Consider the following 108,057-nt stretch of genomic DNA (forward strand, 5'->3'; position numbering starts at 1 on the left):
GGAGAGTAGGACGCCGCCGAACAATCATTGTGGGAAAGCCCCGCACCTCATGGTGCGGGGCTTTTCTGCGTTCACGGCCCCTTTCCAGCGGCCGGCCGGAACCGGCGGAAGGCCCCGCGCTCCGCTCAGAGCTTGCCGGCGGCCTTCAGCGCGAGATACGCGTCCGCCAGCGCGGGGGCCAAGGCGTCCGGGGTCGCGTCCACGACGGTGACGCCGTGGCGCTGGAGCTGTTCGGCGGTGCGGAGGCGCTGGGACTGGGTCTGGGTCGCGGCGGCCGCCTCGTAGACGCCCTCGATCGTGCCTCGGGTGCCGGCCATCCGGGCGACGTGCGGGTCGGACAGGGAGGCGACCAGGACGGTGTGGCGCTGGGTGAGCTGGGGGAGGACCGGGAGCAGGCCCTCTTCGACGGGGGCGGCGTCCAGGCCTGTGAGCAGGACGATGAGCGAGCGGCGCGGGGCGCGGGCCAGGGCGGTGGCCGCGAGGCCGCGGGCGTCGGTCTCGACGAGTTCGGGTTCGAGCGGGGCCAGGGCGTCGACCACGGCCGGCAGGACGTCGTTCGCGGAGCGGCCCTGGACCTGGGCGCGGAGGCGGCGGTCGTAGGCGAGGAGGTCGACGCGGTCGCCGGCGCGGGAGGCGAGGGCGGTGAGCAGGAGTGCCGCGTCCATCGCGGCGTCGAGGCGCGGGACGTCTCCGACGCGGCCGGCGGAGGTGCGGCCGGTGTCGAGGACGATGAGGATGTGGCGGTCGCGTTCGGGGCGCCAGGTGCGGACGGCGACGGTGGTCTGGCGGGCGGTGGCCCGCCAGTCGATGGAGCGGGTGTCGTCGCCGGGGACGTACTCGCGGAGGCTGTCGAACTCGGTGCCCTCGCCGCGGGTGAGGACGCTGGTGCGGCCGTCGAGTTCGCGGAGCCGGGCCAGGCGCGAGGGCAGGTGCTTGCGGCTGGTGAAGGGCGGCAGGACCCGCACGGCCCACGGGACCTCGTGGTTGCCCTGGCGGGCGGCGAGGCCGAGGGGGCCGAAGGAGCGGACGGTGACGCGCTCGGCGCGGCGGTCGCCGCGGCGGGTGGGGCGCAGGGCCGTGGTGATCCGGCGGCGTTCGCCGGCGGGGACCGTCAGCTTCTGGCGTGTGGGGTTCTGGGCGGCGCTCGGGGCCCAGGCGTCGCGGAGCTGGGCGCGAAGTCGGCGGCGGGACGGGTTGGTGACGGTCAGTCGGACTTCGGCCGCGTCACCCAGTCGAACAGTTGTGTCACCGGATCGGGTGAATTGGAGCTTTCGCACTGGCGCGGCCATCGCGTAGTCGCACAGAATTGCGAGTGTGAGTGGCGCGTTCACCGCGAGCATCCCCGTCCAGCTGGGCGCGAGGATGCCCACGGGGAGCGACCCGATGGCGGCGAGCAGGGCGGTTCGTCCGGTGAGGGCCATGGGGTGCCGTTCTCAGCGAGGTACGGGGACGTGGGCGAGGAGCGAGTTGAGGACGGCGTCGGGAGTGACTCCCTCCATCTCGGCCTCGGGCCGCAGTTGGACACGGTGCCGGAGGGTCGGCAGCGCCAGGGCCTTCACATCGTCCGGGGTGACGTAGTCCCGGCCGGTGAGCCAGGCCCAGGCGCGGGCCGTGGAGAGCAGGGCGGTGGCTCCTCGGGGGGAGACGCCGAGAGTGAGCGAGGGGGATTCACGCGTGGCACGGCAGATATCGACGACATAGCCGGCGATCTCGGCGGAGACCGCGACCTTGGCGACCGCTTCGCGGGCGGCCGCGAGTTCGGCGGGGCCGGCGACGGGGCGGACTCCGGCGGCCTTCAGGTCGCGCGGGTCGAAGCCCTGGGCATGCCGGGTGAGGACGCTGATCTCGTCCTCGCGTGAGGGCAGCGGGACCGTCAGCTTCAGCAGGAAGCGGTCGAGTTGGGCCTCGGGCAGCGGATAGGTGCCCTCGTACTCGACGGGGTTCTGGGTCGCGGCGACGAGGAAGGGCTCGGGCAGCGGGCGGGGAGTTCCGTCCACAGTGACCTGGCGCTCTTCCATGGCCTCCAGGAGTGAGGCCTGGGTCTTGGGGGGCGTCCGGTTGATCTCGTCGGCGAGCAGCAGGTTGGTGAAGACCGGGCCGGGCTGGAAGGAGAACTCCGCGGTCCGGGCGTCGTAGACGAGGGAGCCCGTCACGTCGCTCGGCATCAGGTCGGGGGTGAACTGGACGCGCTTGGTCTCGAGTTCGAGCGACGTGGCGAGGGCCCGCACCAGGAGGGTCTTGGCGACGCCGGGGACGCCCTCGAGCAGCACGTGGCCCTTGCAGAGCAGGGCGACGACGAGACCGGTGACGGCCGGGTCCTGGCCGACCACGGCCTTTCCGATCTCGGTGCGCAGGGCCTCCAGGGAGGCGCGGGCGCTGTCCGAGCTCGTCATGGTCTCGGGGGTCGGGGCGCTCATGAGGTGCGTACCTCTCTTTCGAGGGCGTCGAGTTGGTCCGCGAGGCGGACGAGGGCGGCGTCGTCGGCGGGAGCCGGGCCGAAGAGGAGGGTCCGGTGGACCGCCGCGGCGGTCGTGGGGATCCGTGCGGAGAGTGCGGGGAGGACCAGGTCGGGGGAGTGGGCGTCCTTGGCGGGGACGCCGAGGAGCGTGGCGATCCGGTCGCGGGTCGCGGTGCGCAGGACGGTGGCCGCGCGGTCGCGGGCGTCGGTCTTGCGGTAGAGGCGGGCGCGGCCCTCGGTCGCCTCGGAGGCGCGGATGGCGACGGGGAGGCGTTCGGGTACGAGGGGGCCGAGGCGGCGGGCGCGCCAGACGGCGGCGAGCACGGCGGCGACGGCGAGTTGGAGGGTGCCCCACAGCCAGCCGGAGGGGATCAGGTCGAGGAAGGCGGAGCCGGGGTCGTCGGTGGTCTCGGGGTCTGCGGGCACGTCGGTGAGTGAGGGGAGGTACCAGACGAGATGCGGTCGGGAGCCGAGGAGTTGCAGGGCGAGGGAGGCGTTGCCCTGTTGGGCGAGGCGCTTGTTGTAGAGGAGTTCGGGGGAGCCGACGAGGACCGTGTCGGCGCTGCCCGGGCCGGGGACGCGGACCAGGGTCGGCAGGCCGTCGGCGGGGTAGCAGGCGTCGGCGGTGGTGGCGCCGGTGCGGTAGCGCTCGCCGCCGAGGTCGGCCGTGCCGGCGCGGGTGGCGGCCGGCAGGGTGCAGCGGGGGCCGGGGGCGCGGGTGGCGACGGCGACGCTCAGGTCGGTGTCGATGCCGGGGGCGAGGGTGTCGAGGCTCGCGGCGCCGGCGCCGAGGAGGACGGTGCGGCCGGCCGAGCGGCTCATCGCCCCGTACAGCGTGGACTGCTGTTGCGGCGTCAGCAGGTCGGGGGTGGTGACGAGCAGGGTGGTGTCGTCGCCCGTGGCGGCGGTGGCGGCGGCCAGGGTGTCGTGGACGTCGACGGTGACGCCCCGGGTCTTGAGGAGTTCGGCGACGGCGCGGCTGCCGTAGGGGTCGGCGGAGCGCGGGTCGAGGCGGCCGCCGTGGTCGGAGGAGCGGACGGTGGCCAGGACGAGGCCGCCGATCAGGGCCAGAGCGAGGAGCAGCAGGGCGCCGCGGGCGCGGCTCCACAGCTGGCGCGGGGTGAGCGAGGTGGAGGTGGCGGAGCGGGTCTTCGGGGCGCGGTTCATCGGGGCGCCTCCGTGAAGCCGCCGGCGGTGCTCGTGGCGAGGACCGGCTTGGTCCGCTCCAGGGCGGTGTCCAGCTGCTCGATGCGCCGGTACGCGGGTTGGTCGGCGCTCCGGCCGCCGTATGTGACGTCGTCGAAGGCGCGGGCGGCGGCGCGCAGGGCGTCGGCGTGGACGGGGAGATGGCGGCCGGCTTCGGCGGCGGCCTCGTCGGCGGTGCGGCCGGGGCGGGGTTCGAGCAGGGTGCGTTCCTCGAGGGCGCGGACGATGGCGCGCATGCGTTCCTGGACGGCCTGGTTCCATTGGCCGGCGGAGGCGTGCCGGGCGGCGGCGGCCCGGTGTTCGGCGGCGGTGCGGGGACCGTCGTCGAAGAGGGAGTCGCCGCCGGCGGCGGGCGTAAGGCGGGGGGTGCCGAGGCGCCACCAGAGGGCGGCGACCAGGGCGAGCACGACGATGACGACGGCCACGAGGCCGATGACGCCGCCCGGGGTCGCGCCGGAGGCGGCGTCGAAGAGGCCGTCGACCCAGTCCCAGAAGCGGTCGAGGACGCGCTGGAGCAGGCTGGGATCGTTCTCGTGGTACATCGGCTTGGACAGTTCGCGCTCCGCCGCCTCCCGGGCGGGGACGCGCGGAATGTCGACCGGTGTGCCACCGGCCGTGCCCCCCGTGATCGTCACGCCATCAGCCTCCGTAGCCGTGGAGTCCGGCGGCGCGGGCCAGTTCGAGGTCGAGGGCCTCGCGGCGGATGCGCTGGTCGATGTAGAGGAGCACGGTCACACCGGAGGTCAGCGGGTAGGTGAGGGCGCTGGTGATGACGCCGCCGATGCCCATGATGATCAGGAAGGTCCAGCCGGTCTCCGGGACGCTGCCCTCCATGAAGGAGTCGAGGCCGCTGCCGGAGGCGGCCGTCGCCGCGATGACGAACGGGATGGCGACCAGCATCGTGAAGACGGCGACCATCACATTGGTGAGCAGGGTGATGCCGAAGATGCGCCACCAGGAGCCCTGGACCAGCTTCATGGACCGCTTCATCGCCTTGACGACGCCCTGGCGCTCCAGCATCAGGGCGGGGGAGGCGAGGGAGAGGGCGATCGTCAGCCAGACGACGGCGACGAAGGCGCAGAGGCCGCCCACGAAGGCCAGGGCGTCGCCGGCGCTGCCGCCGAGGAGCAGTCCGGGCAGGATGCCCACGAACATGATCGCGACGGAGGCGGCGATCACCAGGACGGTGATGCCGAGGAGCTGGAGCAGCCGAGAGCGGGCGTCCCGCCAGGCGTCGCCGAGGGTGACCGGGCGGCCGAGGACGGCCCGGCTCATGACGACGGTGAGCAGCGCGGAGCAGATCAGCCCGGCGGCGATCATGACGACGTACGAGGGGCCGGACTCGGCCAGCGCGTTCTTCAGGGACGCGACGCTCTGCGACAGGGCCTCGGCCGGGGTGGCGTCCGGGTCGATCGCCACGGGCTCCGGGGCCAGGAAGCGCACGCTGAGGATGTCCGCGAGCTGCGCGACGACCGCGACACTGAGGCTGATCGCGAGGACCGTCTGCCAGTAGCGGCGCATGGTCGTCGCGGCCCCGTCGAGGATGTCGCCGAGGGTCAGCGGGCGCAGCGGCAGCACACCGGGCTTGGCGGCCGGTGGCGGCCCCCAGTGTCCGTACGGGGGTGGCGCGCCCCAGCCGCCGCCGCTGTGGGCGCGGGCCGGGGTCTGCGGCGGGGCGTCGGCGCCGGGGGCGGTCGGCGACTGCCACTGGCCGGCGGGCGGCTGCTCCTTCGACCACTGGGGTGCGGAGCCGTTCGCATCGCCGGGCGAGGCGGGCCGGGGGATCCCCGAGCCGTCCTGGCCGTCGGAGGGAGCAGATCCGGGCGAGGTCCAGCCCGGAGTGTCGTTCACGGTCGTCCACCTCGAGGAATGGTCGCGGGGCCGGATCGGCGAACCGGCTCGGTCTCTGCGGCCGTACGCCTGTCCGGGCGGCGGGCCGGGAGCCATCGTGCCACGCGGGCCCCTCCTGCGGGCGGGGCCAGGGCGCACTCCTGCACCTTCCTTGCGGGAGGCGGCGGGGGCAGACTGTGCCGACGCCGCTTCGGGCGGGCGATTCGGGGGCGACGGGGGAACACATCGGGGAGGGTTCGGCGGCGATCACGGCGATGGCCGGAACCGTTCGCCTCGTCCGTACCGGAGGGCGCGGGGTACGGTGCTGGCCGGCCGCGTGGCCCCCGGAGCAGGCATCCGCCCGACACCGCAGGTCAGTGAGGTATCTCACCAGCCGCCTTGAGACTGATACGGAAATGGGATGATGTCGATATGAAGGGACGCGTTCTCGTCGTCGACGACGACACCGCACTGGCCGAGATGCTCGGCATCGTGCTGCGAGGTGAAGGGTTCGAGCCGTCGTTCGTCGCGGACGGCGACAAGGCGCTCGCGGCCTTTCGCGAGGCCAAGCCGGATCTGGTGCTGCTCGATCTGATGCTGCCCGGGCGGGACGGGATCGAGGTGTGCCGGCTGATCCGGGCCGAGTCCGGGGTGCCGATCGTGATGCTCACGGCCAAGAGCGACACCGTCGACGTCGTCGTCGGGCTCGAGTCGGGCGCCGACGACTACATCGTGAAGCCGTTCAAGCCGAAGGAGCTCGTCGCCCGGATCCGGGCGCGGCTGCGGAGGTCGGAGGAGCCGGCGCCCGAGCAGCTGGCCATCGGGGATCTGGTCATCGACGTGGCCGGGCACTCCGTGAAGCGGGACGGGCAGTCCATCGCCCTGACGCCGCTGGAGTTCGACCTGCTCGTCGCCCTCGCCCGCAAGCCGTGGCAGGTGTTCACGCGTGAGGTGCTCCTGGAGCAGGTCTGGGGCTACCGGCACGCCGCCGACACCCGTCTGGTGAACGTGCACGTCCAGCGGCTGCGCTCGAAGGTCGAGAAGGACCCCGAGCGCCCGGAGATCGTGGTGACCGTCCGCGGTGTCGGTTACAAGGCGGGACCGAGCTGACATGAGCGCAGGCAGTGCTGCTCCGAAGCCCGGGGACCCGGGAGTCCGTACGGGGCGGGCTGCCGGACCGGGACGGGGGGGTCCGCGTTTCGGCCGTCTGCTCCAGGACGGCGCCCCCGGCGGGCCGGTGTTCCGGCTCGTGATGCGCTGGGTGCGGCGCCCCCTGCTCCCCGCCGTACGCCTGTGGCGGCGCAATCTGCAGGTGCGGGTCGTCGCGGGCACCCTGCTCATGTCCCTCGGGGTGGTGCTGCTGCTCGGCCTGGTCGTCATCGGCCAGGTGCGCAACGGGCTGCTCGACGCCAAGGAGAGGGCGGCGCAGAGCCAGGCGGCCGGCGGGTTCTCCGCCGCGCAGGACCGGGCCGCGACCACGCCCTCCCAGCCGGGCGACCAGGACGGCGGCCGGGCCGGCGCGTCCGTGAACTGGCGCTCGACCCTCGTCGAGCAGCTCGCCAGCGGCGGCCAGAGCGCCTACAACGTGGTCGCGCTGTCCCTGGAGACCGGCAACACCGCCAGCCGCGGCGCCCGCGCCTCCGGTGAGGTCGACCCGACCACGAGCATCCCCGCCGACCTGCGGCACAACGTCGCGCAGGGCACCGGCACCTTCCAGAAGTTCGCCCGCATCCACTACACCAGCGGCAAGTCCTCCGAGGCCGGCCTGGTGATCGGCAAGCGGCTCAACGACGCCGACGGCACCCCGTACGAGCTGTACTACCTCTTCCCGCTCACCCAGGAGGGCGACTCCCTCGCCCTGGTCAAGGGCACCCTGGCGACCGCCGGGCTGTTCGTCGTCGTGCTGCTCGGCGCCATCGCGTGGCTGGTGGTGCGGCAGGTCGTCACGCCCGTGCGGATGGCCGCCGGGGTGGCCGAGCGGCTGTCGGCCAGTGGGCTCCAGGAGCGGATGAAGGTCACCGGCGAGGACGACATCGCGCGCCTCGGCGAGGCCTTCAACAAGATGGCGCAGAACCTCCAGCTCAAGATCCAGCAGCTGGAGGAGCTGTCCCGGATGCAGCGGCGCTTCGTCTCCGACGTGTCGCACGAGCTGCGCACCCCGCTGACGACGGTACGGATGGCGGCCGACGTCATCCACGACGCGCGCGCCGACTTCGACCCGGTGACCGCGCGCTCCGCCGAGCTCCTCGGCGACCAGCTCGACCGTTTCGAGTCGCTGCTCTCCGACCTCCTGGAGATCAGCCGCTTCGACGCGGGCGCGGCGGCCCTGGAAGCGGCGCCGATAGATCTGCGCGAGGTGGTGCGGCGGGTCATCGGCGGCGCCGAGCCGCTGGCCGAGCGCAAGGGCTGCCGGATCGTCGTCACCGGCGACGAGCAGCCGGTGGTCGCCGAGGCGGACGCCCGCCGGGTCGAGCGGGTGCTGCGCAATCTGGTCGTGAACGCCGTCGAGCACGGCGAGGGCCGGGACGTCGTCGTGAAGCTGGCCGCGGCCGGCGGGGCCGTCGCGGTCGCCGTGCGCGACTACGGCGTGGGCCTCAAGCCGGGCGAGGCGACCCGGGTGTTCAACCGCTTCTGGCGGGCCGACCCGGCCCGCGCCCGGACCACCGGCGGTACGGGCCTGGGCCTGTCGATCGCGGTGGAGGACGCCCGGCTGCACGGCGGCTGGCTCCAGGCGTGGGGCGAGGCGGGCGGCGGCTCGCAGTTCCGGCTCACCCTGCCGCGCACCGCGGACGAGCCGCTGCGCGGCTCCCCGATCCCGCTGGAGCCGGAGGACTCGCGGCGCAACCGCGAGCAGGCCGCGCTCGACGCCGGGGCGCCGGGCGCGGCGGGCGGTGCCCCGAAGCCCGGCGGCACGGCCACGGGCGGCGGTTCGGCGGCCGGGGCGCGGCTTCCGGCGGTACCGGTGCAGTCCGCCGGGGACCGCCCGGGCCTGCCCGTACCGCCGCGGCTGCCCGCCGTGCCGCGGGCGACGGCCGATCCGACGGCCCTGCCGGGCAGCGGCGCCCGGGTGGTGGCCCGGTCCGCCGACGGCACGGAGGACACCGGGGACGGCCTGGGTGGTGAGGCGATGGCGTCGACGCGCGCCGAGCGGGAGGACGGAACTGGTGGGCGCTGACCTACGAGGGAAGCGGGAGACCCTGGGGCGGGGAAGGCCGGTGCGGGGCGCGGTCCTGGCGGCGTGTGGTTCGCTGCTCGTGGCCGGCTGCGCGACCATGCCCGACAGCGGTGACGTCCAGCCCGTGAAGGCCTCCAACCCGGGCGACTCGCAGGTGCGGGTGTACGCGGTGGCGCCGCGCGAGAACGCCGATCCGGCCGAGATCGTCGACGGCTTCCTGGAGGCCATGACGAGTGACGACCCCGGCTTCGCCACGGCGCGGAAGTACCTGACGAAGCAGGCCGCGCGCAGTTGGAAGCCGGAGGAGAACATCGCCGTGCTCACCAACGCGCCCGGCCGCGACCCGGCGGTGCGGCTCGCCGACCCGGAGAGCACGGGGCGGACCTTCCCGCTGTCCGGACGGCAGATCGCGACGGTCGACGCGAGCCACGCCTACCAGCCGAAGGCGCCCGCCGAGTACGCCGACTCGATCCACGTGGTGCAGCAGCTCGCGGCGGACGGCAAGACCAGGGAATGGCGCATCGACAAGCTGCCCAAGGGCCTGGTGCTCGGCGAGGCGGACTTCCTGCGCAACTACCGCTCGGTCAACAAGTACTACTTCGCCTCCGGCGAGAACTGGGTCGTCGCCGACCCCGTCTACATCCGGCAGCGCCAGGACCCGGTCACCCGCATGGACCCGGTCGCGCAGACCGTGAAGGCGCTCCTGGAGGGCCCGACCGGCTGGCTGAACCCGGCCGTCGACACCCGCTTCCCGTCCGGCACGCAGCTGCGCGAGGGCGTCACCACCCTGGCCACGGACGACCAGTCCACCCTGAAGGTGCCGCTCAACAAGAAGGCCGACCACGTCGGCGCGGCCGCCTGCAAGGGCATGGCGGCGCAGCTGCTGTTCACGCTGCGCGACCTGACCTCGGTACGGGTCGAGCAGGTGGAGATCCAGGGCAGCGGGGGCAACCGGCTGTGCCTGCTCGGCAAGGGGCAGGCGATCGACGAGTACTCGCCGGTCCGCAATCCCGGCGGCGGCGAGAACCCCTACTTCGTCGACGAGCACGGCAAGCTGATGATGCTGTCGGTCGACGGGCAGCGGCCCGACAAGCCGACCGAGGTGACCGGCCCCTTCGGGAAGGGCACGCTTCCGCTGCGGTCCGTGGGTGTGGATCGCGAGGAGAGTTACGCGGCGGGTGTCGTCCAGGACGGGCGCGAGCTGCGCGTCGGCTCGCTCACCACCGACGAGGAGCTGCCCGCGCCCGTCGTCACCAGCACCGCCGCCCAGCCCGACAACCGCCTGTCCGCGCCCAGCTGGGACGGCCGCGGCGACCTGTGGGTCGCCGACCGCAACCCGCTCAAGCCGCGCCTGTGGATGGTGCCGGGCGGCCGGGGCGAGCGGATCGAGGTCGCGACGCCGTGGCTGCGGGACGGCGCGCGCATCGAGTCGCTGCGGGTCTCCGCCGACGGGGTGCGCATCGCGCTGCTCGTCACCCAGGACAAGCGGACCACCCTGCAGATCGGGCGGGTCGAGCGGACCTTCGACGACGGCGTGCAGTCGGTCGCCGTGACGGACCTGGAGAACGCGGCGCCGCGCCTGGAGTCGGTCACCTCCGTCTCCTGGGCCGGGCCGAGCCGGCTCGTCGTGGTCGGTACGGAGGCCGGCGGGGTGCAGCAGGTGCGGTACGTGCAGACGGACGGCTCGACCTCGGCGAGCTCGGTCCTGCCGGGCCTCAACGGCGTCGAGGCGGTGGCCGCGCCGCACGGCGAGCAGGCGCCGGTGGTCGCCGACTCCGGCAACGACGGCATCGTGCGGCTGGTCCCGGGCGCGAACTGGCAGCCGGTGGTGAAGGAGGGCGGCTACCCGGTCTACCCGGGCTGAGCCCCCCTCCAGGCACCGCTGCGACCCCTGGGCCCGGGCCTCGGCGCCAGGCCGTCCGGCCCCGCCCCTCCGGGCCGTTCGGGCCCCGTCCGCGTCCTGCGGACGGGGCCCTTTCTCCTTTCCTCTCGGGTTGTCCACAGGGGGTTTTCCACAGGGGTGGCCGGAGCCGCCGGGCAGGAGGACAGTGGAGCCATGCGGGGGTGGTGGCGAGAGATTGCCGGGCTGGTGCTGCCGGGCTCCTGCGGAGGCTGCGGGAGACCCCGTACGGCGCTGTGCCCGCCGTGCGCGGTCGAACTCACCGGCGGTGCTCCCCGTCGGGTACGGCCGGCGCCGGAGCCGCCGGGGCTGCCGGCGGTGTTCGCGGCGGCCGCCTACGAGGGCGCGACGCGGGCCGTGCTGCTCGCGCACAAGGAGCGCGGCGCGCTGCCGCTCGCCGTGCCCCTGGGCGTGGCGCTCGCGGGGGCCGTGACGGCCGCTGTCGGGGGCCGGGGCGGGCCCGGGGGCGGTGCGCTGCTCCTCGTACCGGTGCCGTCCTCGCGGCGCTCGGTGCGGGCGCGTGGCCATGATCCGACCCGGCGGATCGCCCTGGCCGCGGCGGGCCGGCTGCGGCGTACGGGACGGGCGGCGCGGGTCCTGCCGGTGCTGCGGCAGCGGCGGGAGGTGGCCGACCAGTCCGGGCTCGGTGCGCGCGGGCGGCGGGCGAACCTGGCCGGGGCGCTCGAGGTGGCGGCGTCCGGAGTGCGGCCGCTCGGCGAGGCCGTGCGGGCGGGCGCGCGGGTGGTCCTCGTGGACGACCTGATGACCACCGGGGCCTCGCTCGCGGAGGCGGCGCGGGCGCTCGCGGCGGCCGGGCACGGGCACCGCTCCGTACACCGTCCGTTCATGTTTCCGGGATTACCGGACAGGCCGAAGGGAGGCGCGGCAGGAGGAGCCGAGGAAGGGCAATTCGAACAGGCCGCGGCGGCGGTAGTCGCATCTTCTCCGTCCTCGTTCGAAATAAACCGGAACTGACGGGGAAGTTGCATCGTTGCAGGTGGTGAGAGGTGAATGCACCCGAACGGAGGTAACCCGCTCCAGCGGGTGCCGACACCCGTCCGAACGAGCTATGTTCGGTTGTGAGGAATGGCGAATGCCACACCTCATCGAATGCACGGGTGCGCCTACAGGACAGGAGTTCAAGGCGAATTAACCTCTGGTTGATGGGGTGGGGAGCTTGTCGACTGGGGAGGAGGAGGTCAGGTCGCCAAGTCCGAGGTTCCGGTAATCGCCGGGGCCTGGTGCAAAGGGATGTAGCCCGCCGGGCCAAGGAGCCGGGACGGGCAATCCGGGAACGGAGTTCTGCGTGGACATCGTCGTCAAGGGCCGCAAGACCGAGGTGCCCGAGCGGTTCCGGAAGCACGTGGCCGAGAAGCTGAAGCTGGAGAAGATCCAGAAGCTCGACGGCAAGGTGATCAGCCTCGACGTCGAGGTGTCCAAGGAGCACAACCCGCGGCAGGCCGACAGGTCGGACCGCGTGGAGATCACCCTCCACTCCCGAGGCCCGGTGATCCGGGCGGAAGCGGCAGCAGGCGACCCGTACGCAGCGCTCGACCTCGCCAGCGACAAGCTGGAGGCCCGACTGCGCAAGCAGCACGACAAGCGGTTCACCCGCCGCGGCGCCGGCCGGCTGTCGGCGGCCGAGGTCGGTGACGTGGTGCACGGCGCCGCCGAGCTCAACGGCAGCGGCGAGCTGGTCGCCGATGAGTCCGAGAACGTGCCCACCACGATGATGGGTTCGATCCAGGTCCAGGGCGAAGGGCCGCTGGTGGTCAGGGAGAAGACCCACAGTGCCGCCCCCATGAGCCTCGACCAGGCGCTCTACGAGATGGAGCTGGTCGGGCACGACTTCTATCTCTTCGTCGACTCCGACACGAAGCAGCCCAGTGTCGTCTACCGGCGACACGCCTACGACTACGGCGTCATCCACCTCGAGAGCGACCCGCTCGCCGAGGGCGGCGGCGCGGGCGGCGCGCTCGGCGGCTGATCGCCCCGGGCCGCGCGCCCCGGCCGCGGACGGACCATGACCCCGGTGCCCCTGGAGCGCTCCGCGCGCTCCCAGGGGCACCCCTGTGCGCCCGCGTGCGCCCACGGGATCACCGCACGGGGGCCGCGGCATGAAAGCATGGGCCGCACGCCAACCGGTGCTCCCCGAGCAGCGGTTGGGGACCGAAAGCGAACCAGTACATGACTTCAGGCCACGGCCTTCATGGGGGAGGAACGATGGCGGACAGCTTCGGGCCGGTGCACGGCGGGCGAACGCTCGACCAGCCGGTGAACCCGGAGGGAATGGATTCGGCCAACGGGGCGTCACGCGACGAGCCGATCCGGGTCCTCGTCGTGGACGATCACGCCCTTTTCCGCCGCGGTCTGGAGATCGTTCTCGCGCAGGAAGAGGACATCCAGGTCGTCGGCGAGGCGGGGGACGGCGCGGAAGCCGTCGACAAGGCGGCCGATCTCCTGCCCGACATCGTCCTGATGGACGTCCGCATGCCCAAGCGGGGCGGAATCGAGGCGTGCACCTCCATCAAGGAGGTCGCCCCCAGCGCGAAGATCATCATGCTGACGATCAGCGACGAGGAGGCCGACCTCTACGACGCGATCAAGGCGGGCGCCACCGGCTATCTCCTCAAGGAGATCTCCACCGACGAGGTCGCCACCGCGATCCGCGCCGTCGCCGACGGGCAGTCGCAGATCAGCCCCTCGATGGCCTCGAAGCTGCTCACCGAGTTCAAGTCGATGATCCAGCGCACCGACGAGCGCCGGCTCGTGCCCGCGCCGCGCCTGACCGACCGCGAGCTGGAGGTCCTCAAGCTCGTCGCCACCGGGATGAACAACCGGGACATCGCCAAGGAGTTGTTCATCTCCGAGAACACCGTGAAGAACCACGTCCGCAACATCCTGGAGAAGCTGCAGCTGCACTCCCGGATGGAGGCCGTGGTCTACGCGATGCGGGAGAAGATCCTCGAGATCCGCTGAGGCCCGCCGGAGACCTGCCCCACAGCGCGTGCCCCACGACCTACCCCAGGGCCTTCACCAGCGCCGGGGCCAGCTCGGGCGCGTCGACCCGCTCCACCGCGACCGCGTCGCAGCCGACCCACTCCGCGGCCTCGCGCAGCGCCTGTGCCACCGCCGGGACCGCCTTGGGGCCGTCCAGGGTGACCTGCCGGGCGACCAGCGTGCGCCCGTCCCGCGCCGGGTCCACCCGGCCCACCAGGCGGCCGCCGGCCAGGACCGGCATCGCGAAGTACCCGTACACCCGCTTCTGCTTCGGCACGTACGCCTCCAGGCGGTGCGTGAAGCCGAAGATGCGCTCGGTGCGCGGCCGCTCCCAGATCAGCGAGTCGAACGGCGACAGCAGCGTCGTGCGGTGCCGGCCGCGCGGCTCGGTCGCGAGCGCCGCCGGATCGGCCCAGGCCGGCTTGCCCCAGCCCGCGACCGTCACCGGCACCAGACCCGAGTCCGCCACCACCGCGTCGAAGGCCTCGCCCTTGATCCGGTGGTAGTCGGCGAGGTCCGCCCGGGTGCCCACTCCGAGCGCCTCGCCCGCCTGCCGGACCAGCCGGCGCAGACACTCCGTGTCGTCCAGGTCGTCGTGCAGCAGCGCGTCCGGCACGGCGCGCTCCGCCAGGTCGTACACCCGCTTCCAGCCGCGCCGCTCGGTCACGACCACCTCGCCGAACATCAGTGCCCGCTCGACGGCGATCTTCGAGTCCGACCAGTCCCACCACTCGCCCTTGTTCTTGGCGCCGCCGAGCTCGGTCGCGGTCTGCGGTCCCTCGGCCTTCAGCTGGGAGATCACCGCCTGGTAGGCGTCGTCCGAGAGCTCGTGGTTCCAGTGCGGGCGGTCGCGGTAGGCACGGCGGCGGAAGGCGAAGTGCGGCCACTCCTCGATCGGCAGGATGCAGGCGGCGTGCGACCAGTACTCGAAGGCGTGGCCGTCGGTCCAGTACGCCTCCTCGACGGTGCGGCGGCCGACCGCGCCCAGGCGCGCGTACGGAATCAGCTCGTGCGAGCGGGCAAGCACCGAGATCGTGTCCAGCTGGACCTGTCCCAGGTGGCGCAGCACGCCCCGCACCCCGGCCCGGCGGTCGGGGGCGCCGAGGAACCCCTGGGCCCGCAGGGCGATCCGGCGGGCTTCGTCGGCGGACAGTTCGGCGGCGGGGCGCGGGGCGGTCGTCATGCTCCGACCCTAGGGCCCGGCACTGACAGCAGTGCTCAGTGCTCAGTGCTCAGTGCTCAGTGCTCAGAGCTCAGAGCTCAGGCCTTGGCGGAGGCCTCGGCGGAGGACTTCGCCGGGAGGTACGGCACGGGCGACGGCAGGTCCAGGTCGGAGGGGAGCAGGGCGCCGAGCCAGCAGTCGCGGGCCGTGCCCTTGTTGAGCAGCCCGGCCCGTTCCACGCCCTCGACGACGAAACCGGCCCGCTCGGCGACCGCCCGCGAGGGCACGTTGCCGACCTCGGCCCGCCACAGCAGGCGGTGGACGCCGAGCGAGGCGAAGGCCCACCGGGCGAGCGCGCCCACGGCCTCCGTGACGTAGCCCCGGCCGCGGTGCTCCTCGGTGGCCCAGAAGCCGACCTCGCGGACGCCCTCCCCGCGCGCGTGCAGGCCGGTGGCGGCGAGCAGCGGGCCGCCCTCAAGCGGCTCGACGGCGAAGGCGTAGTCCGTGTCTGCACGCCAGCCGTCCGGGACGATGCGGGTCACGAAGAGTTCGGCGTCCTCGCGGGTGTACGGCGCGGGGACCTGGGTCCAGCGCTGGATGGCGGGGTTCTGACAGGCCTCGTACACCGCGCCGGCGTCGGCGGGGGTGAAGGGGCGCAGGCGCAGCCTGCCCGTGGTGAGGGTGATGGGCTCCATGACGGAATTCTGGTGACCCGCCGGGCCGGGTGCGAACACTTTTCGCAGCGGGTTTCGCAGTGGGCGGCACCTTCCGGCGGCCTCGTGCGTTGGTCAGGGAGCGAGGTGTCACGGGCGGGAGCGGGCCCCTCGGCACCGGCCCCGCACCCGTCCCGCAGCGCTCCGCCACTGCTCCGGCACTGCGGGCCTCCCTCCGTGAGGGTGGTCTCGCTTACGATGGCCGTTGCGGTGGGGACCACCTGCCGTGCCCGCGCCCGAGTCATGACAAGACCCAGTGCCAGGCCCGACCGGCAAGGAGACCAGCCTCAGTGTCCGTCTTCCACAAGCTCATGCGTGCAGGCGAAGGCAAGATCCTGCGCAAACTGCACCGCATCGCGGACCAGGTCAACTCCATCGAAGAGGACTTCGTCAACCTCTCCGACGCCGACCTGCGGGCGCTCACGGACGAGTACAAGCAGCGCTACCAGGACGGCGAGTCGCTGGACGACCTGCTTCCGGAGGCGTTCGCCACCGTCCGTGAGGCCGCCAAGCGCGTTCTCGGCCAGCGCCACTACGACGTGCAGATCATGGGCGGTGCCGCCCTCCACCTCGGTTACGTCGCCGAGATGAAGACCGGTGAGGGCAAGACCCTCGTCGGTACCCTCCCGGCGTATCTGAACGCGCTGTCCGGCAAGGGCGTCCACCTGATCACGGTGAACGACTACCTGGCCGAGCGCGACTCCGAGATGATGGGCCGCGTCCACCGCTTCCTCGGTCTGAACGTCGGCTGCATCCTCGCGAACATGACCCCGGCGCAGCGCCGCGAGCAGTACGCGTGCGACATCACGTACGGCACGAACAACGAGTTCGGCTTCGACTACCTGCGCGACAACATGGCGTGGTCCCAGGACGAGCTCGTCCAGCGCGGCCACAACTTCGCCTGCGTCGACGAGGTCGACTCGATCCTGGTCGACGAGGCCCGTACGCCGCTGATCATCTCCGGCCCGGCCGACCAGGCCACCAAGTGGTACGGCGACTTCGCCAAGCTGGTCACCCGCCTCGTCAAGGGCGAGCCCGGCAACCCGCTGAAGGGCATCGAGGAGACCGGCGACTACGAGGTCGACGAGAAGAAGCGCACCGTCGGCATCCACGAGTCCGGTGTCGCCAAGGTCGAGGACTGGCTGGGCATCGACAACCTGTACGAGTCGGTGAACACCCCGCTCGTCGGTTACCTGAACAACGCCATCAAGGCCAAGGAACTGTTCAAGAAGGACAAGGACTACGTCGTCATCGACGGCGAGGTCATGATCGTCGACGAGCACACCGGCCGTATCCTCGCCGGCCGCCGCTACAACGAGGGCATGCACCAGGCCATCGAGGCCAAGGAGGGCGTGCCGATCAAGGACGAGAACCAGACGCTCGCCACGATCACCCTCCAGAACTTCTTCCGCCTCTACGACAAGCTCTCCGGCATGACCGGTACGGCCATGACCGAGGCGGCCGAGTTCCACCAGATCTACAAGCTGGGCGTCGTGCCGATCCCGACGAACAAGCCCATGCAGCGCAAGGACCAGCCGGACCTGATCTACCGGACCGAGGTCGCGAAGTTCGCCGCCGTCGTCGACGACATCGCGGAGAAGTACGAGAAGGGCCAGCCGGTCCTCGTCGGTACGACCTCCGTCGAGAAGTCCGAGTACCTGTCGAACCAGCTCAGCAAGCGCGGCGTGCCGCACGAGGTGCTGAACGCCAAGCACCACGAGCGCGAGGCCGTGATCGTCGCGCAGGCGGGCCGCAAGGGCGCCGTCACGGTGGCCACGAACATGGCCGGCCGCGGTACGGACATCAAGCTCGGCGGCAACCCCGACGACCTCGCCGAGGCGGAGCTGCGGCAGGCGGGCCTGGACCCGGTCGAGCACGTCGAGGAGTGGGCGGCGGCGCTGCCGGGCGCGCTCGAGCGGGCCGAGAAGGCCGTGAAGGCGGAGTTCGAGGAGGTCAAGGAGCTGGGCGGGCTGTACGTGCTCGGCACCGAGCGCCACGAGTCGCGCCGTATCGACAACCAGCTGCGCGGTCGTTCCGGCCGTCAGGGCGACCCGGGCGAGTCCCGCTTCTACCTGTCGCTGGGCGACGACCTGATGCGTCTGTTCAAGGCGCAGATGGTCGAGCGGGTCATGGCCATGGCCAACGTCCCGGACGACGTGCCGATCGAGAACAAGATGGTGACGCGCGCGATCGCGTCCGCGCAGGCGCAGGTCGAGTCGCAGAACTTCGAGACGCGCAAGAACGTCCTGAAGTACGACGAGGTGCTCAACCGGCAGCGCGAGGTCATCTACGGCGAGCGCCGCCGCGTCCTGGAGGGCGAGGACCTGCACGAGCAGGTGCAGCACTTCATGGACGACACGATCGACGACTACATCCGCCAGGAGACCGCCGACGGCTTCGCCGAGGAGTGGGACCTGGACCGGCTGTGGAGCGCGTTCAAGCAGCTCTACCCGACGAAGGTCACGGTCGAAGAGCTGGAGGACGCGGCGGGCGACCGTGCGGGCATCACCGCCGAGTTCATCGCGGAGTCCGTGAAGGACGACATCCACGACCAGTACGACGCGCGCGAGAAGCAGCTCGGCTCGGACATCATGCGCGAGCTGGAGCGCCGGGTCGTGCTGTCGGTCCTGGACCGCAAGTGGCGCGAGCACCTCTACGAGATGGACTACCTCCAGGAGGGCATCGGCCTGCGCGCGATGGCGCAGAAGGACCCGCTGGTCGAGTACCAGCGCGAGGGCTTCGACATGTTCTCCGCGATGATGGAGGGCATCAAGGAGGAGTCCGTCGGCTACCTGTTCAACCTGGAGGTCCAGGTCGAGCAGCAGGTCGAGGAGGTCCCGGTGCAGGACGTGGCGCCGTCGCTCGAGAAGCAGGACGCGGTGCCGTCGGGCGCCGGGCGTCCGGAGATCCGGGCGAAGGGCCTGGACGCGCCGCAGCGTCCGGACCGGCTGCACTTCTCGGCGCCGAAGGTCGACGGTGACGGGTCGGTAGTCGAGGGCGACTTCGGCGCGGACGGTGAGCCGCTGGACGCGGGCGACGGGATGACGCGGGCGGAGCGCCGGAAGGCGCAGAAGAGCGCGGGCGGGCGTCGCCGCAAGAAGTAGTGACGTGAGGGGAGGGGCCGGTCGCCGTCAGGTGACCGGCCCCTCCTCGTCTGTTCACGGCTGTCTACGGCAGGCCGTCGAGCTCCACGGCGGCGCAGCGCCAGCGGAGGTCGCGGCCGCGCTCCAGGCGGAAGGCCATGGCCCGGACCCGGTCCCCGGTCGCGATCGTGGCGCAGGCCTCCACGGCCTCCCGGTGCCCCGGCTGCCGCGCGGTGCAGCGCCGCACCACCGGTCGCGGTCCGGCCGCCGACCGCAGGGGCGTCTCGGGGGCGAGCCGCACCAGCTGCTCGTACGCCTCCCCGACGGTGAAGCCGAGCATCCAGTGCACCGGCCGCTCTCCGCTCAGCACCGCGAGCAGCCGCTCCGCGAACATCACATGCGGCGGCACCCGCAGCCCCGGCCCGCTCCCGGCCCGTCCCCGCGGCCGTGTCCCGGCGGGCCCGGCCGGCCTCCGGGTCGCGGTGCGCGGCCGCTGCTGGGGGCGTGGGCGCGGCTGCGGCTGCGTGTCCGTGTCCGTGGTCATGCGGATCCCCGTTCGTCGCATGGAGTCACCGATCGATACCAGTCGGTAACTTTCTGTTGGGGATCTTGTACGGCCTGGGCGAACCGCCGGGCAACCGTGCCGACCGGCCGGGCGGCCACCCGCCGCACTTCACCTATCAGGGTGACGGGCCCGGTACGGCGGGGCCGCCGCCCGGTCCGCGGAGCCCGTCGGGGGCGGCGCGATCACCCGGACAGGTGGACGTGGGACCCCTCGAAGGGGGACGTGCGGCGGGTTCGGCGGCAGAGCCGGAAGGGGACCACCGCCCCCCGAAAGTCCCCTCCGCACGTATCCTGAGGGCGATTTCCGACGATGAAAGCGGCCTGCCATGCGTGTGTACGTACCTCTGACCCTCTCCGGGCTCGCACAGGCGTACAAGGGCGGTGAGCTGGGGCCCGGGCCCGTGGTGGCGTACGCGGTGACGCCGGCGCTGCGGGAGTGGTACGTGTCGGACGACATCGAGGAGCTGGAGTACGCGGCGCTGAGCCGGGCCGCGGCCGCGTCGTTGCGGATGATCGCGGGGGATCCGGGGGTCGCGCGGCGGCGGGTGGTCGTGGCCGTGGACGTGGCCGACAAGGACGCCGTCGTGGATCCGGACCGGGGCCTTGACCCCGGGGCGCTCGGGGAGGTGCGGATCGCGCGGGCCGTGCCGATGGGGAAGGCCGCGGCCGTGCACGCCGACGCCGACGACGCCGAGACGGACGTCGCCGCCGCCGCGGCCGCGCTCGGCGCGGCCGATCAGGGCGACGACGACGCGCAGTTCGTCGTGGACGGCGCCGAGGACCACGAGCTGCTCTGGTACGGCGTACAGGAAATCCCCGGGCTGCTCGGCTGACCAGGGCGGTACCGTGGCTTCCCATGGGGAAGCACGGCGCACACGGCATAGACGGCACGCAGGGCAAGCATCTGGTCTGGGACTGGAACGGCACGCTGCTCGACGACATCGGCGCGGTGATCGGCGCGACCAACGCGGCCTTCGCCGAACTCGGTCTCGAACCGATCACCCTGGAGCGGTACCGCGAGCTCTACACGGTGCCCGTTCCGAAGTTCTACGAGCGGCTCATGGGGCGGCTGCCCACCGACGACGAGTGGACGCTGATGGACGGCGCCTTCCACCGGCACTACTGGGAGCGCGCCGAGGGCTGCGGGCTCACCGCCGGCGCCGCCGAGCTGCTCGCGGCGCGTCAGGCGTCCGGCTTCACCCAGTCGCTGCTCTCGCTCGCGCCGCACGCCGACCTGATCCCGCTCGTACGCCGCCACGGCATCGCCGAGCGCTTCGTACGGATGGACGGGCGAGTCGACAGCTCCACGGACGGCAAGTCCGGGCACATGGTCCGGCACCTCGCCGCCCTGGAGGTGTCGGCCGAGCGGATCGTCGTCATCGGCGACGCCGCGGACGACGCGGTGGCGGCCCTGCACGTGGGCGCCAAGGCGGTCCTCTACACCGGCGGCTCGCACAGCCGCCGCAGCCTGGAGCGGGTCGGCGTGCCCGTCGTCGACTCGCTCACCGAGGCCGTCGCCGTCGCCGACGAGATCGTCTGAGCGTTTACGCCTCGACGCCCGCCTCCCGCAGCACCTTCAGGAACTCCCGCATCCACGCCGGATGGTCCGGCCACGCCCGCGACGACACCAGCTTGCCGTCCACCACCGCCGTCGTGTCCTGGAAGCTCGCGCCCGCCGCCTGCATGTCCAGTTCGAGGGCCGGGTACGCCGTCACGCGCCGGCCCTCCAGGGAGCCGAGGGCGGCGGTCAGCAGCGGGCCGTGGCAGATCTGGGCGACCGGCTTGTCGGCGTCGAAGAAGGACTTCAGGATCTTGCGGAGCTCCGGGTCGTTGCGCAGGTACTCCGGCGCCCGGCCGCCCGGGATCACCACCGCCGCGTAGTCGCCCGGGTCGACCTCGGAGAAGGCCAGGTCGGCGGGCCAGGTGTAGCCGGGCTTCTCGGTGTACGTGTCGTAGCCCGGTTCGAAGTCGTGGACCACGAAGCGGAGCTGCTTGCGGGCGGGGGCCGCGATGTCGACCTCGTACCCCTCTTCGAGCAGCCGCTGGTAGGGGTACATCACCTCCAGCGACTCCGCCGCGTCCCCGGTCACGATCAAGATCTTCGCCATGGCGACTCCCAGGTCTGTCCAGATCTCCGATGTCGGTGTACCCGTCGTACCCGTCGTGTGTGCCCCGTCGAAACATTCGTCGCTGTCCACAGTGTCAAACTTCCCGCCCCTCTTTTGTACACATAAGGCTCATGACGGCCGGGGGGTCAACAGCGATAGGCTTTTCCCGTGATCAGCGCGATACGCCATGGGGGCAGCGCAGCCCCCGGCATCCGCCCGGTTCGCCTCAGCGGCCGGGCCGACGGCGCGTTCGCCGAGATCCCCCGTCCGGTGGCCGAGAAGCGCCCGGACATCTCTCATCGCGGCATAACGTCTCTTACTACGACAGGTACCACCGCGTCGTGGCGTTGTGCCCTTTCTTCCACCGACGTCACGCAACGGCGCGCGACAGGAGTCAGAGGACATGCAGACCAAGCTGGACGAAGCCAAGGCCGAGCTGCTCGATCGGGCCGCCCGGGTAGCTGAGAACAGCCCGGTCGGGGGGCGACTTCCGACAGGGCCCGACGGGAAGCGTCCGGACCACGCGACCGTGCTCGACTACCTCCAGCGCTACTACCTGCACACCGCGCCCGAGGACCTGACCGACCGCGACCCCGTGGACGTGTTCGGCGCCGCGCTCTCGCACTACCGCCTCGCGGAGAACCGTCCGCAGGGCACCGCGAACGTCCGCGTGCACACCCCGACGGTCGAGGAGAACGGCTGGACCTGCAGCCACTCCGTCGTCGAGGTCGTCACCGACGACATGCCCTTCCTCGTCGACTCCGTGACCAACGAGCTGTCCCGTCAGGGCCGCGGCATCCACGTGGTCATCCACCCGCAGGTCCTGGTCCGCCGCGACGTCACCGGCAAGCTCATCGAGGTGCTCGCCAAGGAGCCCGAGACCAAGGCGGGCAAGGCCGGCAAGGCCGCCGCCGAGCGCCCGCACGACGTGCTCGTCGAGTCCTGGATCCACGTCGAGATCGACCGCGAGACCGACAAGGCCGACCTCAAGCAGATCACCAACGACCTGCTGCGCGTCCTGTCCGACGTCCGCGAGGCCGTCGAGGACTGGGAGAAGATGCGCGAGGCCGCGCTGCGCCTCGCCGACGGCCTGCCCGACGAGCCCACCGCCTCCGACCTGCGCCCGACCGAGGTCGAAGAGGCCCGCGAGCTGCTCCGCTGGCTCTCCGAGGACCACTTCACCTTCCTCGGCTACCGCGAGTACGAGCTGGTCAACGGTGACGCCCTGGCCGCCGTGCCCGGCACCGGCCTCGGCATCCTGCGCTCCGACCCGCACCACAGCGGCGACGACAACCACGCCCACCCGGTCTCCCCGTCCTTCAGCCGGCTGCCCGCCGACGCCCGGGCCAAGGCCCGCGAGCACAAGCTGCTGATCCTGACGAAGGCCAACAGCCGCTCGACCGTGCACCGCCCCTCGTACCTCGACTACGTGGGCGTGAAGAAGTTCGACGCCGACGGCAACGTCATCGGCGAGCGCCGCTTCCTCGGCCTGTTCTCCTCGGCCGCGTACACCGAGTCCGTGCGCCGCGTCCCGGTCATCAAGCGCAAGGTCCAGGAGGTCCTGGAGGGCGCCGGCTTCTCGCCGAGCAGCCACGACGGCCGCGACCTGCTCCAGATCCTGGAGACCTACCCGCGCGACGAGCTGTTCCAGACCCCGGTCGACGAACTGCGCTCCATCGTCACCAGCGTCCTGTACCTGCAGGAGCGCCGCCGGCTGCGGCTCTACCTGCGCCAGGACGAGTACGGCCGCTACTACTCGGCCCTCGTCTACCTGCCGCGCGACCGTTACACCACCCGCGTCCGGCTGCGGATCATCGACCTCCTCAAGGAGGAGCTGAACGGCACCAGCGTCGACTTCACGGCCTGGAACACCGAGTCGATCCTCTCCCGGCTGCACTTCGTCATCCGCGTCGAGCCCGGCACCGAGCTGGCCAAGCTCACCGAGGCCGACGTCGACCGCATCGAGTCCCGGCTCGCCGACGCCACCCGCTCCTGGGCCGACGGCTTCGCCGAGGCGCTCAACGCCGAGTGCGGCGAGGAGCGCGCCGCCGAGCTGCTGCGCCGCTACGGCAACGCCTTCCCCGAGGGCTACAAGGCCGACCACTCGCCGCGCGCCGCCGTCGCCGACCTCCAGCACCTGGAGGCCCTCGCCGACAGCGAGAAGGACTTCGCGCTCTCCCTCTACGAGCCGGTCGCGTCCGGCTCCGGCGAGCGCCGTTTCAAGATCTACAAGACCGGCGAGCAGATCTCCCTCTCCGCCGTCCTGCCGGTGCTCAACCGGCTGGGCGTCGAGGTCACCGACGAGCGCCCCTACGAGCTGCGCTGCGCCGACCGCACCCACGCCTGGGTCTACGACTTCGGCCTGCGGATGCCCACGCCCACCGGCAACGGCGACTACCTCGGCGACGACGCCCGCGAGCGCTTCCAGGAGGCCTTCGCCGCCACCTGGACCGGCGAGGCCGAGAACGACGGCTTCAACTCGCTGGTGCTGTCCGCCGGGCTGACCTGGCGCGAGGCGATGGTGCTGCGCGCCTACGCCAAGTACCTGCGGCAGGCCGGTTCGACCTTCAGTCAGGACTACATGGAGGACACCCTCCGCAACAACGTCCACACCACCCGGCTGCTCGTCAACCTCTTCGAGGCGCGGATGGCGCCGGAGCGGCAGCGCGCCGGCACCGAGCTGATCGACGGACTCCTGGAGGAGCTGGACGGCGCCCTGGACCAGGTCGCCTCCCTCGACGAGGACCGCATCCTGCGTTCCTTCCTCACCGTCATCAAGGCCACGCTCCGGACGAACTTCTTCCAGAAGGCGGAGAACGGCCGGCCGCACCCGTACGTGTCGATGAAGTTCGACCCGCAGGCCATCCCCGACCTGCCGGCGCCGCGCCCGGCCTTCGAGATCTGGGTGTACTCGCCGCGCGTCGAGGGCGTCCACCTGCGCTTCGGCAAGGTCGCCCGAGGCGGCCTGCGCTGGTCCGACCGCCGTGAGGACTTCCGTACGGAGATCCTCGGCCTGGTCAAGGCGCAGATGGTGAAGAACACCGTCATCGTGCCGGTCGGCGCCAAGGGCGGCTTCGTCGCCAAGCAGCTCCCGGACCCGTCCGTGGACCGGGACGCGTGGCTGGCCGAGGGCATCGCCTCGTACAAGACCTTCATCTCCGCCCTCCTCGACATCACCGACAACCTGGTGGCCGGCGAGGTTGTGCCCCCGGCGGACGTGGTCCGCCACGACGAGGACGACACCTACCTGGTCGTCGCCGCCGACAAGGGCACCGCGACCTTCTCCGACATCGCCAACGGCGTGGCGCAGGACTACGGCTTCTGGCTGGGCGACGCCTTCGCCTCCGGCGGCTCCGCCGGCTACGACCACAAGGGCATGGGCATCACCGCCCGCGGCGCCTGGGAGTCGGTCAAGCGGCACTTCCGCGAGCTGGGCCACGACACCCAGACCGAGGACTTCACCGTGGTCGGCGTCGGAGACATGTCCGGTGACGTCTTCGGCAACGGCATGCTGCTCTCCGAGCACATCCGCCTCGTCGCGGCCTTCGACCACCGCCACATCTTCATCGACCCGAACCCGGACGCGGCCACCTCGTACGCCGAGCGCCGCCGGCTCTTCGACCTGCCGCGCTCGTCGTGGGCGGACTACAACACGGAGCTGCTGTCCGCGGGCGGCGGCATCCACCCCCGTACCGCCAAGTCCATCCCGGTCAACGCGCAGATGCGGGCCGCCCTCGGCATCGAGGACGGGATCACCAAGCTGACCCCCGCCGAGCTGATGAAGTCGATCCTGCAGTCGCCCGTCGACCTGCTGTGGAACGGCGGCATCGGTACGTACGTGAAGTCGAGCGCCGAGTCGAACGCCGAGGTCGGCGACAAGGCCAACGACGCCATCCGCGTCGACGGCCAGGACGTGCGCGCCAAGGTCATCGGCGAGGGCGGCAACCTCGGCGCGACCCAGCTGGGCCGCATCGAGTTCGCCCGCACCGGCGGCCCGGCCGGCGAGGGCGGCAAGGTCAACACCGACGCCATCGACAACAGCGCCGGCGTGGACACCTCCGACCACGAGGTCAACATCAAGATCCTGCTGAACGGTCTGGTCGCCGAGGGCGACATGACCCTCAAGCAGCGCAACAAGATCCTCGCCGAGATGACGGACGAGGTCGGCGCGCTGGTGCTGCGCAACAACTACGCGCAGAACACCGCCCTGGCCAACGCCATCGCCCAGTCGCCGTCCCTGCTCCACGCCCACCAGCGCTTCATGCGCCGGCTCGGCCGCGACGGGGCGCTCGACCGCTCGCTGGAGTTCCTGCCCAACGACCGGCAGATCCGCGACCTGCTCAACAACGCCAGGGGCCTGTCCCAGCCGGAGCTCGCCGTCCTCCTCGCGTACACCAAGATCACGGTGGCCGACGAGCTGATCGGCACCGATCTGCCGGACGACCCGTACCTGCGCGGGCTGCTGCACGCCTACTTCCCGACGCAGCTGCGCGACACCTTCGCCGAGGCCGTCGACACCCACCCGCTGCGCCGGGAGATCATCACCACGGTCCTGGTCAACGACACCGTCAACACCGGTGGCTCGACCTTCCTGCACCGCCTCCGCGAGGAGACCGGCGCGTCGATCGAGGAGATCGTGCGCGCGCAGACCGCGGCCCGCGCGATCTTCCGCCTGGGCGAGGTCTGGGACGCCGTCGAGGACCTCGACAACAAGGTGGCCGCCGAGTTCCAGACCCGGATGCGCCTGCACTCGCGCCGCCTGGTCGAGCGCGGCACCCGCTGGCTGCTCAACAACCGGCCGCAGCCGCTCCGGATCGGCGAGACCATCGAGTTCTTCGCGGAGCGGGTCGAGCAGGTCTGGGAGAAGCTGCCGCAGCTGCTGCGCGGCTCGGACCTGGAGTGGTACCAGTCGATCCTGGAGGAGCTGACCGGTGTCGGCGTCCCGGATGAGCTGGCGCTGCGCGTGGCCGGGTTCTCCTCCGCCTTCCCGACGCTCGACATCGTCGCGATCGCGGACCGCACCGGCAAGGACCCGCTGGCGGTCGCCGAGGTCTACTACGACCTGGCGGACCGGCTGCGGATCTCCGACCTGATGGACCGGATCATCGAGCTGCCGCGCAACGACCGCTGGCAGTCCATGGCCCGCGCCTCCATCCGCGAGGACCTCTTCGCGGCGCACGCCGGGCTCACCTCCGACGTCCTGTCGGCCGGGAACGGCACCTCCACCCCGGAGCAGCGGTTCAAGGACTGGGAGGACAAGAACGCGGCGATCCTGGGCCGCGCGCGCACGACCCTGGAGGAGATCCAGGGCTCGGACGCGTTCGACCTGGCGAACCTGTCGGTCGCGATGCGGACGATGCGCACCCTGCTCCGTACGCACAGCTAGTCCCGCTTGCGGGAAGGGGCGCCCCCGTCGGTCTTCGTGACCGGCGGGGGCGCCCCCTTTTGCGCGTGTACGGCGTTGCGTACGGCGTGCGTACGGCATGCGTACGGTTACGAGGTCACCGTCGCCGTCCACAGGCGCCGCGCGGCCACCACCGCCGCCGCGAGCAGCAGGGCGTTGCGGGCCGTCATGACGGCGAGGCCCTGCCAGGTGCCGGCGACGACGTCCTCGTACAGGACGGGGTACGCGAGGGCGCTGAGCGCGGCGGCCGGCAGGAGCAGCAGGGCGACCGGGCGCATGACGGTGGCCCGGGAGGTCAGACAGACGGCGGCGAGGCCGAGCAGCCAGATCAGGTACTGGGGGCTGATCACCCGGCTGGTGACGGTGAAGAGCAGCACGGCGGCGAGGGCCGCGTCGAGCGGGGTGGCCGCGGTCCAGCGATGCGCCCGGATGCGCCAGAACACCAGCCAGATGAAGGCGGCCGCGGTCAGGAACAGCGCCAGGTGCCCGACGGTGGAGACGTACGGGCCGACGTACTCGAAGGCGCCGAAGCGGAACTGGACGCCGCCGGGCCACAGGCCGGTGGCCCGGGCGAGGGCCAGGGCGGTGCCGCCGAGGGACTCGATCTGCACGCCCCGGTCGCCCTGCTGGCGCAGGAAGCCGAGGGGCTCGGCGAAGAGCAGGGCGAGGACGGCGAGCAGGGTCAGCGCGGTGACGGCGGCGGCGGTCCAGGCCTCGCGGGTGGTGCGGCCGCGCGGGGTGCCGATCAGCGCGAGCGCGGGCCAGACCTTGACCATCGCGCCGAGTCCGGCGAGGACGCCGCCGATCCGGTGGGCGGCGGCCGGGCGGGCGGTGAGGGCGAGCAGGGCGAGGACGGCGAGGGCGGTGGTCTGCACGTCGTAGCGGGCGAGCGGGATGTGCAGGAGCAGCGGCAGGCCGAGGGTCCAGTACCAGGCGCCGTGGGTGAGCCGGGCGCGGTCGGCGCCGGCGAGCGCGACGGTGACGACGGCGTCGGCGAGCAGCGCGAGGGCGACGAAGGCCTGGAAGTAGCTGAGCCAGGGCAGCGCGCCGGGCGCCATGATGACCAGGCCGGCGCCCGGCGGGTACTGCCAGGTGACGTCGCCGGGCGGGAAGGTGCCGTGCGCGAACTGGCCGTACCAGTACCGGTAGAGGAGGGAGACCTCGCTGCCCACGCCGCCGATGCCGAGGTCGTCGCGGATCAGGAGCAGCAGCATTCCGGCCCGGGTGAGCAGCCAGACGGCGGCGAGGGCGAGCAGCGGGCCGCGCCCGACGGTCACGAAGGTGGCGGAGGTGAAGGTCTCCGACTCGAAGGGCGAGCGGGTGAGGGCGGGCGGCGGCGCGTGCGTGTCGTGCGGGGCTTCGGTGGTGCGGGCCGCGTGGGGGGTGTCCTGCGGGGGCGGGTCGGTCGTCACCCCACCGGACTGTAGTCCGCTATGTCCTCTTTGTTGTGGTCTTGGTGGCCGTTCCGGTGAAGTGTTCGTACGCCGCCACGACCTCGTCCGCCGGTCCGTCCATGCGCAGTTCGCCCGCCTCCAGCCACAGCGCCCGGTCGCAGGTCTCGGTGATGGTGGAGTTCGAGTGGCTGACCAGGAAGACCGTGCCCGCCTCGGCGCGCAGTTCGTCGATCCGCTTCTGGCTGCGGCGGCGGAAGGCCGCGTCGCCGGTGGCCAGGGCCTCGTCGATGAGCAGCACGTCATGGCCGCGGGCGGCGGCGATGGAGAAGCGGAGCCGGGCGCCCATGCCGGAGGAGTAGGTGCGCATCGGCAGCGAGACGAAGTCGCCCTTGTCGTTGATCCCGGAGAAGTCGACGATGTCGGCGTACCGGGCGGTGATCTCCTGGCGGCTCATGCCCATGGCGAGCCCGCCCAGGATCACGTTCCGCTCGCCGGTCAGATCGCCCATCAGGGCGGCGTTGACGCCGAGCAGGGCGGGGCGGCCCTGGGTGTAGATCCGGCCCTCGCTGGTCGGGAGGAGTCCGGCGACCGCCTTCAGGAGGGTCGACTTCCCCGATCCGTTCGAACCGATCAGGCCGATCGCCTCGCCCCGGTACGCGGCGAAGCTCACGCCCTTCACGGCGTGGACGCTCCGGGTGCTCCGGGGGCCGCTGCGCTCGGTGTACGTGATGTGGACGCCGTCGGCGACGACGGTGGGCGTGCGGGGGGCGGGGTTCGCGGACTCGGCGGACTCGGCGCTCTCGGTCTCGGGTCCAGTCTCGGGTCCGGCAGTCTCGGTCTCAGCCACGGCCGTAGGTCTCCTCGGCCTTCCAGAAGTAGACGAAGCCGCCCGCGAAGGCGAGCAGCGCCCAGCCGGCCGCCAGCGCCCACACGTGCGGCGGCAGCTGGTCGGCGGTGAAGCTCTCGACAAGGGCGAAGCGCATCAGGTCGATGTAGACGGCGGCCGGATTGGCCCGGAGCAGCAGCACCACCGCGTGCGGCAGACCGCGGCCCTCGGTGACGTGGGCGATGGACCACATCACGCCGGAGGCGTACATCCAGGTGCGCAGCAGGAACGGCATCAGCTGCGCGATGTCGGGCGTACGGGCCGCTAGCCGGGCCATCGCGAGCGCGAGCCCGGTGCTGAACAGCGCCTGCAGGGCCAGCGCGGGCACCGCGAGCAGCCAGCTCGGGCGCGGGAACTCGCCGAAGCAGAACAGGATCACGACCAGCGCGCCGAGCGAGAAGACCAGCTGCTGGAGCTGCTGCAGCGCGAGCGCGATCGGCAGACTGGCGCGCGGGAAGTGCAGCGCCCGGACCAGACCGAGGTTGCCGCTGACGGCGCGGGTGCCGGTCATGAGCGTTTGCGAGGTGAAGGTCCACACGAAGACGCCGGTGATCAGGAACGGCACATAGTCCGGGATGCCGTGCTGCACGTCCATGAGGACGCCGAAGATCGCGTAGTAGACGGCGGCGTTGAGCAGCGGGGTCATCACCTGCCAGACCTGGCCGAGCCTGGCCTGGCTGTACTGCGCCGTCAGCCTGGCCGTCGCGAAGGCGGTGATGAAGTCCCGCCGGGACCACAGCTGCCGTACGTACGCGGGGAGGGAGGGGCGCGCGCCGCTCACCGTGAGCCCGTGGCGCAGGGCGAGGGCGCGCAGCTCCTCGGAGGTCGGGGGTGCGGGCTTGTGGAGGGTGGGGATGGGGGTGGTCGTCACGGGATCGCCTTCGATGGAACGGGTCCGTATCGTCGCTACGGGGAGGTTAGGACGTCTCGACGTCGGAACGCAACCGTCTCGTCGTCACGCGCATGTCTTGTAACCGCTGGTTAAGATCCTGTGCATGACGCCACCCACCGGACCCTCGGGAACCCCTCGCCGCGCCCCCGCGGGAGCCGCCGTGCTCCGGGAGGACGTCACCGAGGCCATCCGCGCCGCCGTCTTCGAGGAACTGGCCGCGGTCGGCTTCGCCCGGATGTCCATCGAGGGCATCGCCCGCCGCGCCGGGGTCGGCAAGACCGCCGTCTACCGGCGCTGGAAGTCCAAGCTCTCGCTCGTCCTCGACCTGGTCGGCGCCGTCACCGTGCAGGGCCTGCCCGCCCCGGCCACCGGCTCGCTGCACGGCGACGTCCGCGCCCTCCTGGAACTCGCCGCGCACGCCCTGCGCCACCCGGTGGCCTCGCAGGTCATCCCGGACCTCCTCGTCGAGGCCGCCCGGCACCCCGAGATCGCCGACAGCCTGAAGGCCGTCCTGCTCGACCCGCAGCAGGGCGTCGTCGCCCAGGTCGTCCGCGCCGCCGTCGAGCGCGGCGAACTGCCGGCGGACGCCGACCCCGACCGCGCCCTGGACCTCGTGATGGGCCCGCTCTACTGGCGGCTCGTCGTGGTGCGCACCGAGCCGCCGAAGGGCTACCTCGACGACCTGGCGCGCTCGGCGGTGGCCGCGCTCACCACGTAACGCGTGACGGGTAACGCGTGACGGGTGTTCGGGGCGGGCTACTTCACAGCGCCCGCCATCACCCCGTTCACGAACTGCCGCTGGAAGGCGAAGAAGACGAGCAGCGGGATCACCATCGACACGAACGCGCCCGGCGCGAGCACGTCGACGTTGTTCCCGAACTGCCGGACCTGCTGCTGCAGCGCCACCGTGATCGGCGGCGACTGCGCGTCCGCGAAGATCAGCGCCACCAGCATGTCGTTCCACACCCACAGGAACTGGAAGATGCCGAGCGAGGCGACCGCCGGGCCGCCGAGCGGCAGCACCACCCGGGTGAACAGGCGCAGCTCGCCCGCCCCGTCGAGCCGGGCGGCCTCCAGCAGCTCGCGCGGGATCTCCGCGAAGAAGTTCCGCAGCAGGAAGATCGCGAAGGGCAGGCCGAAGGCCGTGTGGAACAGCACCACGCCCAGCGTCGTCTCGAAGATCCCCACCGCGCCGAACAGCTTCGACACCGGTACGAGCGCCACCTGGACCGGCACCACGAGCAGCGCCACCACAAGCAGGAACCACCAGTCCCGGCCCGGGAAGTCCAGCCACGCGAAGGCGTAGCCGGCGAAGGCGCCGATCACGATCACGAGGAGGGTGGCCGGGACGGTGATCAGGACCGTGGAGACGAGGGAGCCCGTGATGGCGTCGTTGGAGAGCAGCTCGCGGTAGTTCTCGGTGGTCAGCTCGGCCGGCGCGGCGAACACCCGCCACCAGCCGCTGGAGGAGATGTCGGAGGGCGAGCGGAGCGAGGAGAGCAGCAGCCCGACCGTCGGCATCAGCCAGAACAGCGCGACCAGGACCAGGAAGACGCGCAGCGCGCCGCCGGCGGCACGGCCGGCGAGCCGCGCCGCGAGCCCGGTGTTCCGGCTGCCGGGGCGGTCAGCGGTCGTGCTGCTCGCGCTGGTCACGCCGCTCGCGCTGCTCATCGGCGGTTCTCCCTTCGCATACGGCGGATGTTCACGGCCATCACCGGCAGCACCAGCAACAGCAGCACCACGGCGATCGCCGAGCCCACCCCGAGGTCCGCGTCCGTCCCGAAGGACGAGCGGTAGAGCTGCAGCGCGAGCACGTTCGCGTCGTCCTGCGCCGAGCCCGGCGCGATGATGAAGACCAGGTCGAAGATCTTGAGGACGTTGATCATCAGGGTCACCAGGACGACGCCCAGGACCGGCGCGAGCAGCGGCACGGTGATCCGCCGGAACACCTGCCACTCGTTCGCCCCGTCGACCCGGGCCGCCTCCAGGACGTCACGCGGCAGCCCGGCGAGCCCGGCGGCGATGAGCACCATCGCGAACCCGGCCCACATCCACACGTAACTGCCGATGATGGCCGGCGTGACGAGGTTCGGGCCCAGCCACGAGACCCCGTTGTACTGCTCGCGGAAGTTGCTCGCGGGCAGGCGCAGGACGGCCCCCTCGGCGGCGGCGTCGAGGGTGAAGCCGCCGTCGGCGGCGGCCGTCGCCCGGGCCACCACGTGGCCGTCCTTCACCGCCTCGATGCGCAGCCCCTTGAGCCCGAGCTCCTTCGGGTCGACGCTGTTCGGCCGCCCGCCGCCGCCCCGGGTGAAGTCCAGCCACGCGACGCCTTCGATCGTGTCCTTGACCCCCGCCGCCGGGGTACGGGCCGGGCGGGCGCCCTCCGGCATCTGCGCCGGGGCCACGCCGACCAGCGGAAGCCGGGCCACCTCGCCCGCGCGGACCGGGGACTTCGTCTCGTACCCGCCGCCGAGAGCCGCCTTCAGCGGGTGCACGGGGAGGGGGCGGGCGCGCGGGAAGACGGAGGCCTCGGCGAAGGTGTCGTGCACCCCGACCCAGACCGCGTTGGCGACCCCACGGTCCGGGTCCTGCTCGTACACGAGGCGGAAGATGATCCCGGCGGCGAGCATCGAGATCGCCATCGGCATGAAGACCACCAGCTTGAACGCCGTGCCCCAGCGCACCCGTTCGGTGAGCACGGCGAAGACCAGGCCGAGGGCCGTCGCCACGGTCGGCGCGAGCACCACCCAGATGAGGTTGTTGCGCAGCGCGGTGCGGATCGCGTCGTCCGTGAACAGCGCGACGTAGTTGTCGAGGCCCGCGAAGGAGTCCCCGGCCCGGTCGAAGAGGGAGCGCTGGACCGAGTACCCGATCGGGTAGACGACGAGCGCGCCGAGGAGGACGAGGGCCGGGAGCAGGAACAGCGCGGCGACGGCGGTGTGACGGGAGCGGGCGGACCGGGGGGCCTTGACCGGCTTGACGAGGCCGAGGGGTTCGGTGGACGAGGTGGACGCGGCGGACGTGGTCGGGGTGGACCCGGCGGACGTGGGGGACCCGGTGGGCGTGTCCACCGGTCAGCCCTTGTACGCCTTGGCCGCGTCGGCCTCGAGCCGGGCCTGGGTCCCCGCCACGTCCTTCGGGTTCTTCAGGAAGTCCTGGAGCGCCTTCCACTCGCCCTTGCCGGGCGTGCCGCCGAAGGACTGCGGCATCTGGTCCGACATGTCGAAGCGGAAGGAGTCGCCCGAGCCGATCAGCGCCTTCGCGATGGTCCGCTGCACCTCGTTCGGATACGCGGCCGGGTCCAGCGCCTTGTTGGGGGACAGGAAGCCGCCCTCGGCCGCCCAGATCCGCGCCGCGTCGGGCGAGGCGAGGAAGGTGAGCAGTGCCTGCGCGCCCTTGGTGTCCTTCAGGGCCACCGCCGCGTCGCCGCCGGTCACCACGGGCGCGGAGCCGTCGCCGACGGCCGGGAACGGGAACACCTTCGCGTCCGTACCGATCTTGGCGCCGGTCTCGGCGATGTTCACGGCCGAGAAGTCGCCCTCGAAGACCATGGCGGCCTTGGCCTGGTCACCGCCCGTGAAGGTCTGCGTCACGGACACCGGGAACTCGGTCTGCAGCGCGCCGTTGGTGCCGCCCGCGATGAGGCCCGGCTTGCCGAACAGCTCGGCGAGGGTGGTCAGCGCCTGGGCGACCGACGGGTCGGTCCACTTGAGCTGGTGCTTCGCGAGCCGGTCGTACTTCTCCGGCCCGGCCTGGGAGAGATAGACGTTCTCGAACCAGTCGGTGAGCGTCCAGCCGTCCGCGCCGCCGACCGAGACGGGCGTGACGCCCGAGGCGGAGATCGTCTCGGCGGTCGCGAGGAAGTCCTTCCATGTCTTCGGCGTAGCTGCGCCCGCGTTCTCGAAGGTGGCGGTGTTGTACCAGACCAGGGACTTGTTGGCCGCCTTGAAGTACACCCCGTACGAGGTGCCGTCGACGGCGCCGAGGTCCTGCCAGCCCTTCGAGTAGTTCGCCGTCAGCTGGGCCTTCGCCTCCGGCCCGAGCGGCTTCAGCCACTTCTGCGCGGCGGCCTGCTGGATCGCGCCGACCTGCGGCAGCATCGCCACGTCGGGCGGCGAGCCGCCGGCGATCTTCGTCCCGAGGAAGTTCACGATCGGGTCCTGGGCGGGCACGAAGGTGACGGTCGCGCCGGTGCGCTTCTCGAACTCCTTCAGGACCTTGGTGAAGTTCGCCTGTTCGGGGCCGGTCCAGACGGCGGCGACCTCGATCTTCTCCCCCTTGAGGGAGGGCAGCGCGACCCCGGGCGCGCTGGTCTTCGGCGCGGGCTTTTCCGGGCCGCCGTCGCCGTCACCACCGCCTCCGCAGCCGGCCGCCGCGAGCACGGCGACCGCCGCCAGCACACCGAGTCGAAGAGTTCTGCCGTTACGCATCCGAGCCCCGCCTCTCCCGCGTCTTCCGGTCCCGTGCCCTCAGGTCTACGCGCGGCGCCGGAGGCCCGCAAGGCCGCCTTCGGGGTGGGGCGGGGGATCGTGATCGGCTCGTGACGTGCCGTCAAGTGCGGTACGGGGGTGGGCTGGAGGGGTGGTGGAGGCGGGCTTGAGGGGCGGTGGAGCGGGCGGGGGCTCAGGCCGGGGCCGGGGACACCAGCGGGGGTATCGGGGTCGCGTCCACCGAGCGGGCCGCGCGGTCGAGGGCGCTGGCGAGGAGGGCCAGGTCGGTGGGGCCGTTGCCGAGTTCGCGGACCGGGCGGCGGGTCGGCGGGTCGCCCATGCGGTCCCATTCCAGGGGGACGACCGTGGGGCGCAGGGTGGCCGTGCGGGGGATGCGGCCGGTGACCCGGCCGGTCTGGAACGGGGTCACTCGGCCGTCCGGGTGGCCGAGCCGGCCGCGTCCCGGCCGGGGCTCGTCCGGGCCGGGGGCCGCGGGCGGCGGGTCCAGGACGATCCGGAGCCGCGCGCCGTGCGCCAGCTCGGTGTCGGCCGTGCGGTCCGGGCGGGCCGAGGCCGCGATCAGGTGCACCCCGAGCCGCGCCCCGTTGCGCGCGACCGCCTCCAGGGCCCGCACCACGGACCCGGCCGCCGGCCGGCCCGGCGCACCGAGCGCGGGGGCGACCAGGGCGTCGAAGTCGTCCACGAGGACCACCAGCCGCGGCAGCGCACCCGCCCCCTCGGCGGCGGGTCCGCTGCGCACCGGGTCGGTGCGGCTGCTCGCCGTGTCCCCGAGCAGGCTGTCGGTGGTGAGCCGCAGCGTGCGGCTGCTGGGCCGGTCGCCGAGCAGGTCGGCGCCGGGCGGGGGCGTGCGGTCGCCGGTGCCCGTACGGGGGAGGCGGCCGCTCGGGCGGTCGCCGAGGAGGTCCGCTCCCGGCGGCGGTGTGCGGTACGCGGTGGTGTCGGCCTGCTGGTCGTACACCTCGCGGCCCGCCGTGCGGTGGCTGCGGGTGCTGGGAACGTCGCCGATGGCGCCGTCGGCGGCGGTGCGCAGGGTGCGCCCGCTGGGCCGGTCGCCCACGAGGTCGGCGCCCGAACGGGCGTCGGGGACGCGGGCGGTGGCCCGGCCGCCGGCCGGCGGGACGGACTCGGCCGGGCTCGGGGAGCGCTGGCCGATCAGCCGGGCCGAGCGGCGGTCCGCGAAGTGGGCGTCGCCGAGGAGTTCTGCGCGGCGCTTCAGTTCGGCGCCTAGCGCCTGGGCGAACTCCCGCATCCGCACCGGGTCGGAGGCCACCAGGTGCTCGGTGACGTGCGGCAGCTCCGTACAGGCCGCGAGGCCCTCGCCGCGCTCGCCGCCCGCGCCGTCGACGAGGAGCAGGCCGAGGCGGTCGGGGCGGGCCCCGGCGGCGAGGGAGGCGGCGACGGCGCGCAGGAGTTCGGTGCGGCCGCTGCCCGCCGGGCCCTCGACGAGGAGGTGCGGGCCCTCCTGGGTGAGGTCGACGGCGACCGGGCCGCGCGGGCCGGCGCCCAGGACGGCGGTGCCGTCGGCGGCGGAGGCCCAGCGGGCCATCAGGGAGGCGGGCGTGGCCCGGGCGAGGCCGAGCTCGTCGAGCAGCCGGGCCGACAGGGGCAGGGCGGCGGCCGCCCGGCCCGTACCGGCGCCCGCGCCCGTCTCCGTACGCAAAGGGGCGAGGGCGCGGCCGAAACGCTCGGCCCAGGCCACCGACACCGCGTCGACGACACCGACCGTGCCGTGCCCCGCGGCCCGCCCGCCCGCCGTGCGCAGCAGCCGCAGCGCGGTCGCCACGTCGCCGCTGAGCAGGGCGGCCGCCCCGCACTCGCGGAAGGCGAGGGACGCGGCGCAGGCCGTCTCGTAGGTGGCGGCGACCGGGGAGGCGGGGGAGGCGGCGGGCGCCTCGGCCAGGCAGAGCAGATGGATGCCGGCGGCGGGACCGGCCCCGGCGAGCCGCGCCGCGGTCTCGCGGAGCGCGGCGGAGCCCGGGTCGCCGTCGACGATCACGACGGTCTCGGGGCCCTCGTGGCGCGCGGCGGCCTCCGCCACGGCGGCCCGGTCGGCGCTGGGCCAGCCGGGGCCGAGCGGCCCGTCGTCGAGCCGCCGGGTGAGCTCGGTGAACCGGGCGTGGGCCTGGTCGCGGTCGTACGCGAGCAGCAGCCGGCAGTCCTGGCCGTGCGCCGGGCGGGTGTGCGGCAGCCAGCCGAGCCAGGCCCAGTCCCGGCGCCGCTCCTCCAGGGGACGGTTGCGGTCGGCGCTGACCAGGACGATCTCCAGGTCGGCGGGGGAGTGCAGGGCGGCCAGCTGGGCCACCACGGAACGGGCCAGGCCGCCGAGCCGGGGCGCCGGCCCGGCGAGGCCGAGCGAGCCCGCCTCGCGCAGCCCGACGGTGACGGGCACGCCGGACAGGTCGGTGCGGTCGGTGGTGCCGAGCCGGACCACCAGGGCCTCGGGGTGGCCGGGGCCCCGCTCCCACAGGCGCGGGCCGGGGCCGAGCGCGGTGAGCAGGACCGCGGCGGGATCGGGCCAGCTGTCGGGGGCGGGCAGGGCGGCGCCTCCGCCGCCGGGCGCGGCGCCGGGGCGGGCGCCGGCGGCGAAGGCCGGCACCGGGGCCACGCCGTACTCGCCGTCCCGGTCCTCGTCCCGGCCGCCCGCGAGCCGCCGGGCCCAGGCACCGAGGCCGCGGCGGCGGGTCTGCCGGGTCCTGCTGTGGGACTCGGCCTCGCCGGCGGAGTCGGAGTCGGAGTCGGCGGGCTCCGCCACGCGCGCGTGGGCGGGGGGACAGTCGCCCCGGCCGTGGTCTTCGTCCTCCACGCGTGCGTACGGCACGGGGCCCGCGCCCGGCGGCGCCTCGCCCGGCTCCGCCGTACCGCCCGGGTCCTCCGGGGCGCGCAGGGCGACCCGCAGATGGCCCTCGCCGTCGGGGGCGGTCGGCAGCCGGACCTCGTCCGCGCCGGAGTCGGCGCCGGGGCTCGCGTCGGCGCCCGCGCCCCCGCCCGTACGCGTACCTGCACTCGTGCCCGTACCGCCGGATCCGCCGGAGGACAGGCGCAGGGCGGACTCGCCGACCCGGAGGGTGCCGCCGGGCGGGAAGCGGACGGGCCGGGGGCCGACCGGGGTGCCGTCGAGGGTCGTGCCGTTGGTGGAGCCCTGGTCGGTGACCGTGACCCGGCCGTCGGGGCCGACCGTCACGGTGCAGTGGACCCGCGAGACATCCGGGTCGTCGAGCGGAACGTCCGCGTCCACAGAACGGCCGATTCTGATCGCTCCGCCGTTCGCCCCGCCGTGCAGCAGATGCACCCCGCCGGCGTCCGGGCCCGCCACCACGTGCAGCCGGGCCGGGGCGCCCTCGCCCATGACCTCGGCCATGACCTCGTCCGGGCCGGGCACCTGGAGGGAGAGCACCGCCCCGTCGACCAGTGGCGGCTCGCCCAGCAGACAGCGGCGGGTGTCGAGGCGCTTCTCGCCCGCGTACAGCACGGTGGTGCCGGAGGAGGAGGTGTCGGGGCCGGAGACGGCCGCGGCGAGCGAGGAGGCCACGGCGGCCAGCTCGGTCCCCGCGGGCGCGGTGACGAGCACGTCGCAGGCGCGCCCAGCGCCGTGGCCGGCGTGCGGCGCGAGGACGGTCAGCCGGATCTGCATCGCCGTCAGCGGTCCCTTCTGCGCGGCGCGCCCGGCAGGGGACAGGACCGCTGGCTCCCCCCACCCGGCGCGGACGCGTCGTCCGGTACAGGTCGGCACGGGGCCGGGGCTCCCGACCCCGACACGACGTGCTGTACGCATCCTCGCACCTGCCACTGACAACCCGCCCCCGGGTCGCCTCCAAGTGATCTTGTTCGGTCGCCGATGGACGCTATTTCGCCTGGTTGCGTATGGCTCGCAGCACTTACGGCAACCCCGGCCGCGCTCTCGGCGTCTTCTCTTCGGACGGGTTTCGGACGCGCCTCAGGTGCGTTTCGGACATGTACGGCACCGGTGCGGCACCGGGGGCGGCCGGGGAATCGGCCGTCCTGCGGACGGTCGATGACACGTTCGGCGGCACCGGACAGGCCCTAAAGTGGGTCGGACACCCGGACGGGTCACAGAACACACAGGGACTCCGGGGACACTTCGACGGACCACCCCAGGACCACGATCAGCAGGGAGCGCGTGACGTGCGGCCTATCGGCAGCAAGTACCTGCTCGAGGAGCCGCTCGGCCGCGGCGCCACGGGCACCGTCTGGCGAGCCCGCCAGCGTGAGGCGGCCGGCGCCGAGGCGGCGGTGGCGGGGCAGCCCGGCGAGACCGTCGCGATCAAGGTCCTCAAGGAGGAGCTGGCCAACGACGCGGACATCGTGATGCGCTTCCTGCGCGAGCGGTCCGTGCTGCTGCGGCTCACCCACCCCAACATCGTGCGCACCCGCGACCTGGTCGTGGAGGGCGATGTCCTCGCCCTCGTCATGGACCTCGTCGAGGGCCCCGACCTGCACCGCTACATCCGTGAGAACGGCCCGCTCACCCCGGTCGCCGCCGCGCTGCTCACCGCGCAGATCGCCGACGCGCTCGCCGCCAGCCACGCCGACGGCGTCGTGCACCGCGACCTCAAGCCCGCCAACGTGCTGCTCGCCGAGCAGGACGGCGGCATGCACCCGATGCTCACCGACTTCGGCATCGCTCGGCTCGCCGACTCCCCGGGCCTGACCCGCACCCACGAGTTCGTCGGCACGCCCGCGTACGTCGCCCCGGAGTCCGCCGAGGGCCGTCCGCAGACCTCCGCCGTCGACATCTACGGCGCCGGAATCCTGCTGTACGAGCTGGTCACCGGCCGTCCGCCGTTCGCCGGCGGCACCGCCCTGGAGGTGCTGCACCGGCACCTCAGCGAGGAGCCGCGCCGCCCGTCCACCGTGCCCGGTCCGCTGTGGACGGTGATAGAGCGCTGCCTCAGCAAGGACCCGGCGGGCCGCCCCAGCGCCGAGAACCTGGCCCGCGGTCTGCGTACGGTCGCCGCCGGCATCGGCGTGCACTCCACCCCGGCCCAGATCGAGGCGGCCGACGGCGTCGGCGCGCTGCTCGCCCCCGACCCGGCGCCCGCGCCGGTCCCGGAGACCCCGGGGACGGGCGCGGGCGTGGACCCGGCCGGTGCCACCCAGGTGCTGCCGACCGGTTCGGCCGCCCCTGCGGGCGCCGGTGCCTACGACCCGGCCGCGCCGACCAGCGTGCTGCCGACCAGCGGCCCGGCCGGCGCCGCCGACCCGACCGCGGTCATGCCCCCCGTACCGCAGGACCCGCCCGGCCCGCGGCCGGAGGACCCGCACCCCTGGCAGACCCAGCTCGGCGCGCTCCGCGACCGCAACGAGCAGACCCAGGTGCAGTACCTCGACCCGAGCGAGGACCCGCTGCGGCGGCGCCCGCAGCGCCGGGCCCAGCCGCAGCAGCCCCCGCAGGGGCAGGGGCAGCCGCAGGGGTACGGGCAGCAGGCGCCGCTGGGGGCACCTCCCGGGCCGCAAGGCCCAGGGGGCCCGTATCAGCAGCCCCGGCCGCCGCAGGGCTACCCGCAGCCCCAGCAGGCGCCGCGCCCGCAGCCGTACGCACCGCAGCCCCCGCGCCAGCAGTACGCGCCCCAGCCGCAGCAGCAGTACGCTCCGCCGCAGCCGCCTCCGCAGGCCCCGGCGCCCGCGCCCGTACCGCGGGAGCCGCGTCCGCCGCGGCAGCGCAGCGCGAACCCCATGCGCATCCCGGGTCTCGGCTGCCTCAAGGGCTGTCTGTTCACGATCGTGCTCTTCGTGGTCGCGGGCTGGCTCATCTGGGAGCTCACCCCGCTCCAGGACTGGATCGCCTCGGGCAAGGGCTACTGGGAGACGATCGGCGACGCCATCAGCTCCTTCACCGACTGGGTCTCCTCGCTCGGCGACAGCGCGAGCGGCACCGGAGGCAGCGGTGCTACCGGCGGTAGCGGGCAGTAGGAGGGCCCCGGCGGACGGTCGGGGTATCGATTTGTCGACTTCCGAGGGGTGATTTCCCCTCGGAAGTGCCGGTCGACGCCCTCGGACGCGTAACTTTGACGCGAACCGCAGCCGCTGAGGGAGCAGTCTTGGCACGGAATATCGGCAGCCGCTACACGGCCCACCAGATCCTCGGGCGGGGCAGCGCCGGCACGGTGTGGCTCGGCGAGGGCCCCGAGGGCCCCGTCGCCATCAAGCTGCTGCGCGAGGACCTCGCCTCCGACCAGGAACTCGTCGGCCGTTTCGTCCAGGAGCGCACCGCGCTGCTCGGGCTCGACCACCCGCACGTCGTCTCCGTCCGCGACCTCGTCGTCGACGGCAACGACCTCGCGCTCGTCATGGACCTGGTCCGCGGCACCGATCTGCGCACCCGCCTCGACCGCGAGCGCCGGCTCGCCCCCGAGGCCGCCGTCGCGATCATCGCCGACGTCGCCGACGGTCTCGCCGCCGCCCACAAGGCGGGTGTCGTGCACCGCGACGTCAAGCCCGAGAACATCCTGCTCGACATGGAGGGCCCGCTCGGCCCCGGCGGCGCGCACCCCGCCCTCCTCACCGACTTCGGCGTCGCCAAGCTCATCGACACCCCCGGCCGCACCAAGGCCACCCGGATCATCGGCACCCCCGACTACCTCGCCCCCGAGATCGTCGAGGGCCTGCCGCCGCGCGCCGCCGTCGACATCTACGCCCTCGCGACGGTGCTGTACGAGCTGCTCGCCGGGTTCACCCCGTTCGGCGGCGGCCACCCCGGCGCCGTCCTGCGCCGCCACGTCACCGAGACCGTCGTCCCGCTCCCCGGCATCCCCGAGGAGCTGTGGCAGCTGCTCGTCCAGTGCCTGGCCAAGGCCCCCGCCTCCCGGCTGCGCGCCTCCGAGCTCGGCAGCCGGCTGCGGGACGTGCTGCCGATGCTCAAGGGCATCCCGCCGCTCGACGTCGACGAGCCGGACGCGGACCCGGCGACGGAGCCGGAGGACGAGCCGTACGCCACCAACGGCGGCACGGGCGGCACCGGCGAACCGGCCCCGCGCCGCGCCGCCGTCCCCCTGGTGCCGGGCGCCTCGACCGACTCCAACCGCGACACCCACACCTCCATGCGGGTCCCCGGCCCCGACGAACTCTCCGGCGGCCCCCTCGGCACCGCCCGCGCCCCCCGCTCGGCGAGCGCCCGCCGCCCCGGCTCGGCCCGCCACAAGGCGGACGCGGTCCGCAAGCGCCGTATCACCCTCACCGTCGCCGCCGTCGTCATCGCCGGCGCGCTCGGCGCCGGCGGCTACGTCGCGGCCACGGCCGGCGACGACGCCCCACCGCAGGACTCGAAGCAGTCGCAGCAGCCGTAGGAGGCGCCTCGAAGGGCCTCGCGGGGCCTGACGGCCGAAGAGGAGTCCGGGTCGGGGCGCGGAGCCGTTACGCTGGACGCGTGGCAGTCGTCGATGTATCCGAAGAGCTGAAGTCCCTCTCCTCGACCATGGGGTCGATCGAGGCCGTCCTGGACCTCGAGAAGATGAGGGCAGACATCGCCGTGCTCGAAGAGCAGGCCGCGGCCCCGTCCCTGTGGGACGACCCGGAGGCGGCGCAGAAGATCACGAGCCGGCTCTCGCGCCTCCAGGCCGAGGTCCGCAAGACCGAGGCGCTGCGCGGCCGCATCGACGACCTCGCGGTCCTCTTCGAGCTGGCCGAGGAGATGGACGACCCGGACACCCGGGTCGAGGCCGAGACCGAGCTCGTGTCGGTCCGCAAGGCCCTCGACGAGATGGAGGTCCGCACCCTCCTCTCCGGCGAGTACGACGAGCGCGAGGCGCTGGTCAACATCCGCGCCGAGGCCGGCGGCGTCGACGCCTCCGACTTCGCCGAGCGCCTCCAGCGCATGTACCTGCGCTGGGCCGAGCGCCACGGCTACGGCACGGAGATCTACGAGACCTCGTACGCGGAAGAGGCCGGCATCAAGTCGACCACCTTCGTGGTCAAGGCCCCCTACGCCTACGGCACCCTCTCCGTCGAGCAGGGCACGCACCGCCTGGTGCGCATCTCGCCCTTCGACAACCAGGGCCGCCGCCAGACCTCCTTCGCCGGCGTCGAGGTCCTCCCGGTCGTCGAGCAGTCCGACCACGTCGAGATCGACGACTCGGACCTGCGCATCGACGTCTACCGCGCTTCGGGCCCCGGCGGCCAGGGCGTCAACACCACCGACTCGGCGGTGCGCATCACGCACATCCCGACCGGCATCGTGGTCTCCTGCCAGAACGAGCGCTCCCAGATCCAGAACAAGGCGAGCGCGATGAACGTCCTCCAGGCCAAGCTCCTGGAGCGCCAGCGCCAGGAGGAGCGCGCCAAGATGGACGCCCTCAAGGGCGACGGCGGCAGCTCCTGGGGCAACCAGATGCGTTCGTACGTGCTGCACCCCTACCAGATGGTCAAGGACCTCCGCACCGAGTTCGAGGTCGGCAACCCGCAGTCCGTCCTGGACGGCGAGATCGACGGCTTCCTGGAGGCGGGCATCCGCTGGCGCAAGCAGCAGGAGCAGACCGCGTAACCCTGACGCTCCGACAGGACCGACCGACGGCCCCTGGCCCCCTCACCGAGGCGGGCCGGGGGCCGTCGGCGTACCCGGCGGAGCGTGTCCATGATTCGCGGGCGCAAGCGGTGCTTTGATGTTCCTGACGCTTTGTCGACATGGGAACTGCTCTGGTGGGGCCGGGAGTTCCGGGTTTACGTCACAGTTGCATCGTCGCATGGCGGGCAGAAGTGGATCTTTCGGGCATCGCACGCGCAACGACCTTGACGTGTCTCCGGAAACTCGGAAGGGTGGCAAGCGGCATGCGTGAATCTGGGGCGCGTGTGAACGGGGGCAGGTCCAGTGTTCTGTGACGTCCCCGGTGTCCGGTGGCCCCGAGCGCAGCTCTACAGACGATTTGAGCTACTGGGGGTAGCAGCCAGATGACCAAGAAGACGCGGATCCGCGTCGCGCGGATCGCCGCCGGTGCCGTCATCGCGGCCGGTGCGTCGCTCACCGTCGCGGGTGCCGCTCAGGCCGTGGGCGGCGTCGGCGCCGACATCACGGTGACGGACGAGAGCGTGGACGTCGGCCTCGGCCTCAATGAGGACGACACCAACGGCGGTACCACCAACGAGGGCAACACCAACGAGGGCAACACCTCCGTCGGCAGCATCGAGGGTGCCTCGACGGGCACGTCCTCGGGTACCTCGACCGGTACCTCGACCGGTACCTCGACGGGTACGTCGACGGGTCAGGAGGGCGGTACCTCGACGGGTACGTCCACCGGCACCTCGACCGGTACCTCGACGGGTACGTCGACGGGTCAGGAGGGCGGCACCTCGACCGGTACGTCCACCGGCACCTCGACGGGTACCTCGACCGGCACGTCCACGGGCACGTCCACCGGTACCTCGACGGGTACGTCCACGGGTACCTCGACCGGTACCTCGACGGGTCAGGAGGGCGGTACCTCCACGGGTACGTCCACCGGCACGTCGACGGGCACGTCGACGGGCACCTCGACCGGTACGTCCACCGGCACCTCGTCCGGCACGGGCAACAACGGTGGCACGGGCAACAACGGTGGCACCGGTAACAACGGCGGCACCGGCGACAACGGTGGCTCCGGCGACAACGGCGGGTCCGCCACCACCGGTGGGTCCTCCACCGACGGCGGTGCCGGGACCTGCACCGTGGACCTGGACGGCGCCGAGTGCGTCGACAACAACCCGGGCACCAACAACGCCGGCTCGCAGCCCGTCGAGCAGGGCAAGGCCAAGGAGGAGCTGGCCGAGACCGGCGCCGCCGAGACCTCGTTCCTGATCATCGGGGCCGCCACCATGATCGCGGGCGGCATCGGCTTCCGCTTCCTGCCGCGCCTCGTGACCGGCGGTCGTACCGCCGCCTGATCCGACTGACGGCGTAGGGCACGTACAGAAGGGCCGGAGGTGCTTTCCAGCACCTCCGGCCCTTCCGGTATGCGTCGTGGCCTCCGCAGAGGCTCCTGCGGGCTCCTACACCCCCCGCACCGCCACCAGCAGCGTCATCGCCGCCACCAGTGCGATCACCAGGGTCAGCAGCATCGCCGGGGTCAGACCCGTCGGCTGCGGCAGTCGCTCGCGGTTCGCGCGGCAGACGGGGCAGCGGCCCTCCGCGACGGGGGCCGCGCAGTTGGCGCACACCAGCCGGTCATAGGTCATGCGCTCTCCTCCTCCCGCACACAGGTCCTCGCACAAGGATCCTTATCAGGACAACGCCCGGCACGATCCGTGCGTTCCCTTTACCACTGTGCCAGCTCCGGAGCTTTTCGGCGCGCCCCATGAGCACGCGGGCGCAAGGACGAAAAGGATAAAGCACACAAGCGAGGACCGCGACTGCGCGGGCCTTCCCGGTTCGCGTATGGTCACGCACACCTACTCCCGGCCGACCGTGGTGCATCCGTGATCCGATTCGACAACGTCTCCAAGTCCTATCCGAAGCAGAACCGCCCCGCGCTCCGGGATGTCTCCCTGGAGATCGAGAAGGGGGAGTTCGTCTTCCTCGTCGGTTCCTCCGGCTCCGGAAAGTCGACCTTTCTGCGGCTGATCCTCCGCGAGGAGCGCGCCAGCCAAGGTCAGGTGCACGTCCTGGGCAAGGACCTCGCCCGGCTGTCCAACTGGAAGGTGCCGCACATGCGCCGCCAGCTCGGGACGGTCTTCCAGGACTTCCGGCTGCTGCCCAACAAGACCGTCGCCGAGAACGTGGCCTTCGCCCAGGAGGTCATCGGCAAGCCGCGCGGCGAGATCCGCAAGGCGGTGCCGCAGGTGCTCGACCTGGTCGGCCTCGGCGGCAAGGAGGACCGGATGCCGGGCGAGCTGTCCGGCGGTGAGCAGCAGCGCGTCGCCATCGCCCGGGCCTTCGTCAACCGCCCGATGCTGCTGATCGCGGACGAGCCCACCGGCAACCTCGACCCGCAGACCTCGGTCGGCATCATGAAGCTGCTCGACCGCATCAACAGGACAGGGACCACCGTCGTCATGGCGACCCACGACCAGAACATCGTCGACCAGATGCGCAAGCGCGTCATCGAGCTCGAAAAGGGCCGCCTCGTCCGCGACCAGGCGCGCGGCGTCTACGGCTACCAGCACTGAGCGGACAGGGAGAAGTCACACCATGCGCGCTCAGTTCGTGCTGTCGGAGATCGGGGTCGGTCTCCGTCGCAATCTGACGATGACCTTCGCCGTCATCGTGTCCGTGGCCCTGTCGCTGGCCCTGTTCGGCGGGGCGCTGCTCATGCGCGAGCAGGTCAGCACGATGAAGGACTACTGGTACGACAAGGTCAACGTCTCCATCTTCCTCTGCAACAAGAGTGACGGGTCCACCTCGCCCAAGTGCACCAAGGGCGCCGTCACCAAGCAGCAGGCCGACCAGATCGAGGCCGATCTGAAGAAGATGGACATCGTCGAGTCGGTCCACCGCGAGTCCGCCGACGAGGCCTTCAAGCACTACAAGGAGCAGTACGGCGACACGGCCATCGCGTCCGTCGTCACTCCGGACCAGATGCAGCAGTCCTTCCGGGTCAAGCTGAAGGACCCGGAGAAGTACAAGGTGGTCGCGACCGCCTTCGCCGGCCGGGACGGCGTCGAGTCCGTCCAGGACCAGCGGAACATCCTGCAGAACCTGTTCGACCTGATGAACGGCATGAACATCGCCGCACTCGGCGTGATGTTCCTGATGCTGATCATCGCGCTGATGCTGATCGTGAACACGGTCCGCGTGTCCGCCTTCAGCCGGCGCCGCGAGACCGGCATCATGCGGCTGGTCGGCGCGACCAACTTCTACATCCAGATGCCGTTCATCATGGAGGCCGCCTTCGCCGGTCTGCTCGGCGGCGCGGTCGCCTGCGTCATGCTGATGGTCGGCCGGTACTTCCTGATCGACCACGGCATCGCGCTCGCCGACAAGATGCAGCTGGTGAACTTCATCGGCTGGGACGCGGTCCTGGCCAAGCTGCCGCTGGTGCTCGCGATCGGCCTGCTGATGCCGGCCGTCGCCGCGTTCATCGCGTTGCGCAAGTACCTGAAGGTGTGACAGTTCACTCGCACTGCGTGCATGGCGTCGTACGGCCAACCTCCGTACGGCGCCATGCGCTTGTCCTAGAGTGGGCGCCATGCGTGCCGGTGCCGGCCCCGAGTTCTGTCGTAGGCCCCGCGGAGTTCTCCGTGGGGCCGCTTTGACGTTGGTCTTCACCGGGGTGCTCGGCACCGCCGCCGCCACCGGCTCGCTGCCCCGCGAGGAGCGGCGGCACGAGCCGGCCCCGGCGGCCGCCACCGCCGCGGACCGGTCCACGGTCGACCGCGCCGCGCTCGCCCGGGCCGCCGCCGAGGCCATGGCCGACGGCAAGTCCGGCAAGAAGGCCGCCGAGGAGTTCGTCAGCCGCAGCGGCGACCGCTGGGGCGCGGTGTACGACAAGCGGGAGTACGCCGAGTTCGAGCAGGCCCTCGACGGCTCCTACACCGGCGTCGGCCTGTCCGCCCGCCGCACCGGGCGCGACCGGGTGGAGATCAGCCGGGTGCAGCCCGGTGGCCCGGCCGAGCGCGCCGGGCTCCGCCCCGGCGACCGGCTCACCGCCGTGGACGGGCGCCCGGTCGACGGCCTCTCGGTCTCCGAGATCGTCTCCCTGCTGCGCGGCGACGGCGTCCCCGGCTCCACCGTCGGACTCGGCGTCGAGCGCGGCCGGGCCGTCTGGACCGAGCCCCTGCACCGGGCCCTGCTCGCCGTCGACCCGGTCGCCGTCCGCCGGCTCGGCGACGGCACGGTGCTGATCCGGGTGGCCGCCTTCACCAAGGGAACGGGCGAGGAGGTACGGCGGGCCGTGCGCTCCGCACCGGCCGGCGCCGGCGTCCTGCTCGACCTGCGCGGCAACTCCGGCGGCCTGCTCACCGAGGCCCGGGCCGCCGCCTCCGCCTTCCTCGACGGCGGCCTCGTCGCCACGTACGACATCGACGGGCAGCAGCACGCGGTGTACGCGGAGGGCGGCGGCGACACCGCACGGCCCCTGGTCGCGCTGATCGACGGCGGCACCATGAGCGCGGCCGAGCTGCTGACCGGCGCCCTGAAGGACCGCGGCCGGGCGGTCACCGTGGGCTCGCCCACCTTCGGCAAGGGCTCGGTCCAGATGCCCAGCACCCTGCCCGACGGCTCGGTCGCCGAGGTCACCGTCGGCCACTACCGCACCCCCGCCGGTCACGCGGTGGACGGCCGGGGCATCACCCCGGACGTCGCCGGGGGCGACCGGCCCGAGGAGCGGGCCCGCACGGTATTGAGTGGCCTCGGAGGGGGCTCGTAGTGCGAAAATGGCCGCACTATGGCAAAGGGACTCGTCAACGTGCAGGGCAAGCCTGCGAAGAAGAAGGCCCAGGACAAGGGGCCGGAGCGCAAGCTCATCGCGCAGAACAAGAAGGCGCGCCACGACTACCTCATCCTCGACACCTACGAGTGCGGCCTCGTGCTCATGGGCACCGAGGTGAAGTCGCTGCGCATGGGCCGGGCGTCGCTGGTCGACGGCTTCGTCCAGATCGACGGCGGGGAGGCCTGGCTGCACAACATCCACGTGCCCGAGTACTCCCAGGGCAGCTGGACCAACCACTCGGCGAAGCGGAAGCGGAAGCTGCTGCTGCACCGGGAGGAGATCGACAAGCTGGAGCAGAAGTCCTCCGAGACGGGTCACACGATCGTGCCCCTCGCGCTGTACTTCCTGAACGGCCGGGTGAAGTGCGAGATCGCGCTGGCCAAGGGCAAGAAGGAGTACGACAAGCGGCAGACGCTGCGTGAGCAGCAGGACACGCGCGAGACGGCGCGGGCCATCGCGGCGGCGAAGCGGCGCCAGCGCGCCCAGGAGCGTTAATCTGCTGGCAACGGTGCCCGCAGGTCACGTACCATGGGCCCTGCACCCCACAGAGGGCGCAACCTTTGAAAAATCAACATGGGGATGATCGGTTTCGACAGCGGATGTCGAAGCAGGGGAAGCGTGTCGAGGAAGCGGCAATGATCTCGTAAACCACGCGCCGAAACCAATAATCGCCAACACCAAGCGCGATTCCTTCGCCCTCGCTGCCTAAGTAGCGACTTGCGAAGTGTCAGCCCGGGGCTGTTCCCGACCCGGATCCTGGCATCAGCTAGGGGACTAAACCTTGATCCCGGTCACGGGGTGAAGAGGGAAATCAAACAGTGACTGAGCCCGTTCCGGACTTGTCTGGGTGATCCGGAGGGCCGAGAAACTCGTACCAGACTGCACACGGAGAAGCCCTGGTTCCGCACCGTTGGACGCGGGTTCGATTCCCGCCATCTCCACTCATCCCATGTGGGCGAAGGCCCGGTGGTCACCCAGGTGGCCGCCGGGCCTTCGTCATGTCCGCCATCTTGATGTCCGCCCTCTTGTCGACTTGGTCTGGACCTGACACTCTTCCGGTCGCCGCCCCCCACGCCACGGCATCCCCGGAGGTACGTATGCGCCACAAGGGACTCCTCGCGGTCCTGCCCATGCTCCTCACCCTCCTCGTCCCCGCCGCCCCGGCCGCCGCCGCGCCCGCGCCGGTCCAGGTCTACGGCGCCTGGCACTGCGGTGACGACTACTGCACCTGGTCCCGGGTCCGAGACGTCGCCGAGTTCGACGCCAAGAACCACTGGCTGGTCGACCGCGGCGACGGGCGCCCCTCGGTCAACGTGGTCGTGCTCAGCTTCGTCGACCCGCTGGAACTGCTGCACGGCACCACCGACGCCACCACCGCCAACGGTGTGCCCGTCGGCATGAACCGCGAGATCGTCCAGTACTTCACCTCGCGCGGGATCCGCGTGATGCTCTCCATCGGCGGCATCACCTACACCGACGCGTGGGACGCGGCCCTCGCCGAGGACCCGGCCGGGCTCGGCCGCGCCGCGGCGGCCGTCGCCGCAGACCTCGGCGTCGGCATCGAGATCGACTACGAGCAGAACACCGGCCCGAACCTCGCCGGGCTCCAGTCCTTCATCGACGCCTACCGGTCCGTCCACCCCTACGACGCCACCGGCACGAACCCGGCCGCCCGGCTCACCCTCGACACCGCGGCCGGCGACCGCTGGCTGATCGACATCAACCGCAAGGCCACCGCCGACTGGCTGCGCACCGACACCCCGGTGCTCGACTACGCCAACGCGATGGTCACCGCCCGCCCCACCTCGGCGAGCTCCCACATCGCCAACTGGCAGGAGCACCTCGACGGCAAGTCGCAGTACTCCCCGCCGGTCCCCCCGCTCGCCCCGGCCAAGCTCACCGCGGGCCTCTACATCGCGTACGGCCGCAGCCCGCTGCCCGAGTGCACCGACTACGCGAACTCCCTCCAGAAGGCCACGGGCGACTGGACCCGGAACGCGGCCCCCAACGGCGCCGGAACCACGTCCGGCCTGCTCGGCTACATGTTCTGGGCGGCGGAGAAGCCCTCCACCCGCGGCCTCGGCACCCAGGAGCCGGACGGCTGCGCGGGCGGGGTGGGCGCGGGGGCCACGGCCTTCGGCGTCCAGGTCCCGATGGGGCCGCTGCGGCAGAGCTGATCAGGACGGGTTCAGCGCGTGTGCGCGGCGGCTCCGGCCGGTCGTCGCGCACAGCAGCAGGGCCAGGGCCGCCGCCAGCGGCGGGGCGAGGTAGCCGTACAGCGGGGTCGGGGCGTGGTCGGCGAGGTGGCCGCCGATGGCCGAGCCGGTGGCGATGCCGGCGAGGAGGGCGGTCACCGCGAGGGTCATGCCCTCGTTGAGGCGGCCCGGTGGGGTGAGGCGCTGGACCAGGCCCATGCCGGTGACCATGGTCGGGGCGGTGGCCGCGCCCGCGAGCAGGAGCGCGCCCGCGAGGGCGAGGAGCGAGCCGGTGCGGGCGGCCAGGAGGGGGAGGGTCATCAGCAGGGTCATCGCCGCGAGGCAGGCCGCGAGCGGGGCCGAGCGGCGGGCCCGGCCGTGGACCAGGCCGGCCGCGCAGGAGCCGGCCGCCTGGAGGGCGAGGACCGGGCCGGCGGCCGGGCCGTCCACGTACGCGAGGGTGACCACCTCCATCGAGCCGAAGACCGCACCGGTCGCCAGGAAGACCGCGAGCAGCCCCGGCATGCCGGGCGCGCGCAGCGGGGAGCCGCCGGAGGTGCGCGGCGCGGCCGGCGGTTCGGTCGTGCGCTGGGCCGCGAAGAGCAGCACCCCGGCGAGGAAGAACGCGGAGCCGACGAGCGCGCCCGCCTCCGGGAAGAGCGCCGAGCAGAGGAACGCGGCAAGCACCGGCCCCAGCATGAAGCCCAGCTCGTCGGCGGCCTGCTCGAAGGAGTTGGCGGTGTGCAGGGCGCCCGGGTCGCCCTTCAGGAGGTGCGCCCAGCGGGCCCGGGCCATGCCGCCGACGTTCGGCGCGGTGGCGCCGAGCACGGCGGCCGCGAACAGCGTCCAGACCGGCGCCCGGCCGTGCGCGCACAGCAGCAGGACCAGCTGGCCCAGGACCGCCCAGACGGTGGCCGGGACCGCGACCCGGGCCTGCCCGTGCCGGTCGACCAGCCGGGCGATCCAGGGCGCGGTGACTGCGCCCGCGGCCAGTCCGGCCGCGCTGACCGCGCCGGCCAGGGCGTAGGAGTCGTACGCCCCGGAGACCAGCAGGATGGTGCTGACGCCGAACATGCCCGAAGGCAGCCGGGCGAGCAGATTGCCGGCGGTGAACGCGCGGGTGCCGGGGAGCGCGAACAGGCGCAGATACGGGTTGCGGGGGAGCGGGCGGCGCGGGCGTGGTGCTGCGGGCGCCCGGTACGCGGGGGCCGGGGCGGGGCCGGCGGGGGTCAGGATCAACGGGCGGGACGGGTCTGGCTGGTACGGCATGGCTCCAGGCTCCGTTGGCATGCCCCTGCCGGTCCAACACCTATCCGGTGGCGATTCACGCACCGCTGTTGTTAAAAAGGGCGCGTGGCCACCCCGAACGACCTCGACCCCCGCCTCCTGCGCGCCTTCGTCGCCGTCGCCGAGGAACTGCACTTCACCCGCGCCGCCGGCCGGCTCTTCATCGCCCAGCAGGCCCTCAGCCGGGACGTCCGCCGGCTCGAACGCGCCCTGGGCACCGAGCTGTTCCTGCGCACCACCCGGCAGGTGGTGCTCACCCCGGACGGCGAGCGGCTGCTGCCGTACGCCCGCCGGGTGCTCGCCGCGCACGACGAGCTCGCCGAGGCCTTCCGCGCCGAGCCCCGCCCCCTCCTGGTCGACCTCAACAGCGCTGGCCTCTGCCACGAGCGGGTGCTCCACCGGGCCCGCGAACTCGCCCCGGAGCTCGAGCTGATGGCCCGCTACGAGAGCGGACTCACCGGCGCCGCGCGGGACATCCTCGCCGGGCGCCTCGACGCCTCCTTCGGGCGGTACGGCGGGCTCGCGCCCGGACTGCGGGCCGGCCTGGAGGCGCAGCTCGTCCGGTACGAGCCGATGGCCGTGCTGCTCCCCGAGGGCGACCCGCTCGCCGGGCTGCCCCGGGTCCCGCTGGACGCGCTCGCGGGCCGCTCCGTCTACGCGGGCGCCGGCAACGACCGTACGCCCGAGTGGACCGACCTCGCCGCCCGGCTCTTCGCCGGCCGGGGCATCCGGGTCGCGGCGCCCGCGCCGCTCGTCGTCGGCAAGGAGGAGTTCCGCCGGGTGATGGCCAAGGCGCCGACCCCGGTGCTCGCCGTGGTCGACTTTCCGCCGATGCCGGGCAGCGTGCTGCGGCCGCTGACCGACCCCGTACCGCTGTCACCGGTGAGTCTGGTGTGGCGCAAGGGGCTGCGGCACCCCGGTCTGGACGTGCTGCGGCGGGCCGCCGCCGAGCTCGCCGCCCAGGAGGGCTGGCTGGCCCGTCCGCCCGGCTCCTGGCTGCCGGAGGGCGAGGAACCCGGCATTCCGTAAGCGATCCCGTGACGCCGGGGCGGCCCGGCGCGCCGGGGGCGCTCACAGCGGCACCGCGCTCCGGGTGAGAGCAAGGTTCCGTGCCCGTCACCGTCCACCGCCGCCGTACGAAACGCGCCGTTCCTAGCGTCACCCGCAACAGTCGGACAGCGCGGAGGTGCGGGATGAGCGGCCGGTGGATCGAACGCTGGGAGCCGGAGGACGAGACCTTCTGGCAGGAGACGGGCGAGAAGATCGCGAAGCGGAACCTCCTCTGGTCCGTGATCTCCGAGCACATCGGCTTCTCCATCTGGACCATGTGGTCGGTCATGGTCCTCTTCATGGGACCGCAGTACGGCGTGGACGCCGCCGGGAAGTTCTTCCTGATCGGCACCGCCACCCTCGTCGGCTCGCTCATCCGCGTCCCGTACACCTTCGCCGTCGCCCGCTTCGGCGGCCGGAACTGGACGGTGTTCAGCGCCCTGCTGCTTCTGCTGCCGACCGGCTTCGCGTACGCGGTGATGGAGCCCGGCACCTCGTACGGCACGTTCGTGCTCGTCGCCGCGCTCACCGGCGTCGGCGGCGGCAACTTCGCCTCCTCCATGACCAACATCAACGCCTTCTTCCCGCTGCGGAAGAAGGGCTGGGCGCTCGGCCTCAACGCGGGCGGCGGCAACATCGGCGTCCCCGTCGTCCAGCTCGTCGGCCTGCTCGTCATCGGCACCGCGGGGGCGATGCACCCGCGGCTCGTCCTCGGCGTCTACGTCCCGCTCATCGTGCTCGCCGCCCTCGGCGCCGCGCTCTTCATGGACAACCTCGCCCCGGTGAAGAACGACACCGGCGCCGCCAAGGAGGCCGTGAAGGCCGGCCACACCTGGATCATGGCCTTCCTCTACATCGGCACCTTCGGCTCCTTCATCGGCTACAGCTTCGCCTTCGGGCTCGTGCTGCAGACCCAGTTCGGACGCACCCCGCTCCAGGCCGCCTCGCTCACCTTCATCGGCCCGCTGCTCGGCTCCCTCATCCGCCCGGTCGGCGGCGCGCTCGCCGACCGGTACGGCGGCGCCCGCATCACCCTGGGGACCTTCGCCGCGATGGCCGTCGCCACCGGCGTCGTCATCTACGCCTCGGTCGCCGCGTCCCTGACCGTCTTCCTGGTCGGCTTCGTCGCCCTCTTCGTCCTCACCGGCCTCGGCAACGGCTCCACGTACAAGATGATCCCGGCGATCTTCCTCACCCAGGGGCACCGCAAGGGGCTCACCGGCGAGGCCGCAGAGGCGTACGGGCGGCGCATCTCCGGCGCCTCCATGGGCCTCATCGGCGCCGTCGGCGCGCTCGGCGGCCTCGGCATCAACCTCGCCTTCCGCCAGTCCTTCCAGACCGTCGGCACCGGCACCGGGGCCTTCGTCGCCTTCCTCGCCTTCTACGCCGCGTGCATGCTCGTGACCTGGGCCGTATACCTTCGCCGGCCGGCCGCCGTGGCCCCCGTCCCGGACACCGCCGAGGGCGCCGAGGGCACCGAGTCGCGGCGCGCGCCCGCCGAGGTATGAGCGCGAGGGATGAGTCACAGTGGTCCCTGAGGGCCGTAACGACCAGGAAATACGCGTGAACCGAGACGGACATCCTTCCCCGGCAGTGTCGGCGGACATGGACGAGCAAGAGCAGGCGCAGCAAGGGCCCCTGGCGGGGTTCACCGTCGGCGTCACGGCGGCGCGGCGCGCGGACGAACTGATCGCGCTGCTGCGCCGGCGCGGCGCGGGCGTCGTGCACGGCCCCGCGCTGCGGATCGTGCCCCTCGCCGACGACACCGAGCTGCTCGCCGCCACCAAGGACCTCATCGACCACGCCCCGGACGTCGTCGTCGCCACCACGGCGATCGGCTTCCGCGGCTGGGTCGAGGCGGCCGACGGCTGGGGCTTCGGCGAGGCGCTGCTCGACCGGCTGCGCGGGGTCGAACTCCTCGCCCGCGGCCCCAAGGTGAAGGGCGCGGTGCGCGCGGCCGGGCTCACCGAGTCCTGGTCGCCGTCCTCCGAGTCGATGGCCGAGGTCCTCGACCGGCTGCTCGGCGAGGGCGTCGCCGGGCGCCGGATCGCCCTCCAGCTGCACGGGGAGCCGCTGCCCGGCTTCGTGGAGGCGCTGACCGAGGGCGGGGCCGAGGTCGTGCCCGTACCCGTCTACCGCTGGATGCCGCCGGAGGACCTCGGTCCGCTCGACCGGCTGCTCGACGCGACCGTGGCCCGCGCCCTGGACGCGCTGACCTTCACCAGCGCCCCGGCCGCCGCCTCGCTGCTCGACCGGGCGCGCCAACGCGGCCTGGCCGAGGAGCTGGTGACGGCCCTTCGGCACGACGTCCTCGCGGTGTGCGTGGGCCCGGTCACGGCCCTGCCGCTGCAGGCCCACGGCATCGACACCCACCAGCCCGAACGCTTCCGGCTCGGCCCGCTGGTCCAGCTCCTCTGCCGCGAACTGCCCGCCCGCGCCCGGGTCCTGCCGGTCGCCGGCCACCGCGTCGAGATCCGCGGCCACGCCGTCCTCGTGGACGGCGAGCTGCGCCCGGTGCCGCCGGCCGGCATGGCCCTCCTGGGCCTGCTCGCCCGCCGCCCCGGCTGGGTCGTCGGCCGCCCCGACCTGCTGCGCGCGCTGCCCGGCGCGGGCCGCGACGAGCACGCCGTGGAGACGGCGATGGCCCGGCTGCGGGCCGCCCTCGGCACGCCGAAGCTGATCCAGACGGTGGTGAAGCGGGGGTACCGGCTCGCGCTCGACCCGGCGGCGGACACGAAGTACGGGGACGAGTCCTCCGGCTAGTGGCCACGGGTCCCCGACGAGTGGTTACGGTACGCGGATGACCACCGTCGCGATCAGACCCGCCGAGACCGAGTCCCCCGCCGAAGCCGCCGCCCTCGCCGCCGCGTTGCTGCGCAACCGGGCGTACATGCGGCCCTGGGAGCCGCGCCGGGAGGAGGCGTACTACACGCCCGGCGCGCAGGTGGCGCGGCTCGCGGACGGCGCGCGGCGCTGGTTCGCCGTGGACGGGGAGACCCTGGTCGGCGGCATCACGCTGACCGGGATCGTCCTCGGGCCGTTCCGCAGCGGCTCGGTCGGCTACTGGGTGGACGAGGCGTACGCGGGGCACGGCCTGGCCACCGCGCTGGTACGGGAGGCGTGCCGGGCGGCCGCCGAGGAGCTCGGGCTGCACCGGGTCGAGGCGAGCACCCTGCTCCACAACCACGCCTCGCAGCGCGTCCTCGCCAAGTGCGGCTTCGAGCGGGTCGGCACCGCGCCCCGCTATCTGCACATCGACGGCGACTGGCGCGACCACCACCTCTTCCAGCGGATCCTGCACGACGACCCGCCGGCCGGCTTCGGGGCCGACACCGGTCCGGATGCCTAGCCGTTCGCGCGCAGCATCGGGGTGTGGGCGTGGGACTTCTCGGGTCCCGGCCGGAACAGCATGATGATCAGGCGGGAGCCGGGCGCGGTGAGCGGCTGGGCGGCGCAGATCGTGACATGGCCGGGGCCCAGGAGGGCGTGGCGCAGCGGGCGTTCGGCGCCGTCGGGGTGGAGGTGCGCGCCGCCCGCCTCCCACAGCCGGCCGAGGAAGGCGTCGGCGCGGACCTCCCGCTCGATCTGCCGCAGCGTCGGGTCCTCCGGGCGCGCGGCGAGCGCGGCGCGCAGCTGGGGGAGGACCGGCGGCGCCCACACGGTGTGCCAGTCGATCAGGCTCTGCTCGCGGGCGCTCTCGTCGAAGAGCATCCAGCGCATGGTGTTCGCGGGGGCCCGGCCGCCCGGGTACAGCTCGGCGAAGCGCCGGTTGTGGGCGAGGACGTTCCAGGAGGCGTCGCTGACGTACGCCATGTGCCCGATGCCGTCGACGGCCTCCTGCCACGCCCCGGGGAGCTCCAGGCCGGAGGAGGGGTTGAGCGGCCCCGGCGGGTCGCCGATGCCCGCGTACCGGCAGAGCATCACCCACTCGCGCTCGTCGAGGCCGAAGAGGCGCCCTATCTGGCGCAGGTAGTCGGCGGGCGGGTTGGGGTACCGCCCGGTCTCCAGGCGGTTGTACGTGTCGACCGCCCGGCAGGTGAGCTCGTCGACCTGCTGCTGGGCGAGGCCGCGGGCCCGCCGGCCGCGCCCGGTGGGCCGGGAGAGGCCGTGCGTCTCGGGGTCGATCAGTTCACGGCGCTCCTTGAGGAGGGCGCGCAGCGCTGTCTTGTTCACGTCACTTTCACCGGCCCTCCGAATTGTCCGCACGCGAATTGTTAGAAAAAACAGTCTGTAGATAATAGACGTTTCAACATTCATGCTGTGGGTGCCCCCGTGCTGAACGCCCGCTTTGCGGCGCTGACCTGCGGGGACACCACCGAACCACCGGATGGCCCTCCCCCGAGGCCTCCGGTTCCGGTCGGCCCGGGCGGCTCCCCCGTACGCCCGGGCCGACTGCTTTCCGCCACCGGTTCCGCCCTCTGGTCACCCGCGTGCTCCCGGAGCACTCTGGTCGAGCCGGATGAGGAGCGTTCCGACCCGAAGGGTGGCAGGGACATGCCAGGGCGATTCGAGGCCGGGCGGGTGTGTCTCGAGCTCGCCGACGAGGCGCTCGACCGGGTCGAGGGGCTCGTCGTCTTCCTGCGCGGCGCCGGGGTCGTGCCCGCCGGGGCGCGGCTCGCGGGGGTGGACCGGCGGTGGCTCGGGCCGTTCCGCGAGTTGCGGGACTGCATCGCCGAGCTGGTCGGCGCCCAGCTCGCCGGGCGCCCCGCCCGGCCCGCCGCCCTGGAGCTGCTCAACGCGCTCGCCGCCGCCGCGCCGCCCGCGCCCCGGGCCGTACGGACCCGCTCCGGGCTGCTCGTACGCACCCTCGGCGGCGAACCCGACTGCCGGGCCCTGCTCGCCGCCGTCGCCCGCGACGCCGTCGAACTCCTCACCGACCCGGCCACCCGCGCCCTGCTCCGCCGCTGCGAGGGACCGGGCTGCCGGCGCTGCTATCTGGACACCTCCCGGGGCCGCCGCCGGCGCTGGTGCTCCAGCGAGGAGTGCGGCAACCGGGCCCGCGTCGCCCGCCACCGCGCGGCGCACCCCCGGGCCGGCCTTTCCGGCCCCGACCCGAAGGACACGGCCCAGGCCTGACATATCGCCTTCCGGTGGCGTACGCTCGACGGCTGCCCAGTGCACGTCAGAAGGGGGCCCGGGTGGCCGCGCAGGAAGCCGTCGACACGGTCAGAGACCGTGAGATCGGTGTCGAACAGGAACATCTGGATCAGGTCTACCGCCGCCTGGAGGAGAAGATCCACGAGGCGGAGTTCCTGGTGCACGACGCCGCCCAGAAGGGCCACGTCGGAACGCCCGGCGCACTCGCCGAGCGCGACGCCCAGGTCTTCCGGGCCGGCGTCCACCTCAACCGGCTCAACAACGAGTTCGAGGACTTCCTCTTCGGCCGGATCGACCTGCTCTACGGCAAGGACGGCAAGAAGGGCCCCGACGGCGCCTACACCTCCGTCGAACCCGCCGAGGACGCCATCCGGACCGACGGCGCCCAGCAGTACGCCGACATCGGCGAGACCCTGCACATCGGCCGCATCGGCGTCCTCGACGCCGACTACGCCCCCCTGGTCATCGACTGGCGCGCCCCGGCCGCCGCCCCGTTCTACCGCTCCACCCCGGTCGACCCCGGCCGGGTGGTGCGCCGCCGCGTCATCCGCTCCAAGGGCCGCAAGGTCCTCGGCGTCGAGGACGACCTGATGCGCCCCGAGCTCAAGGCCACCCTCGACGGCCAGGAGCTCCCGGTCATCGGCGACGGCGCCCTGATGGCCGCGCTCGGCCAGGCCCGCGGCCACACCATGCGCGACATCGTCGCCTCCATCCAGGCCGAGCAGGACCTGGTCATCCGGGCCCCCGCCGCCTCCGTCACGTACGTCGAGGGCGGCCCCGGCACCGGCAAGACCGCCGTCGCCCTGCACCGCGCCGCCTACCTGCTCTACCAGGACCGGCGCCGCTACTCCGGCGGCATCCTCATCGTCTCGCCGACCCCGCTGCTCGTCTCGTACACCGAGGGCGTGCTGCCCTCGCTCGGCGAGGAGGGCCAGGTCGCCATCCGCGCCCTCGGCTCGCTGGTCGACGGCGTCGAGGCCGACGCGTACGACGAGCCCGCCGTCGCCCGGGTCAAGGGCTCCTCCCGGATGCTCGCCGTGCTCCGCAAGGCCGCCCGCGGCGCCCTGGAGACCCCCGTGCCCAAGGCGCAGCTCGCGTTCGGCGACGAGGACGAGGAGCGCGGCGAGGGCAAGGGCCCCGCCGGCACCCCGACCCTGCTCCGGGTCGTCGCCTTCGGCCGGCGCCTCGAACTCGGCGCCGACGAGCTCCGCCGGATCCGGCAGAACGTGCTCTCCGGCACCGCCCCCGTCAACCTGCTCCGCCCCCGCGCCCGCCGGCTGCTCCTCGACGCCCTGTACGCGAAGTCCGGCGCCGCCGGCCGGCACAGCGACCCCGAGCTCGCCGCCGAGCTGCGCTCCTCCTTCGACGAGGACGTGTCCACCGAGGACTCCTTCCTCGGCTTCCTGGACGCCTGGTGGCCCGAGCTCACCCCGCGCGGGGTCCTCGACGCCATGGCCGACGAGCGGCGGCTCGGCCGCTGGGCCCGCCGCGTCCTCAACCCCGGCGAGGTCCGCCGGCTGGCCCGCTCGCTGCGCCGCCCCGGCCTGTCCGTGCACGACGTGGCGCTCCTCGACGAGCTGGCCACCCTGCTCGGTGCCCCGGCCAAGCCGCGCAAGAAGCGCGAGTACGACCCGCTGGACCAGCTCACCGGCCTGGAGGAGCTGATGCCGGTACGGGAGGAGACCCAGCGCGAGCGGGCCGAGCGGCTCGCCGCCGAGCGCACCGAGTACGCCCACGTCATCGTCGACGAGGCGCAGGACCTCACGCCCATGCAGTGGCGGATGGTCGGCCGGCGCGGCCGGCACGCCACCTGGACGGTCGTCGGCGACCCCGCCCAGTCCTCCTGGTCGGACCCGGACGAGGCCGCCGCGGCCCGCGACGAGGCCCTCGGCACCCGCCCCCGGCGCCGCTTCGAGCTCACCGTGAACTACCGCAACCCGGCGGAGATCGCCGAGCTCGCCGCCAAGGTGCTCGCCCTCGCCATGCCCGGCAAGGAGTCCCCGCGCGCGGTGCGCTCCACCGGCGTCGTGCCCCGCTTCGTCCCCGTGGCGGAGCGGACCGGTCTGGCCGAAACCGTACGTTTGGCTGCCGAACGGCTCCTGAGCGAGGTCGAAGGAACGGTCGGCGTGGTCGTCGCCATGGACCGGCGCGCCGAGGCCGCCCGCTGGCTCGACGGCCTCGGCGACCGGGTGGTGGCGCTCGGCTCCCTGGAGGCGAAGGGCCTGGAGTACGACGCCACGGTGGTGGTCTCACCGGCGGAGATCGCCGACGAGTCGCCGGCCGGACTGCGCGTCCTGTACGTGGCGCTGACCCGCTCCACGCAGGCGCTGACCGTGGTCTCGGGCGAGCGCGACCTGCCGGACGAGGACGGCGTACCGGACCTGCTGAGGGACTGAGGCGGGTCGACAGGGGCCCCACCGGGACTGATTTCGCGTCAACCCGCGCCGGGGGAATCACGTTCGGGGGTGGTTTGTTAGCCTGGTCGTGGCACCGGCTCGATCCAAGCCCCCGGGCCCAACCTTCGTCCCTCAGAGGGACCACTTGCCGCGAGGCGAGCATGGCGGGTCGGTGCCATTTGATGCGTACGGGGAGGCCCCCGTCACCTTCGGGTGACGGGGGCCTCTGCCGTTGGCTCTTCTGTTTGGGCGCCGCTTCTCGTATGGTGGAAACTACTTTCCGAAAACGAAAAGACCGTATTACCTGCTACCGGCAGGTAGGTGCGACGATCGGAGGGCGCCGCCGGGCGAACCAGCCGGGGCGGCGTAGCAACGAAGCTAGGGAAAGCAGAGGAACACGGCCATGGCAACGGCGCCCAGCGTCTCGTACTCGATGACGGTCCGCCTGGAGGTGCCGGCGAGCGGCACGGCGGTCTCCCAGCTCACCACGGCCGTCGAGACCCACGGCGGCTCCGTCACCGGCCTCGACGTGACCGCTTCCGGTCACGAGAAGCTCCGCATCGACGTCACCATCGCCGCGACCTCCACCGCGCACGCCGACGAGATCGTCGAGCAGCTGCGCGGCATCGAGGGCGTCGTCCTCGGCAAGGTCTCGGACCGTACGTTCCTGATGCACCTCGGCGGCAAGATCGAGATGGCGTCCAAGCACCCCATCCGCAACCGTGACGACCTGTCCATGATCTACACCCCGGGCGTGGCCCGGGTGTGCATGGCGATCGCCGAGAACCCCGAGGACGCCCGCCGCCTCACCATCAAGCGCAACTCCGTCGCAGTCGTGACGGACGGCTCCGCCGTCCTCGGCCTCGGCAACATCGGCCCCAAGGCCGCGCTGCCCGTCATGGAGGGCAAGGCGGCCCTCTTCAAGCGCTTCGCCGGCATCGACGCCTGGCCGATCTGCCTGGACACCCAGGACACCGACGCGATCGTCGAGATCGTCAAGGCCATCGCCCCCGGCTTCGCGGGCATCAACCTGGAGGACATCTCCGCGCCCCGCTGCTTCGAGATCGAGGCCCGGCTGCGCGAGGCCCTGGACATCCCGGTCTTCCACGACGACCAGCACGGCACCGCCATCGTGGTGCTCGCCTCGCTGACCAACGCCCTGCGCGTGGTCGGCAAGGGCATCGGGGACGTACGGGTCGTCATGTCCGGTGCCGGCGCCGCCGGTACGGCCATCCTGAAGCTGCTCATCGCCGCCGGCGTGAAGCACGCCGTGGTCGCCGACATCCACGGCGTCGTGCACGCGGGCCGCGAGGACCTGGTCGACGCCAAGCCCGGCACGCCGCTGCGCTGGATCGCCGACAACACCAACCCGGAGGGCGTCACCGGCACCCTCAAGGAGGCCGTCGTCGGCGCCGACGTCTTCATCGGCGTCTCCGCCCCGAACGTGCTCGGCGGCGAGGACGTGGCCAAGATGGCGGACGGCGCGATCGTGTTCGCGCTCGCGAACCCGGACCCCGAGGTGGACCCGGCGATCGCCCGCCAGACGGCCGCCGTCGTGGCCACCGGCCGCTCGGACTTCCCCAACCAGATCAACAACGTGCTGGTCTTCCCGGGTGTCTTCCGCGGTCTGCTCGACGCGCAGTCCCGGACGGTGAACACGGACATGATGCTGGCCGCCGCCAGCGCCCTGGCCGACGTCGTCACCGAGGACGAGCTCAACCCGAACTACATCATTCCCTCGGTCTTCAACGACAAGGTCGCGGGAGCGGTGGCCGGAGCCGTGCGCACCGCGGCGAAGGCGGCGGGCGCGGGCGCCGAGAACGGCGTCTGACGGACCGGCGGCAGCGGCGCCGGTGAACCGGGCGGGGGTGCGCGTGTCGTGCGGCGCCGCGCCCCAAACCCGCCTTTAGGGTGGTAGTCCGGCTCCGCATTGTCCGCGCGGAGTCGACGCTACGTCACCACCGAGGGGCACTGGCGCTTTTCGTGTGACCCCAGGGGGTGCCGGATTGGCGTTCCCGCCGCTGGTGGGGGCAGGATGCGGTCTGGGCGCGAGGGTCTGTCACCAGACCCGGGTCCGGGCACTGTCCGAGGGCCCTGGCAGCATCGGCTTCGCAGTGCCCGACATGCGGCTCATGGCCGCGTGGCCCGCCTCACAGGCAACCCGCCTCACAGGCAAGAAGAAATACGGGAGTAACGAAATGAACCGCAGTGAGCTGGTGGCCGCCCTGGCCGACCGCGCCGAGGTGACCCGCAAGGACGCCGACGCCGTGCTGGCCGCCTTCGCCGAGATCACCGGTGAGATCGTCGCCAAGGGCGACGAGAAGGTCACCATCCCCGGCTTCCTGACCTTCGAGCGCACCCACCGTGCCGCTCGCACCGCGCGCAACCCGCAGACCGGCGACCCGATCAACATCCCCGCCGGCTTCAGCGTGAAGGTCTCCGCGGGCTCGAAGCTCAAGGAAGCCGCCAAGGGCAAGTAAGTCGCCTGCAGGCAGCGCGCCAGGAGGCCGTACGACGGCCTGAGGCAAGCGGAGAGGGCGGTCACCCTGTCAGGGGGTGGCCGCCCTCTCGTATGCCCTCTGGGGCCCCCTCAGGGCCCGTAGGGGCCCGTACGGGGTGGACCCGTACGGGGTGGAAGTCCTGCTAGACCAGCGCGCTGCCCGGCAGCTCGACCTTCGCGCCCAGCTCCACGAGCTTCTCCATGAAGTTCTCGTAGCCGCGGTTGATCAGGTCGATGCCGTGGACGCGGCTGGTGCCCTGCGCCGCGAGGGCGGCGATCAGGTACGAGAAGCCGCCGCGCAGGTCGGGGATGACGAGGTCGGCGCCCTGGAGCCTGGTCGGGCCGCTGACGACCGCCGAGTGCAGGAAGTTGCGCTGCCCGAAGCGGCAGTCCGAGCCGCCCAGGCACTCGCGGTACAGCTGGATGTGGGCACCCATCTGGTTCAGCGCCGAGGTGAAGCCGAGCCGCGACTCGTACACCGTCTCGTGCACGATCGACAGGCCCGACGCCTGCGTCAGGGCCACGACCAGCGGCTGCTGCCAGTCGGTCTGGAAGCCGGGGTGCACGTCCGTCTCCAGCGCGATCGCGTTGAGCGAGCCGCCCGGGTGCCAGAAGCGGATGCCCTCGTCGTCGATCTCGAAGGCGCCGCCGACCTTCCGGTACGTGTTGAGGAAGGTCATCATCGAGCGCTGCTGCGCGCCGCGCACATAGATGTCGCCCTCGGTCGCCAGCGCCGCCGACGCCCAGGACGCCGCCTCCAGGCGGTCGGAGAGGGCGTGGTGGTTGTAGCCGCCGAGCTTGTCGACACCGGTGATCCGGATGGTCCGGTCGGTGTCCATGGCGATGATCGCGCCCATCTTCTGCAGCACGCAGATGAGGTCCTCGATCTCCGGCTCCACGGCCGCGTTGGACAGCTCGGTGACGCCCTCCGCGAGCACGGCGGTGAGCAGCACCTGCTCGGTCGCGCCGACGGAGGGGTACGGGAGGGCGATCTTGGTGCCGCGCAGCCGCTGCGGGGCCTCCAGGTACTGGCCGTCGTCGCGCTTCTCGATCGTCGCGCCGAACTTGCGGAGCACGTCGAAGTGGAAGTCGATCGGCCGGCCGCCGATGTCGCAGCCGCCGAGGCCCGGGATGAAGGCGTGCCCGAGGCGGTGCAGCAGCGGGCCGCAGAAGAGGATCGGGATCCGGGAGGAACCGGCGTGGGCATCGATGTCGGCCACGTTGGCGGACTCGACGTGGGTCGGGTCGAGGATCAGCTCGCCCGGCTCCTCGCCGGGGCGGACCGTCACACCATGCAGCTGGAGCAGCCCGCGGACCACGCGGACGTCACGGATGTCGGGCACGTTGCGCAGGCGGCTCGGCTCGCTGCCGAGCAGGGCGGCGACCATCGCCTTGGGCACGAGGTTCTTCGCGCCGCGGACGCGGATCTCGCCCTCCAGCGGGGTTCCGCCGTGGACAAGCAGGACATCGTCTGTGCCGGTCATGAATCTCGCGTTCCGGATCGTCGGTCGGGACGGCCGTCAGGTAGGCCAGAGAAAAGGGTAAGGGGCGATCAGACCCCGATTGTGTGGCCGAGGGGGCCCCGTGAATGTAATGAATTCGGCACAACACCCTCCGTCCCCGTGATCTTGCGGAGCGTCACCGTCCGCTTCTTCCCGTTCCTCCGTCCGCCGCTCCCGCCGGCTCCCCGGCTGACCTGCGATGGCGCCCGCCTACCCCGGACCCGTCCGGACAACCCCCGCGAACGCCGAAAGTGCGGAATCATGTGTCGCATGACCGAGGTGTCCTCGCTCACAGGCCGGCTGCTCGTCGCCACTCCCGCGCTGGCGGACCCCAATTTCGACCGCGCGGTGGTCCTCCTGCTCGACCACGACGACGAGGGCTCCCTCGGCGTGGTCCTCAACCGCCCGACCCCGGTGACCGTCGGCGACATCCTCGCCCCTTGGGCCGCGCTGGCCGGCGAGCCCGGCGTCGTCTTCCAGGGCGGCCCGGTCTCCCTCGACGCCGCGCTCGGCATCGCCGTCATCCCCGGCGACGAGGGCCCGCTCGGCTGGCGCCGGGTGTACGGGGCGATCGGCCTGGTCGACCTGGAGACCCCGCCCGAACTCCTCGGCCCCGCCATCGGCGCCCTGCGGATCTTCGCCGGCTACGCGGGCTGGGGCCCCGGTCAGCTGGAGGGCGAGCTGCGCGACGGCGCCTGGTACGTCGTCGAGTCCGAGCCCGGCGACGTCTCCTCCCCGCGCCCCGACACCCTCTGGCGCCAGGTGCTCCGCCGCCAGCGCGGCGAGCTCGCGATGGTGGCGACGTACCCAGACGACCCGTCGCTGAACTGAGTCGTACGAGCGATCGAATCCTCACTCGTTTCGGCACGCCTGGGTGAATGTGGTTCTGATGTGCGAACCGCTCGCTAGCGTGGCCGGCGATGAAGCTGACTGTGCAGGTGAAGCTGAAGCCGACGCCCGAGCAGGCGGAGGCCCTGCTGGCGACCCTGCATGCGTGCAATGAGGCCGCTTCTTGGGTGGCGAAGATTGCTTTCGAGGAGGGGGAGTTCAACAACTTCGCCCTGCGTAAGCGCGTGTATGGCCAGGTGAAAGGCCGTTGGGCTCTGGGCGCCCAGGCAGCCCAGCATGTCATCAAGAAGACGTGCGACGCCTACGCCACCTTGAGGGCGAGTCTGAGGGCGGGCAGGTATGGCGCGCCGGGAACGGTGCGGAATCGCCGGGCTTCGGAGAAGCCTGTCGTCTTTCGCCCCGAGGGAGCGCAGCCGTTCGACGACCGGATGCTGTCCTGGCAGTGGGACGCGGGAACCGTGTCCCTGTGGACGGTACGCGGGCGTCTCAAGGCTGTTTGTTTCGCCGCAGGCGACGAGCAACTGCGCGTGCTTGCTCTCCATAGACGTGGTGAGTCGGACCTGGTGTGCAGAGACGGCATGTGGTTCCTTATCGCCACGTGTGAGGTCCCGCAGGCCGAGCCGACTGTCGCACCTGTGGACTTCCTGGGAGTGGATCTCGGGATTGTGAACATCGCCACCACCTCGGACGGCGAGATCATGGCGGGGCGGGGCCTTAATCGACTGCGAAGGCGGGAGCAGCGGTTGCGGCGGAAGCTCCGCGAGAAGAACACCAGGTCCGCCAAGCGTCGCCTGCGGAGAAGGCGTCGCAAAGAAGCGCGGCGGTCGAGGGATGTCAATCACAAGATCGCGAAGAGGATTGTGGCCGAGGCTGAACGCACCGGTCGTGGGATCGCCCTGGAAGACCTGACGGGCATCCGCGAGCGGGTACGGCTTCGCAAGCCCCAACGGGCCATGATTCACATGTGGAGCTTCGCGCAACTGGGCGGATTCATCGCCTACAAGGCGCGGAGGGTCGGGGTCCCGGTCGTGTACGTCGATCCGTCGTATACCTCCCGTACCTGCGCCGAATGCGGTCACATCGACAAGGCGAACCGGGCCTCGCAGGCCCGGTTCGTGTGCCGGTCCTGCGGGTTCGTTGATCATGCAGACCGGAACGGCTCCCGGAACATCCGCGCACGTGCGCGGATGTTCCGGCGAAGCGGGGCCCCATCGACGGCCCCTGCCCCCGCGAGGCCGCGGGTGGCTGGACGCGGACCGTGTGTCGCACCTGTCGGCGCCGGTCGTGCAAGCCCTGTCGCCGCGACGGCGGGCGGTTGATTACCCTTGGGTCCCATGAGCACTCTCGAGCCCGAGCGCGGGGCAGGTACGGGAACCCTCGTCGAGCCGACGCCGCAGGTGTCCCACGGTGACGGCGACCACGAGCGCTACGCCCACTACGTCCAGAAGGACAAGATCATGGCGAGTGCCCTCGACGGCACTCCCGTGGTGGCACTGTGCGGCAAGGTCTGGGTACCGGGGCGCGACCCCAAGAAGTACCCGGTGTGCCCCATGTGCAAGGAGATCTACGAGTCCATGGGCTCGGGCGGGGACAAGGACAAGGGCGGCAAGGACGGCAAGGGCGGCAAGTAGTCCTTCGGTCCTTCACCTGTCAGCTGGTCCTCGGCGTCAGCTGTCGGGGACGGCCCCCGGCGTGTGCACCTGTGTGGTGCGTGCGCCGGGGGCCGTTTCGTTTCCCAGTGGTCGAGACCTCTTGTCGGGCCGTCGGTCCGCCCCCTAACCTCACGCGTGTTGTGCAGTACGAAACGCCCGTTGCGTATGTTGCAACGCACGCCTGCTCGGAGGGGACCCGTCGTGAAGCTTCCTGCCCGCATCGCCCTGCCCGTCGCGCTGCCCGTCACGCTCCTCGCCCTCGCCGCCTGCGCCCCACAGACCTCGAACGGCGCCGCCACGACCGACGACAAGAGCGGCACCCTGCGGGTCTGGCTCTTCCAGGAGGTCGACAACAAGCCCAAGGAACAGGTCGTCGACCAGGCCGTCGCCGCCTTCGAACAGCGCCACAAGGGCACGAAGGTCGAGGTCGAGTACATCCCCGTCGACACCCGCGCCCAGCGCGTCAAGGCCGCCTTCAACGACCCGAAGTCCGCGCCCGACCTCATCGAGTACGGCAACACCGACACCGCCGGCTACGTCAAGGACGGCGGACTCGCCGACATCACCGCCGAGTTCGGCGCCTGGGCCGACGCCAAGGACACCGACCCCACCGCCAGGGCCTCCGTCACCGTCGCCGGCAAGGTCTACGGCGCCCCGCTCTTCGTCGGCGTCCGGGCGCTCTACTACCGCACCGACGTCTTCCAGGACCTCGGCCTCACCGCGCCCAAGACCCAGGACGAGCTGATCGCCACCGCGAAGAAGGTCCACAAGGCTAGGCCCGAGCTGTACGGACTCGCCGTCGGCGGCGCGTACACCTACGGGGCCATGCCCTTCATCTGGGCCAACGGCGGCGAACTCGCCACCGCCGAAGGGACGGGCGCGGGGGCGGGCGGCGCGGGGTCCTCGTACAAGGCGGCGATCAACAGCCCCGCCGCCCGCAAGGGCATCACCGCCTACACCTCCCTCTTCGGCGACGACAACTGCCCCGCCGCCAAGTGCGCACAGATGGGCGGCAACGCCACCGTCACCGCCTTCGCCTCCGGCAAGGCCGCCATGGCGATCGGCGGCGACTTCAGCCACCAGGCCGTCGAGGCCGGCGTCGTCAAGGGCAAGTACGCCGTCTTGCCGCTGCCCGGCACCACCCCCGGCTCCGTCGCCCCCGCCTTCGCCGGCGGCAACAACCTCGGCGTGCTCAGGAGCACCGGCCACCGCACCCTCGCCGTCGACCTCATGAAGGAACTCGCCGGCAAGAACACCCAGGGCAGGCTCTTCGACGCCATGGGCTTCCTGCCCACCTACACCGACGTCCGGCAGCGGGCCGCCCAGCGGGAACCCTTCGTCAAGCCCTTCATCGACACCCTCGGCGCCGGCGCCAAGTTCGTCCCCGCCTCCGCCGGCTGGGGCCAGATCGACGCCTCGCTCGTGCTGCCCACGATGTTCCAGGAGATCGTCAGCGGCCGTAAGGACGTCGCCGCCGCCTCCGACGACGCCGCGAAGAAGATGGACGCCGCCTTCGCCGCGGCGGCGCGCTGAGACGACGGGAACCGGCCGCACCCATGACCACCGCGCTCGTCACCCGTACGGCCAAGGAGGCACAGGCGCCGCCCCGGCGCACCGCCCGCCGCCGCCGCGGCGGCTCCGCCCGGACCCCTTGGACCCCCTGGCTCTATCTGCTCCCCGCCCTCGTCGTCCTCGGCGGACTCCTCGTCTACCCCGTCTACCAGCTCGGCCTGATCTCCTTCCTCGAATACACCCAGGCCCAGGTCAGCGGGGGACAGCCGACCACCTTCCAGGGCCTCGGCAACTACCAGGCGCTGTTCGGCGACCCGCAGTTCTGGCAGGTCCTGCTCGCCACCGTCCTCTTCGCCGCCGCCTGCGTCGTCACCACCCTCGCCGTCGGCTGCGCCCTCGCCGTCCTCCTCACCCGGATCCGCGCCCTGCCCCGGCTCGCCCTGCTGCTGGCCGCGCTCGGCGCCTGGGCCACCCCCGCCATCACCGGCTCCACCGTGTGGGTGTTCCTCTTCGACCCCGACTACGGGCCGGTGAACCGGGTGCTCGGGCTCGACGACTTCTCGTGGACGTACGGGCGCTACAGCGCCTTCGCGCTGGTCCTGATGGAGGTCGTCTGGTGCTCGTTCCCCTTCGTCATGGTCACCGTCTACGCGGGCATCAAGGCCGTCCCGGCCGAGGTCCTGGAGGCCGCCGCCCTCGACGGCGCCTCGCAGTGGCGCATCTGGCGCTCCGTCACGGCCCCGATGCTGCGGCCGATCCTGGTCGTCGTCACGATCCAGTCGATCATCTGGGACTTCAAGGTCTTCACGCAGATCTACGTGATGACGGGCGGCGGCGGCATCGCCGGCCAGAACCTGGTGCTCAACGTGTACGCGTACCAGAAGGCCTTCGCCTCCTCCCAGTACAGCCTCGGCTCGGCGATCGGGGTCGTGATGCTGCTGATCCTGCTGGCGGTGACGCTGGTCTACCTCCGGCTGCTGCGACGCCAGGGAGGGGACCTGTGAGCGTTTCGCGTGTGTCGCCGGTCCGTTCGCTCCTCCGCCGGCCGGGGCGGCTGGCCGCCGATGCGGCGGCGCTGCTCGTCGCCGTCGTGGTCGCCTTCCCGCTGTACTGGATGCTCCTCTCGGCCCTCAAACCGGCCGGCGAGATCCAGTCGACCTCACCCCGACCCTGGACCCTGTCCCCGTCCCTCGACTCCTTCCGCCGCGTCTTCGAGCAGCAGGAATTCGGCCGGTACTTCCTCAACTCGCTGCTCGTGGCCGGCACGGTGGTCGTCGCCTCCGCCGCCATCGCCTTCCTGGCGGCGACCGCCGTCACCCGCTTCCGCTTCCGCTTCCGGACCACGCTCCTCGTGATGTTCCTGGTCGCGCAGATGGTGCCGGTCGAGGCCCTGACCATCCCGCTCTTCTTCCTCATGCGGGACGCCGGCCTGCTCAACACCCTGGGCTCCCTGGTCCTCCCGCACCTCGCCTTCTCGCTCCCCTTCGCGATCTGGATGCTGCGCGGCTTCGTGCAGGCGGTCCCGGAGGCGCTGGAGGAACAGGCCGCCCTCGACGGCGCGAGCCGCACCCGCTTCCTGTGGCAGATCCTCTTCCCCCTGGTCCTCCCCGGTCTCGTCGCGACCAGCGTCTTCTCGTTCATCTCGACCTGGAACGACTTCCTCTTCGCGAAGTCCTTCCTCATCAGCGACACCTCGCAGTCGACCCTCCCGATGGCGCTGCTCGTCTTCTTCAAGCCGGACGAGAACGACTGGGGCGGCATCATGGCCGGCTCGACCGTGATGACGATCCCGGTGCTCGTCTTCTTCGTACTCGTACAGCGCCGCCTGGTCTCGGGCCTGGGCGGCGCGGTGAAGGACTGACGCGATGACTCACGACGACCCGTACACGGTGTTGGGCCCGGGTCCGGCCCCGGCCCAGGGCTCGGCCCTGGACCCCCGTTCGGACCCGGGTTCGGCCGCGGGCCCCGGCCCGGGCCCGAACCTGGCCCCGGGCTCGGACCAAGGTTCGGCCCCGGGCTCCGCCCCTGACCCGAACCTGGGCTCGGGCCCCGGCCCGGGTCTGGGCCCGGGCTCGGCCTCGGGTGCGGCCTTGGACCGGGATTCGGCCCTGGACCCAAGTCCGTCCCGCGCCCCGGACCTGGGGCTGATTCCCGCGCCGCTCGCCGCGGAGACGCCCGCCGGAGCGGGCGAGTTCGTCCTCGACGAGCGCACCGTCGTGGACGCCGGGCCCGGCACCGCCGGCGCGGCCCGCTGGCTGCGGGCCACGGTCGGCGCGGCGACCGGGCTGCCGCTGGCCCCCGGCCCGGCCGCCGACGGGCCGGCCGTCCGCCTCCGGATCGCCCCGGAGGCGGGTGCCGGCGGCACCGCCGAGGGCGGCCTCGCCGGCTCCGACCTCGGCTCCGCCGCCCACGCCGAAGCCGCCTCCGGCTCCACTGGCCCGGTCCCCGTCGGCCCCGGCCCTGGCCGAGGTGCCGACCCCGACCCCGGCCGAGGCACCGGCTCCGCCGGCCTCGCCACCCCCGCCCTCGGCCCCGAGGCGTACCGCCTGATCGTCGACCGCCACGGCGTCGAACTCGTCGGCGGCGGGCCCGCCGGGGTGTTCTGGGGGCTTCAGACTCTCCGTCAGATGCTTGGTGCGGCGGCCTTCCGGAAGGCGCCGCTCGACCGGGCGCGGCGCTGGGTCGTACCCGCCGCGACCGTCACCGACAGGCCCCGCTTCCCCTGGCGCGGCCTCATGCTCGACGTCGCACGCCACTTCATGCCCAAGGACGACGTCCTCCGCCAGCTCGACCTGATGGCCGCGCACAAGCTGAACGTGCTGCACCTCCACCTCACCGACGACCAGGGCTGGCGCATCGAGATCAAGCGCCATCCCCGCCTCACCGAGGTCGGCGCGTGGCGGGCGCGGAGCAAGTGGGGGCACCGGGCGTCGCCGTTGTGGGACGAGACGCCGCATGGTGGGTACTACACGCAGGACGACATCCGCGAGATCGTCGGTTATGCCGCCGACCGGCATATCTCGGTGGTCCCCGAGATCGACGTGCCCGGCCACTCGCAGGCCGCCATCGCCGCGTACCCCGAACTGGGCAACACCGACGTCATCGACACCACCGCCCTCTCCGTCTGGGACACCTGGGGGGTCAATCCGAACGTACTCGCCCCCACTGACACCGTCCTCCGCTTCTACGAGGGCGTGTTCGAGGAGGTCCTCGACCTCTTCCCGGCCGAGGTCTCGCCGTTCGTCCACATCGGCGGCGACGAGTGCCCCAAGGACCAGTGGAAGGCCTCGCCGACCGCCCAGGCCCGGATCGAGGAGCTCGGCGTCGGCGACGAGGACGGGCTGCAGGCGTGGTTCGTGCGCCACTTCGACCGCTGGCTCGCCGCCCGCGGGCGGCGGCTCATCGGGTGGGACGAGATCCTGGAGGGCGGCCTGGCGGAGGGGGCCGCCGTGTCGTCCTGGCGCGGCTACGCGGGCGGGATCACCGCCGCCGAGGCCGGTCACGACGTGGTGATGTGCCCCGAGCAGCAGGTCTACCTGGACCACCGTCAGGCGCCCGGAGAGGACGAGCCGATGCCCATCGGATACGTCCGCACCCTCGCCGACGTCTACCGCTTCGAGCCCGTCCCGCCCGGCCTCGCCCCCGACGCCGCCGCCCACGTCCTGGGAACCCAGGCCAACGTGTGGACCGAGGTCATGGCGGACCGGGCCCGCGTCGACTACCAGACCTACCCCCGCCTCGCCGCCTTCGCCGAGGTCGCCTGGTCCCGGCTGCCCGCCCCCGAGGAACGTGATCAAGCCGGTTTCGAACGCCGGATGACCGCCCACTACGCCCGCCTCGACGCCCTCGGCGTCGCCTACCGCCCGCCCACCGGCCCCCACCCCTGGCAGCGCCGCCCCGGCGTCCTCGGCCGCCCCATCGAGGGGCCGCCCCCGAACGTGTGAGTACGCGTGTGAGGTACCTATCGTCCCGGGGTCACCCAAGAGCGGCAAAAGGGAAGTTACCGTCGCTCGTGGGACGCCCCCGAACCTCCCCGGCGGAACGGTCCTTCGCGGACCCTCGCGACGTACGGCTCGGAAGATGTGCCAGAGTTGCCACGTCCAGGCTGTGAGCACGTACGGTACGCCCACACAGGCGCGACAGCCGGGGACGGTCGGGGATCACCGGGACACCGGGAAGGGGCAGCGGGTTGACCACGCACGCACCACAGACGGCATCACGGACGGCGCGGTCCGTGACGCTGCCCGCCTCGCTCGACGAGGCAGTGGCGGCGCTGACGGCCATGCCGGCCGCCGTTCCCGTGGCCGGCGGCACCGACCTGATGGCCGCCGTCAACCGAGGACAGCTGCGCCCCGCCGGCCTGGTCGGACTGAGCCGGATCAACGAGATCCGCGGCTGGCAGTACCAGGACGGTCACGCCCTGCTCGGCGCCGGTCTCACCCACGCCCGGATGGGCCGCCCCGACTTCGCGGCCCTGATCCCCGCCCTGGCCGCCGCCTCCCGCGTCGCCGGCCCCCCGCAGATCCGCAACGCCGGCACCCTCGGCGGCAACATCGTCTCCGCCGCGCCCACCGGCGACTCGCTGCCGGTGCTCGCCGCCCTGGAGGCCGAGCTCGTCGTCGTCGGCCCGCTCGGCACCCGCGAGCTGCCCGTCAGCCACCTCCTCGCGGGCCGCGACCTGCTGGCCCCCGGCGAGCTGGTGGCCTTCGTGCGGGTCCCGCTCCTGCACGCCCCCCAGGTCTTCCTCAAGGCCACCGGCCGCACCGGCCCGGCCCGCGCCACCGCCTCCGTCGCCGTCGTCCTCGATCCGGCCCGCCGCGGGGTGCGCTGCGCGGTCGGCGCGATCGCGCCGATGCCGCTGCGGCCGCTGGAGGCCGAGCAGTGGATCGCCTCCCTGGTGGACTGGGACGCGGAGCGGGGCCTGGCCCCGGAGGCGCTGACGGCGTTCGGCGAGTACGTCGCCGCCGCCTGCATTCCGGACCCGCAGGGCGACGAGCAGTTGCCCCCGGCCGTACTGCACCTGCGGCGCACGGTCGCCGCGCTGGCCCGACGGGCACTGGGGAGGGCGCTGTCGTGAGCGACGCACACAAGGGTCAGACGGGCGGCGGCTGGCAGCCGATCCCGCAGAGCGAGGGCTACGACGGCGACGCCACCGCCTTCGTCCAGATCCCGCCGGAGTTCATGCTGGAGGGCACCCCGCTGGAGGCCCCCGGCCACGGCTACGTGCCCCCGCCGATGATCGTCCCGCTCACGCCCGTCGCGGCGGAGCAGGGGTACGAGTACGAGGCCGCGCAGGCCTATGAGGCCGGGCAGGGGTACGAGGACGGGCAGGCTTACGAGGACGGGCAGGGGTACGGGGCCGGGGCGGCCGGGTACGCCGACGACGCCGCGTACGACGCCGCGCCCGACCCCGGGGCCACCGGCCAGTGGACCATCCCGACGATCGAGGACGGGGCGGACGCCCTGGACGACTCGGGCGAGTACACCGCCTCCCGCCTCACGCAGTACACGAGCAGCGCCTCCGCGACCCTGCCGGGCGGCGCGCCCGCGCCGTGGGCGGACGCGTTCACGGAGCCGGAGGTTCAGGAGCCGGAGGTCCAGCAGCCCGAGGTCCAGGAGCCCGAGGCGCTGGACGCGGCCGAGCCCGACCTCGTGACGGAGGCGGAGCCGCAGGCCGAGGCGGAGCCCGTACGGGAGCGTGAGCCCGACCCCGTACCCGTACCCGTACCGGAAGAGCTTCTGCCGCCCACCGACAGCTCGGCGGACAGCGACGAGCACCCCACCACCTCGTACGCGCTGCGCGTGAACGGTGTGGACCGGCCGGTGACGGACTCGTGGATCGGCGAGTCGCTGCTCTACGTGCTGCGCGAGCGGCTCGGGCTCGCCGGCGCCAAGGACGGCTGCTCGCAGGGCGAGTGCGGCGCGTGCAACGTCCAGGTGGACGGCCGGCTCGTGGCCTCCTGCCTGGTGCCGGCGGCGACCGCGGCGGGTTCCGAGGTGCGTACGGTCGAGGGCCTCGCGGTCGACGGCGAGCCGTCCGACGTGCAGCGGGCGCTCGCCAAGTGCGGGGTGCAGTGCGGCTTCTGCATCCCCGGCATGGCCATGACCGTGCACGACCTGCTCGAAGGCAACCACGCGCCCACCGAGCTGGAGACCCGGCAGGCGCTGTGCGGCAACCTGTGCCGCTGCTCCGGCTACCGCGGTGTCCTGGACGCTGTGAACGAGATCGTCGCCGGGCGCGGCCCGGCGTCCGGTTCCGGCGCCGGTTCCGGCGACGGTATCGATCCCGCGGCCCGTATCCCGCACCAGATCCCCCACCCGCACGACGGAGGCACGGCGTGAGCAGCGACCCGACGACCACGGAGCCCGAGGGCCTCGGCCTGGGTCTCGGCGTCTCGCTCCCGCAGGCCGACGCGCGGGCGAAGACCGAGGGCACCTTCCCGTACGCCTCCGACCTGTGGGCCGAGGGCCTGCTGTGGGCGGCCGTCCTGCGCTCCCCGCACCCGCACGCCCGGATCGTGTCGGTCGACACCTCGGCGGCCGTCGAGATGCCCGGCGTGCGGGCCGTGGTCACCCACGCCGACGTGCCGGGCGCCGCGACGTACGGCCGGCAGGTCGCCGACCGTCCCGTCTTCGCCTCCGACCTGGTCCGCCACCACGGCGAGGCGATCGCCGCCGTGGCCGCCGACCACCCGGACACGGCGCGGCTCGCGGCCGCCGCCATCGCGGTCGAGTACGAGGTCCTGGAGCCGGTCACCGACCCGGAGAAGGCGTTCGCGGCCGAGCCGCTGCACCCCGACGGGAACCTGATCCGGCACATCCCGCTGAGCTTCGGCGACCCGGAGGCGACCGGCGAGATCGTCGTCGAGGGCCTGTACCGGATCGGCCGGCAGGACACCGCCCCGATCGGCGCCGAGGCCGGGCTCGCCGTGCCGCGCCCCGACGGCGGTGTGGAGATCTACACGGCGTCGACCGACCCGCACACCGACCGCGACCTGGCCGCGGCCTGCTTCGGGCTCGCCCCCGAGCAGGTCAAGGTGGTCGTGACGGGCGTGCCCGGCGCCACCGGCGACCGCGACGACCCGGGCTTCCAGATCCCGCTGGGCCTGCTCGCGCTGCGCACCGGCTGCCCGGTGAAGCTCACCGCGACCCGTGAGGAGTCCTTCCTCGGCCACGCCCACCGCCACCCGACCCTGCTGCGCTACCGCCACCACGCGGACGCCGAGGGCAGGCTCGTGAAGGTGGAGGCGCAGATCCTGCTGGACGCGGGCGCGTACGCGGACTCGTCGGCGGAGTCGCTGGCCGCGGCCGTCTCCTTCGCCTGCGGTCCGTACGTCGTGCCGCACGCCTTCGTCGAGGGCTGGGCGATGCGCACCAACAACCCGCCGTCCGGCCATGTGCGGGGCGAGGGCGCGATGCAGGTGTGCGCGGCGTACGAGGCGCAGATGGACAAGCTCGCCTCCCGGATCGGCCTCGACCCGGCGGAACTGCGGATGCGCAACGTCCTGGCGACCGGCGACATCCTGCCCACCGGTCAGACGGTGACCTGCCCGGCCCCGGTGGCCGAACTCCTCGCCGCCGTACGGGACTTCCCGCTGCCCTCGCTCCCGATGGACTCCCCGGAGGAGGACTGGCTGCTGCCCGGCGGCCCGGACGGCGCGGGGGAGCCGGGCGCGGTGCGGCGCGGCGTCGGCTACGCCATCGGCATGGTGCACATGCTGGGCGCCGAGGGCACCGACGAGGTGTCGACGGCGACGGTACGGGTCCAGAACGGCGTCGCCACCGTCATCTGCGCGGCCGTCGACACCGGCTCCGGCTTCTCGACCCTGGCCCGCCAGATCGTGCAGGAGACCCTGGGCGTCGACGAGGTCCACGTCGCCCCGGTCGACACCGACCAGCCCCCGGCCGGCCCGGCGACCCACGGCCGGCACACCTGGGTCTCCGGCGGCGCGGTGGAGCGGGCCGCGAAGATGGTCCGCACGCAGCTGCTGCAGCCGCTGGCCCACAAGTTCGGCATGTCGGCCGAGCTGCTCCAGATCACCGACGGCAAGATCACCTCGTACGACGGCGTCCTGTCGACGACGGTCGCCGAGGCGATGGACGGCAAGGAACTCTGGGCCACCGCCCAGTGCCGCCCCCACCCCACCGAGCCCCTCGACGAGTCCGGTCAGGGCGACGCCTTCGTCGGCCTCGCCTTCTGCGCGATCCGCGCCGTCGTGGACGTCGACGTGGAGCTGGGTGCGATCCGGGTCGTGGAGATGGCCGTCGCCCAGGACGTCGGCCGCATCCTCAACCCGGCCCAGCTGACCACCCGCATCGAGGCCGGCATCACCCAGGGCGTTGGCGCGGCCCTCACCGAGAACCTCCGCACCTCCCGCGGCCTGGTCCGCCGCCCCGACCTGACGGGCTACGCCCTCCCCACCTCCCTCGACGCCCCCGACATCCGCATCGTGAAACTCATCGAGGAACGCGACGTCGTCGCCCCCTTCGGCGCCAAACCGGCCAGCGCCGTCCCCGTCGTCACCTCCCCGGCCGCCGTCGCCTCCGCCGTCCGCGCCGCCACCGGCCGCCCCGTCAACCGCCTCCCGATCCGCCCACAGGCGGCGGTGGTGACGGCCTGACGGCTCCCGGGTGCGCGACGGGGGAACCGCTTCGGGAGTGTCCTCTGTCCTAGGTCTTGCCTACAGTGAAGTCATGCATGTGTAGCGTGGGTTGACGGTTCACGGGGGAGGAGCGCCGAGCATGGAAGCCTATGTGGACGGGGGCGGCGGTGGTGCGCGAGGGTTGCGGTACCAGCCCGAGACCATGGTCAAGTTCAAGCAGGGCATCGATGAACTGATCAAAATGCTGACGGAGTCGCCGGCCGGCTCCAAGAACATGGCGGCCGACCCTGTGACACGACGGCAGTTCGGCGGTGGAGAAGCGGCCTGGACCGAGGCGCACGGGGTCTTCGACGCATACGAGACGGTGCTGAACCGGCTCGTACAGCTCTCCAGCCTGCTCGGCGACTGCCTCGAAGGCATGGGGATCGCCGTCGTCATGTCCAAGAACGGGCTTGAGCGGACGGACGACGACATCAAGAGCCGCATGCGGGAGATCGCCATCCGGGCGGAGGCGGCGGAGGCGGAAGCCCGCCGGGAAGCCGCCGCGAACGCGCACGGGAACGCGCGGAGGGGCACGCGTCCCGGTCCCGCGCTCAAGGGCGAGGCGACGCTCGACGACTGATCCGTCGAGAACGGGGAGCAGCACATGAGGATCGGGATCACAGGCGACGGAGGGGCGGAGGGATGACCGACTTCGACAGCATGTCCCACCAGGGGATGCTGAATTGGCTCGACGAGGCCAGTGGTTTTCACGTCCGTCTGGCGGCGGAACGCCTGTCGGCCGCCGCCGCGAAGATGGAAGAGATCGCCGGGCAGGTGAAGAACCGTCCAGGCCGCGTGGAATGGGACGGCTCGGCCGAGGCCGCCTTCATGAACTGGGCCGACGGTCTGGCCAACAGCACACGAGGACTCGCCGAATACAGCGAGTACGCCGCCACCCGGATGCGTGACGTGGCCGACGCCATCTCCGCGGCGCAGAGCGCCATCCCCCGCTACACCTCGAACGCGCAGGCCAAGGAGAACCTCGCGGCCGCGCAGAAGTACCACAATGACCCGGACTCGCAGACCATCGCCCGCAACGCGCGCTCCCAGATGGCTCCGGAAGGCGCGGACGCGACCGCGATCGCGGCCAAGGAGGAGGCCAACCGCCAGGCCGCGGCGGCCGAGATGAAGCGCCTGTCGGACTCGTACCAGTTCGCCGGCGCGCTGATGAAGAGCAAGCAGGCACCGACGTTCCCGCCGCCGCCGAGCGACTTCGTGCCGCCGCCCGTCGGCATCGTGCGAGACGAGGGATACCACACGACCTATTCGACGGGGCACCAGGACACCGGCACCAACACAAGCGACGGCGTCACGAGGTCCGCCACGCGTCCCGACGAAGCGCGGCCGCCGACGGACGTCGGCCAGGTGACCCCGCCGGCCGACACGCCGGGGCCGACGCGGGTGATCCGGCCGGAGGTGCCGGCGGACATGGGCATCGACAGTGTGACCACGCTGCCGCCGCCCACCACAGGGCCCGGCCCGACCCCGGTGGGGCCGCCCTCGCCCGGCAGGCCCGAAGTCGGCCCCACCCCACCGCTCACCCTTCCGGCGGGCCCCCCGCTGCCGCCGCCCCCTCTCGGCAGGGGCGGACCGACGGTGACGCCCCCGATCACCGGCAACCGCCTTCCCCTCGGGCCCGGCGGCCGGACCGGAACCGGCCCCACCAGCCCGCTGCCCCCGATCCCCCGGGACGGCATCACCGGCGGCCGTGTCGTGCCGCCCCAGGCGGGGCGCTCCGCGACCGGCATTCCGCGCTCCACGGTGATCGGCAACGAGGGGCCGGTGAACCAGCGCGGGCCGCTCGGCAGGGCCACCGGGGCTCCGATGGGCCAGGGTCCGATGTCCGGAGTGCAGCAGGGCCAGAGCGGCGTCACCGGCGGCCGACGACTCGCCTCGGAGCAGGGCGGGGTGGTCGGAGGACGCCCGCAGCAGCCGGGTGCCGCCGGCGGTCGGCCCTACACGCCCGGCGGTTCCGGTCTCGTACGCGAGGGCGGTCCGGCCGGACGGCGTGGTGACACAGGGGGTCCCGCCGCGACGGGGCGCGGTGGAATCATGTCGGGCGCCACGCCCGCGGGGGTGGGGCGGCAGGACGAGAACGACCGTGAGCGTCCCGACTACCTGGTCGAGGACGAGGAGACCTGGCAGCAGGGCAGCCGGCGGGCCGCTCCGCCCGTCATCGACTGAGGCAGAGGAAACAGATGCGCACCAGCAGTGTCCGTCGGAGTCGGGGCCGTACCGCCGCATCGGCGGCCTTGGGCGTCCTGCTGGTGGGCATGGCGGCCTTCCCCGCCTATGCCGAGTCCGTTCGTTCACGGCAGTGGCACCTGGACACCTTGGGCGCCGAGGAGGTGTGGCGGATCAGCAAGGGGGAGGGCGTCACCGTCGCGGTCGTCGACACCGGCGTGGACGAGAACCATCCCGACCTGGTCGGACGGGTTCTGGACGGCATGGACCTCGCGCCCAAGGAACGGGGCGACGAGCACACCGACTACGACGGTCACGGCACCGGCATGGCGGGCATCATTGCCGGCACCGGCAAGGGCGGCGGGGGTGACGGCGCCTTCGGACTGGCGCCCGGCACGAAGATCCTCCCGGTACGTGTTCCTCGGCCGGATCAGAGCAAGAGCCTCAAGGACTCGAACGACCAGGTCAACCGGACGGTGTCACAGGCGATCCGCTTCTCCGCGGACTCCGGCGCAAGGGTCATCAGTATCTCGCTCGGCGCAACAGAGGGTTCTCAAGAGCTCACCGACGCGGTGAAATACGCCCTCGACAAGGACGCCCTGGTCTTCGCGTCGGTGGGCAACTCCGGCGACAAGGCCAACAAAGTCGAATACCCAGGTGCCACTCCCGGTGTCGTTGGTGTCGGTGCCATCGACAAGAAGTTGATGCCACTGAAGAACTCCCAGACCGGCCCCCAGGTGGACATCGTCGCTCCCGGCGCGAAAATCCTGCACGCGTGCGGCGGCAAGACCGGGCTCTGCGACTCGACCGGCACCAGTGACGCCACGGCACTCGCCTCGGCGACGGCCGCACTCATCTGGTCCGAGCACCCGGAGTGGACCAACAACCAGGTCCTCAGGGTCATGCTCAACACCATCAAGCAACCCGCGGGCGGTGAACAGCGCAACGACAGCGTCGGCTACGGCGCCATCCGCCCCCTCCGCGCCCTCAAGACCCCGGGCGATCCCGGCCCCGCTGACGTGCGCCCGATCCCGGACCTGACGGCGGAACAGACCTCCTCCAGTTCGCCCTCGGCCGCACCGACCCCGGCCAAACCCGCTCCTGCGCCGGCCCCGCAGGCAGACGACGCCGGGGCAGGGAGCAGCACAGGGCTCTGGATCGGTCTCGGGGTCGGCGCAGCCGTGCTGCTGGGGGCTGCTGTCGCCGTGCCACTGGTGCGTTCACGACGCAGTTGATCACCGTTCCCGTACGCATAGGTGCAGCTCGGGGAAGTGCCGCGTCCAGTTGAATCGGACAGTCCAGATCGCGCTGCTGTGGGGTCACCGACGTGTCGGCGGTGGCGCGTTCTTGACGTAGAGATCCGTGTGCACCCGTGTGCGTGCGTAAACTCCGGCATGTCCGGGGGGGCGAGGCCACGCCGAGTATGGCGGCGGTCGTGTGCGCGGGGGGAATCGATGTCGTTCGAGGAAGAATGGGCCGGGCTCAAGAGGGGCGCAGCGGAACGGCAGTCCGCCACGCGGCTCAACCAGCTTCCACCCGAGAGCGGTGGGAGCGGTGCCGGCGGCGGAGACGCGGATCTCGGCGTCAACCATGACAAGCTCGGCGCGATCGGTCACGCGGCCTTCGAACTGCATGGCCGGCTCCTGAAGGACGGAGACCACGCCCGGGCGACCACCGAGCAGGCCGGGGCATCGATGAGCAGTAGCCGATTTCGTACGGGGGGTGCGATGGCGACGGTCCAGGAGACGTGGAGCTCCCAGGTGAGCGCGCTGCTGGACGCCTGTGCGCACATCTCCAACCACCTGGACTACAGCGCGGCGCAGCACGCCAAGGACGACGAGGAGATCAGGACCTCTCTCGCCGTGTCCGCGATCAACACGTACTTCAAGTAGGGCGGGGAGTGACCGTGCTGACATTCGACGACGTGTACCGAGCCCCGCTCGACAAGATGAAGGCCGCGGCCGACGACTGGTCGGAGATGAAGGCCAAGCTGGACAGGTTGGCCGAGGACGCCCGTACGACGATGGCGGCCAAGGCCAAGGACGACTACTGGCGTGGGGTGAACGCCGAGGTCACGAAGCCGTTCGTGGACAAGACGGCGAAGGAGTTCGCGGACGCGGCCAAGGAGGCCGACGGCATTCACAAGATCCTTCAGGAGGGGTACAGCGCCTTCAAGAAGGCGCAGGACGACCTCAAGAGGATCATCGACACCGAGGCGCCCGCGCAGGGAATGGTGGTGATGGCGGACGGCCACGTCGAAGCCCGTGACTCCGTCACCCTGATCAAGGATTCCGAGGTCCGGAACGATCCCGACTATCCCGACCGGGTGCGCCGGGAACGCGAGGCCGTCCAGGCGATGCAACTGCGCCTCGACGCCGTCGTCGAAGCCTGCGACGACGCCGACGAATCCTGCTCCAATGCGCTCAAGGCCAACGTCACTGGCGACAAGCACAACTTCAGCGGCCCGAAGTACGCCAGCCTCGACGCCGAGGAGGCCCAGCGCGCGCTCGCCCTGGCGAGGAAGGGCGCCGACCTCTCCCATGAGGAGCTGCAGCGGCTGAACGAGCTCCTTCAGGACAATCATGGTTCGCAGGAGTTCTCCAGGAAGTTCTACGACGGTCTCGGCCCGAAGGGGGCGCTGGAGTTCTTCGCGCGGCTGTCCACGGATACGTACGGAGACGACTTCGGGGCGGGCGAGCCGGACAAGCAACGTCTGAAGGATGTCCAAGCCCTGCAACAGAACCTGGGCTTCAACCTGGCGACCGCCACCCGGGGCGGGGACCAGTGGGCCGATCGATGGTCGACCGAGATGCGGAGACTGGGCACCGAGTACATTCCGCTGACTTCGTACGAGACCAAGCCCGCGCTCGGCTATCAGCTGCTCGGCGGCATCATGCGGTACGGCACCTACGACCCCAGGTTCCTGGTCCCCATCGCCGAGCACGTGACGCAGTTGCACGCCAAGTCTCCCAACTTCTTCTCCGAGAACACCGGCGGCTGGATCCAGAACCCGTACAACCCGTCCGGGACCAACGGCTCGGGCTTCGATCCGATGACATCGATGCTGGAGGCGCTCGGGCACAGCCCTGAGGCCGCGAAGCAGTTCTTCTCGGCCGATCCGACGTCGTACGAGGTGGACGGTGGCGCCGGCGGCACGCTGGACCTCGGCAAGGACAAGGACGGCAAGGCGATCGAGAACTACTTCGACTTCTTCACCAACGAGAAGTACGCGTCCTTCCAGGACAGCACCGGCCATGTCTCCGCCGAGGCCACGGCGGACTACCTGCCGGATGCGTTCGGCCATGCATTGGAAGCCGCGACCACGGGGCACGCGTGGGACGATCCGAGCCCGGAACTGAAGCGGGACGCGCAATCTGCAGCGATCATGCGAGAAGTGATGACCACATACGGAGCCGACTCTGGACTGCGTGAGCGCCACAAGGCATTGATCGACAGCCTGGGGAACATGGGGGCCGCGTACATCGACGACCTCAACTACTCCATCTACAACTTCGGTGAAACCGGAGATTCGCTCAATCGCAGTGAGCTCTTCCCGCTCAGCAGTGACAAGAGCGCCCGTACTGACTTCGGCCAAGGCGTAAGCCTGAAGTTCATGGCGGCCGTCGCCGCGGATGACGGTGCCTACCGGACCATGTCGGCAGCGCAGCAGGTCTTCGAGGCAAGTGGTATCAGGGCGCTGCACTCGAACCAGGACAACGTCATCGCCTTCGCGGAAAACGCCACCAAGGTCCACGGGCTGCTTGACGAATCCCGAATCATTCAGATCGCGGACGATTTCAAGACTGACGAGGACGCGCGCAACCTGGAACTCGAGAAGCAGGCCGAGTGGCGAAAGTCAGCCGTCAGCGGCGGTGTCGCCGCGGTTGTGGGCGTTGGATCCGCCGTAGTGCTCGGGCCCGCCGCGGGTCTTGTGGCCACCACCGTCGTCCCCATCATCATGGAGAGCGCGGGCGCGACGCTCAACACCAACTACGCCACCGACACGCTCCAATACCTCAAGGACAACGAGTACAAGAACGACGACCAGGCGCTGGACGCGATTTATCGAACTCAGCTCTCTGGGCAGAGCAGCGCGATGGTTCCTCTGCTCAACTACGCCGAATCTGTCGACATGTCGGTCGGTGAGAAGCGCAAGCTGTTCTCTGGTATGGAGGACGCGTACAACAGGGGCGTGATCGCGGTCGGCGGCTCGATGAAGGTCAAGTGACGATGCGAACTCCCAGGTCTCGGGGGGCAAAGGGGGCGCTCCCGCTCTCCCTCGCCCTTGCCCTCACGGCAGTGGCATGCAGCGGCGGGAGCGGAGCGGACCAAGGTGCCGCGAATGCGGCGGTTCAAGCCGCCCTGAAAACATGTGCGGCCTTCTTCGGCGAGGACAACGTCGCCACCGTGCGTTCCGGCCTGGGCGAGATCGATGTTGCCAGCAGGTCCGTGGACTCGACGAAGGACGAGCTGCTCAAGGACGCGCGGGCTTGGCGTGCCGAGTCGGACGACCTCAAGCGCACCTCGTATCGTCCCTGCCAGCTCCGGGACGTCCGGCAAAGCGAGGGAAACCTCGCCGGCACGGTCAAGTGGTCCCAGTTCACCATGGAGTTTGTCTCCAAGGGCGCGGACGCCTCTGAGTGGCACAAGGCTTCCGACGGCGTGTACGTGAAGGAACAAAGCCTGGTTGACGGCCGTGCGGTGGTCATGGTCTGCACGGTTCCGGGTACAGCGCCAGGGCAAGGGAAACAGCTTCCCTTGGAGGTCAGGCTGCGGGCCGAGGGACTCGACGACGACGGCGGTGGCCTGTCAGGGAGGCTGCTCGCGAGCCTCGCCCGGAACACACGCAGCCTTGTGGGGTGTCAGGAAACGCTCGCGATTCCGGACACTTTGTGAGAACGCAGCGGGTGTTGTGGCGCGGTGCGGTCGGGGTGCTCGGGCTCGCGGCGTTCGGGGTGGTGGCGACGCCCGCGTACGGGGAGAGCGTGCGGCAGTGGCACCTCGACACCATGCATGCCGAGGAGATCTGGCAGATCAGCAAGGGGCAGGGTGTCACTGTCGCCGTCATCGACAGCGGCGTGGACGACAAGAACCCCGATCTGTTGGGGCAGGTGCTCGACGGCAAGAACCTGGCTCCTGAGGAGAAGGGTGACGAGCACACGGACTACGACGGTCACGGCACCGGCATGGCCGGCCTGATCGCCGGCACGGGACAAAGCGGCGGCGGCGACGGTGCGTTCGGCCTGGCGCCCGGGGTGAAGATCCTTCCGATCCGGGTTCCAGGCCTGAGCGCGGGGAGCCAGAGCCAGGCAGACAGCGACGCCGAGTTCAACAGGGTCGTCCCGGAAGCCATCCGCTACGCGGTCGGCTTCCCAGGGGCGACCCTCGGCGTGGTCGGCGTGGGCGCCATCGACAAGAAGCTGACGCGGACCAAGGAGTCCCAGTACGGACCCCAGGTCGACATCGTGGCGCCGGGCGAGCAGATGGTTCACGCCTGCGGCGGCGGCACCGGGCTGTGCAAGTCCCACGGCACCAGCGACGCCACCGCCCTCGCCTCCGCCTCCGCCGCCCTCATCTGGGCCAAGCATCCCGACTGGACCAACAACCAGGTCCTCAAGGTCATGCTCAACACCATCGCCGCTCCCAATGACGGTGCCGGCCGCAACGACTACATCGGCTACGGCGCCGTCCGTCCGCTCCGGGCGCTGAAGACCCCGGGGGATCCCGGTCCCGCGGGTGTGCGGCCGATTCCGGACCTGCTGTCGGAGCAGTCAGGTTCCGCCTCGGCCTCGCCCTCCGCCGCTCCGTCCTCGTCCGCTCCCGCCACGGCCCCGCCGGCCGCCTCCGCGTCCTCCGACGACGGTGGGAACACCGGGCTGTGGGTCGCCCTCGGTGTGGGCGCGGCCGTGCTTGTCGGTGGGGGTGTGACCGTGGCGGTCGTACGGGCGCGGCGGCGCCGGACGCCTCCGGTCGCGCCGCCGCCCGCGTACGCGCCGTACCAGGGCACGTACCCGACCTCGTACCACCACCAGCAGCAGCCGCCGCAGAGCTGAGACGCGGATGCGCTGTTGCACTTGCGTGCGGGAGGGGTGGTCCCGGTAGCGTGTCAACACGTCTGGAAACAATGGCGTGTTGATGTGCGATCGAGCCAACAGCGGGGGAGGAACTGTGGCTGGAGACATGCAATCGCGAAGCCGTCTCGATCTGTTGAGCCAGGGCGGGGACGCGGGGGCTTCCCCCGAGCAGGGGATGAGCCTGGCGGGTGTCGCTCCCGAGCCCGGCGGGGCAGGCGGAGCCGGTGGCGGTGGCGGTGGCGCGGTCGGCGGGGAGGCAGATCTCAAGCAGTCCGCGGGGCCCTGGACGAGTGCCGCGGGCGCGGTCGTGGGGTTGCAGTCGGACACCAATGCGGGACTGACGCAACTGGGCACCGCCCATGAGGGAGTTCAGGCCAACACCGAGGGTCTGGAGACCACGGCGGCCCTCAGCGCGGTGCTGTTCTCGTGGCAGGAGCGGCTGAAGGCCGTACGGGACGAGGCGGGCAGTCTGGAGCCGTCGCTGCGGCAGGTCGCCAAGGACCACGGTGAGATGGAGACGACCCTGCGGTCCCACTTCGCGGCCGTGGCGCCCTCGTCCCCCCAGGACAAGGGAGGTCGGTGACGCCCATGATGTCGATGCAGGAGCTCAAGGACCTGAAGCTCAACGAGCTGGTGGAGGCAGCCAGGGGCTGGGGCGAGGTCAGCAAGCGGGCCTACGAGTCGCGGGGCAAGCTGGACAAGGAGATCGTCCCCAAGCTGACCGACGTCACCAAGGGGATGGGGACCATCGCGGCAGCCGCCCGCCTGGGCCGGCTCGGCCGGAACTACCAGTACATCCACACCGAGTGCGGTCTGATGCAGGTGTCCCTCAGCGGACTCGCCGAGGAACTGGCCGCGCCGCAGCGCAGGCTCCTCGACGCGCTCGCCGACGCCGAGCACCTCGGCTTCACCGTGCACCCCGACTGTTCCGTCAGCTATCCCGCCGCCGGCCCCGAGATCGACGGGCAGAAGCCGCAGGGCGACACTGTGCGCCGTTCGGACGGGATGTTCGGGCGGATCATGGACGACGTCCGGGCCGCGGCCAACCTCAATCCGAACGCCGCGAAGGCGCAGGACATCGCCGACGCGATAGGCAGCGCGCTCTCGGAGGCGCGGACGATCGACGGCCAGTACGCCGCCGCCGTGCGCCGGCTCAAGGCCGAGCAGGGCCTGGACGTCACCGAGAACACCTGGGCCGACGTGAGCAAGGACGCCGGCGCGGTCCACGGAGCGGCCGACGACGTCTACAAGGACGACATCCCGCTGAACCAGAGCCCCGCCGACCGCAAGGAGTGGTGGAACGGGCTCAGCGAAGACGACAAGATCGCCTACCTGGCCGCGTACCCCGACACCATCGGGAACCTGGACGGCATCCCCGCGGTCGCGCGCGACGAGGCGAACCGCACCTACCTGCCCCAGCTCATGGGCAAGCTCGCCGACCAGGGCGACGAGGCGTCCATGACCAAGCTGGACGGCCTCCGGGGCATCCAGGACAAGCTGAACGCGGGCAGCCAGCCGCCCATGTTCCTGCTGGGCGTCGGAGACCAGGGGAACGGGCGCGCCATCGTGTCCTTCGGCAATCCGGACACGGCCACGAACGTCTCGGCGTACGTTCCGGGCCTGGGCACGAAGCTCGACGGGTCGTTCGCGGGCGGAACGGTGAAGCGGGCGTACGACACCGCGGTCGGCGCCCAGAAGCTCGATCCGTCCAGCGCGTCCATCGTCTGGCTGGGCTACGACGCCCCCCAGGACATCGACGTGATGTCGGAGGACGACGCCAGGAACGGCGCTCCGGCGTACAGCTCCTTCATGGAGGGCCTGTCGGCCACGAACGACCACGGCGACGCCGCGCACATCACGGCGATCGGCCACTCGTACGGTTCGCTCACGGTCGGCCAGGCCACCCAGCTCCACGACGGCGGCATTCCGGGAGTCGACGACATCATCCTGGTGGGCAGCCCCGGCGTCGGGGTGGACAAGGCCACGGACCTGGGCGTCGACCCCGGCCATGTCTTCGTCGGCGCGGCCGACAACGACGTCGTCACCAAGCTGCCGAGCAAGGGCGAGTCGAAGGCGGCCATCGGAGGCACGGTGCTCGGCGGGATCGTGGGCACCTTCACCGGCCCGCCCATCGTCGGGACGGTCACCGGCGCGATCTCGGGCGGACTGGGCGGTTACGGCATTGCGGAAACGTTCGACCGCGGCCACGACGACATCTACTTCGGCAAGGACCCGGCCAGCGAGGCCTTCGGAGCGACCCGTTTCCGGGTCGACCCCGGTCCCGAGCTGGTGGACGTGAAGTTCCCCGAGTTCTGGGAGACTCGGCCGGACCTCAGCGCGCACTCGAACTACTTCACGCCCGAGAAGGACCAGATGTCTGCAGACAACATCGCGGCGATCGTCGCCGGCGAGCCCGGCAAGATCATCCCGGAGGCGCGGCGATGAGGGGACTGCGGGTGCTTGCCGTGGCAGGCCTCGCGACCCTGCTCACAGGTTGTGCGATGACGGGCGGTGGGCCGGCGCGGAGTGGTGAGGAGAAGGTGCCGAAGGTGGACCCGAAGATGAACATGCAGCAGGCCGCCGACCGGGCGGACGAGATCCTGGACGACGTGCTCGGCGCGATCCAGCCCCCCGTGGAGTGGACCCATCGGCCGACGATGGCGGGCAACTGCTCGACCGACCGCTCGCGCACCGTGATGACGATCATCTCCGAGCAGCGCAGGGGCGCGTTCCTCGGTCTGGTCGACCGGCACTGGAAGAGCAAGGGCTTCACGTTCCGCGCGACGAGCAAGGACAAGCAGGCGGCGTACTACGTGAGTCCGGACGGGTTCCAGGCCAGCGTGCTGATCGGCTGGAAGGGGCAGGCCCACTTCGAGGTGACGACGCCCTGCGTGGAGAAGTCCGACGTCAAGCCCCCCACGTCGGCGCCGCACGGCCGCGACTACTACAACGAGCCGCCCACGGCGCCGAACGTGACCTCCGACTTCTGGTCGGCGACGACGCCGGCGGCCAACTGAGCCGGCGGGCCGCTGAGCCGGCGGGCGTGACGCCTGTGCCGTGACGGTGAGTTGACCGAGTAGCCCCACCCGTACGGGTGTCAGCCGTCCGCCCCGCGAGCCCCGCCCGCACCGGGCCCCGCCCCCATGGCCCCGGGGGCGGGCCGGCGTCGCGTTGACGCGGGCCCCCTCATCCGGTCGTACGCGTGCGTAGAGTCCGGTGCTCCGACAGCGGCAGCGAGGACGCCTGGGGCGGGGCAGGGGTGCAGGGGTGGGGACAGTTGTGTCGTTCGACGAGGAGTGGGCCGCCGCGCGGAGCGCCGCGGCCGGCCGGGTAAGCATGCGGCTGAACCGTACGGGTACGGCCCCGGATTCCGGCGGTGGTGCCGGTGGCGGCGGTGCCGATCTCGGGTTCCGGCAGGACCACCTCGGCGCCATCGGCCATGCCGCCCACGAACTGCACGGCCGCCTCGCGAAGGACGGCCACCACGCCCGTACGGACACCACCGACGCCGCGACCTGCCTGTCGCACAACGGCTTCCGCACCGGCCCGGCCCTGGCGACCGTCCAGGAGACCTGGGCCTCCCAGCTGGGCACCCTCCTCGACGCCTGCGCGCACATCTCCAACCACCTGGACTACAGCGCGGCCGCCCACGCGAAGGACGACGAGGACATCAGAACGGCGATCGCCGTGTCGAGGATCAGCGAGTACTTCACGTAGGGACGAGCAGGAGTAGGGGGCGGGTAGCGCATCGTGCTGACCTTCGACAACGTGTACCACGCGCCGCTCGACCGGATGAAGGCCGCGGCCGACCGCTGGTCCGAGATGAAGGGCCGGCTCGACCGGCTCGCCGAGGACGCGCGCAAGACGATGGCCGCGAAGGCCGGGGCCGAGGACTGGCGCGGCGTGAACGCCGAGGTCACCAAGCCCTTCATCGACAAGACCGCGAAGGAGTTCGCGGACGCGGCCAAGGCCGCGGACGGCATCCACAAGGTCCTTGAAGACGGCTACCACGCCTTCAGGAAAGCGAAGGCCGACCTCACGACGCTCGTCGAGACCGACGCCCCGCACCAGGGGCTCGTGGTGAAGAGCAACGGCGTCGTCGAAGCCGCCTTCTCGCTGGAGCGGGAGGCGGTCGCGCACTACGACCGCGACTACGCCGAGGCCCTGCGCAAGCAGCGCGTCGACATCGCGGCGCTGCAGCGTCGCCTCGACGCCGTCATCGACAGCTGCGACGACGCCGACGAGGCGTGCGCGAACGCGCTGCGGGCCGACATCACCGGCGACAGGCACCAGTTCAGCGCCCCGAAGTACGGCAGCCTGGACGCGGAGCAGGCGGACCGGGCGCTCGCCCTGGCGAGGAAGGGCCGGGAGGGCCGCGGGCTCTCGCACGCGGAGCTGGTGCGGCTCAACGAACTGCTCGGCGACCACCAGGGCTCGAGGGAGTTCGCCCGGACCTTCTACGACGGCCTCGGCGCCAAGGGCGCCCTGGAACTCTTCGGCGGGCTCGCCGGGGACGCGACCGGCGGCGTGAAGCTCGACGCGGAGCGCCTGAAGGACGTCCAGGACCTGCAGAGGAACCTGGGCCTGAACCTGGCCACGGCGACGCGGGGCGGGGACGCGTGGACCGAGACGTGGTCGACCGAGATGCGCCGGCTCGGCACCGAGCGCATCCCGTCCTCCCCGCGCGACCACAACCCGGCGTTCGGCTACCAGCTGCTCGGCGGCATCCTGCGCCACGGCGACTACCACCCCCGCTTCCTGGTCCCGATCGCCGAGCACGTCGCCCAGCTCCACGCGAAGGACCCGCGCCTCTTCAACGACAACAAGCCGATGGTGGAGGGCTGGTTCCACAACCGCTTCAACCCGTCGGGCGTCAACGGCGCCGGGTACGACCCGATGATCCCGATGCTGGAGGCGCTGGGGCACAGCCCGGAGGCCGCGAAGCGGTTCTTCTCGGCCGAGCCGACGGCGTACGGGGTGGACGGCCGTGCGGGCGGCACGCTGGACCTCGGCAAGGGCAAGGACGGTTCGAAGATCGAGAGTTACCTCGACTTCTTCGCCAACGAGAAGTACGAGTCCTTCGGCGACATCGACAGCAACGATCCCGACGAGAAGAAGAAGGCCGCGGACTACCTGCCGGACGCGTTGGGGCACGCGCTGGAGGCGGCGACGCTCGGGCACGGGTGGGACGACCCGAAGCCGGAGCTGAGGCGGGACGAGACGACCGCGGGGATCATGGCCAGAGTCGTCGACAAGTACGGCGGCGACGCCGAGTTCCTCAAGAAGCACCACTCCGCCCTGGCGGACAGCCTCGGCACCATGGGTGCCGGCTATGTCGACGACCTCAACTGGGCACTCACCAAGAACGAGTCGACGGCTCCGTTCGCACCTGGTGGGGACGGTGCCGGGCACCTGAGGTTCGGGAGGACGGCGGCGGTCGACTTCCTCAGCGCCCTGGGGCAGCACCCGGAGGCGTACGCGACGATGTCCACGGCCGAGCGCCTGTACACCACCAGCGTGCTGGAGGCCCAGGTCGGACCGGACGGCCGGATCGCCGAGGACCGGGCCCGGGAGGCCGTACGCACCGGCGCCTCGCTCCAGGGGGTGCTGGACGAGGCCCGAGCAAGGCAGGTCGAGGCCGAGGGCATGAAGCTGCACGAGGACTACGAGAAGGCGCAAGCGAAGAAGGCCGCCTGGGTGGAGTTCGGCACCGGCGCAGCCATCGGGGCCGGCGTGGCCTTCCTGCCGGCTACGGCTGCCGCCGCGGGAGCCGCCGCGATCATCGTGCCGCTTGCCGTCGACACCGGCTCCGGCGCCATGGAGACGCTCGCGGGACAGGTCGTCGGCGACTGGTCCGACAAGGCGGTCGAGGACCACAAGGACGCGGCGGAGGACAAGATCCACGAGGACAGGAAGGCCATCTACGAGGCCGGCCGGTACAGCGCCGAAGCGCCCATGGAGCGCTTCTTGCAGGTACACCGATCGCAGGTGAGCGGCGACTGCAGGCAGGACCTCATCGACGCGGTCGACATCGGCTACGGGAAGGGCAACACCCTGACGGGGCAGACCGGTAACGCCTCCGAGACCGGTTGATCGCGCGCGGTCGACCCGAGGATTCACATGAGGAAAGGGATCAGGGCCGGTGTGTCGGGGCTGGCGGCATGCCTCCTGCTCACTGGCTGCGGAGGAGGCGAAGAGCCTGAGGCGCAGCGCGTCACAGCCGCGCAGCAGTGCGACGACACGCTTTCACCCGAGGCGGCCCGTGCCCTCGAAACGGTGCTGAGGACCGACAAGTTCGACCACGACCCCAGGGGCGGTCTGGATCGCGTCGTGGCGCAGCTGACCGAGGACTACGCGGAGGGCGGGTTGCGGTCGCGGAGCCGTAGCCTCTGCCGCGCCGATGCCGCCGGCCGTTCGGACCGGGTCGACATCCTCTTCGGACGGTACGACGACAGCGACCTCATCGGAGATGCCGACCCGGTCGGTCTGCACCCGTATGGCATGGGGCGTGAAGCGTGGTCCGGTCCGCAAGCCGCGTATCTGTTCGTGACCTGTGTGAGTCCTCGGCTCGAAGGATCCCGGGAGCGGCCCGCCCGCTTCGACGGGATGCTCAGATTCAGACGACCGGACCTCCCCGACACCCCCGCCGTCCGCGAAGCCAACCTCACCGTCCTCCACTCCGTCACCCTCGCCCTCGTCAAGAAACTCGGCTGCGAGAACAACGCGGGGCTCCCCGAAAAGCCCGTGCTCAAGCCCAGGCCCGAGTAGCCCCGAGGAGAACGGAAAGGGGCGGCTCCCCTCGGAGAGCCGCCCCAATCCCGGTCCAGAGACCGTGGCGGGAATCGAACCCACGTAACTCGCTTTGCAGGCGAGCCCCTCAACCACTCGGGCACACGGTCGTGGTGACAGGAACGACGTTAGGCGGGGGCGAAGAGGGAGCTCAATGGTTTCGCCGGGGACGCAACACGACTGCCATACCCCGTTCATGGGCGCGCGGTGATCGGGCCCGGTGATCGGGCCGGGGGCGTACGACCATCGGGGCAGGAGGGATGGGACTCGCGACAGGGGCCATATCCGGCTACGACCCTTACTCTGGGCGTATGAGCGCCCTCGAACCGCGTGACGTCGACGCTGACGTCGTCGACGCCGTCGCACCGCCGCCCGCCGCCGTGCCGTCCGAATCCGCAGGCGGCGGGTCCGTGCTCGACCGGGGGCATCGGGCGCTCAGCATCGGGATCGTGTCCGTCGTGCTGCTGATCGCGTTCGAGGCGACCGCCGTCGGGACGGCGATGCCCGTCGCGGCGCGGGAGCTGGACGGGGTGCCGTTGTACGCGTTCGCGTTCTCGGCGTACTTCACGACCAGTCTGTTCGGGATGGTGCTGTCCGGGCAGTGGTCGGACCGGAGCGGGCCGCTCGGGCCGTTGACGGTCGGGATGAGCTGTTTCGCGGCCGGGTTGCTGCTCTCCGGGACGGCGGGCGCGATGTGGCTGTTCATCCTCGGGCGGGCCGTGCAGGGGCTCGGCGGCGGGCTGGTGATCGTCGCGTTGTACGTGGTGATCAGCCGGGCGTACGAGGAGCACCTGCGGCCGGCGATCATGGCGGCGTTCGCCGCGAGCTGGGTCGTGCCGTCGGTGGTCGGGCCGCTGGCGTCCGGGACGATCACCGAGCAGCTCGGCTGGCGCTGGGTCTTCGTCGGCATTCCGGCCCTCGTCGTGTTCCCGCTCGCGCTCGCGCTGCCCGCGATCCGGCGTACCGCGTCCGGGCCCGCCGACCCCGAGGCGCCCGTCATGCCGTGGGACCGGCGGCGGATCCGGCTGGCGTTCGCGATATCGCTCGGGGCGGCGCTGCTGCAGTACGCCGGGCAGGAGCTGCGCTGGCTCTCGCTGCTGCCCGCCGCGGCCGGTGTCGCGCTGCTCGTGCCCGCCGTGCGCGGGCTGCTGCCCCGTGGCACATACCGGGCCGCCCGCGGGCTGCCCTCGGTCGTGCTGCTCCGTGGCGTCGCGGCCGGCTCCTTCATCGCGGCCGAGTCCTTCGTACCGCTCATGCTGGTCACCCAGCGCGGACTGAGCCCCACCCTGGCCGGGCTCTCGCTCGCCGTCGGCGGCCTGACCTGGGCGCTCGGCTCCTGGGTGCAGTCGCAGCCGCGCACGGAGCCGTACCGCGAACGCCTGGTCGTCCTCGGCATGGTGCTTGTCGCGCTCGCCGTCGCCGCCGCGCCGAGCGTGCTGATCCAGGGCGTGCCGGTGTGGGTGGTCGCCGTCGCCTGGGCGTTCGGCTGTTTCGGCATGGGCATGGTCATCGCCTCCACCAGCGTCCTGCTGCTCAAGCTCTCCGCGCCCGAGGAGGCCGGGGCGAACTCCGCCGCCCTCCAGATCTCCGACGGCCTCTCCAACGTCCTTCTCCTCGCCGCCGGCGGCGCCGCCTTCGCCGCGCTCGGCGGCGGCGCGGTCGGCCACGCCGTCTCCGAGGCCGGTGCCGCCGGTGCCGCCACCGGGTCCCACCCGGCCGCCTTCGCCGCCGTCTTCCTGCCCATGGCCGGGGTCGCCGCGCTCGGCGGCTGGGTCGCCACCCGCCTCCGCGACCGAAAGGCGGTGGCTGCGGAGTCCGGTCCTGCCTAGGGTTCGGGTATGGAACGACACCCCGACCTCGCCGATCTCGCCGACGCCCGAGGTGTCTCCGTCGACGAGCTTGTCGACGAGGCCGTACGCCGGTACGTCGACGTCGAGACCGCCCGCGTCACGCACGCGGCCCAGCGGCTCGCCCTCCGCCACCACGACCTCCTCCGGAGGCTCGGAGCATGAGCCGCACCACCGGCACCCGCTTCCTCACCGTCGCCGAGGTCACCGCCGTCGCCCGCCTCGCCTTCACCGGCGACGGCGACCCCGAGCTGCGCGCGCCCGGGCTCCTGGAGTCCGCGGTGCACCGTCCCCGGGCCCGTATGTTCGGCGAGAGCGCGTACCGCGACCTCTACGAGCAGGCGGCCGTCCTCCTCCACGCCCTCGCCTCCAACCACCCCTTCGTCGACGGCAACAAGCGCGCTGCCTGGCTCTCCGCCGCCGTCTTCCTCGCCGTCAACGGAGTCGATCTCGCCGACGCCGACCAGGACCGGGCATACGAGCTGGTCGTGGGCGTGGCCGGGGGCGAGCTGGCGGACATACCCGACATCGCGGGGCGTCTGAGAACGCTTTCGGGAGAGGCCCGAGGGCCGGTGTGAGGACGGTCTCACGGCGCCTCGACGCGGGCTCGTTCGTACGGGGTCGCGGCGGTCGCACCGGTAAGGTGGCCCGGTTGTCATATCTGGACGAGCGTCTGGACGAGCGTCGAACCGTAACCGGAGATCGTGACTACCACCGCCACCTCCTCACACCACCTCTCTCCCGCCTTCCCCGGCCGCGCCCCCTGGGGCACCGCCAACAAGCTGCGAGCCTGGCAGCAGGGCGCGATGGAGAAGTACATCCAGGAGCAGCCCCGTGACTTCCTCGCGGTCGCCACGCCCGGCGCCGGCAAGACCACCTTCGCGCTGACCCTCGCGTCCTGGCTGCTGCACCACCACGTGGTGCAGCAGGTCACGGTCGTCGCCCCCACCGAGCACCTGAAGAAGCAGTGGGCGGCCGCCGCGGCGCGGATAGGGATCAAGCTGGACCCGGACTACAGCGCCGGGCCGCTCAGCAAGGAGTACGACGGGATCGCCATCACGTACGCCGGCGTCGGCGTGCGGCCCATGCTCCACCGCAACCGCAGCGAACAGCGCAAGACCCTCGTCATCCTCGACGAGATCCACCACGCCGGAGACTCCAAGTCCTGGGGCGAGGCCTGTCTGGAGGCCTTCGAGCCGGCCACCCGGCGGCTGGCCCTCACCGGCACGCCGTTCCGCTCCGACACCAACCCGATCCCCTTCGTCACGTACGAGGAGGGGAACGACGGCATCCGCCGCTCCTCGGCCGACTACACCTACGGCTACGGCAACGCGCTCGGCGACGGCGTCGTCCGGCCGGTCATCTTCCTCTCCTACAGCGGCAACATGCGCTGGCGCACCAAGGCCGGTGACGAGATCGCCGCGCGCCTCGGCGAGCCGATGACCAAGGACGCCATCTCGCAGGCCTGGCGCACCGCGCTCGACCCGCGCGGCGAGTGGATGCCGAACGTGCTGCGCGCCGCCGACCAGCGGCTCACCGAGGTCCGCAAGTCCATCCCGGACGCCGGCGGCCTGGTCATCGCCTCCGACCAGGACTCGGCCCGCGCGTACGCCAAGCTGATCCGGGAGATCACCGGCACCAAGGCCACCGTCGTGCTCTCCGACGACACCGGCGCCTCGAACCGCATCGACGAGTTCAGCGAGAACACCGACCGCTGGATGGTCGCGGTCCGCATGGTGTCCGAGGGCGTCGACGTGCCGCGGCTGTCCGTCGGCGTGTACGCGACGACGATCTCGACCCCGCTGTTCTTCGCGCAGGCCGTCGGGCGCTTCGTGCGATCCCGCAGGCGCGGCGAGACGGCGTCCGTGTTCCTTCCCACCATCCCCAGCCTCCTCGGCTTCGCCACGGAGATGGAGGTCGAGCGCGACCACGTGCTCGACAAGCCGAAGAAGGCGGGCGAGGACGAGGATCCGTACGCCGAGTCCGAGAAGGAGATGGCGGAGGCGGAGCGGCAGCAGGACGAGGACACCGGCGAGCAGGACATGCTGCCCTTCGAGGCGCTGGAGTCCGACGCCGTCTTCGACCGCGTCCTCTACAACGCCGCCGAGTTCGGCATGCAGGCCCACCCCGGCAGCGAGGAGGAGCAGGACTACCTCGGCATCCCCGGGCTCCTCGAACCCGACCAGGTGCAGCTGCTCCTCCAGAAGCGGCAGGCCCGGCAGATCGCGCACAGCCGCAAGAAGCCGGACACGGAGGCCGACCTGTTGGAGCTTCCGGCGGAACGGCGGCCCGTCGTTTCCCACAAGGAGCTGCTTGAGCTGCGGAAACAGCTCAACACGATGGTCGGTGCGTACGTTCACCAGAGCGGCAAGCCGCACGGTGTCATCCACACCGAGCTGCGCCGGGTGTGTGGCGGGCCGCCGAGCGCGGAGGCGACCGCCGGGCAGATCCGCGAGCGGATCAAGAAGGTGCAGGAGTGGGCCACGCGGATGCGGTGAGCCCGGTCCGATCCCACGATTCCCACGATTCGAGGCCCGTACGCAGGCGGCGTACGGGCCTCGGCCGTGCCCGGGGCCGGCCCCCACGGTCGGCCCCGGGCACACCTCGCACGCTACGGGGACGAACCGGGCCCCCTTGTCCGCCAAAGTCCCGCGTTCGGCCGACTTAGGTCCCGAACCGCCCGTATCCGGTCGTCGGCGCCCGGATTCTGGACGAGGTCTTCCGCTGAGCGGAGCACGCCGCTACTGTCCCGGCTCAAGCAAACGCCCCGTGGCAGCGCCGCCGCGGAGCGCAGCCGGTGTACCCCGTCCTGCCGGCGGCCTCTGACGTGCGTCGCCGATGGGACCGGTGTCGCAGCTTTCGTACGAGTCCGCTGTCACTCACTCCGAAGGAGAGGGCGTCGTGACCGCGGAGACCTCCCAGACGCTCGACCGGGGACTTCGAGTCCTCAAACTGCTCGCCGACACCGACCACGGCCTGACCGTCACCGAGTTGTCCAACCGACTCGGGGTGAACCGGACCGTCGTCTACCGATTGCTCGCCACCCTCGAGCAGCACGCCCTGGTCCGCCGCGACCTGGGCGGCCGCGCCCGCGTCGGGCTCGGCGTGCTGCGCCTGGGCCGCCAGGTGCACCCGCTGGTGCGGGAGGCCGCGCTGCCCGCGCTGCGCTCGCTCGCCGAGGACATAGGAGCCACCGCCCACCTCACGCTGGTGGACGGGGCCGACGCGCTCGCCGTCGCCGTCGTCGAACCCACCTGGACCGACTACCACGTGGCCTACCGCGCCGGCTTCCGGCACCCGCTGGACCGCGGGGCGGCCGGCCGCGCCATCCTCGCCGCCCGTCAGGGCGAGCTCATCGAACCCGGCTTCACCCTCACCCACGGCGAACTGGAAGCCGGCGCCAGCGGCGCCGCCGCGCCCCTGGTCGGCGTCACCGGCATCGAGGGCAGCGTCGGCGTGGTCATGCTCGCCGACGCCGTCCCCGAACGCGTCGGCCCCCGCGTGGTGGACGCGGCCCGCGAGGTCGCCGACGCGCTGCGCTAGAGCGCGCGGCGGCCGGGGTCAGGGCCCTGGGTCGTACGGCCTCCCCCGGGTTACGGCCCGGGGCGCGGGCGCAGGGGCCCTGGGGTTACGGCCCGGGCCCAGGTCCGACATGCGCGCGGCCGCCGCGGGGCGGGGGCCGCGGCCTGCGGCCGCGCCCTGGGGCTTCGGCCCGGGGCACCGGAGAGCCTCCCGGCGGTACGCCGTGCCCGCCCCCCCACGGGCCTCGCCCGAGGGGGCCCACCCGCGCCCTACAACCTCCCCCCGCCCCCGCGCGCGCCCACCACCAGGTCCGCCAGGGGCGTTCGGGTGTGGGTCACCGAGCGGCCGGTGCGGGTGGTGGTCAGGAGGGCGGCGGATCGGAGGGCGGCTGCGTGGGTTGAGGCGGTCGCGTTGCTGATGTGGAGGGCTTGGGCCAGTTCGGTGGTGGTCAGAGGGGTGGTGAGGAGGCGGAGGAGGGCCGCGCGGGTGCGGCCCAGGGCTGCTGCCAGGGGGTCCTCAGGGGCTTCCGGCTGTGGGGCGGGCGGCGGAAGGGCGGGGCTCGGCGGGTAGGTGAGGACCACCGGGTGGGGCGGGAGGTCGTGGAGGAGGGGGCCCGAGGGGTGGTGGAAGGTCGGGACGAGGAGCAGGCCGCGGCCGGCCGGGTGGATGTCGCGGTCGGGGGCGGCGGCGGGCCACTCCCAGACGGTGCCGTCGAAGCGGGTGCCGGGCGCGAGGGACAGGAGGGCGGCGGTCAGGCCGTGTTCGGCGACCGTCAGGGCGTGGCGGGCGAACGCGTCGCGGTGCAGGTCCTGGACCAGGGGCCAGACCGGCGCCAGGACCGTCTCGTACGCGGCCCGCTGGGCCCGGCGCACGGCCCGCCAGGACGCCGCCTCGCCCGCGTGCAGGCCACGGATCCAGCGCGGCGCGGGCCCCGCCCCGTACACCCGCTCCAGCTCGGCCCGCACGGTCTCGGGGCGCGTCGCGCGGATGCGGTCGAAGGCTTCGTCCAGGGTGTCGCCGAGGACGTCGAGGAAGGCCGGCGGGCGGCCGCCCGGCACGAGGTCGGCGAGCGGGGCGGCGGCGGTCGGCAGGGTGCGCAGGATCCGGGCGCGCCAGCGCCCGAACAGCGGGCCCGCCGGGAACGGCGCGACGGCCGTCGTCAGGGCCGCGTGGAGCTCCTGGAGCGGGGACGGGCGGGGCGCGAAGCGCACCCGGGCGAGATCGTCGGCCGTGAAGTGGATCCGCAGCACCCGTACAACTCCCCGTTCCCCGCAAGCCTTTCGGTCAGGGCCTGAACCTTCGCGGCGCGGCCCGCCCCGCTCCCACGATGCTCGCATGACCTCACGACGGACCCTCCTCAAAGGCGCCCTGATCGCCCCCATCGTCGCCCCCTCGCCGCGCCGCCCCGCGTTGCCGCTGCCCGCGCCGACCGGGCCGTACCCCGTCGGGCTGCGCACCCTCGCCCTGACCGACCCCTCCCGTACCGACCCCTGGGTCGGCGGGGTGCGGGAGGTGATGCTCACCGTCCTGTACCCGGCCGCCGGCGTGCGCGGCTGCCCGCGCGCCCCGCAGCTCACCCAGGCCGAGGCACAGGCGTTCGCCGAGCTGGCGCCGTGGATCCACCAGGGGCTCCCGGCGGAGGGCACGGTGGACTGGGGGAGCGTCCGCACCCACGGGCACATCGGCGCGCCGCCGCTGCCGGGGCGGCGGCCGGTGCTCCTCTACAGCCCGGGCGGCGGGGACGCCCGCGGCCTCGGCAGCGGCCTGGCCGAGGACCTGGCGAGCCACGGCCGGACCGTGGTCCTCGTCGACCACCCCGGCGACGCCAGCCAGGTGGAACTGCCGAGCGGACTGCGCACCACCGCCCTGCACGGGCCGCCGGACCCGTCGACCTTCCGCACCATGATCGACACCCGGGTGGCCGACCTCCGCTTCGTCCTCGGCCAGGTGCCCCGGCTGCTGCCGGAGGCCTCCGGCATCGGGATCTACGGGCACTCCGCCGGCGGCACCGCCGCCGTGTACGCCGCCGGTGCCGACCCCCGCGTCCGCGCCGTCGCCAACCTGGAGGGCTACCTCGACCTGGACCCCGTCCCGGACACCGGCCGGCCCCTGCTCCTCTTCCGCACCGACGGCTTCACCGAGGGCGCCGCCCGCATCGACTCCTCCTGGGCGGGGGTCCCGGGCGAGCGGGCGCGGCTGCGGGACGCGAACCACTGGGCGTTCAACGACTACGCGGCCCTGGTGCCCCGGCTGCAGGCCGCGGGGCTCGTCACGGCGGAGGCGCGGGCCGCGCTGGTGGGCCCCGGAGACCCGGACCGGACGATCGCGGCGGTACGGCGCCGGGTGGGCGGCTTCTTCGCCCGCCACCTGCCGTAGCAGGGCCCGGGGCGGGCGCCCAGTAGCCTGGGGGCGTGCTCTCCCGTCTCGCCAGTCTCCCGCGCACCCGTGCCCTCGCGCTCTGCGCCCTGCCCGTCGCCGCGCTGTTCGCCGTCGCCGGGCTCGCGCCGCTGCCGTACGCCATCGCACAGCCCGGCACCACCGCCGACGTCCTCGGCAAGGACCAGGGGCGCGAGGTGATCACCGTCACCGGAGCCCCGGTCCGCCCGACCGACGGACAGCTGCGGATGACGACGATCCTGGCGACCGGGCCGTCCGCGTCGATCGACCTGGGCGACGTGGCCGACGCCTGGTTCCGCACCGACCGGGCGGTGCTGCCGAAGTCCTCGGTCTATCCGACGGGCCAGTCCGACGAGGAGATCGAGCAGCACAACCTGGGGCAGATGAAGGAGTCGCAGGACGACGCGACCCTCGCCGCCCTCGGCTACCTCAAGCTGGACCCGAAGAAGGTCAAGGTCACCCTCCACCTCGCCGACGTCGGCGGCCCGAGCGCCGGACTGCTGTTCTCCCTCGGCATCGTCGACAAGATCGACGGGGACGGCGACGGCGGCGACCTGACCGGCGGCCGGACCGTCGCCGGTACGGGCACGATCGAGCCCGACGGCACCGTCGGCGCGGTCGGCGGGGTGTCCCTGAAGACGCAGGCCGCCGCCCGCGACGGCGCCACCGTCTTCCTCGTCCCGAAGGCCGAGTGCTCCGACGCCGAGGCCGAACTGCCCAAGGGGCTGCGCCTGGTCCCCGTCACCGCGCTCAGCGACGCGGTGGCGTCCCTCCGGGCACTGGAACAGGGGCAGGAGTCGCAGGTCCCGAGCTGCTAGGACCTGTGCCGGCCTCGGCCGACGGCTTGGCCGGGGCGTCCAGCTCACGCCAGACCGGGAACAGCAGCGGCGACAGGGTGGTCAGGACGAACGCCCCGCCGATCGTGAGCAGCGCCCAGGTGATGCCCACGCTCTCGACCAGGAAGCCGGCGGCCAGGCCGCCGAGCGGGGTGGTGAGCAGCACGGCGGCCGTGCTGGCACCGCCCACGCGGCTGCGCAGCTCCTCCGGCACCACCTCGTAGAAGGCGGTGGTGAGGATCGGGTTGAGCACCCCGGCGCCGAGCCCGCCCAACGCCCCCGCCACCACCATCGGCGCGAGGGTGTCGGTGAACGCGGCCGTGAGGATCGGCGCGGCGGATATCAGGAAGCCGACGGTGAAGACCGGCCGGCGCGGGAAGCGGTGGCCCACCGCGCCGTAGAGCAGCGCGCCGGCGAGGGCGCTGCCGCCGAAGACGGCGACCAGCAGACCCTGCGCGGCCGAGCCGCCGAGCTCCTCGCGGGCGTGGATCGGCAGCAGCACCGCGCTCCAGCTGAGGGCGAGCCCGTTGGTGACCATCACCATCAGGTCGACGGCGAGCAGCAGCCGGGTGCGCAGCAGGAACGAGTAGCCCTCGCGCAGGTCGGCGCGGTACGCGGCGAGGTTCAACGCCGGTGCGTCGCGCAGCGGTTCGGCCGCCGGGACGCCCCGCAGGCCCGCCAGGACGAGCAGCGCCGACAGTAGGAACGTACCGGCGTCCACGTACAGCACCGTGTCGGCGCCTATCAGCGCGACGAGGAGGCCGCCGACGGCGGCGCCGGTCATCCGGGCGCCGCGCGAGACGGCGTCGTAGAGGCTCGCGGCGCGGGACAGCGGGGTGCCGGCGCGCTGGGCGAGGTCGGGCACGAGCACATGGCGCGAGGTCTCGCCGGGCGCGTGGAAGAGGCCGGTGACGGCCATCAGCGCGCACAGCATCCAGAACTGCAGCACACCGGCCCGGTTGAGCAGCGGGATCGCGGCGAGCGCGAGGGCGCAGATCAGGTCGGAGGCGACGGAGACCCGGCGGCGGCCGATCCGGTCGATGACCGGACCGCCCGCGATGGCGGAGACGACCACGGGCACGGCGGCGCAGAAGGCGACCAGACCGGCCTTGCCGGCGCTTCCGGTGGTCTCCAGGGCGAACCACGGGACGCCGATGAGGGTGAGCGAATTGCCGCTGATGGAGATGGCGTTGGCCGACAGGACGGCGGTCAGGGGCAGACGGGATGCGGTGTGTGAGTGTGAGATCGGGCGTGCGTGTGTGTCGGTGCGCGCGGGCACGGTGGTTCCCCCCGGTTTCGGTCGTCGGTCAGGCGGCTACGGCGTGCGCGGCGCGGGAGGCGGTGGCGCGGTGGCCCTCGGGCAGCGCGAGCCGCAGACCGAACTCGACGACCCGCCAGCCGAGTTGGACGCGCAAGGGCGGCGCGACGGCGGCGGCAGGGGCGGCGACGGGAACGGCGGACAGCTCGCGCTCGGCGTCGGCGAGGTGGTGCAGCGTCAGGTGGATGTCGGCGTGCATGGTGATGGTGGCCTTTCCGGTAGGTGCTGCGTGGGGGCGGAGGGCGGAGGACGGAGGGCGGGGGAGCAGGGGAACGCGGTCAGTTGACGCCGTGCTGGGGGAAGGCGTGCAGGTGCATCCGTATCCGCTGGGCGTCCGGCGCCTCGGGGTCGGCGCTGTCCCGGTACTCGTCGATCAGCGCGTGGATCTTCTCGTTGAGCTCGTGTGCGCGCTCGGGCGAGAGGTGGAGCGTGAAGTCGCTCATGTCGGAGGAGTCCCGCCAGACCTCGTCCCACTGGTCGCGGGTGCCGAGGTAGGTGTTGAGCTCCGTGGTGTGGATGTTCGCGATCTCGTGGAGGTAGACCTCGACAGCACCCTGGACCTCCGGGTCCGGGTTCTTGTACAGCGCGCCGTCGAACGTGGTGCCCTGCTGCATGGCCCGCCACCAGCGCTCCCGGCCCTTGCCGAGCTCCGGGGCGTCCTCGACGAAGCCGTGGGCCGCGAGCTGGCGCAGGTGGTAGCTGGTGGCGCCGCTCGACTCGCCGAGCCGGTCGGCGAGTTGGGAGGCGGTGGCCGGGCCGTGGTGGCGCAGGGCGCGCAGCATCTGGATGCGCAGCGGGTGGGCGAGCGCCCGCAGGGAGCGCGGGTCGAGGACCCGGCTCACCGGCGCTTCGTTCCCGGGCTGGTTCTCCCCGGGCTGGTTCTCCCCGCGCCGGTTCTCCCCGCGCTCGTTCTTCTCGTGCTCGTTCTCGGGCATGGAACAACCGTAGAGTTGCAAAGAGCTCTCTGCAACCCTTTTTTGCAGAACTTCTTTGCAACTCATCCGGGGGAGGGGCGGCGACTCAACTCCCCTGGATGAACCCCTCCTTGATCAGCCACTCCTTCGCCACCTCGTGCGGGTCCTGCCCCTCCACGTCGACCTTGGCGTTGAGGTCCTGCGCGACCTCCGTCGTCAGCTTCGCCGTCACCGGGTTCAGCAGGTCGGCGATCTCCGGGTGCTCGGCGAAGGCCTTGCCGTTCAGCTCCGGCGCCGCGTTGTAGTTGGGGAAGAAGTGCTTGTCGTCCTCCAGGACGGTCAGGTCCATCGCCTTGATCCGGCCGTCCGTCGTGTACACCTCGCCGAGCAGGCACGAGTCGGACTTCGAGACCTGGGTGTAGATGATCCCCGCGTCCATCTTCTGGATGTTCGAGGCGGGCAGGTCCATGCCGTACGCCTTCTGCATGCCGGGCAGTCCGTCGTCGCGCGAGGCGAACTCGTTCTCCACGCACACCGTCACCGCCGACGGGTCCTTCTTCGCGAGCGCGGCCGCGTCGGAGAGCGTCCTGAGCTTGTACTTCTCGTTGTTCTTACGGCTGATGGCGAGCGCGTAGGTGTTGTCGAGGGTGGACTGCGGCAGCCAGACCACCCCGTTCGCGCGGTCCGCGTCGCGCACCGCCTCCCACTGCTGCTGCGGGTCCACGATCGGTTCGGCGTGGCCGAGGTACGTGATCCAGGCCGTGCCCGTGTACTCGTACATCGCGTCGGCGTCGCCCTTCACGATCGCCTCGCGGGTGCTGATCGAACCGGCGAGGTTCGTGCGGTCCAGGACCTCGGCGCCCGCCGCCTTGAAGACCAGGCCGATCATCTGGCCCAGGATGATGTTCTCGCTGAAGTTCTTGGACGTGACCGTCAGCGAGGCGCCCTCCAGCGGCCGGCCCTGCCCGACCGAACCGGGCGAGACCTCGTCCACCATCGGCGAACCGCTCTTCAGCCCGCAGCCGGCGACGGCCAGCGCCAGCACCCCGGCGAGCCCGCCCGCCAGCAGCGTCCGAGTACGTCCTCCGTACCCGCGTCCGCGCCCCTGTCGCCCGCTCATGCCGACGCCTCCAGGCCGCGCGGTGTGAGCACCAGCTCGGCGAGCGAGGCCAGCCAGTCCACGATCAGCGCGAGCGACACGGTCAGCACGGAGCCCAGCACCAGGACCGGCATCCGCTGGGTCTGGATGCCGGAGGTGATCAGGTCGCCGAGGCCGCCGCCCCCGCCGAAGGTCGCGAGCGTCGCGGTGCCCACGTTGAGGACCAGGGCGGTGCGCACGCCCGCGAGGATCAGCGGGACGGCGAGCGGGAGTTCGACCTTGGAGAGGGTGCCGAACGAGGACATCCCGATGCCCCGGGAGGCCTCCACCAGCTGCGGGTCGATGGCCTTCAGGCCGGCCACCGTGTTGGAGAGCACCGGCAGCACCGCGTAGATGACCATGCCGACGATCGCCGTCGAAGCGCCGATGCCCATCCAGATCACGAGCAGCGCGAGCAGACCGATCGCCGGGGTGGCCTGGCCGATGTTGGCGATGGTGGTGAAGACGGGCGCCGCCCGGCTGAGGCCGCGCCGGGTGAGGGCGATGCCGAGCGGGATCGCGATGATCAGCACCCAGAAGGTGGAGATCGCGGTCAGCTGGATGTGCTGCCGCAGCCGCAGCCACACGACGCCCTCGGCGAGGGCGTTGCGCGCGATGGAGTCGAGATCGACGTTGGAGATCCACAGGAAGGTCGCGAGCAGCACGACCGCCACGAAGGTGGGCAGGAAGACGAGTTTGCGCCAGGTGATCCGGCGCGGCGCCGCGGCCCGCGGGGGAGGCGGCGGCTCCTCCTCGGCCGGGCCCTCCACCTCGGCCGGCCCCTCCACCAGCGCCTCCGCGCCCCCCGGCTCCGTACCACCTCCCCCACCGCCCCCACTCCCGCCGTTCACGCCCCGCCCTCCAGCTCCTGCTCGGTCAGATGGGCGCGATGCACCTCCAGGTCGTGCTGGTGCTCGATCGCGGTCAGCCGGTCGGCCTCCAGGAGCTCGTGGACCGAGTTCATCAGGGTCTCCATGTCGACCACGCCGATGTACTCGCCGCGCCGCCCGGTCACCGCGACCCGCCCGCCGCTGTCGAGGAGCACCGCCTCCAGGGCGTCGTGCAGGGTCGCGTCCCGGGTCACCGTGTCGTGCACCAGGGTGCCCGCGCGGGCGAGCGAGCCCTTGGCGCGCATCAGGTCGCCGCGCCGCAGCCACTTGTACGGGCGGCCGCGCCGGTCGAGCATCAGGAGCTCGTTGTGGCGGCCCTCGCGCAGGGTGTTGAAGATCGACTGGAGCGGGTCGTCGACGGTCACCGTCGGGAAGTCGGCGATGCCCACGTCCCGTACCCGGGTCAGGTTGAGCCGCTTCAGCGCGGCACCCGCGCCGACGAAACCGGAGACGAAGTCGTCCGTCGGGTTGGTGAGGATGGCCTCCGGGGTGTCGAACTGGGCGATGTGCGAGCGCTCCCGCAGCACCGCGATCCGGTCGCCCAGCTTGATCGCCTCGTCGAAGTCGTGGGTGACGAAGACGATCGTCTTGCGCAGCTCGTGCTGGAGCCGGATCAGCTCGTCCTGGAGGTGGTCGCGGGTGATCGGGTCGACCGCGCCGAAGGGCTCGTCCATGAGGAGCACGGGCGGGTCGGCGGCCAGCGCCCGCGCCACGCCCACCCGCTGCTGCTGGCCGCCCGACAGCTGGCGCGGATAGCGCCCGTGGAACTCGCGCGGATCGAGCCCGACGAGGTCGAGCATCTCCTCCACCCGGTCCTTCGTCCGGGACTTGGACCAGCCGACCATCTTCGGGACCAGGGCGATGTTCTCGGCCACGGTCATGTGCGGGAAGAGCCCGGAGGACTGGATCGCGTAACCGACCTTGCGGCGCAGCTTCACCGGGTCGATCTTCGTGACGTCCTCGTCGCCGATCCGGATCCGGCCGGCGGTCGGCTCGATCAGCCGGTTGATCATCTTCAGGGTGGTGGACTTCCCGCAGCCGGACGGGCCGACGAAGATGACCGTCTCGCCCGCCTTGATCTCCATGTTCACGTCGTCCACGGCGGGGTTGGGGTTGCCGGGGTAGCGCTTGGTCAGCCCCTCCAGCTCGATCGAGGCCCCGGAGGTCGCGCCGTGCACACCGCCGGTCCCGTTCATGCCGGTCCCGTTCATGCCGTTGGCGCTCGCACCGCGGACGGATTCGGACACGGGTTCAGACACGGATCCCCCTCGGAATCGTCAGCCGGCCGAGCAACACGTACGCCCCGTCGAAGAGCAGCGCCAGGATCACGATGCCGAGCGTCCCGGCGAGCACCTGGTTGATCGCGTTGGCGCTGCCCAGGGACGCGATGCCGCGGAAGATCTCGTTGCCGAGGCCGGGCCCGGAGGCGTACGCGGCGATGGCGGCGATGCCCATGAGCATCTGGGTCGACACCCGGATGCCGGTGAGGATCGGCGGCCAGGCCAGCGGCAGCTCGACGCGCAGCAGCCGGGCCGGCCGGGACATGCCGATGCCCGTCGCCGCGTCCACCAGGCTCGGGTCGACCCCGCGCAGCCCCACGATCGCGTTCCGTACGACCGGAAGGAGTCCGTACAGCGTCAGGGTGATCACGGTCGGCGGCACGCCCAGGCCGACCAGCGGGATGAGGAGACCGATCGCGGCGAGCGACGGGATGGTGAGCAGGGAGGCGGTGGACAGGATCGCCAGGTTCCCCGCCCACGGGCTGCGATAGGTGAGGACACTGATCAGCACCCCGAGCAGGGTGGCGATCACCATGCACTGGAAGACGGCGCTGGCGTGCTGGTACGCGTCGGTGAGCAGCTGCTGGTGGCGACTGACCACGTACTCCCAGAAGCTCACACGCGACCCCTCCGCAAGCGCTGTAGGGCTACCGCGGCGGAAGCGGGTCCTCCGCGGCCTGTTCCACCAGCGGGATGATCCGCAGGGGGACCGGGTTCTCCATGACGATCGCCGTGGAGGCCCGGACGATGCCATCAAAACCGACGACCCGGTCGATCACCCGCTGGAGATCGGCGTTGGAGCGGGCCACCAGCCGGCACAGCATGTCGCCGTGGCCGGTGGTGGTGTGCAGTTCGAGGACCTCCGGCACGGTCGCCAAGTGCCCGCGCACGTCCGCGCCTTGGCCCTGCTTGATCTCCAGGGTGGCGAAGGCGGTGACCGGATAGCCGAGCGCGGCGGGGTCGACCTGGGGGCCGAAACCGCTGATGACTCCATTCGACTGAAGCCGGTCGAGCCGGGCCTGCACGGTGCCGCGGGCCACCCCGAGCCGGCGCGAGGCCTCCAGGACCCCGATCCGGGGCTCCTGCGCGAGCAGCACGATGAGCCGCCCGTCCAGATGATCGATCGCCACGGCGGCCTCCCGGTGGTCATCATGTACAAGTCGTCCGCCCATACTGAACGGTCGCTGTGCAGATTGACCAGTGGAACAAGAAACTATTGCGCACCTTGCGAGTCGGCGGGACGCTCATTCCATGACTGAGACCATCGATCACACCCCGACCACCGCGCGTGAGGCCGATCCCTTCCCGGTGAAGGGAATGGACGCGGTCGTCTTCGCCGTCGGCAACGCCAAGCAGGCCGCGCACTACTACTCCACGGCCTTCGGCATGAAGCTGGTCGCGTACTCCGGACCGGAGAACGGCAGCCGCGAGACCGCCAGTTACGTCCTCACCAACGGCTCCGCCCGTTTCGTGTTCACCTCCGTCATCAAGGCCACCACCGAGTGGGGCCGCTTCCTCGACTCCCACGTCGCCGAGCACGGCGACGGCGTGGTCGACCTGGCGATCGAGGTGCCGGACGCCCGAGCCGCGTACGCCTACGCCGTCGAGCAGGGCGCCACCGGCCTGGTCGAGCCGCACGACGTGAAGGACGAGCACGGCACCGTCGTCCTCGCCGCCATCGCCACGTACGGCAAGACCCGCCACACCCTCGTCGAGCGCTCCGGCTACGACGGCCCCTACCTGCCGGGTTACGTCGCCGCCGCCCCGATCGTCGAGCCGCCGGCCAAGCGCACCTTCCAGGCCATCGACCACTGCGTCGGCAACGTCGAGCTCGGCAAGATGAACGACTGGGTCGGCTTCTACAACAAGGTCATGGGCTTCACGAACATGAAGGAGTTCGTGGGCGACGACATCGCGACCGAGTACTCGGCGCTGATGTCGAAGGTCGTCGCCGACGGCACACTCAAGGTGAAGTTCCCGATCAACGAGCCGGCGATCGCGAAGAAGAAGTCGCAGATCGACGAGTACCTGGAGTTCTACGGCGGCGCGGGCGTGCAGCACATCGCCCTCGCCACGAACGACATCGTCGCCACGGTGCGCGCGATGCGGGCGGCCGGTGTCCAGTTCCTCGACACCCCCGACTCGTACTACGACACGCTCGGCGAGTGGGTCGGCGACACGCGCGTGCCGATCGAGACCCTCCGCGAGCTGAAGATCCTCGCCGACCGCGACGAGGACGGCTACCTGCTGCAGATCTTCACCAAGCCGGTCCAGGACCGTCCGACCGTCTTCTTCGAGATGATCGAGCGGCACGGGTCGATGGGCTTCGGCAAGGGCAACTTCAAGGCCCTGTTCGAGGCGATCGAGCGCGAGCAGGAGCGCCGCGGCAACCTCTGACCGCCGCTCCCCCCCATACGAGGGGCCCGGCCCCGGGTACGTCCCGGGGCCGGGCCCCCGCATGCCCCGGGCGGGTACGGGGGGCTCGCCCGGGGCGTTCTCCGGCACCGCCGCCACCTCCCGTGTGGGCGTTCGTCCCGCAGGGCGGGACGGGTGGGCACACGGGACGGCGCCCATGCGGGCGCGTTCCGCACCTGCGCCTGGACCC

88 protein-coding genes, 1 tRNA gene and 1 other RNA gene are annotated in these 108,057 nt (G+C 72.1%); 60 read left to right on the top strand and 30 right to left on the bottom strand.

Annotated features, from left to right (window positions below):
* Window positions 1–125 precede the first annotated feature (125 nt).
* From KV205_RS30575 to KV205_RS30595, 5 genes are read right to left on the bottom strand one after another with little or no spacing between them, the layout of a single operon-like run.
* On the bottom strand, window positions 126–1,421 hold the full coding sequence (locus KV205_RS30575) for a DUF58 domain-containing protein (protein ID WP_265868014.1): 1,296 nt from the start codon (window positions 1,419–1,421) through the stop codon (window positions 126–128).
* A 12-nt stretch (window positions 1,422–1,433) separates the two neighbouring features.
* Window positions 1,434–2,417, bottom strand: a complete 984-nt coding sequence (locus KV205_RS30580; protein ID WP_265868015.1) for a MoxR family ATPase — start codon at window positions 2,415–2,417, stop codon at window positions 1,434–1,436.
* Window positions 2,414–3,625 (bottom strand): DUF4350 domain-containing protein, encoded by a 1,212-nt coding sequence (locus tag KV205_RS30585; RefSeq protein ID WP_265868016.1) that lies wholly within the window; start codon window positions 3,623–3,625, stop codon window positions 2,414–2,416. Before KV205_RS30585 ends, KV205_RS30580 begins: the two co-directional genes overlap by 4 nt.
* Window positions 3,622–4,299, bottom strand: coding sequence for a DUF4129 domain-containing protein (locus tag KV205_RS30590; protein WP_265868018.1), 678 nt, complete (start codon window positions 4,297–4,299; stop codon window positions 3,622–3,624). Before KV205_RS30590 ends, KV205_RS30585 begins: the two co-directional genes overlap by 4 nt.
* Before the next feature lie 4 nt (window positions 4,300–4,303).
* Window positions 4,304–5,515, bottom strand: a complete 1,212-nt coding sequence (locus tag KV205_RS30595; protein ID WP_265868019.1) for a hypothetical protein — start codon at window positions 5,513–5,515, stop codon at window positions 4,304–4,306.
* Between the two features lie 411 nt (window positions 5,516–5,926).
* On the opposite strand from KV205_RS30595, the gene mtrA reads away from it, so the two are divergent.
* From mtrA to KV205_RS30625, 6 genes are all read left to right on the top strand, one after another.
* Window positions 5,927–6,604 (top strand): two-component system response regulator MtrA, encoded by a 678-nt coding sequence (gene mtrA, locus KV205_RS30600; protein WP_009333493.1) that lies wholly within the window; start codon window positions 5,927–5,929, stop codon window positions 6,602–6,604.
* A gap of 1 nt (window position 6,605) precedes the next feature.
* Window positions 6,606–8,669 (top strand): MtrAB system histidine kinase MtrB, encoded by a 2,064-nt coding sequence (mtrB, locus tag KV205_RS30605; RefSeq protein WP_265868027.1) that lies wholly within the window; start codon window positions 6,606–6,608, stop codon window positions 8,667–8,669.
* 97 nt (window positions 8,670–8,766) lie between these two features.
* Window positions 8,767–10,533, top strand: coding sequence for an LpqB family beta-propeller domain-containing protein (locus tag KV205_RS30610; RefSeq protein WP_265868118.1), 1,767 nt, complete (start codon window positions 8,767–8,769; stop codon window positions 10,531–10,533).
* Between the two features lie 192 nt (window positions 10,534–10,725).
* A complete protein-coding gene (locus KV205_RS30615; protein ID WP_265868028.1) occupies window positions 10,726–11,544 on the top strand; it encodes a ComF family protein in 819 nt (272 codons plus the stop codon).
* Between the two features lie 331 nt (window positions 11,545–11,875).
* Window positions 11,876–12,556 (top strand): ribosome hibernation-promoting factor, HPF/YfiA family, encoded by a 681-nt coding sequence (gene hpf / locus KV205_RS30620; RefSeq protein ID WP_265868031.1) that lies wholly within the window; start codon window positions 11,876–11,878, stop codon window positions 12,554–12,556.
* Window positions 12,557–12,792: 236 nt separating this feature from the next.
* Entirely contained in the window at window positions 12,793–13,548 is a 756-nt protein-coding gene (locus KV205_RS30625; protein ID WP_265868032.1) for a response regulator transcription factor, read from the top strand.
* Between the two features lie 40 nt (window positions 13,549–13,588).
* Here KV205_RS30625 and KV205_RS30630 read toward each other — a convergent pair whose 3' ends face one another.
* Window positions 13,589–14,752 (bottom strand): winged helix-turn-helix domain-containing protein, encoded by a 1,164-nt coding sequence (locus KV205_RS30630; RefSeq protein WP_265868033.1) that lies wholly within the window; start codon window positions 14,750–14,752, stop codon window positions 13,589–13,591.
* A gap of 77 nt (window positions 14,753–14,829) precedes the next feature.
* Window positions 14,830–15,426 (bottom strand): GNAT family N-acetyltransferase, encoded by a 597-nt coding sequence (locus KV205_RS30635; protein ID WP_265868034.1) that lies wholly within the window; start codon window positions 15,424–15,426, stop codon window positions 14,830–14,832.
* 308 nt (window positions 15,427–15,734) lie between these two features.
* On the opposite strand from KV205_RS30635, the gene secA reads away from it, so the two are divergent.
* Window positions 15,735–18,548: a preprotein translocase subunit SecA gene (secA, locus tag KV205_RS30640; RefSeq protein WP_265868035.1), complete on the top strand. Its 2,814-nt coding sequence runs from the start codon at window positions 15,735–15,737 to the stop codon at window positions 18,546–18,548.
* Window positions 18,549–18,612: 64 nt separating this feature from the next.
* Here the strand turns inward: secA and KV205_RS30645 are convergent, their stop codons facing one another.
* A complete protein-coding gene (locus tag KV205_RS30645) occupies window positions 18,613–19,071 on the bottom strand; it encodes an Rv3235 family protein (RefSeq protein ID WP_374214751.1) in 459 nt (152 codons plus the stop codon).
* Between the two features lie 346 nt (window positions 19,072–19,417).
* Between KV205_RS30645 and KV205_RS30650 the strand changes: the two genes are divergently transcribed.
* Both KV205_RS30650 and KV205_RS30655 read left to right on the top strand, forming a co-directional pair.
* Complete coding sequence (locus tag KV205_RS30650; RefSeq protein ID WP_265868037.1) at window positions 19,418–19,924, top strand: hypothetical protein; 507 nt, start codon at window positions 19,418–19,420, stop codon at window positions 19,922–19,924.
* A gap of 23 nt (window positions 19,925–19,947) precedes the next feature.
* Window positions 19,948–20,631: an HAD family hydrolase gene (locus tag KV205_RS30655; protein ID WP_265868038.1), complete on the top strand. Its 684-nt coding sequence runs from the start codon at window positions 19,948–19,950 to the stop codon at window positions 20,629–20,631.
* Window positions 20,632–20,635: 4 nt separating this feature from the next.
* Here the strand turns inward: KV205_RS30655 and KV205_RS30660 are convergent, their stop codons facing one another.
* Window positions 20,636–21,199 (bottom strand): DJ-1/PfpI family protein, encoded by a 564-nt coding sequence (locus KV205_RS30660; RefSeq protein WP_265868039.1) that lies wholly within the window; start codon window positions 21,197–21,199, stop codon window positions 20,636–20,638.
* 403 nt (window positions 21,200–21,602) lie between these two features.
* Between KV205_RS30660 and KV205_RS30665 the strand changes: the two genes are divergently transcribed.
* Window positions 21,603–26,585 (top strand): NAD-glutamate dehydrogenase, encoded by a 4,983-nt coding sequence (locus tag KV205_RS30665; protein ID WP_265868040.1) that lies wholly within the window; start codon window positions 21,603–21,605, stop codon window positions 26,583–26,585.
* 107 nt (window positions 26,586–26,692) lie between these two features.
* On the opposite strand, the gene KV205_RS30670 is transcribed toward KV205_RS30665, so the two are convergent.
* From KV205_RS30670 to KV205_RS30680, 3 genes are all read right to left on the bottom strand, one after another.
* Complete coding sequence (locus KV205_RS30670) at window positions 26,693–28,015, bottom strand: glycosyltransferase 87 family protein (RefSeq protein ID WP_374214752.1); 1,323 nt, start codon at window positions 28,013–28,015, stop codon at window positions 26,693–26,695.
* Between the two features lie 19 nt (window positions 28,016–28,034).
* Window positions 28,035–28,727 (bottom strand): ABC transporter ATP-binding protein, encoded by a 693-nt coding sequence (locus tag KV205_RS30675; RefSeq protein ID WP_265868122.1) that lies wholly within the window; start codon window positions 28,725–28,727, stop codon window positions 28,035–28,037.
* Between the two features lie 109 nt (window positions 28,728–28,836).
* On the bottom strand, window positions 28,837–29,754 hold the full coding sequence (locus KV205_RS30680) for an ABC transporter permease (protein WP_265868042.1): 918 nt from the start codon (window positions 29,752–29,754) through the stop codon (window positions 28,837–28,839).
* Between the two features lie 124 nt (window positions 29,755–29,878).
* Here KV205_RS30680 and KV205_RS30685 point away from each other — a divergent pair, with 124 nt between their 5' ends.
* The gene (locus KV205_RS30685) at window positions 29,879–30,493 is read left to right on the top strand and encodes a TetR/AcrR family transcriptional regulator (RefSeq protein ID WP_265868043.1); all 615 of its coding nucleotides are present in this window, start codon (window positions 29,879–29,881) and stop codon (window positions 30,491–30,493) included.
* A 38-nt stretch (window positions 30,494–30,531) separates the two neighbouring features.
* Here KV205_RS30685 and KV205_RS30690 read toward each other — a convergent pair whose 3' ends face one another.
* From KV205_RS30690 to KV205_RS30705, 4 genes are all read right to left on the bottom strand, one after another.
* A complete protein-coding gene (locus KV205_RS30690; RefSeq protein ID WP_265868044.1) occupies window positions 30,532–31,446 on the bottom strand; it encodes a carbohydrate ABC transporter permease in 915 nt (304 codons plus the stop codon).
* Window positions 31,443–32,699 (bottom strand): carbohydrate ABC transporter permease, encoded by a 1,257-nt coding sequence (locus KV205_RS30695; protein WP_265868123.1) that lies wholly within the window; start codon window positions 32,697–32,699, stop codon window positions 31,443–31,445. Before KV205_RS30695 ends, KV205_RS30690 begins: the two co-directional genes overlap by 4 nt.
* A gap of 150 nt (window positions 32,700–32,849) precedes the next feature.
* Complete coding sequence (locus tag KV205_RS30700; protein ID WP_265868046.1) at window positions 32,850–34,205, bottom strand: extracellular solute-binding protein; 1,356 nt, start codon at window positions 34,203–34,205, stop codon at window positions 32,850–32,852.
* Window positions 34,206–34,398: 193 nt separating this feature from the next.
* Complete coding sequence (locus tag KV205_RS30705; protein ID WP_265868047.1) at window positions 34,399–37,857, bottom strand: FtsK/SpoIIIE domain-containing protein; 3,459 nt, start codon at window positions 37,855–37,857, stop codon at window positions 34,399–34,401.
* 512 nt (window positions 37,858–38,369) lie between these two features.
* Between KV205_RS30705 and KV205_RS30710 the strand changes: the two genes are divergently transcribed.
* From KV205_RS30710 to KV205_RS30725, 4 genes are all read left to right on the top strand, one after another.
* Window positions 38,370–40,157: a serine/threonine-protein kinase gene (locus KV205_RS30710; protein WP_265868048.1), complete on the top strand. Its 1,788-nt coding sequence runs from the start codon at window positions 38,370–38,372 to the stop codon at window positions 40,155–40,157.
* 128 nt (window positions 40,158–40,285) lie between these two features.
* On the top strand, window positions 40,286–41,530 hold the full coding sequence (locus KV205_RS30715; protein ID WP_265868050.1) for a serine/threonine-protein kinase: 1,245 nt from the start codon (window positions 40,286–40,288) through the stop codon (window positions 41,528–41,530).
* Between the two features lie 80 nt (window positions 41,531–41,610).
* Complete coding sequence (gene prfB / locus KV205_RS30720) at window positions 41,611–42,723, top strand: peptide chain release factor 2 (RefSeq protein WP_265868052.1); 1,113 nt, start codon at window positions 41,611–41,613, stop codon at window positions 42,721–42,723.
* 404 nt (window positions 42,724–43,127) lie between these two features.
* Window positions 43,128–44,096 carry a hypothetical protein gene (locus KV205_RS30725; protein WP_265868053.1) on the top strand — a complete coding sequence of 323 codons (969 nt, stop codon included), beginning with the start codon at window positions 43,128–43,130 and terminating at the stop codon, window positions 44,094–44,096.
* A 105-nt stretch (window positions 44,097–44,201) separates the two neighbouring features.
* Here KV205_RS30725 and KV205_RS30730 read toward each other — a convergent pair whose 3' ends face one another.
* Window positions 44,202–44,387 carry a hypothetical protein gene (locus tag KV205_RS30730; RefSeq protein WP_265868055.1) on the bottom strand — a complete coding sequence of 62 codons (186 nt, stop codon included), beginning with the start codon at window positions 44,385–44,387 and terminating at the stop codon, window positions 44,202–44,204.
* A 240-nt stretch (window positions 44,388–44,627) separates the two neighbouring features.
* Here KV205_RS30730 and ftsE point away from each other — a divergent pair, with 240 nt between their 5' ends.
* From ftsE to KV205_RS30760, 6 genes are all read left to right on the top strand, one after another.
* Entirely contained in the window at window positions 44,628–45,317 is a 690-nt protein-coding gene (gene ftsE, locus KV205_RS30735) for a cell division ATP-binding protein FtsE (protein WP_128983761.1), read from the top strand.
* A 22-nt stretch (window positions 45,318–45,339) separates the two neighbouring features.
* A complete protein-coding gene (gene ftsX / locus KV205_RS30740; RefSeq protein WP_265868057.1) occupies window positions 45,340–46,257 on the top strand; it encodes a permease-like cell division protein FtsX in 918 nt (305 codons plus the stop codon).
* 79 nt (window positions 46,258–46,336) lie between these two features.
* A complete protein-coding gene (locus tag KV205_RS30745; RefSeq protein ID WP_265868059.1) occupies window positions 46,337–47,515 on the top strand; it encodes a S41 family peptidase in 1,179 nt (392 codons plus the stop codon).
* An 18-nt stretch (window positions 47,516–47,533) separates the two neighbouring features.
* Window positions 47,534–48,073: an SsrA-binding protein SmpB gene (gene smpB / locus KV205_RS30750; protein ID WP_265868061.1), complete on the top strand. Its 540-nt coding sequence runs from the start codon at window positions 47,534–47,536 to the stop codon at window positions 48,071–48,073.
* 80 nt (window positions 48,074–48,153) lie between these two features.
* Window positions 48,154–48,522, top strand: a transfer-messenger RNA (tmRNA) gene (gene ssrA / locus KV205_RS30755).
* Window positions 48,523–48,675: 153 nt separating this feature from the next.
* A complete protein-coding gene (locus KV205_RS30760) occupies window positions 48,676–49,755 on the top strand; it encodes a hypothetical protein (RefSeq protein WP_265868063.1) in 1,080 nt (359 codons plus the stop codon).
* Here KV205_RS30760 and KV205_RS30765 read toward each other — a convergent pair whose 3' ends face one another.
* Entirely contained in the window at window positions 49,756–51,042 is a 1,287-nt protein-coding gene (locus tag KV205_RS30765; protein ID WP_265868064.1) for an MFS transporter, read from the bottom strand.
* Between the two features lie 84 nt (window positions 51,043–51,126).
* On the opposite strand from KV205_RS30765, the gene KV205_RS30770 reads away from it, so the two are divergent.
* The 4 genes from KV205_RS30770 to KV205_RS30785 all read left to right on the top strand — a co-directional run bounded on the left by KV205_RS30770 (window position 51,127) and on the right by KV205_RS30785 (window position 55,459).
* A complete protein-coding gene (locus KV205_RS30770) occupies window positions 51,127–52,089 on the top strand; it encodes a LysR family transcriptional regulator (RefSeq protein WP_265868066.1) in 963 nt (320 codons plus the stop codon).
* A 164-nt stretch (window positions 52,090–52,253) separates the two neighbouring features.
* On the top strand, window positions 52,254–53,618 hold the full coding sequence (locus KV205_RS30775; RefSeq protein ID WP_265868067.1) for a NarK/NasA family nitrate transporter: 1,365 nt from the start codon (window positions 52,254–52,256) through the stop codon (window positions 53,616–53,618).
* Window positions 53,619–53,715: 97 nt separating this feature from the next.
* A complete protein-coding gene (locus tag KV205_RS30780; protein ID WP_265868068.1) occupies window positions 53,716–54,873 on the top strand; it encodes a uroporphyrinogen-III synthase in 1,158 nt (385 codons plus the stop codon).
* A 37-nt stretch (window positions 54,874–54,910) separates the two neighbouring features.
* Window positions 54,911–55,459, top strand: coding sequence for a GNAT family N-acetyltransferase (locus tag KV205_RS30785; protein WP_265868069.1), 549 nt, complete (start codon window positions 54,911–54,913; stop codon window positions 55,457–55,459).
* On the opposite strand, the gene KV205_RS30790 is transcribed toward KV205_RS30785, so the two are convergent.
* Entirely contained in the window at window positions 55,456–56,283 is an 828-nt protein-coding gene (locus KV205_RS30790) for a helix-turn-helix domain-containing protein (RefSeq protein WP_265868070.1), read from the bottom strand. The genes KV205_RS30785 and KV205_RS30790 overlap by 4 nt on opposite strands.
* A 321-nt stretch (window positions 56,284–56,604) precedes the next feature.
* Between KV205_RS30790 and KV205_RS30795 the strand changes: the two genes are divergently transcribed.
* The 4 genes from KV205_RS30795 (at window position 56,605) to KV205_RS30810 (ending at window position 62,083) form a co-directional block, all read left to right on the top strand.
* Window positions 56,605–57,186, top strand: coding sequence for an ABATE domain-containing protein (locus KV205_RS30795; RefSeq protein WP_265868072.1), 582 nt, complete (start codon window positions 56,605–56,607; stop codon window positions 57,184–57,186).
* 62 nt (window positions 57,187–57,248) lie between these two features.
* Window positions 57,249–59,603 (top strand): UvrD-helicase domain-containing protein, encoded by a 2,355-nt coding sequence (locus tag KV205_RS30800; protein ID WP_265868074.1) that lies wholly within the window; start codon window positions 57,249–57,251, stop codon window positions 59,601–59,603.
* A gap of 403 nt (window positions 59,604–60,006) precedes the next feature.
* Window positions 60,007–61,434, top strand: coding sequence for an NAD-dependent malic enzyme (locus KV205_RS30805; RefSeq protein ID WP_265868075.1), 1,428 nt, complete (start codon window positions 60,007–60,009; stop codon window positions 61,432–61,434).
* A 367-nt stretch (window positions 61,435–61,801) separates the two neighbouring features.
* A complete protein-coding gene (locus KV205_RS30810; RefSeq protein ID WP_128983783.1) occupies window positions 61,802–62,083 on the top strand; it encodes an HU family DNA-binding protein in 282 nt (93 codons plus the stop codon).
* 163 nt (window positions 62,084–62,246) lie between these two features.
* Here the strand turns inward: KV205_RS30810 and murA are convergent, their stop codons facing one another.
* On the bottom strand, window positions 62,247–63,587 hold the full coding sequence (murA, locus tag KV205_RS30815) for a UDP-N-acetylglucosamine 1-carboxyvinyltransferase (protein WP_265868077.1): 1,341 nt from the start codon (window positions 63,585–63,587) through the stop codon (window positions 62,247–62,249).
* 288 nt (window positions 63,588–63,875) lie between these two features.
* Here murA and KV205_RS30820 point away from each other — a divergent pair, with 288 nt between their 5' ends.
* The 23 genes from KV205_RS30820 (at window position 63,876) to KV205_RS30930 (ending at window position 91,289) form a co-directional block, all read left to right on the top strand.
* Window positions 63,876–64,436 (top strand): YqgE/AlgH family protein, encoded by a 561-nt coding sequence (locus KV205_RS30820; RefSeq protein ID WP_265868078.1) that lies wholly within the window; start codon window positions 63,876–63,878, stop codon window positions 64,434–64,436.
* 89 nt (window positions 64,437–64,525) lie between these two features.
* Window positions 64,526–65,773, top strand: coding sequence for a transposase (locus KV205_RS30825; protein WP_265868079.1), 1,248 nt, complete (start codon window positions 64,526–64,528; stop codon window positions 65,771–65,773).
* A 15-nt stretch (window positions 65,774–65,788) separates the two neighbouring features.
* Entirely contained in the window at window positions 65,789–66,085 is a 297-nt protein-coding gene (locus KV205_RS30830; protein ID WP_265868080.1) for a DUF3039 domain-containing protein, read from the top strand.
* Between the two features lie 222 nt (window positions 66,086–66,307).
* Window positions 66,308–67,639 (top strand): extracellular solute-binding protein, encoded by a 1,332-nt coding sequence (locus KV205_RS30835; protein WP_265868081.1) that lies wholly within the window; start codon window positions 66,308–66,310, stop codon window positions 67,637–67,639.
* A gap of 23 nt (window positions 67,640–67,662) precedes the next feature.
* Window positions 67,663–68,622, top strand: coding sequence for a carbohydrate ABC transporter permease (locus KV205_RS30840; protein WP_265868082.1), 960 nt, complete (start codon window positions 67,663–67,665; stop codon window positions 68,620–68,622).
* The gene (locus tag KV205_RS30845) at window positions 68,619–69,479 is read left to right on the top strand and encodes a carbohydrate ABC transporter permease (protein WP_265868083.1); all 861 of its coding nucleotides are present in this window, start codon (window positions 68,619–68,621) and stop codon (window positions 69,477–69,479) included. The genes KV205_RS30840 and KV205_RS30845 overlap by 4 nt, the downstream gene beginning before the upstream one ends.
* A 229-nt stretch (window positions 69,480–69,708) precedes the next feature.
* The gene (locus KV205_RS30850) at window positions 69,709–71,562 is read left to right on the top strand and encodes a beta-N-acetylhexosaminidase (RefSeq protein ID WP_265868084.1); all 1,854 of its coding nucleotides are present in this window, start codon (window positions 69,709–69,711) and stop codon (window positions 71,560–71,562) included.
* 245 nt (window positions 71,563–71,807) lie between these two features.
* Window positions 71,808–72,695, top strand: coding sequence for a xanthine dehydrogenase family protein subunit M (locus KV205_RS30855; protein WP_265868085.1), 888 nt, complete (start codon window positions 71,808–71,810; stop codon window positions 72,693–72,695).
* Entirely contained in the window at window positions 72,692–73,960 is a 1,269-nt protein-coding gene (locus KV205_RS30860) for a (2Fe-2S)-binding protein (protein ID WP_265868086.1), read from the top strand. The genes KV205_RS30855 and KV205_RS30860 overlap by 4 nt, the downstream gene beginning before the upstream one ends.
* Window positions 73,957–76,239: a molybdopterin cofactor-binding domain-containing protein gene (locus KV205_RS30865; protein ID WP_265868087.1), complete on the top strand. Its 2,283-nt coding sequence runs from the start codon at window positions 73,957–73,959 to the stop codon at window positions 76,237–76,239. Before KV205_RS30860 ends, KV205_RS30865 begins: the two co-directional genes overlap by 4 nt.
* Window positions 76,240–76,360: 121 nt before the next feature.
* Window positions 76,361–76,843 carry a hypothetical protein gene (locus tag KV205_RS30870; RefSeq protein ID WP_265868088.1) on the top strand — a complete coding sequence of 161 codons (483 nt, stop codon included), beginning with the start codon at window positions 76,361–76,363 and terminating at the stop codon, window positions 76,841–76,843.
* A 62-nt stretch (window positions 76,844–76,905) separates the two neighbouring features.
* Window positions 76,906–78,447, top strand: a complete 1,542-nt coding sequence (locus KV205_RS30875; RefSeq protein WP_265868089.1) for a hypothetical protein — start codon at window positions 76,906–76,908, stop codon at window positions 78,445–78,447.
* Window positions 78,448–78,461: 14 nt separating this feature from the next.
* Window positions 78,462–79,682: a type VII secretion-associated serine protease mycosin gene (gene mycP / locus KV205_RS30880; RefSeq protein ID WP_265868090.1), complete on the top strand. Its 1,221-nt coding sequence runs from the start codon at window positions 78,462–78,464 to the stop codon at window positions 79,680–79,682.
* 219 nt (window positions 79,683–79,901) lie between these two features.
* Window positions 79,902–80,339 (top strand): hypothetical protein, encoded by a 438-nt coding sequence (locus KV205_RS30885; protein WP_265868091.1) that lies wholly within the window; start codon window positions 79,902–79,904, stop codon window positions 80,337–80,339.
* Between the two features lie 14 nt (window positions 80,340–80,353).
* The gene (locus KV205_RS30890) at window positions 80,354–82,675 is read left to right on the top strand and encodes a hypothetical protein (RefSeq protein ID WP_265868092.1); all 2,322 of its coding nucleotides are present in this window, start codon (window positions 80,354–80,356) and stop codon (window positions 82,673–82,675) included.
* A gap of 71 nt (window positions 82,676–82,746) precedes the next feature.
* Window positions 82,747–83,343: a hypothetical protein gene (locus KV205_RS30895; protein WP_265868093.1), complete on the top strand. Its 597-nt coding sequence runs from the start codon at window positions 82,747–82,749 to the stop codon at window positions 83,341–83,343.
* 11 nt (window positions 83,344–83,354) lie between these two features.
* Complete coding sequence (locus KV205_RS30900) at window positions 83,355–84,500, top strand: S8 family serine peptidase (protein WP_265868094.1); 1,146 nt, start codon at window positions 83,355–83,357, stop codon at window positions 84,498–84,500.
* A gap of 328 nt (window positions 84,501–84,828) precedes the next feature.
* Entirely contained in the window at window positions 84,829–85,104 is a 276-nt protein-coding gene (locus KV205_RS30905) for a hypothetical protein (RefSeq protein ID WP_265868095.1), read from the top strand.
* A gap of 5 nt (window positions 85,105–85,109) precedes the next feature.
* Window positions 85,110–86,966, top strand: a complete 1,857-nt coding sequence (locus KV205_RS30910) for an alpha/beta hydrolase (RefSeq protein ID WP_265868124.1) — start codon at window positions 85,110–85,112, stop codon at window positions 86,964–86,966.
* Between the two features lie 104 nt (window positions 86,967–87,070).
* On the top strand, window positions 87,071–87,538 hold the full coding sequence (locus KV205_RS30915; RefSeq protein WP_265868096.1) for a hypothetical protein: 468 nt from the start codon (window positions 87,071–87,073) through the stop codon (window positions 87,536–87,538).
* Window positions 87,539–87,857: 319 nt separating this feature from the next.
* The gene (locus tag KV205_RS30920) at window positions 87,858–88,238 is read left to right on the top strand and encodes a hypothetical protein (protein ID WP_274711048.1); all 381 of its coding nucleotides are present in this window, start codon (window positions 87,858–87,860) and stop codon (window positions 88,236–88,238) included.
* 33 nt (window positions 88,239–88,271) lie between these two features.
* The gene (locus KV205_RS30925) at window positions 88,272–90,614 is read left to right on the top strand and encodes a hypothetical protein (RefSeq protein WP_265868098.1); all 2,343 of its coding nucleotides are present in this window, start codon (window positions 88,272–88,274) and stop codon (window positions 90,612–90,614) included.
* A 27-nt stretch (window positions 90,615–90,641) separates the two neighbouring features.
* Window positions 90,642–91,289 carry a hypothetical protein gene (locus KV205_RS30930; protein ID WP_265868099.1) on the top strand — a complete coding sequence of 216 codons (648 nt, stop codon included), beginning with the start codon at window positions 90,642–90,644 and terminating at the stop codon, window positions 91,287–91,289.
* Between the two features lie 59 nt (window positions 91,290–91,348).
* Here KV205_RS30930 and KV205_RS30935 read toward each other — a convergent pair.
* Window positions 91,349–91,420, bottom strand: a tRNA-Cys gene (locus tag KV205_RS30935).
* 201 nt (window positions 91,421–91,621) lie between these two features.
* Between KV205_RS30935 and KV205_RS30940 the strand changes: the two genes are divergently transcribed.
* From KV205_RS30940 to KV205_RS30960, 5 genes are all read left to right on the top strand, one after another.
* Entirely contained in the window at window positions 91,622–93,139 is a 1,518-nt protein-coding gene (locus KV205_RS30940; RefSeq protein WP_265868100.1) for an MFS transporter, read from the top strand.
* Window positions 93,140–93,148: 9 nt separating this feature from the next.
* Window positions 93,149–93,322 (top strand): hypothetical protein, encoded by a 174-nt coding sequence (locus KV205_RS30945; RefSeq protein ID WP_265868101.1) that lies wholly within the window; start codon window positions 93,149–93,151, stop codon window positions 93,320–93,322.
* Entirely contained in the window at window positions 93,319–93,735 is a 417-nt protein-coding gene (locus KV205_RS30950; RefSeq protein WP_265868102.1) for a type II toxin-antitoxin system death-on-curing family toxin, read from the top strand. The genes KV205_RS30945 and KV205_RS30950 overlap by 4 nt, the downstream gene beginning before the upstream one ends.
* Before the next feature lie 123 nt (window positions 93,736–93,858).
* Window positions 93,859–95,655, top strand: a complete 1,797-nt coding sequence (locus KV205_RS30955; RefSeq protein WP_265868125.1) for a DEAD/DEAH box helicase — start codon at window positions 93,859–93,861, stop codon at window positions 95,653–95,655.
* Between the two features lie 403 nt (window positions 95,656–96,058).
* Window positions 96,059–96,700 carry an IclR family transcriptional regulator gene (locus KV205_RS30960; RefSeq protein ID WP_265868104.1) on the top strand — a complete coding sequence of 214 codons (642 nt, stop codon included), beginning with the start codon at window positions 96,059–96,061 and terminating at the stop codon, window positions 96,698–96,700.
* A 248-nt stretch (window positions 96,701–96,948) separates the two neighbouring features.
* On the opposite strand, the gene KV205_RS30965 is transcribed toward KV205_RS30960, so the two are convergent.
* Window positions 96,949–97,929: a helix-turn-helix domain-containing protein gene (locus tag KV205_RS30965; RefSeq protein ID WP_265868106.1), complete on the bottom strand. Its 981-nt coding sequence runs from the start codon at window positions 97,927–97,929 to the stop codon at window positions 96,949–96,951.
* 85 nt (window positions 97,930–98,014) lie between these two features.
* Here KV205_RS30965 and KV205_RS30970 point away from each other — a divergent pair, with 85 nt between their 5' ends.
* The gene (locus tag KV205_RS30970) at window positions 98,015–99,055 is read left to right on the top strand and encodes an acetylhydrolase (protein ID WP_265868108.1); all 1,041 of its coding nucleotides are present in this window, start codon (window positions 98,015–98,017) and stop codon (window positions 99,053–99,055) included.
* 35 nt (window positions 99,056–99,090) lie between these two features.
* Window positions 99,091–99,894: a S16 family serine protease gene (locus KV205_RS30975; RefSeq protein ID WP_265868109.1), complete on the top strand. Its 804-nt coding sequence runs from the start codon at window positions 99,091–99,093 to the stop codon at window positions 99,892–99,894.
* On the opposite strand, the gene KV205_RS30980 is transcribed toward KV205_RS30975, so the two are convergent.
* From KV205_RS30980 to KV205_RS31015, 8 genes are all read right to left on the bottom strand, one after another.
* Entirely contained in the window at window positions 99,827–101,191 is a 1,365-nt protein-coding gene (locus KV205_RS30980; protein WP_374214753.1) for an MFS transporter, read from the bottom strand. The genes KV205_RS30975 and KV205_RS30980 overlap by 68 nt on opposite strands.
* Before the next feature lie 28 nt (window positions 101,192–101,219).
* Window positions 101,220–101,429: a hypothetical protein gene (locus KV205_RS30985; RefSeq protein ID WP_265868110.1), complete on the bottom strand. Its 210-nt coding sequence runs from the start codon at window positions 101,427–101,429 to the stop codon at window positions 101,220–101,222.
* 79 nt (window positions 101,430–101,508) lie between these two features.
* Window positions 101,509–102,165, bottom strand: a complete 657-nt coding sequence (locus KV205_RS30990) for a transcriptional regulator (protein ID WP_265868112.1) — start codon at window positions 102,163–102,165, stop codon at window positions 101,509–101,511.
* Window positions 102,166–102,250: 85 nt separating this feature from the next.
* Window positions 102,251–103,264 (bottom strand): glycine betaine ABC transporter substrate-binding protein, encoded by a 1,014-nt coding sequence (locus tag KV205_RS30995; protein ID WP_265868113.1) that lies wholly within the window; start codon window positions 103,262–103,264, stop codon window positions 102,251–102,253.
* A complete protein-coding gene (locus KV205_RS31000) occupies window positions 103,261–104,073 on the bottom strand; it encodes an ABC transporter permease (RefSeq protein WP_274711067.1) in 813 nt (270 codons plus the stop codon). The genes KV205_RS30995 and KV205_RS31000 overlap by 4 nt, the downstream gene beginning before the upstream one ends.
* A 56-nt stretch (window positions 104,074–104,129) precedes the next feature.
* Window positions 104,130–105,383: a betaine/proline/choline family ABC transporter ATP-binding protein gene (locus KV205_RS31005; RefSeq protein WP_265868128.1), complete on the bottom strand. Its 1,254-nt coding sequence runs from the start codon at window positions 105,381–105,383 to the stop codon at window positions 104,130–104,132.
* Between the two features lie 40 nt (window positions 105,384–105,423).
* Entirely contained in the window at window positions 105,424–106,071 is a 648-nt protein-coding gene (locus tag KV205_RS31010) for an ABC transporter permease (protein WP_265868114.1), read from the bottom strand.
* Between the two features lie 28 nt (window positions 106,072–106,099).
* Window positions 106,100–106,582 (bottom strand): Lrp/AsnC family transcriptional regulator, encoded by a 483-nt coding sequence (locus tag KV205_RS31015; RefSeq protein ID WP_265868115.1) that lies wholly within the window; start codon window positions 106,580–106,582, stop codon window positions 106,100–106,102.
* 121 nt (window positions 106,583–106,703) lie between these two features.
* Here KV205_RS31015 and hppD point away from each other — a divergent pair, with 121 nt between their 5' ends.
* Window positions 106,704–107,849 (top strand): 4-hydroxyphenylpyruvate dioxygenase, encoded by a 1,146-nt coding sequence (gene hppD, locus KV205_RS31020; protein ID WP_265868117.1) that lies wholly within the window; start codon window positions 106,704–106,706, stop codon window positions 107,847–107,849.
* Window positions 107,850–108,057: the final 208 nt, after the last annotated feature.

It is taken from the genome of Streptomyces sp. SKN60 (assembly GCF_026236535.1).
In the GTDB taxonomy this organism is placed as follows: Bacteria; Actinomycetota; Actinomycetes; order Streptomycetales; family Streptomycetaceae; genus Streptomyces.

What these genes read in the sequence shown, in the direction of transcription:
- KV205_RS30575 (WP_265868014.1), bottom strand. Translation starts at nt 1,421, where the DNA reads ATGGCCCTCACCGGACGAACCGCCCTGCTCGCCGCCATCGGGTCGCTC.
- KV205_RS30580 (WP_265868015.1), bottom strand. Translation starts at nt 2,417, where the DNA reads ATGAGCGCCCCGACCCCCGAGACCATGACGAGCTCGGACAGCGCCCGC.
- KV205_RS30585 (WP_265868016.1), bottom strand. Translation starts at nt 3,625, where the DNA reads ATGAACCGCGCCCCGAAGACCCGCTCCGCCACCTCCACCTCGCTCACC.
- mtrA (WP_009333493.1), top strand. Translation starts at nt 5,927, where the DNA reads ATGAAGGGACGCGTTCTCGTCGTCGACGACGACACCGCACTGGCCGAG.
- mtrB (WP_265868027.1), top strand. Translation starts at nt 6,606, where the DNA reads ATGAGCGCAGGCAGTGCTGCTCCGAAGCCCGGGGACCCGGGAGTCCGT.
- KV205_RS30610 (WP_265868118.1), top strand. Translation starts at nt 8,767, where the DNA reads ATGCCCGACAGCGGTGACGTCCAGCCCGTGAAGGCCTCCAACCCGGGC.
- KV205_RS30615 (WP_265868028.1), top strand. Translation starts at nt 10,726, where the DNA reads ATGCGGGGGTGGTGGCGAGAGATTGCCGGGCTGGTGCTGCCGGGCTCC.
- KV205_RS30625 (WP_265868032.1), top strand. Translation starts at nt 12,793, where the DNA reads ATGGCGGACAGCTTCGGGCCGGTGCACGGCGGGCGAACGCTCGACCAG.
- KV205_RS30630 (WP_265868033.1), bottom strand. Translation starts at nt 14,752, where the DNA reads ATGACGACCGCCCCGCGCCCCGCCGCCGAACTGTCCGCCGACGAAGCC.
- KV205_RS30635 (WP_265868034.1), bottom strand. Translation starts at nt 15,426, where the DNA reads ATGGAGCCCATCACCCTCACCACGGGCAGGCTGCGCCTGCGCCCCTTC.
- KV205_RS30645 (WP_374214751.1), bottom strand. Translation starts at nt 19,071, where the DNA reads ATGACCACGGACACGGACACGCAGCCGCAGCCGCGCCCACGCCCCCAG.
- KV205_RS30650 (WP_265868037.1), top strand. Translation starts at nt 19,418, where the DNA reads ATGCGTGTGTACGTACCTCTGACCCTCTCCGGGCTCGCACAGGCGTAC.
- KV205_RS30655 (WP_265868038.1), top strand. Translation starts at nt 19,948, where the DNA reads ATGGGGAAGCACGGCGCACACGGCATAGACGGCACGCAGGGCAAGCAT.
- KV205_RS30660 (WP_265868039.1), bottom strand. Translation starts at nt 21,199, where the DNA reads ATGGCGAAGATCTTGATCGTGACCGGGGACGCGGCGGAGTCGCTGGAG.
- KV205_RS30665 (WP_265868040.1), top strand. Translation starts at nt 21,603, where the DNA reads ATGCAGACCAAGCTGGACGAAGCCAAGGCCGAGCTGCTCGATCGGGCC.
- KV205_RS30685 (WP_265868043.1), top strand. Translation starts at nt 29,879, where the DNA reads ATGACGCCACCCACCGGACCCTCGGGAACCCCTCGCCGCGCCCCCGCG.
- KV205_RS30690 (WP_265868044.1), bottom strand. Translation starts at nt 31,446, where the DNA reads ATGAGCAGCGCGAGCGGCGTGACCAGCGCGAGCAGCACGACCGCTGAC.
- KV205_RS30700 (WP_265868046.1), bottom strand. Translation starts at nt 34,205, where the DNA reads ATGCGTAACGGCAGAACTCTTCGACTCGGTGTGCTGGCGGCGGTCGCC.
- KV205_RS30705 (WP_265868047.1), bottom strand. Translation starts at nt 37,857, where the DNA reads ATGCAGATCCGGCTGACCGTCCTCGCGCCGCACGCCGGCCACGGCGCT.
- KV205_RS30725 (WP_265868053.1), top strand. Translation starts at nt 43,128, where the DNA reads ATGACCAAGAAGACGCGGATCCGCGTCGCGCGGATCGCCGCCGGTGCC.
- KV205_RS30730 (WP_265868055.1), bottom strand. Translation starts at nt 44,387, where the DNA reads ATGACCTATGACCGGCTGGTGTGCGCCAACTGCGCGGCCCCCGTCGCG.
- ftsX (WP_265868057.1), top strand. Translation starts at nt 45,340, where the DNA reads ATGCGCGCTCAGTTCGTGCTGTCGGAGATCGGGGTCGGTCTCCGTCGC.
- KV205_RS30745 (WP_265868059.1), top strand. Translation starts at nt 46,337, where the DNA reads ATGCGTGCCGGTGCCGGCCCCGAGTTCTGTCGTAGGCCCCGCGGAGTT.
- smpB (WP_265868061.1), top strand. Translation starts at nt 47,534, where the DNA reads ATGGCAAAGGGACTCGTCAACGTGCAGGGCAAGCCTGCGAAGAAGAAG.
- KV205_RS30760 (WP_265868063.1), top strand. Translation starts at nt 48,676, where the DNA reads ATGCGCCACAAGGGACTCCTCGCGGTCCTGCCCATGCTCCTCACCCTC.
- KV205_RS30765 (WP_265868064.1), bottom strand. Translation starts at nt 51,042, where the DNA reads ATGCCGTACCAGCCAGACCCGTCCCGCCCGTTGATCCTGACCCCCGCC.
- KV205_RS30775 (WP_265868067.1), top strand. Translation starts at nt 52,254, where the DNA reads ATGAGCGGCCGGTGGATCGAACGCTGGGAGCCGGAGGACGAGACCTTC.
- KV205_RS30780 (WP_265868068.1), top strand. Translation starts at nt 53,716, where the DNA reads ATGGACGAGCAAGAGCAGGCGCAGCAAGGGCCCCTGGCGGGGTTCACC.
- KV205_RS30785 (WP_265868069.1), top strand. Translation starts at nt 54,911, where the DNA reads ATGACCACCGTCGCGATCAGACCCGCCGAGACCGAGTCCCCCGCCGAA.
- KV205_RS30795 (WP_265868072.1), top strand. Translation starts at nt 56,605, where the DNA reads ATGCCAGGGCGATTCGAGGCCGGGCGGGTGTGTCTCGAGCTCGCCGAC.
- KV205_RS30805 (WP_265868075.1), top strand. Translation starts at nt 60,007, where the DNA reads ATGGCAACGGCGCCCAGCGTCTCGTACTCGATGACGGTCCGCCTGGAG.
- KV205_RS30810 (WP_128983783.1), top strand. Translation starts at nt 61,802, where the DNA reads ATGAACCGCAGTGAGCTGGTGGCCGCCCTGGCCGACCGCGCCGAGGTG.
- murA (WP_265868077.1), bottom strand. Translation starts at nt 63,587, where the DNA reads ATGACCGGCACAGACGATGTCCTGCTTGTCCACGGCGGAACCCCGCTG.
- KV205_RS30820 (WP_265868078.1), top strand. Translation starts at nt 63,876, where the DNA reads ATGACCGAGGTGTCCTCGCTCACAGGCCGGCTGCTCGTCGCCACTCCC.
- KV205_RS30825 (WP_265868079.1), top strand. Translation starts at nt 64,526, where the DNA reads ATGAAGCTGACTGTGCAGGTGAAGCTGAAGCCGACGCCCGAGCAGGCG.
- KV205_RS30830 (WP_265868080.1), top strand. Translation starts at nt 65,789, where the DNA reads ATGAGCACTCTCGAGCCCGAGCGCGGGGCAGGTACGGGAACCCTCGTC.
- KV205_RS30840 (WP_265868082.1), top strand. Translation starts at nt 67,663, where the DNA reads ATGACCACCGCGCTCGTCACCCGTACGGCCAAGGAGGCACAGGCGCCG.
- KV205_RS30870 (WP_265868088.1), top strand. Translation starts at nt 76,361, where the DNA reads ATGGAAGCCTATGTGGACGGGGGCGGCGGTGGTGCGCGAGGGTTGCGG.
- KV205_RS30875 (WP_265868089.1), top strand. Translation starts at nt 76,906, where the DNA reads ATGACCGACTTCGACAGCATGTCCCACCAGGGGATGCTGAATTGGCTC.
- mycP (WP_265868090.1), top strand. Translation starts at nt 78,462, where the DNA reads ATGCGCACCAGCAGTGTCCGTCGGAGTCGGGGCCGTACCGCCGCATCG.
- KV205_RS30885 (WP_265868091.1), top strand. Translation starts at nt 79,902, where the DNA reads ATGTCGTTCGAGGAAGAATGGGCCGGGCTCAAGAGGGGCGCAGCGGAA.
- KV205_RS30910 (WP_265868124.1), top strand. Translation starts at nt 85,110, where the DNA reads ATGATGTCGATGCAGGAGCTCAAGGACCTGAAGCTCAACGAGCTGGTG.
- KV205_RS30920 (WP_274711048.1), top strand. Translation starts at nt 87,858, where the DNA reads ATGCGGCTGAACCGTACGGGTACGGCCCCGGATTCCGGCGGTGGTGCC.
- KV205_RS30930 (WP_265868099.1), top strand. Translation starts at nt 90,642, where the DNA reads ATGAGGAAAGGGATCAGGGCCGGTGTGTCGGGGCTGGCGGCATGCCTC.
- KV205_RS30940 (WP_265868100.1), top strand. Translation starts at nt 91,622, where the DNA reads ATGAGCGCCCTCGAACCGCGTGACGTCGACGCTGACGTCGTCGACGCC.
- KV205_RS30945 (WP_265868101.1), top strand. Translation starts at nt 93,149, where the DNA reads ATGGAACGACACCCCGACCTCGCCGATCTCGCCGACGCCCGAGGTGTC.
- KV205_RS30950 (WP_265868102.1), top strand. Translation starts at nt 93,319, where the DNA reads ATGAGCCGCACCACCGGCACCCGCTTCCTCACCGTCGCCGAGGTCACC.
- KV205_RS30970 (WP_265868108.1), top strand. Translation starts at nt 98,015, where the DNA reads ATGACCTCACGACGGACCCTCCTCAAAGGCGCCCTGATCGCCCCCATC.
- KV205_RS30985 (WP_265868110.1), bottom strand. Translation starts at nt 101,429, where the DNA reads ATGCACGCCGACATCCACCTGACGCTGCACCACCTCGCCGACGCCGAG.
- KV205_RS30990 (WP_265868112.1), bottom strand. Translation starts at nt 102,165, where the DNA reads ATGCCCGAGAACGAGCACGAGAAGAACGAGCGCGGGGAGAACCGGCGC.
- KV205_RS30995 (WP_265868113.1), bottom strand. Translation starts at nt 103,264, where the DNA reads ATGAGCGGGCGACAGGGGCGCGGACGCGGGTACGGAGGACGTACTCGG.
- KV205_RS31005 (WP_265868128.1), bottom strand. Translation starts at nt 105,383, where the DNA reads ATGAACGGGACCGGCATGAACGGGACCGGCGGTGTGCACGGCGCGACC.
- hppD (WP_265868117.1), top strand. Translation starts at nt 106,704, where the DNA reads ATGACTGAGACCATCGATCACACCCCGACCACCGCGCGTGAGGCCGAT.